The following is a 112,835-nucleotide window of genomic DNA, read 5'->3' as shown; positions in this document are numbered from 1 at the left end:
CATTATTGCAAAAACAGATAAGCATCGCTCTTCCTGTCATACTTGAAGGGGTGCTTATAACGTGCTGATATTATATAATGAGCTGGAAAGTGAGTCGTGTATGCTAATATATGATTCCGGCAAGCTGGGACTTTTTAGCAAAGATTTTGTGTTAAACGGCGTTTGGCAAAACGGTCTGCATGGTGGCCCGGATCGACGGGATATGCATTGAACCATGCCAAAAAACACAGGCACTGTTGCGCAACACGGCAGAACGAACCACTGGAAAGGTCAGCCGGATGGAAAAAAGCCCTGATGCATTCAGAACGATAAGCGAGGTTGCAGAGGATCTCGACCTCCCGCAACACGTATTGCGCTTCTGGGAAACCCGTTTTACGCAGATCAAGCCGATGAAGCGGGGAGGTGGCCGCCGGTATTATCGCCCGCTTGATGTGGGATTGCTCAAGGGCATTCGGCATCTGCTTTACGATCAGGGCTATACCATCAAGGGCGTACAGCGCCTGCTTCGCGAGCATAATACGCAATTTATCATTGCGCTTGGCAATGGCGATGTGCAGGCGATTGAAGCCATTGCGCACCAGAAACAGGCAGCGGAAAATGCCGATCAGGAGATGGCGCTGCCAAACGGCATCAAGGCGCCGCAGCCGGCACGCAAACTGTTTGGCTTGCTTAAGGGCGAGGAAGACGGCCCCATCGGTGCCGACGGAAAGCGCCCATCCAAGGACAACCGGGCGCTGTTGCAGGAGGCACTTTTCGACCTGCTGGAATGCAAACGCCTTCTGGATCAGGTGCGTTAAACTTTTTTCCAGTCATGGGAACGGCTTGGTTCTTCCGGCGGAGGCAGCATTGCCTCCGCCGGAAGGTTGAGAATGTTTTACGTCGATGAAAGCTTCAGGCCAATGATCCCGGCCAGGATCAACGCGACGCTGGCGATACGGAAGAATGTCGCTGCTTCGCCGAGAATGAATATTCCCAGTACGAAGGCGCCGACAGCGCCGATTCCGGTCCAGATTGCGTAAGCAGTGCCGAGCGGCAGACTGCGCATGGCAATCGCCAGCAGAATGAAGCTTCCGATCATCGCCACGAGCGTGATGATGCTGGGCGTGAGAAGAGAAAAGCCTTCCGACTTCTTCATGTAATAGGCCCAGACGACTTCAAGAACGCCTGCAATTCCCAGATAAATCCATGCCATTATATGCTCCGTGGTACGGGTCGTCCCAGACAGTGTGAATAAAGCGAAAGGCCGTCCTTCCGCGTCAGGTTTAGAGCATTTCCAGCAAAAGCGTGAAACGCCTCCGCAGGGAAATCAGTTCACTGGGCTGATTTCTTTTCCTGCTCCGATGCGTCTGGATATGCGTAAAAACAAATAGATAGAGCGGTTCCGACGATTCCGTTTAAACGGAACCGCTCTAGTGAGAAGGATGTAGCGCGTCGTTGAGATACATGCAGGTCAGCATTGCGAATACATAGGCCTGGATGACCGCCATCAATATCTCAAGCGCGGTCAGCGCGACGGTCATTGCAAGCGGCAATATCGCGGAAAACAGCCCCAGCGTTCCCAGACTTCCCAGACCGACCACGAACCCGGCAAAGACCTTCAGCGTGATGTGGCCCGCAAGCATGACCGAAAACAGACGCACCGAATGGCTGATGGGCCGGGAGAGAAAGGACATGATTTCTATGGGGACGATAAGTGGCGCGAGAGCTATCGGAACGCCCGACGGCATGAACAACCGGAAGAATCGGAGACCGTGCCGCACGATCCCGTAAATCGTCACCGTAAAAAAAACCAGCATGGCCAGCGCGAAGGTCACGATGATCTGGCTCGTCACCGTGAATGCATAGGGGAACATGCCGATCAGGTTTGCCGCAAGAATGAACATGAACAGCGAAAACACCAGCGGAAAGAATTTCATTCCCTTTTCGCCGGCATTGTCGCGCAATGTCTTGGACACGAATTCATAAAGCATTTCGGCAGATGATTGCCATCGTCCGGGTATGATTGCCCTGCGGCGTGAAGACAGCAAAAGAAAACCCGCAGCAACGCAGATCGTCAGAAACATATAGATTGCGGAATTTGTGAGGGCGATTTGCTGGCCGCCCAAAACGCCAAGTTCGATGAGAGGCTTGATCTCAAATTGTTCTATAGGTCCAGCCATGCAATAGCCCTTTTATGGGGCCGTCCCCTATGCGAACACAGACGCGGGCCGTCCCGCGCACATTCCAGATAATAGGATTTTTGCGCTAAAGCAAGATAGTGTTGATCACAACACAATCCCCGCCCGTCGTTTTGCTTTGGATCGATGCGCATTTTACGCTATCCTCAACCGCAGCGAGGGCTGCTTTGTCCTCCACGAAACCACGATGGAGATAAGCCGATGACTCTCTCAAGGCGTGATTTCATGATTGCAGCCTCTTCAGCGGGTGGAGGGGCAATGTTGTCTGCGCTGGAAAGCACAAATGCTGCCGCGGCAACCTCGATGGCCGCAGTGGGCAATCCCGATTTTCATCGTTTCCAGCTGGGCGAGTTCGAGATTACGACGCTTTCCGACGGGCGCAGGGCGGGTGAGGCACCCGAAAAAACCTATGCGATCAATCAGGATGCAAAAGACGTGGCGGCTTTGCTGGAAGATAATCTTCTTCCTGCTGATCGTTTCGTAAATGGTTTTACCCCTGTGCTGATCAATACGGGAACGGAGCTCGTTCTCTTCGATACCGGCCTTGGGGCGGCTTCTCGCGAAGCCGGTCAGGGCAGGCTGGTCGCGGCACTTGAAGCGTCAGGCTACAAGGCAGATGATGTGTCATTGGTGGTGATAAGCCATTTTCACCCCGATCATATCGGCGGATTAATGGAGGATGCGAAGCCGACATTCGCCAATGCACGCTATATGACGGGGCAAAAGGAATTTGATTTCTGGACTGATCCTGCACGGCTTGACGGCCCTGCGGCGCGCGTGGCCCAACTGGTCGAAAGTAATATAATATTAAGCCGCTGGCTGAAAAAACGACCTTCCTCGACGATGGGAGTGAAGTTGTCTCCGGCATTCATGCGCTCGGCGCGTTCGGGCACACACCGGGACATCTGGCCTTCCGTATCGAATCGGATGGCAAACCGCTGATTCTGATTTCGGACACGGCCAATCATTTTGTCACGACCTTGCAGCGGCCTGAATGGCATGTTTCATTCGATATGGATAAGGAAATGGCGGTCGATACCCGAAAGCGCCTCTTCGATATGATTGCGACGGATCGCCTGCCATTTATCGGCTATCACATGCCGTTTCCTTCCCTTGCCTATCTCAAGCGGGAGGGCGAAGGCTACCGCTATATCGCTGAAACCTACCAGCTCCGCGATCAGTGATTGAGGCAAAACAGGGCTTGCGTGGACATCACTTAATTCAGGGCACCCGTAAAAACTGCCCAGGCGGCGTATCCCGTGGCAATAGCGCTGAAGAATAATATCAGATGATCCAGACCCGCTTTCATGTCTTATGATTAGGGGCGGATTTCTAAAGCATGTCGCCCGAAAGTGGGAACCGGTTTCGGGATAACGACATGCGTAAAAACAACAACTTAAAGCGTAAGGAGCGAATCTGAAAGATCGCGACACGCTTTAACGCCACAATTGCTGGAGAATTAAAGATTTGTAATTCAAGCGCTCTCAGCGCCTCGGGTCTCCAGCACCTCTATATTGATGACTTACAACCAGCTTACTCTGCCGGTAGCGATGTCATGCATGGCTGGAACGACAAGAAGATTTCCAGCTTCGTGGCGTTTTTGAAGGATGCTGCTGCGGCGGATTAAGCTTTCAGCCGTGATGCGTGCATGTTCTTCAGCGACCTTCTGAACCAGAGCCGTGTTGCTGGAACTGCGCGGACCCTCTGAACCATCAAGATTTTCCAGGGCTGGAGTAATTTGGGCAAGCATATTTGTTATATGCCCCATCTTCACATCATCAACAGCACTTTTGACGGCGCCGCACGAACTATGGCCGAGAACGACGATTGCTCTGGCCCCCGCAACTTCAGTCGCATATTCAAGACTGCCTAAAATATCATCGTTCACAAAGTTTCCGGCTACGCGCGCACAAAAAACATCGCCGATGCGTTGATCGAAGATAATTTCCGGCGGTACTCGTGAATCGATACAGCCGACGATGGCCGCGAAAGGTGATTGATGATTTGCAGTTTCATGAACCTGACGCATCAGATCGCAGTTGATAGTCTGTCCTGCCACGAAACGTTCATTGCCTTGCCTGAGAAGCTCTATTGCTTCCTTGGGTGAGGTTTCATTTTGCCGCTGATCCGTGAATACGGCGCATTCCATGGCTTCGCCAAAAGCTGGTGTCGCTGCCAGGGGGAGCGAGGCCAGCAGGCAGCTGCAAAATTTCCGACGCGTTAGCATGCCCCTCATCCCCTATGTTTTTCAGGATTGAACATTGAGTCTCGCCACAACGCAAGAGAGAAAGAAGCCCTGTCGGCCAAAGCAGATGTTGGAAATCTTCTGCTGATCTTTATCGTGATTATGATGGCCTATGGGTTGAGAGCGTTGCCACGGATTTGCATTCGTGTGCATTTTGTTCTTTTATTTGTTTTTAGGGCTTGCGGAAAAACTCTTTGCATTCTAAGGCTTCCTCCGGTTCGGAGCGTAGCGCAGCCCGGTAGCGCACTTGACTGGGGGTCAAGGGGTCGTGGGTTCGAATCCCGCCGCTCCGACCATTTTCTCTTCTATTTTAATTATTGACGGAAACCGGATTATCGGGATGGCCTATTGTTGCTGCCATAAGGCGCAAAAGGCGCGTACCCTTGCGCGCCTTCGATCTATGGGATGATAGAGTGTAGAACTAGAGCATGTCTCCCAAAAGTGGGTACCGGTTTTGGGATAAAGGCATGCGTAAAAACAAAGAGTTAAAGCGTGTTGTATGAATACGATAAAACGCAACACGCTTTAGTGACGACGACAAATGTGCATCGGACTTGCGGGAAAAAGCCATTCAATATGCATTTTCCGTATTCAGAAGCCTGACAGGCGTCAGAAACAGGATCTTGAGATCAAACCATAGCGACCAGTTTTCGATATAGTAGAGATCATATTCCGTACGCATGCGGATTTTCTCGTCATTATCGATTTCTCCGCGCCAGCCATTGATTTGCGCCCAGCCGGTGACGCCCGGTTTGACGCGGTGACGGGCGAAATAACCATCCACCACATCATCATAGAATATGTTGCGCGTATATGCGGCCACCGCATGCGGACGCGGACCGACCAGCGAAAGCGTACCGCGTAGCGCGTTGAAGAATTGTGGCAGCTCATCAATAGACGTCTTGCGGATGAAACGGCCAACGCGCGTGACGCGCGGATCGCCCTTGGTAACGGCCTGGCCGGCTGTCGGGTCTGACTGCTCGACATACATTGAGCGGAACTTCCAGACATTGATGACTTCATTATTAAAGCCGTGCCGCTTCTGCTTGAAGATGACGGGCCCCTTGCTGTCCAGCTTGATTGCTATGGCAGTCGCCAGCATGACCGGCGAGAGCAGGATAATCCCTAACAGGCTGAAGACAATATCGAATATGCGTTTTGCAACCGAGTCCCATTCATTGATCGGCCTGTCGAAAATATCGAGCATCGGCACGGAGCCGATATAGGAATAGGCGCGCGGCCTGAAACGCAGATGGTTGTTAAGCGCTGACAGACGAATATCGACGGGCAGAACCCAGAGCTTTTTCAGAAGCGAAAGCACCCGCGCTTCTGCACTGATCGGCAGGGAAACGATCAGCATATCAATATGGGCAATTCGGGCAAATTCGATGAGCTCGTCGATATTGCCAAGCTTGGGGTAGCCGGCGACGATGGGGGGGGAGCGGCGATTGTCCCGGTCATCGAAAATGCCGCAGATGCGGATGTCGTTATCAGGCTGCTGTTCAAGCGAGCGAATGAGCGTTTCTGCATTCGTACCGCCGCCGACGATCACCGCCCGGCGTTCCATAGTGCCGTTTCGCGCCCAGTGTCTGACTTTACGCGCTATGAAAAGGCGTGTCCCTGCAAGCAGAATAAAAGCGCTTGCCGCCCAAATGAGAAACCAGCCGCGCGAGAAATCGGAAGATATTTTAAACAGAAAGCCAGCAACGGCGAGGGCGCCCAGTACTGCCGCCCAGGTAAGGATCAGCCGCCTGAAATGACGGATGGGCGCGCGCAGGATATTGATCTGATAGCCATCATGGAACTCCGTCATCATCACGAACAATGCGCCGCCCGCGATGATGCTGAGCGGATAATAAAGATCGAGATGACCGCCGATGCCTACATAGAAAATGAAGCTGAGAACGCCGGTGAGGAAGATCAGGCCGAACTCCGTCAGGCGCATTACCCCGCTCAGCATCACGGGCGAAAAGGTGTCATGCTTGTATTGCGCGGCCATCTGGCGCGCCATCTCGTTGAGTTTTGCAGCCTCTCCAGAGCCAGAACCCTTGCCATTGCTGGCGGCCGCCTCTGCGGCGTTATGGGCAGAATGAGAAGCTGCTTCTTTTTCCCGCACGATATTGCCTCTGATGATGAATTTGCGGGATCATGCCTAACGGCAAATCCTTAGGAAACTCTGTCAGTCGGCCTGACGCAGCCATAATGATTTCAGGAAAGCACTTCATGGTAAAGCTTTTATATAGACGACCCGGAGCGTCGCAGCATCCGCATGATCAGGCGCCGGGCACCATCAAAACAGGCGCTCACGTACATATATGGTGTCGCCGGGCAGGATCGGATCCGATATGAGAACCCGTCCTGTCATGACTTCTCCGTTGATCTGGCGGGTAATATCGACATTCTGCTGGTTGGCGCGTGGCGTGAAGCCGCCCGCTGCGGCTATCGCTTTCTGCACCGTCATGCCGGGCACATAGGAATATTGCCCTGCCGCGCCGACCTCGCCCATGATGAACAGCGGGCGATAGCGGTCCACTTCGATGCTCACATCGGGATCGCGAAGATAACCGCCGCGCAATTTCGAGGCAACGACGCCTTCGAGTTCCTTGACGGTCTTGCCGCTTGCAGGAACGCTGCCGACGAGGGGAAACGCGATATAACCCGATTGATCGACGCTATAATTATTGGTGAGGCTTTCCTGCTCGAACACGGTGATGCGGACGCGATCACCGGAATTAAGCCGATAGGGCTCGTTTAATGTCGCATGAAAGGCTGGCGGGGCAGGGCGATAACCTGAACATGCCGAAAGCATCATCGCTGCGAGGCCAAGCGTGACGACCGCCACATGCCGGTTGCGCCTGCTATGAGTTTTCTGCATCGTCATTTCTGCCCCGGACTCTTCCGAAAACCATTTGCACTGATGGCGGCTTGTGTGCCTTCGCCATGGAAATACCAGCAAACCCGAATGCTGTTAGCGGATATTATCGTTTGATTAGGGTTAATGGCGGGTAAATAATTGACTGCCCCTCCAAAAATCCTTGCGGATATAGGGTGGTGGGCCCCGGGAGTTTAACCCTCTGGTTACCTTGATCGTTTACGATTTTCGATAAAGAAATCCGGTCCCAGAACGGGGCCGGTTTTGGAGGATGCAGATATTGATATGGGCGCACTTGGTGAAAGCCTGCGCCGTAACCGGCTTTTGATTTTCGGCGGTGCGGTGCTTATGGCCCTGATGGCATGGGGGGCTTGCCTTCTCTTTATCCCTGATTTTCGCGTGCAAACCGGCCTTCTGATTGGAGCACACGAATCCGCCGATACGGGCTCCAATGGAGAAGATATGGCGGACTGGCTGAATTATCCGGGGACCGCGCCGGTGGTCGGCGCCACATTCGCAGCCGGGCTTGTGCTTTTATCGGTCTTCGCATTGCTGCGTGAACGGTTCAGCACTCGCGCTTTTATCCCGCTTGATAAGACGCGCATCAAAACGGCTGAAGAAATCGAAAGGCCGGTGATTGCAGCCGAGGCCGATACGGCATCGGTTCCGCCGACCAAAGACGAACCGGGCTATGAGACGACCTCCGCAGGGCATTCCAATCCCAATGGAATAGAGAGCATCGCAGACCACCTGCTGGAAGGAACACTCAAGCGCATTGTCATAGTTTCGCCTGAAGGCGATCGGGTGGCGGTGGGTTCATTGCGTCTGGTGCGAGAGCTTGCCGACCGGGGCAAACGCATCATCTTGATCGACATGACCGCCTTTGGTTCTCTGGGAGCGGCGATGCTCGATGGCGACAATCTCTCCGGCATTACGGACTTGCTCGACGGCCAGAAACGTCTTGACGACGTGATCCATAACGATCATTTTTCTCGGGCGCATATCATGCCGCTTGGCCGGGCCGACCCGGAAAGCGCGATGCGTTCGGCGGATCGGCTGCCATTCATCCTCGATGCGCTGGAAACCGTCTATGATTTCGTGGCGATTGAATGCGGCGCATCCACTTCCCGGCAGATAGATCGCATTGCCGATGGTCCGGTGGAAGTCATCATGAATATCCTCGATCCGGACAATGAAGCGGTCGTGCGCTCGGCGCTGGATCTCGATCAGGGTGGTTATGAAGACGTCATCATATTGATGGATTCAGCGGCAAGAGATTAGCGTTTCTGCCGTGGCGGTCGCTCCATCCACCAGATGATGCCCATGGCCGGCAGAACCCACAGAATACCGGTAAAGAAGAAATAGAACAGATGCACCCACACGCTTGACTCGGCCAGAACTGCTACCGCCACCAGTGTGGCCAAAATCGCATAGATGATCACAAGCGCGACAAGCAGAAATGTGCCTATGAGTTTTTTCAGCCGGACAGGCATGTTTTTCTCCTCTTGATGCGTCATCCCTAAAGCATGTCGCCCGAAAGTGGGAACCGGTTTCGGGATAACGACATGCGTTAAAACAACAACTTAAAGCGCATCCCGAAAAGTGTGAAACGGTTTTCGGAAAAGATGCGCGTTAAAACAACAACTGAAAACGTAAGGAGCGAATCTGAAAGATCGCGACACGCTTTAGCCTGCGAATCTCTATAAAGGAAGCGAAAACGCGGCGGCATGTCGCGTAGGTCGGGCGGGGAGCTGACTTGTAACCCCTTCTCCTATGCGGCATGTATTCCGGACCGAATATTCAGGAAGGTAAATGGCATGGCGGTATTTTCCGCTCACAATGAAGGGCAGGGCGCAGCGCGTTATCACGATGACGCAAATCGTCGGATGATCCGGTACTGGTTATACGCGGTCTTTGTCGTTCTCATTGCCATCGTGATGGTGGGAGGCGCGACCCGCATGACCGGCTCTGGCCTGTCCATTACCGAATGGAAGCCCATCCATGGTGTGATTCCTCCGCTCAATCACGCCGAATGGCTGGAAGAATTCGAGAAATATCGCCAGATTCCGCAATATCAGCAGATCAACAAGGGTATGTCGCTTGGCGAGTTTCAATATATCTTCTGGTGGGAATGGGCGCACCGTATGCTGGCGCGTTTTGTCGGCTTTCTGGTTGCCATTCCGCTTGCATTCTTCTGGCTGAGCGGACGCCTCAATACCGGCCTGAAATACCGGATGCTCGGTCTTCTGCTTCTTGGCGGCTTGCAGGGCGCTATTGGCTGGTGGATGGTAGCGTCGGGCCTGAGCGAGCTTACCAGTGTCAGTCAGTACCGGCTGGCGATCCACCTGACCACGGCCTGCATCATCATTACGGCGGTCTTTTACATTGCGCGCGGTCTGGTTGCCTATAGCGAACGCCCCGCGGAACGCTCCATCGCGCGCTTTGCCGGCTGGCTGGTTTTTGCGATTCTTGTGCAAATCTACCTTGGTGGCCTGGTTGCAGGGCTGCATGCAGGGCTGACCTATAACACCTGGCCGCTGATGGATGGCGCGGTCATTCCATCAGATCTTTTCGCGCAATCGCCATGGTGGCGCAATATTTTTGAGAATCCGAAAACCGTACAGTTCATACACCGTATGTTTGCCTATACTGTTCTGGTGCTGGCCGTTCTCCATGTCATGCAGGTCTGGCGAAATGCGCCGGACACGACCCACGCGCGCCGCACGCTCGTATTGCTTGGCCTCATTCTTGTTCAGGCGGCGATCGGCGTAGCCACGCTTTTGATGAGCGTGCCGCTGCATCTGGGCCTCACGCATCAGTTCGTGGCGCTGATCGTGCTTGCCTTTGCGGTTGCGCATTGGCGTGCCTGCAAGGGCGCTTATGAAGAATGAAAAAAGGCCCGGTGGCATAAACCACCGGGCCTTTTAAGTCGTCACTGCGACCTGAGTCGTCAGTGCATTATTTGCCGAGCATCAGGTCCATATTCTGGACGGCGGCACCTGACGCACCTTTGCCCAGATTGTCGAGCAGCGCGACAAGATTGACCTGACCGTCGCCTTCCGTGCCAAAAACAAACAGCTTCATGCCGTCCTTGCCTGCAAGCTCTTCTGCGTCGACGCGCGGCAGCTTGCCGCTTTCATCGAGCGGCACGACCTCTACCACCGTCTGACCGGCATAATGCTCGCTCAGTGCTGCATGGAGTTTTTCGAGCGAGGGCGCGCCTTCGAGTTCGCTCAGAAAGAGCGGAACCTGTACGATCATGCCTTGCGGGAAACGTCCGACGCTGGGGCTGAAGATAGGACGGCGATCCAGCCGGCCATGTAATTGCAGCTCCGCCACATGTTTGTGGCGCAAAGGCAGGCCGTAAAGGAAATTATTTGCGGCGAGATGTTCGGGATTATTCTCATCTTCCATTTGCGCGATCAATTGCTTGCCGCCGCCGGTATAGCCTGAAACGGCATTGACGCTCAGCGGGTAATCGGCAGGCAGAAGCCCTGCATCGCGCAAGGGACGCACCAGCGCGATGGCGCCGGTCGGATAGCAGCCCGGATTGGCAACGAGGCGCGCCTGTGCAATCCGCTCGCGCTGTTCCTTGGCGAGTTCGGCAAAGCCATAGATCCAGTCCGCATGAATACGATGCGCGGTCGATGTATCAATGATGCGGGTCGAATTATGGCCTTCGAGCAATGAAACCGCTTCTCTGGAGGCATCGTCGGGCAGGCAAAGAATGGCGATGTCGGCGGCGCGCAGATAGTCGGCGCGCAAATCCTTGTTGCGGCGCTCGGCTTCGGGAATGGAAATCACTTCAAGATCGCCACGCTCGGCGAGGCGGCTGCGGATTTGCAGGCCCGTCGTGCCGTGTTCGCCATCGATGAAGATTTTCGGTTTCATACGCTTTGCCTTTGAATTCAGTAATTTACGTCAGCATCCGGAATCAGTCTTGTAGCGCGTTGAATCAATTTCTCAACCGCAAGAATGACCGTGTCTTATCGCTGCGCCTTCTTTTCGGCCAGCAGCCCCAGATAATACATCGCAATCGTGGCGCCTGCGATAGCCGTTATATCGGCATGATCATAGGCTGGCGCAACCTCGACAATATCGGCGCCCACGAAATCAAGCGCCGCAAGCTTGCGCAGGATGGAAAGCATTTTGGCCGAAGACGGCCCGCCCGCCACTGGCGTGCCGGTTCCGGGGGCAAAGGCCGGATCGAGGCAATCAATATCGAAGGTCAGATAGGTCTTGCGGCCATCGGTGCGGGCGAGAATGGCCTCGGCGATCTGCGCGGCCGACATATCTTCGACCTCATGGCCATGGATGATCTTGATGCCGCAGTCGTCCGGCGCATGGGTTCTTATGCCGATCTGGATCGAATGGTCAGGATCGATAATTCCATCACGCGCTGCGCGCGCGACGAAGGAACCATGATCGATGCGCTTGCCGTCATCAAACCATGTGTCCTGATGCGCGTCGAATTGCACCAGCGCCAGCGGCCCGTATTTGGCGGCATGAGCTTTGAGAAGCGGCCATGTGATGAAGTGATCACCGCCCAGCGTGAGCAGAAAGGCGTCAGATTTAAGAATTTTCGCAGCTTCTCGCTCGATGGTCGCGGGCGTCTTGTAGTGGTTGCCATAATCGAGCAGGCAATCGCCATAGTCGATGACCGCAAGATTTTCGAACAGGTCGCGCTCGAATGGATATTGCGGATCATTATCGAAAATGGCGGAAGCGCGCCGGATGGCCTGTGGTCCGAAACGCGCGCCGGGCCGGTTGGATACGGCTGCATCGAAAGGAATGCCCCAGACGACGGCCTCGGCACCTTTGAGCGATTTGGTGTAGATGCGCCGCATGAAAGACAGCACGCCTGCATGGGTGGGGTCTGTCGCCGCGCTGGTCAGGCTGCGGGCGGTGATGGCATGATCGATGGTCTTTGTTGGCATGGCCGTTCCTTACGGATGATTCCGTATATCCATAGCAAAAAAGCGGACCCGGAGGCCCGCTTTTCTGTAAGTTTCAAAGCGATAAGAATTAACGCTTGGAGAACTGGAACGAACGACGAGCTTTTGCGCGACCGTACTTCTTACGTTCAACGACACGGCTGTCGCGGGTCAGGAAGCCGCCCTTCTTGAGAACCGTGCGCAGGCCCGGTTCGTAGTAGGTCAGCGCCTTCGAAATGCCATGACGAACGGCACCGGCCTGACCGGAGAGGCCGCCACCGGCGACGGTAGCGATGATGTCGAACTGGCCTGCACGGTTCGAGGCGACGATCGGCTGCTGCAGGATCATCTGCAGAACCGGGCGTGCGAAATACTTTTCGAATTCCTTGCCGTTCACGACGATCTTGCCGGAGCCGGGCTTGACCCAGACGCGAGCGACAGCGTCTTTACGCTTGCCGGTTGCGTAAGCACGGCCATGCGCGTCGAGCTTCTGGACGTGGACCGGAGCGGCCTGTTCGGTTGCGGCCGTAGCGACGCTGCCGAGTTCTTCGAGCGAATTGAGCTGCTCAGCCATGATTATGCATTCCCTTTGTTCTTGCGGTTCAGCGCAGCAATATCGAGGACTTCTGGCTGCTGAGCTTCATGCGGATGTTCCGAGCCTGCATAAACGCGCAGGTTCTTCATCTGACGGCGACCAAGCGGACCGCGCGGGACCATGCGCTCAATGGCCTTCTCGACAACGCGCTCCGGGAAGCGGCCTTCGAGAATCTGACGGGCTGTGCGTTCCTTGATGCCGCCCGGATGGCCGGTGTGCCAGTAATATTTCTTGTCGGTGTATTTCTTGCCGGTCAGCACGACCTTGTCGGCATTGATGATGATGACATTGTCGCCATCGTCAACATGCGGGGTGAAGGTGGCTTTGTGCTTGCCGCGCAGGCGATTGGCGACGATGGTGGCCAGACGACCGACGACGAGACCTTCCGCGTCGATCAGAATCCATTTCTTCACCACTTCGGCCGGCTTTTGGGAAAAAGTTGCCATTGAAGTCTTCCTTAGACTAATCCCCGATCTTGCGATCCGGGCTTTTCTTGTTGCTTGTGTTGGGTCTATCCAACGTAACGCGCGAAAGCAGGCTTTCATGCGCTACGGGCGGGTCGATACACAGAATTTGCCCCCCAGTCAAGCGCTCTTTTCTGTACGCCTCTTATAAAGAGTAACAAAATCAATCAGTTACGATGTTGGTATTATGATACCTTATATTTATTGCGGCGGAATCGAGTAAGTTGCGCTTGCATGGGCTATCAGATCATCGCTCGCTGCGCTCGTCAGACTGATGTCGATAACCGCAAGGCGTTTGCCGAGCTTGAGAATCCGCGCCATTGCCAGCAGCTTGCCGGGAGCGGCCTTGCGCAGAAAATTGATATTGAGGTTCGTGGTCACTGCGAGCGCCACCGGGCCGATATGGGCGAGAATAACCGCATAGGCTGCGACATCGGCAAGAGCGAACAGCGAGGGGCCGGATACGGTTCCGCCGGGGCGCAGATGCGCTTCGCCCGCTTCAAGCTGCATGATGGAAAAGCCGCCGCCAATATCGATGATTTCGAAATCCCCATTAAGCTGCGGAAACTCCTGCCGCAAAAACGCATTCACGTCTTCAACCTTCATTACGGGCTTTACGTCCCTCATGCTTTCCCTCCCATTTGGCGCAGGATAAGTTAAAGCATGTCGCGCGAAAGTGGGAACCGGTTTCGGGATAAGGACATGCGTTAAAACAAAAACTTAAAGCGTAAGGAGCGAATCTGAAAGATCGCGACACGCTTTAAGCACGCTCAAAGGGAGAAGCGCTATGCCCATTTCGTCGGATCAGGAAATTCGTGACGTGCTTTTATCGGTAAAGACGATCGCGCTGCTTGGCGCGTCGCCGCGGCCCGATCGTCCGAGCAATGGCGTGATGCGCTTTCTTTTGTCCAAAGGCTACCGCGTCATTCCGGTTAATCCGGGGCAGGCGGGCAAGGAAATCCACGGCCAGCCTGTCTATGCGACACTCGCAGACATCCCCGAGCCGGTGGACATGGTCGATGTGTTCCGCGCTTCCGAATATCTTCCTGCGATTGTTGACGAGATTCTCGCCATGCAGAGCAGGCCCGACGTTTTGTGGACGCAGCTTGATGTCGTCCATGCGGAAGCCGCCAAACGAGCGGAGGAGGGCGGATTGAAGGTCGTGATGAATCGCTGTCCCGCGATTGAGTTTCCGCGTTTAATAAGTCGGGCTTAGGAAGGATTAATTTTCTATTTTATCATAATATTGAGCGATTTTCTTCTTTGCTTTATCGGGTGCCCGGCCTAACGTCCGACAACTTATCGCTTTTCCCGATTTAGGCTTAGGAGGACATCATGACCAACCGCTCACCCGGCATCAGTACGCTCGCAATTCACGCCGGGGCAAAACCCGACCCGACCACCGGAGCGCGTGCAACGCCGATCTATCAGACCACTTCTTTTGTGTTTGAAGATGCCGACCACGCTGCCTCGCTTTTCGGGCTTCAGGCTTTTGGCAATATTTACACGCGCATTACCAATCCCACGACAGCAGTTCTTGAAGAGCGTATCGCTGCGCTGGAAGGCGGAACGGCGGCAGTGGCGACGGCGTCCGGCCATGCGGCACAGCTCCTGATTTTCCATACGCTCATGCAGTCGGGCGATAATTTCATCGCGGCCAACAAGCTGTATGGCGGCTCGATGAACCAGTTCGGCCAGGCTTTCAAGTCATTTGGCTGGGAAGTGCGCTGGGCGGAGGCGACCGATCCGGCGGATTTCGAGCATCTCATTGATGATCGAACCCGTGCGATCTTCATCGAAAGCTTTGCGAATCCCGGCGGCATCGTCATCGACATCGCGGCCATCGCGGAAGTCGCACACAAGTACGGATTGCCTCTGATCGTCGACAATACGCTGGCATCGCCCTATCTGATACGCCCGATCGAGCATGGGGCCGACATCGTCGTGCACTCGCTTACCAAATTTATTGGCGGCCATGGTAATTCCATGGGCGGTATTCTTGTCGATGGCGGCACTTTCGATTGGGCTAAATCCGGCAATTACCCGCTTTTGACGCAACCGCGTCCCGATTATGCCGGGCTGGAGATTCATAAGACATTCGGCAATATTTCCTTTGCTATTGCGGCACGCGTGCTGGGCCTGCGCGATTTCGGACCGGCAATCTCGCCCTTCAACGCATTCCAGATTTTGACGGGTGTCGAGACGCTCCCCCTTCGCATGCAGCGCCACAGCGATAATGCGCTCAAGGTTGCCACATGGCTGAACGAGCACGAGAAAGTTTCATGGGTAAGCTATGCGGGCCTGCCCGGTGACAAATTCAATGCCTTGCAAAAGAAATATTCACCAAAAGGTGCTGGCTCCGTTTTCACTTTCGGCATTAAGGGCGGCTATGATGCGGGCGTGAAATTTGTCGACGGGCTTGAGCTGTTCTCGCTGCTTGCAAATCTGGGTGATACGCGCTCGCTGGTCATCCATCCGGCGTCGACCACGCATCGGCAGCTTAGCGATGAACAGAAAGTCGCAGCCGGAGCAGGGCCGGAAGTCGTTCGTCTTTCGATCGGCATCGAGGATGCAGACGACATCATCGCTGATATTGAACAATCTTTGGCGAAGATTTGATAAAACGCCTGTGCCGTTCATTCGAAGAATCTGGCACCGAAAGGCATGGCTAAGCTGGATGCATGGCTAAAAAGAAAGGCGGTTCTTCAACCGCCTTTTTGCTGATTTGAAGTCTTGCTATCTTTCAGCAATTTATGGCGGATGCGCATATATATGTGGGGGAATTGGACAAGGCGATAAAATGGTGGGCGATGAGAGACTCGAACTCCCGACATCTTCGGTGTAAACGAAGCGCTCTACCAACTGAGCTAATCGCCCGGACTGATTTGTCAGCCGTTGTGAGACGCGTTTAGGCAATTCATACGCCAAGTGCAAGCGTAAAATTATCAAACCAGCACCCTTTTTATTCGCCTGATGAAAATTCACTGCCGACCGCCTTCGGCCATCAATAAGGTATTTCATGAATCATAGCCGCGATTTCTGAAAAATGATTCTGTCATCCGCCCGGATTCGGCGATGCAGCTGGGTGTGTGGAAAAGTTTCTCAAGCCAGAAAACCCAATAAAACCGGTAGTTTTGCGCGAAAATCAAAAATTTTATCTTTTCTTCCAACCCCTCGCTTGACAGTGGTGCGAGAACCCCTTAAACGACCGCTCACACCGGACGGAAACGCCGGTCACCACACAGCCAAGCGGCTGTAAATGAAATGCGCGGGTGTAGCTCAGTTGGTTAGAGTGCCGGCCTGTCACGCCGGAGGTCGCGGGTTCGAGCCCCGTCACTCGCGCCATTTCATTTAACAATATTCTCCCCATTCAGACATCACCGAGCCGGAACCATAGCGCTGCCCATGAGTCAGCATGCGCGATGTTATTTCGAGCGCCGCGACCATGACAAATAGGCGATAGAAAAACCGCCAATCAGAATGATGACGAGGTCGCCGCCTGCAAGCAGATAGGTGCTCAATATAATTTCTCCGCGCTCCGACTTGCGCCTTCAACTGAAATAAGTGGAAATTGTAGGCGTCTTCATCGGCTTTTGAAGGCAGGCCATGGCGCAAGAACCAGCCTGCATGGTTATTTCTTCCCCTTATGCTGCATCCGGCAGGTCAGTCTTTCTCTTCCTTTCACAATGATGTGACCGTGGCCCTTTCAATATGATCGGAGCAGGGTGCGTTGAAGCCGCGCTCATTTGAGCATGGATGGTGATTTGAGCAGATGTGAAGGGGAGATGATTCTTTCGCGCCGGTGCGCCGAAGTAGAGTGCTTTTCACGAATTGCTCACGAAATTATGATGTTTTCGTGCTATAGAGGGATAAAGGTGGCGGATGCGGGCTGGTTTGTGGCCTGAACCTTGGCGGCTGGCCGCACTATACCCATTTGTTCCAGGCCGAGGGCTTGCGCTTATGGGGCTGCTGCGCTAACCGTCCCCACGAAATAAGCTGAGTTCGCACGGCATGCCTTTTGAAGCTGCTTGGGCGACGAGGTTGCAACAGATGCAATGTGTCGCATGGTCGTATGCCTCAAAAAGCTTATGACAGGGCGACGCAGCCTCGTATTCAAGCCGGATAAGGATTATGAACGAGCTTTTAAACTCCTATTTGCCGATAATTATCTTTCTCGGTATCGCGATGGTAATCAGTGCAGCCCTTCTGGTTGCGCCATTTCTTGTCGCGTATAGACAGCCGGATCCGGAAAAGCTTTCTGCTTACGAATGCGGCTTCAATGCGTTCGATGATGCGCGCATGAAATTCGACATTCGTTTTTATCTGGTGTCGATTCTCTTCATCATATTCGATCTGGAAGTCGCCTTTCTGTTCCCTTGGGCCGTCTCGTTCGGTGCAATCGGCTGGTTTGGCTTCCTTTCGATGATGGTCTTTCTGGGCGTCTTGACCATTGGCTTTATATATGAGTGGAAGAAGGGGGCGCTGGAATGGGATTGACCAATACCAACTCGACGCTTGTGGCTCCGCAGCCAAAAGGCATTCTGGATCCGCGTACGGGCAAGCCTGTCGGCTCCGACGATGCGTTCTTTAACGATCTGAACGGTGAGTTGTCCGACAAGGGCTTTATCGTCACCTCCGCCGATGCTCTGATCACATGGGCCCGCACCGGTTCGCTCATGTGGATGACCTTTGGTCTGGCATGTTGTGCGGTTGAAATGATGCATATTTCCATGCCGCGCTACGATGCCGAGCGTTTCGGTATCGCGCCGCGCGCTTCTCCACGTCAGTCTGACGTCATGATCGTTGCAGGCACCCTGACCAACAAGATGGCCCCGGCGCTGCGCAAGGTCTATGACCAGATGCCCGAGCCGCGCTATGTGATCTCCATGGGGTCCTGCGCCAATGGCGGTGGCTATTATCACTATTCTTACTCGGTGGTGCGCGGCTGTGACCGTGTGGTTCCGGTCGACATATATGTCCCCGGTTGCCCGCCCACTGCTGAAGCTCTGCTTTACGGCATTCTTTTGTTGCAGAAAAAAATCCGCCGTACGGGCACGATCGAACGCTGATACGGCTGCCGGCCTGTTTGTCAGCCGGTTTGCGTCAGAAAAAATATGTTAGGGCGCGGCTGCATCTTTCAGGGGCAGGGCGGGTTCTAAAAGAGGAAGTTAGGAAAATGAGCGAAGAAGCTCTCGGTGAACTTTCCAGCTATATAAAGGAACGTCTCGGCGATACTGTCGAAGATGCGCGGCTGGCCTATGGCGAGTTGACGCTTACCGTGCCGGTCGCAAGCATCGTCGAAGTTCTGACTTTTCTGCGCGATGACGTACAGTGCCAGTTCGTCAATCTGACTGATATTTCCGGCGTGGACTATCCACAGCGCCCTCAGCGCTTCGATGTGGTCTATCAGCTTTTGTCGCCGCGCCAGAATCTGCGCATTCGGGTGAGGATCGAGACGGATGAAGACATTCTGGTGCCTTCGGCCACCTCCGTCTACATCGGCGCGGAATGGTATGAGCGGGAAGCCTACGATATGTATGGCATTCTCTTCTCCGGCCATCCGGACCTCCGCCGCATTCTGACGGATTACGGCTTCGAAGGCTATCCGCTGCGCAAGGACTTCCCCCTTACGGGTTATGTGGAGGTCCGCTACAGCGATGAATTCAAGCGCGTCATCTACGAGCCGGTCGAGCTGCGTCAGGAATTCCGCAATTTCGATTTTCTCTCGCCATGGGAAGGGACGGATTACGTCCTGCCGGGCGATGAGAAAGCAAAGACGAACTGAGCGACGGGAAGCTGAACATGGCTGAGACTCAGGTCCGCAATTTCAATATCAACTTCGGTCCGCAGCACCCGGCGGCGCACGGCGTGTTGCGTCTGGTGCTCGAGCTTGACGGCGAAGTCGTCGAGCGTGTCGATCCGCATATCGGTCTGCTGCATCGCGGCACCGAAAAGCTGATGGAGACGAAGACCTATCTTCAGGCCCTGCCTTATCTCGACCGCCTCGATTACGTGGCGCCGATGAATCAGGAACATGCCTATGCGCTTGCGGTCGAGCGTCTGCTGGGCATTCAGGTGCCCAAGCGCGGCCAGCTTATCCGCGTGCTCTATTCGGAAATCGGCCGTATCCTCAACCATCTACTCAATGTCACCACGCAGGCAATGGACGTCGGCGCGCTGACGCCGCCGCTCTGGGGCTTTGAGGAACGTGAAAAGCTGATGGTGTTTTATGAGCGTGCCTGCGGTGCGCGCCTGCACGCAGCTTATTTCCGTCCCGGTGGCGTTCATCAGGATCTGCCCGATCAACTCGTGGAAGATATTGGCAAATGGATCGATCCATTTTTCACCACGCTGAAGAATCTCGATGATCTTGTCACGCCAAACCGTATTTTCAAGCAGCGTAACGTCGATATTGGTGTCGTTTCGCTGGAAGATGCATGGGCCTGGGGTTTTTCGGGCGTTATGGTCCGTGGTTCGGGCGCTGCATGGGATCTGCGCAAGTCGCAGCCTTATGAGTGCTATGATGAGATGGAATTTGATATTCCGGTCGGCAAGAACGGCGACTGCTATGATCGCTATCTGATCCGCATGGAAGAAATGCGCCAGTCGGCACGGATCATGCGTCAATGCGTCGAACTGCTTCTGGGCAAGGAGCGCGTCGGGCCTGTCTCGCATACCGATAACAAGATCGTACCGCCAAAGCGCGGCGAGATGAAGCGCTCGATGGAGGCGCTCATCCATCACTTCAAGCTTTATACGGAAGGCTATCATGTGCCTGCCGGTGAAGTTTACGCAGCAGTTGAAGCTCCGAAGGGTGAATTTGGTGTCTTCCTTGTCTCGGACGGCTCCAACAAGCCCTATCGCTGCAAGCTGCGCGCTCCGGGCTTTGCCCATCTTCAGGCCATGGATTTCATTTGCCGCGGCCACATGCTGGCCGACGTGTCGGCAATCCTTGGTTCGCTCGATATTGTGTTTGGTGAGGTTGACCGCTGATGTCCGTTCGCCGTCTCGCAGATGATGCCATCCAGCCTGCTGCTTTCGCGTTCAGCGCGGAAAATCAGGCATGGGCGCAAAAGACGATTGCAAAATTCCCCGAAGGCCGTCAGCAATCGGCCGTCATTCCGCTGCTCATGCGTGCGCAGGAGCAGGATGGCTGGGTCACGAAAGCTGCTATCGAACATGTCGCTGCAATGCTCGACATGCCGCTGATCCGCGTTCTGGAAGTTGCGACCTTCTATACGCAGTTCCAGCTCAAGCCCGTCGGCTCGCGCGCGCATATTCAGGTATGCGGCACCACGCCATGCATGTTGCGCGGCTCCGAAGCGTTGATGGATGTATGCCGTCACAAGATCAACCATGATCCGCTGGAGCTCAACGCCGAGGGCACGCTGTCCTGGGAAGAGGTCGAGTGCCAGGGCGCTTGCGTCAATGCGCCGATGGTCATGATCTTCAAGGACGCCTATGAAGACCTGACGCCGGAGCGTCTTGCAGAAATTATCGATGCTTTCGAGGCAGGCAAGGGCGACACGATCAAGCCCGGCCCGCAGGTCGAGCGTATTACGTCGGAACCGATCAACGGCCTGACCTCGCTGACGGAAGATCTCGATTACAAGAAGATCGGGCTCGAAACCCGCAAGGCGTCGGATGCAGCCGCTGCCAAGGCCAAGGCGGAAGCTGAAGCCAAGGCAAAAGCCGAAAGCGAAACAGTGGCGCCCTCCAATGCCGGCAAGCCTGTAACCAATGCACCGGAAACCGCGCCGGCCCTGAAGACGCCTTCGGACGTCAAGGTGTCGAATGCGAAGGAGAAGGCGGCTTCCGTTGAGGCAAAGCAGGAATACAAGCTTGATGATTCAAATCGTCCGGAAGCTATTGAGCGTCCGGAAGCTGTTGACGACCTCAAGCTGATTTCCGGTATTGGCCCAAAAATCGAAACAACCTTGCATGAGCTTGGTATTTTCACCTTCAAGCAGGTCGCTTCCTGGAAACAGGCCGAACGCGAATGGGTCGATGGCTATCTGAGCTTTCGCGGTCGCATCGAGCGTGAAGAGTGGGTGAAGCAGGCCGAGGCCCTGGCTAAGGGCGGCGTCGAGGAATATGTCAGAATATTCGGAAAGAAGCCGGTATGATGACTTCGATATTGGCAAACACGAACGGAAACAGGTGAGACATGCTGGCTGATAAAGATCGCATCTTCACCAATATTTATGGCCTCAAGGATAAATCCCTCAAGGGCGCGATGTCGCGCGGCCATTGGGACAATACCAGAGGCTTCATCGATAAGGGTCGTGACTGGATCATCGACGAGATGAAGGCGTCCGGCCTGCGTGGTCGCGGCGGCGCTGGCTTCCCGACGGGGCTTAAATGGTCGTTCATGCCCAAGCAGAGCGACGGTCGTCCGCATTATCTTGTCGTCAATGCCGACGAATCCGAGCCGGGCACCTGTAAGGACCGCGAAATTCTGCGCCATGATCCGCATACGCTGATCGAAGGCTGCGTCATCGCCGGTTGCGCCATGGGCGCGCATACGGCTTACATTTATCTGCGCGGCGAGTTCATGCGTGAGCGTGAAGCGCTTCAGGCCGCGATTGATGAGTGCTATGATGCCGGGCTTCTGGGCAAGGACAACAAATGCGGCTGGGATATGGATGTTTTCCTTTCCCATGGTGCGGGCGCTTATATCTGCGGCGAAGAAACCGCTCTTCTGGAAAGCCTTGAAGGGAAGAAGGGCCAGCCGCGTCTCAAGCCGCCTTTCCCGGCCAATATGGGCCTTTATGGCTGCCCGACAACGGTTAACAATGTTGAATCGATTGCTGTCGCCCCGGCTATCCTGCGTCGCGGAGCTGCATGGTTTTCGTCCATCGGTCGTCCCAACAATGTCGGCACCAAGCTGTTCCAGATTTCCGGACATGTGAACACGCCGTGCACCGTGGAAGAAAGCCTCGGCATTACCTTCCGCGAATTGATCGAGAAGCACGCTGGCGGTATTCGCGGCGGCTGGGACAATCTTCTGGCGGTGATCCCCGGCGGCGCGTCCTGCCCGGTCGTGAAGGCGGAAGACATGATGGATGCCATCATGGATTTTGATGGCATGCGTGACGTCAAGTCGTCTTTCGGCACTGGCGGCGTGATCGTCATGGACAAGTCCACCGACATCATCAAGGCTATTGCGCGCCTGTCGGCATTCTTCAAGCATGAAAGCTGCGGCCAGTGCACGCCGTGCCGTGAAGGCACCGGCTGGATGTGGCGCGTGATGGAACGCATGGTCAAGGGTAACGCGCAAAAGCGCGAGATCGACATGCTGTTCGACGTTACCAAGCAGATTGAAGGTCACACGATCTGCGCGCTTGGCGATGCGGCGGCATGGCCGGTTCAGGGTCTGATCCGCAATTTCCGCCCGGAAATTGAAAAGCGTATCGACGATTATACACGCAATGCCGTTCAAAGCCGCAATATCCGTCTGGAAGCAGCGGAATAGGGCTGAGCGAATTGTGTATGCCTGCCTTCACGGGCAGGCGTGAAAGTTTGACATCTGGAAGATGCGGTGTGAAACCGCAGGTTTGGATTAGCGATGGCAAATATTAAGGTAGACGGCACAGAGATCGAGGTTCCCGATCACTATACGCTCCTTCAGGCTGCCGAAGCGGCGGGCGCGGAAGTTCCGCGTTTCTGTTTTCATGAACGGCTTTCCATCGCTGGAAACTGCCGCATGTGCCTGGTTGAAGTGAAGGGCGGACCGCCGAAGCCGGCGGCATCCTGTGCAATGGGCGTGCGCGATCTGCGCCCCGGCCCGAACGGTGAAGCGCCTGAAATCTTCACCAACACGCCCATGGTCAAGAAGGCACGCGAAGGCGTGATGGAGTTTCTGCTCATCAATCACCCGCTCGACTGCCCGATCTGCGATCAGGGCGGCGAATGTGACTTGCAGGATCAGGCGATGGCCTTCGGCACCGATGGTTCGCGCTTCCGCGAAAACAAGCGCGCCGTCGAAGATAAATATATCGGCCCCTTGGTGAAGACCGTGATGACGCGCTGCATTCACTGCACGCGCTGCGTCCGCTTTACGACGGAAGTGGCCGGGATTTCGGAACTGGGCCTGATCGGTCGTGGTGAAGATGCCGAAATCACCACCTATCTCGAAAGCGCAATGACCTCGGAATTGCAGGGCAACGTGATCGACCTTTGCCCGGTCGGTGCGCTGACCTCGCGTCCTTATGCGTTTCAGGCGCGCCCCTGGGAATTGAACAAGACAGAATCCATCGATGTGATGGATGCAGTCGGTTCCAATATCCGGGTGGATACCCGTGGCCGTGAAGTGATGCGTGTCCTCCCGCGCGTCAATGAACACGTCAACGAGGAATGGATTTCGGATAAGACCCGCTTCATCTGGGATGGCCTGCGCACACAGCGTCTTGACCGGCCTTATGTGCGCAAGAACGGTCGTCTGGTCGCGGTAAACTGGCCGGAAGCCTTCGCAGCGATTGCGGAGAAGGTTTCGGCAACTGCCGGTGACAGGATCGGCGCTGTTGCGGGCGATCTGGCTTCCGTGGAAGAAATCTACGCTCTTAAAAACCTGATGACCTCGCTTGGCTCGGCCAATATCGATAGCCGTCAGGATGGCACAGCGCTCGATCCGGCTCTGGGTCGCGCGACCTATCTCTTCAACTCGACGATTGAAGGCATTGAAAACGCTGATGCTTTGCTCATCATCGGTTCCAATCCGCGCATTGAGGCTGCCGTTCTGAACGCGCGCATCCGCAAGCGTCAGCGCATGGGCCATTTCCCGGTCGCCCTGATCGGTGAAAAGGCTGAGTTGCGCTACGATTACGAATATCTTGGCGCAGGTGCTGAGACGCTGGCAGCAATTGCTGCAGGCAAGAATGCCTTCCGCGATGTGCTTGCCAAGGCTGAGCGCCCGCTGATCATTATCGGTCAGGGCGCGCTCATAGGCGAAAATGGCCGTGCAGTGCTTTCCACCGCAGCCAAGCTCGCGCAGGACGTCGGCGCAATCAAGGACGAGTGGAACGGCTTCTCGGTGCTGCACACTGCCGCTTCGCGCGTTGGTGCTCTGGACCTCGGCTTCGTGCCGGGCGAGGGCGGCAAGTCGGCGCGTGACATGCTGGGCAATCTCGACGTGGTCTTCCTGCTTGGCGCGGATGAACTCGACATGACGGCCAAGGGTTCGAGCTTCGTGGTCTATATCGGCACGCATGGCGATGCCGGTGCGCACTCGGCGGACGTGATCCTGCCGGGCGCAGCCTATACGGAGAAGTCGGGTACATGGCTCAACACCGAAGGCCGTGTGCAGATGGGCAACCGTGCCGGTTTCGCGCCGGGCGAGGCAAAGGAAGACTGGGCCATCCTGCGCGCGCTTTCCGACGCTCTGGCCAAGCGCCTGCCATTCGATTCACTGGCGCAGCTTCGCGCCCGGCTCTATGCGGATTATCCGCATATGATGGCGATCGATGCCATTACGCCTGCTTCGGCTGACGATCTGGTCGCACTGGCAGGCAAGGCTTCCCATCCGGGCGACGACGCATTCGTCTCGCCGGTGAGGGATTTTTATCTGACGAACCCGATTGCCCGCGCTTCCGCCGTGATGGCCGAATGCTCGGCGCTTGCGGCCGGCGGCTTCCAACAAGCGGCTGAGTAAGGCGGAGAGACGGAATAATGGAAGGAATTTTTGCAGCATACGTCTTGCCGACGCTTATCATAGCGCTGAAGTCGGTCGTCATGCTTGTCGTATTGCTGATCGTTGTGGCCTATCTGCTTTATGCGGACCGCAAGATCTGGGCGGCGGTGCAGCTGCGCCGCGGCCCCAACGTGGTCGGTCCATGGGGATTGTTCCAGGCTTTTGCGGACTTGTTCAAGTTCGTCTTCAAGGAGCCGATCATCCCTTCGGGCGCCAACAAGGCCGTATTCCTGCTGGCGCCTTTCATCTCGGCGGTTCTGGCAATGGCGACATGGGCGGTCATTCCGGTCAATGAGGGCTGGGCTGTCGCCAATATCAATGTCGGTATTCTCTATATCTTCGCCATATCTTCGCTTGAAGTTTACGGCGTGATCATGGGCGGCTGGGCCTCCAATTCGAAATATCCGTTCCTCGGCGCGCTTCGCTCCGCGGCACAGATGGTTTCCTATGAAGTGTCCATCGGCTTTGTCATCGTCACAGTGCTGCTGACGGTCGGCTCGCTCAATCTGACGGACATCGTCCTGTCGCAGAGCACGGGCCTTGGCACCATGCTTGGCCTGCCGGGATCGTTCCTCGACTGGAACTGGCTCTGCCTGTTCCCGATGTTCGTGATCTTCTATATTTCGGCGCTCGCTGAAACGAACCGTCCGCCTTTCGATCTGGTCGAAGCGGAATCGGAACTCGTGGCCGGTCATATGATCGAGTATTCGTCCACGCCGTTCCTGCTGTTCTTCCTTGGCGAATATGTGGCCATCACGCTGATGTGCGCCCTGATGACCGTTCTGTTCCTTGGCGGCTGGCTGCCTCCGGTGGATGTGTGGTTCCTCAACTGGGTGCCGGGCATCATCTGGTTCATGCTCAAGCTCTGCTTCTGCTTCTTCCTCTTTGCGATGGCAAAGGCGATCGTCCCGCGCTACCGCTATGACCAGTTGATGCGTCTGGGCTGGAAAGTGTTTCTGCCAATCTCGTTGTTCATGGTGGTTGCCACGGCAACCTTCCTCAAAGTTTTCGGTCTGGCGTAAGGAGTAAAGACAATGGCTTCAATCGCTCAAGCGGCCAAATCGCTCCTGCTCAAGGAATTCGTCGCTGCGTTCTTTCTGAGCATGCGCCAGTTCGTCGCCCCCAAGCCGACGCTGAACTATCCGCATGAAAAAGGCCCTGTTTCGCCGCGTTTTCGCGGCGAGCATGCGCTGCGCCGTTATCCCAACGGTGAGGAACGCTGCATCGCCTGCAAATTGTGCGAGGCGATCTGCCCGGCGCAGGCCATCACCATCGAGGCCGGCCCGCGCCGCAATGACGGCACCCGCCGCACGGTGCGTTACGACATCGATATGGTGAAGTGCATTTATTGCGGCTTCTGCCAGGAAGCCTGTCCGGTGGATGCCATCGTCGAAGGCCCCAATTTCGAGTTCGCCACCGAAACACGCGAAGAGCTTTACTATGACAAGGAAAAGCTTCTCGCCAATGGTGATCGCTGGGAGCGCGAGATTGCGCGCAACATAGCAATGGATGCGCCGTATCGTTGATCGGTCTGCATCTGCACAGGAATGAGAACGACAGGTGGGTGCGGTTCCATTGATTTGATCAAGATCGGAACCGTGCCGGAAAGATGGCCAAAGCCGGGGCAAGCCCGGTTCAGGCCGAAATACGGGTTTCGCGAGTTTTTCGCGGCAAACAAGAATAAAGCGGGCAAGGCAATAGGGTTTTGCTCACGGAAAGGTGTTGGGGGTTCCCCATGCTAACAGGTATTGCGGCAGCGTTTTTCTATCTGTTCGCTTTCATCATGGTCGCGAGCGCGTTCATGGTGATCGCGGCGCGCAACCCGGTGCATTCGGTGCTGTTTCTGATCCTCACTTTTTTCAACGCAGCGGCATTGTTCCTGCTGGCCGGGGCGGAATTCCTCGCCATGATCCTGCTGGTCGTTTATGTCGGCGCTGTGGCGGTGTTGTTCCTCTTCGTCGTCATGATGTTGGATGTCGACTTCGCGGAGCTCAAGCGCGGTGCCTTGCAATATGCACCGATAGGGGCTCTGGTCGGCCTGATCCTGCTGGGTGAGCTGATCGTCGTATTTGCAAGCCCCTTGTTCGCGCCGACGCTGGGCGAGGGCGTTATTCCAATTCCCGATCTTGCCGAACGCTCCAACACTGCCGCTTTGGGTGACGTTCTTTACACGGATTTCGTCTTCCAGTTCCAGATTGCCGGTTTGATCCTTCTGGTAGCTATGATCGGCGCGATCGTTCTGACGCTGCGGCACAAGCCGAACGTCAAGCGCCAGTCCATCCCGGCTCAGGTCGCACGTACGCCCGAGACGGCGATTGAGATCAAACAGGTTGAATCCGGCAAAGGCATCAGAGGATAAGCATATGGAAATCGGTATTGCTCAATATCTGACCGTTTCAGCCATTCTTTTCACGCTTGGCGTTTTCGGTATCTTTTTGAACCGCAAGAACGTCATCATCATCCTGATGTCGGTCGAACTGATTCTGCTGTCGGTCAATCTCAACTTCGTGGCGTTTTCCTCTGTTCTCGGCGATCTGGTCGGACAGGTCTTCGCACTTTTCGTATTGACCGTTGCGGCTGCTGAAGCGGCAATCGGTCTGGCAATTCTCGTTGTTTTCTTCCGTAATCGCGGCTCCATCGCGGTGGAAGACGTCAATGTTATGAAAGGTTGACGGGCAAATGCTCTATTCCGCGATCGTCTTCCTTCCGCTTATCGGCTTCCTGATTGCTGGCCTTTTCGGCAACAAGATCGGAGCCAAAGCGAGCGAATACATCACTTCCGGCCTGATGGTCATCGTTGCGGTTTTCTCCTGGATCGCATTTTTTCAGGTTCCGCTTGGCGAGACGGAAATTATCCGCCTTCCGGTTCTTGAATGGGTAACCTCAGGCGCTCTTTCCTTTAACTGGTCGCTGCGCATCGATACGCTGACGGGCGTGATGCTCGTCGTCATCAATTCGGTTTCGGCTCTGGTGCATATCTATTCGATTGGATATATGCATCACGATCCGCACCGTCCGCGTTTCTTCGCCTATCTGTCGCTTTTCACCTTCGCGATGCTCATGCTGGTGACGGCCGACAATCTGGTGCAGATGTTCTTCGGCTGGGAAGGCGTGGGTCTGGCATCCTATCTGCTGATCGGTTTCTGGTTCCAGCGTCCTTCCGCAAATGCTGCGGCGATGAAGGCTTTCGTGGTCAACCGCGTTGGCGACTTCGGCTTCCTGCTCGGCATCTTCGGCGTGTTCGCACTGTTCCAGTCCGTCGATTTCGGTACGATCTTTGCTGCCGCGGCCAACTATCTTCCGGCAGAAGGTTCTGCAGATGCCGGACAGATCGTGCTGAATTTCCTCGGCTATGAACTGCACAGGGAAACCGCGCTCACCGTCGTCTGCCTGCTGCTTTTCCTCGGCGCGATGGGCAAGTCCGCACAGCTTCTGCTGCATACCTGGCTGCCCGACGCCATGGAAGGCCCGACGCCGGTTTCGGCGCTCATTCATGCCGCAACCATGGTGACGGCGGGTGTGTTCATGGTCGCGCGCATGTCGCCGCTCTTTGAACTTTCGCCGGACGCTCTGCTGATTGTCACGATCATCGGTGCCTCGACGGCATTCTTTGCCGCAACGGTTGCACTGGTTCAGAACGACATCAAGCGCGTCATCGCCTATTCGACCTGTTCGCAGCTCGGCTATATGTTCGCAGCGCTTGGCGTCGGCGCCTATGGCGCAGCCGTATTCCACCTCTTCACGCATGCTTTCTTCAAGGCCCTGCTGTTCCTTGGTGCGGGATCGGTCATTCATGCGGTTTCGGACGAGCAGGACATGCGCCGCATGGGCGGTCTGCGCAAGCTTATCCCTACAACCTACTGGATGATGATTATCGGCACCATCGCCATTACTGGCGTCGGCGTCCCCGGAACCGTTATCGGTACAGCCGGTTTCTTCTCCAAGGACGCTATCATCGAGTCGGTTTTCGCCTCGCACAGCGCTGCAAGCGGCTATGCCTTCTGGCTGCTGGTGATCGCGGCCCTGTTCACGAGCTTTTATTCCTGGCGTCTGATCTTCCTGACATTCTACGGCAAGCCGCGCGCTTCCGCAGAAGTCATGCATCATGTTCATGACTCGCCACCGGTTATGCTGGTGCCGCTGTTCCTTCTTGGTGCTGGCGCCCTGTTTGCCGGTTTCATCTTCAAGGATTACTTTTTCGGCCATGACTATGCTGAATTCTGGAAGGGTGCGTTGTTCACGCTGCCGGGCAACCAGCTTGTCGAGGAATATCACCATGTTCCGCTGCTGGTGAAGCTGTCGCCATTCATTGCGATGGTGATCGGTTTCATCACCGCCTGGCTCTTCTACATCCGTTCGCCGCAGATTCCGAAGGATCTCGCAGCCCGTCATCGCGGCCTCTACCAGTTCCTTTTGAACAAGTGGTATTTTGACGAGCTGTATGACTTCCTCTTCGTGCGTTCGGCACGCTGGCTTGGCCGCGTGTTCTGGAAGTGGGGCGATGGACGGATCATTGACGGCCTCGGACCTGATGGCATATCGGCGCGCGTACTCGATGTTACGAGCCGCGTTGTGAAAATGCAGTCCGGATACCTTTATCATTACGCATTCGCGATGCTGATCGGCGTCGCCGCGCTCGTCACCTGGATGATGCTCGGGAGCTCTTTCTGATGACCGACTGGCCAATTCTTTCTACGGTCACATTTCTGCCGCTCGTCGGCGCCTTGTTGATCCTTCTCATCAAGGATGACAGCGAAGCCGCACGCCGCAACATCAAGAATGTTGCGTTGCTGACCACGGTTTTCGTTTTCATTCTTTCACTGGTCGTTTGGGCCGGGTTCGATAATTCCAACCCCGGCTTCCAGATGGTCGAGCAGGTCGGCTGGTTCGATAGCGGTATTTCGTACCATATGGGCGTTGACGGCATTTCGATGCTTTTCGTCGTCCTGTCGGCTTTCCTCATGCCGTTCTGCATTCTGGCGAGCTGGGTGTCGATCGACAAGCGCGTCAAGGAATATATGATCGCGTTCCTTATTCTGGAAACGCTTCTGATCGGCGTGTTCTGCGCGCTTGACCTGTTCCTGTTCTACGTGTTCTTCGAGGCAAGCCTTATTCCGATGTTTATCATCATCGGCGTGTGGGGCGGCAAGCGGCGCGTTTATGCAAGCTTCAAGTTCTTCCTCTACACGCTGCTGGGTTCGGTGCTGATGCTGATCGCTGTCATGGCGATGTACTGGCAGGCAGGTACGCTGAACATTGTGGAACTGCTTCAGCACGATTTCCCGGCAAATATGCAGACATGGCTCTGGCTGGCCTTCTTTGCATCCTTTGCGGTGAAGATGCCGATGTGGCCGGTGCATACATGGTTGCCCGACGCGCACGTCGAGGCGCCAACGGCAGGCTCGGTCATTCTGGCCGGTATCCTGCTCAAGCTCGGCGGCTATGGCTTCCTGCGCTTCTCATTGCCGATGTTCCCGCTGGCATCCGCAGATTTTGCGCCCTTCATTTTCGCCCTGTCGGTCGTGGGGATCATCTACACCTCGCTCGTCGCGCTGGTGCAGGACGACATGAAGAAGCTGATCGCCTATTCGTCGGTCGCCCATATGGGCTATGTGACGATGGGCATCTTCGCGGCCAATGAACAGGGTATCCAGGGCGCGATCTTCCAGATGCTCTCGCATGGTATCGTATCGAGCGCCCTGTTTCTCTGCGTCGGCGTAATCTATGACCGCATGCATACCCGCGAGATTGCCGCATTCGGCGGTCTGGTCAACAATATGCCCAAATATGCCGTCGCATTCATGGTCTTCACCATGGCCAATGTGGGCCTTCCGGGCACGTCGGGCTTTGTCGGTGAATTCCTCACCCTGTTTGGCACCTTCCAGGTGAACACATGGGTCGCACTCTTTGCTACGACTGGCGTGATCTTCTCGGCCTGCTATGCGCTCTGGCTCTATCGCAAGGTGATATTTGGCGCGCTGACGAAGGAAAGCCTCAAGTCGCTTCTCGACCTCAGCCCGCGTGAGAAGCTGATCCTCTATCCGCTTGTGGTCCTCACCATCTTCTTCGGTGTGTATCCGGTACCGGTCCTGGATGTGACCGCAGGTGCCGTGCATGCTCTGGTTAATCAATATGAAGCAGCGCTGGGCAATGCAGCCAGCGCTATGCTGGCGCAGTAAGTAAAGGCGAAGGCCCGATGCAAACCGACCTGATTGCTTCCCTGTCTCTCGCAGCTCCCGAGGTTCTCCTCGCGCTGAGCGGGCTGGCATTGCTAATGATCGGCGTGTTCTCCGGAGAGCGCGCCTCTACCCTCGTCAATGGACTTGCAGTCGCCGTTCTGATCGCGGCCCTGGCCCTTGTCGTCATCTTCCCGCATAACGGGACCGCTTTTGCCAATAGCTTCGTCAACGACGCATTCGCACGTTTCATGAAGGTGCTGACGCTGATCGGCTCTATCGTGACGCTGGTGATGTCGGTCGGCTTTGCGCGGCAGGAAAAATTCGACAAGTTCGAGTTCCCGGTGCTGGTTGTTCTTTCCACGCTCGGCATGCTCATCATGGTTTCGGCGTCCAATATGCTGACGCTTTACCTTGGCCTCGAATTGCAGTCGCTGGCGCTTTACGTGCTGGCGGCATCCAATCGCGAGAATCTGCGCTCGACGGAAGCGGGCCTGAAATATTTCGTTCTCGGTTCGCTCTCCTCCGGCATGCTGCTTTACGGTATCACGCTCGTCTATGGCTTTACCGGGCATATCGGCTTTGCCGAAATCGCCAGCGCCATTGCGAGCGGCGATCGCCAGCTCGGACTGGTCTTCGGTCTGGTCTTTATCCTGGCAGGGCTTTGCTTCAAGATTTCGGCGGTGCCATTCCATATGTGGACGCCCGACGTTTATGAGGGCGCGCCAACGCCGGTGACGGCATTCTTCGCAGCCGCGCCAAAAATGGCGGCCATGGCATTGATCGTGCGCGTTGTTTCCGGCGCTTTTGCTCCGGTCACGCAGGATTGGCAGCAGATCATCACCTTCGTCGCTATCGCTTCGATGGTTCTGGGTGCCTTTGCCGCTATCGGCCAGCGCAATATCAAGCGCCTGATGGCCTATTCGTCGATCAGCCACATGGGCTACGCTCTTGTGGGACTGGCGGCGGGTACGATTTTTGGCGTTCGCGGCGTGCTTCTGTATATGGCGATTTATCTGGCCATGACGCTCGGCAGCTTTGCCTTTATCCTGTGCATGCGCACCAAGGACGGCTATGTCGAACAGATCGAAGATCTGGCAGGCCTGTCGCGCACCAATCCGGTGATGGCGACCATCATGACGGCGCTGCTCTTCTCCCTTGCCGGTATTCCGCCTTTGGCGGGCTTCTTCGGTAAATGGTACACCTTCATGGCCGCCGTTGAAGCCGGTCTCTATCCGCTTGCAATCATTGGTATTATCGCTTCGGTCGTGGGTGCTTTCTATTATCTGCGTATCATCAAGATCATGTGGTTTGATGAGCCGGCAGGTGGTTTTGAGCGGCCCGCAACAGAACTGGGACTGACCCTGGCAGTGTCGGGTGCATTTATCCTGTTCTACGGCCTGATCGGCGGCTGGCTTGGAAAACTCGCCGAAACCGCAGCCCGGACATTCTTCTGATATGAATATGCCGGATACCACGGGCAGTACTGGGCATTTTGCGCTTGCGCCCGTGGCTCTCATGCAGGGATACCGGCTTGAAACCTTCCCGGTGGTCGGTTCGACCAACGCAGAAGCGCTCGCCGCCGCCAATGCCGGTGATGCGGGCCATATCTGGTTCGTGTCGCCGCGACAGGAGAGCGGGCGCGGGCGACGCGGCAGGACATGGGTGGCGCCAGAGGGAAATCTGGCTGCAACGCTGCTTCTGGTCGAGCGTTTCGAGCCTGCAATCGCTGCCACTCTGGGGTTTGTTGCGGGTCTTGCCCTGGCCGATGCGGTGGAAGCGGTCTTGCCGCCGGATATAGCCGCACGGGTGAAACTGGCGCTTAAATGGCCCAATGACGTGCTGATCGATGGCGCGAAGCTTTCGGGCATTTTGCTGGAATCGACTATTTTGCCGGGTCGCGGCCTTGGCCTTGCCATAGGTATGGGAACCAATGTCGTTGGTGCCCCCGAAGGCTTGCCCTATCCGGCGGCGTCGCTTCGCGCTCTGGGCTGCAATGTCGATGCAGCCACTCTCTTTCTGGCCTTGTCAGATGCCTGGTGCAACTATTACCGCATCTGGGATGGCGGACGCGGTCTGCCTGCCATACGCAGCAACTGGCTCAGGCGGGCGCATGGCGTGGGAGAACCCGTAGCCATGCGCCTTAATGAACGCATTGTCGAAGGCCTGTTTGAAACCATCGATTCGGATTGCCGCCTTGTCATTCGCGAGGACGATGGAACGCGTCTTACCGTGACGGCAGGTGATGTTTATTTTGGAACCGCGGCATCGATCAAAGCGGTTTCCTGATAACCGTTTCCAACAACCGCTCTAAATATTGTGCACAAACTGCTCCGACGACCTTTCCTGCAGACTTGCAAACTATCGGCAGTCGGTTCAACACAGGCATAATTGTATTTGAAAATAATAGGGAGGCCTTATGCCCCGCTCATCATCCTCGCAATTCGTTTTCCTGCCTCTTGGCGGCGTTGGCGAGATCGGCATGAATCTCGCAATGTATGGCTACGGGCCGGAACATAGCCGGGAATGGATTGTCGTCGATATGGGTGTAAGCTTTGCCGGGCCTGAACATCCGGGCGCCGACCTGATCCTGCCTGACATCCGTTTTCTTGAGGCCGAAAAGCACAATCTGCGCGCTATCGTCATAACCCATGCCCATGAAGACCATTATGGCGCGCTGCTGGACCTGTGGCCGCGTTTAAAGGTGCCGGTCTATGCAACACCTTTTACCGCCGGCCTGCTTGAGGCCAAGCGCCAGTCGGAATTTGGCGCGCCGGAAATTCCGGTGACGATTTTCAAGGCGGGCGAGACGTTTGAAATAGGGCCTTTCAAATTTGAGGCACTGGCCGTTACCCACTCCATTCCTGAACCGGTTTCGCTCGCAATAACCACATCGCTTGGCACCGTCATCCATACCGGTGACTGGAAGATGGATCCCGATCCCGCAATGGGGCCGCTCATCAACGAGGCGCGGTTTCGCGCGCTTGGGGACGAGGGTGTTCTGGCTCTGGTCTGCGATTCGACCAATGCCATGCGGGATGGTGAATCGCCTTCGGAACGTGAGGTGGGTGAAAGTCTGCGCGAATTGATCGAAAACGCGCGCGGCCGCGTGGCGATCACGACCTTTTCTTCCAATGTGGGGCGAATACGCTCGATCACGGAAGCGGCGCGGGATGCCGGTCGGCAGGTTCTGGTCGTCGGCCGTTCGATGAAGCGCACCATCGCCGTTGCCAGCGAGCTTGGCTATATGGAAGGATTGCCGGAATTTCTCAGCGAAGAGGATTATGGTTATATCCCGCGCGAGAATATCGTCATGATCCTTACAGGCAGTCAGGGAGAACCGCGCGCGGCCCTTGCCAAACTGGCGCGGGATGAAATGCGCAGTCTGGCGCTTTCTCCGGGCGATACGGTGATTTTCTCCTCACGCCCGATCCCCGGCAATGAAAAAGCCATTCTCGACATCAAGAACAAGCTTATCGACCGTGGCATCAAGCTGATCGGCGATGACGAAGCGCTGGTTCATGTTTCCGGCCACCCGCGCCGCAATGAACTCAAGCGCATGTATGCCTGGGTTCGTCCGAAAATCCTCGTGCCGGTGCACGGTGAAGCGGCACATCTGGTGGCGCAGGGTGCGCTGGGCACCATGGAAGGGATTGAGGAAGTCGTCCAGATACGCGACGGCGATATGCTGCGGCTGGCTCCGGGTAAGGCCGAAATCATTGATGAAGCGCCTGTGGGCCGCATCTATAAGGACGGCAAGCTTATCGGCGATGAAGACGAAATCGGCATGGTTGAGCGCCGCAAGCTTGCCTATGTCGGGCATGTTGCCGTTTCGGTTCTGCTCGATCGTGATTTCAAACTGCTGGAAGACCCCGATCTGGTCGCTTTTGGCGTTCCGGAAGAGGATGCGCAAGGCGATTTGATGGAGGATATTCTGCTCGATGCGGCAGTCGAAGCCATCGACAGTATCCCGCGGGCACGCCGCAAGGATCTCGAAGTGGTTCGCGAATCCGTGCGCCGGGCGGTGCGTGCTGCGGCAAATGAGACATGGGGCAAGAAGCCGGTAGTGACAGTCTTTCTCAACCGGTTAAGATAAAGCATGCCGCCCGAAAGTGGGGACCGGTTTCGGGATAACGACATGCGTTAAAATAAAAACTTAAAGCGCATCCCGAAAAGTGTGAAACGGTTTTCGGAACAGATGCGCGTTAAAATAAAAACTTAAAGTGTAAGGAGCGAATCTGAAAGATCGCGACACGCTTTAGGGTACGTAAGATAGGGCGAAATCGGGAGAGATATAATGCTCGGAAAGCTCAACCATGTAGCGATCGCAGTGCCTGATATTGAGGCCGCATCCGCACTTTATCGCGACAAGCTGGGTGCGAGACTGACCCAGCCGCAGGTATTGACCGAGCATGGCGTAACCGTTGTCTTCATCGATGTCGGCAATACCAAGATCGAATTGCTCGAACCGCTGGGCGAAGGCTCTCCCATAGCCTCTTTCCTCGAAAAGAACCCCGCGGGAGGTATGCATCATCTCTGCTACGAGGTGGCCGACATTATCGCTGCCCGTGATCGCCTGAAAGCGGAAGGCGCACGCATTCTGGGCGACGGCGAACCCAGAATCGGCGCCCATGGCAAACCGGTAATATTCCTGCACCCCAAGGATTTTAATGGTACGCTCATCGAATTGGAGGAGGTGTGACCATGTCGCTGATTTCCGGCATAGCGATCTATTTTATCATCTGGTGGACCACGCTGTTTGCGCTGCTGCCGGTCGGCTTGCGCACGCAGGCCGAGGAAAATGAAGTGACCTTGGGAACAGTAGCGAGCGCTCCTGCAAAGCCGCGCGTTGGCCTGGCTTTTCTTCGCACGACCGTCGTCGCCAGCCTGATTTTCGCGCTTTACTATTATCTCACGCAGGTTCGCGGATTGGGATTGGATGATATTCCACATTTCTTCCCGGACCTGACGTAACCCGCCGACAAAGACTGAATCAATATTTTATATGATTGATATAAGTCGTTGAATATAAACTGAAATACGCCGTTTTAAATCTGGTTTCCGGGGCTGTTTTCAGGGCCTGTATATCACGCAATCGGTCGGCTTTTGGGGCGGTTTGAGCAGAAGCTCGAACCGCTTTATCTGTTTTATGCATTATCCAGCGCACCCATGCAGGGAAAAGAAATCCCACAAGGGAACGGATTTCGCTGCGAAGGCGTTTCACATTTTGCAGGAGAAGTTCTGGATGCAAGATCAAAAAAAAAGCAAGGCTTCCGCCTTGCTAATTGAATACGCGTTCGATCCGTTTCCAAATTAATGGCGGCTGCGTGAAACCGCGCCTGGATCCATCCTCCCAAGACTTGACCGCGTGAACCAACGGTTTTTCCGCTGTTAGGCTTATTGATGAAAAAAATAGCGGACTGCACAGCTTTTGTCATCAAGAATCTTTCATTGCGTCATATTTCCTTCGTAATTTTTTCTCAATCTACATGATATTTATGTAATATATTGAAATTTAATGTGAATCTATTTTGCCTTCCTCCGTGACGCTATATTCCCATCGGGATGGCATCGTTGTTGATGGCGGGCATCCTCCGCGGCAAAGCATGTTCGGGCGGGTTTTCAATGGTCACATAACCCGATAAGAAGCCAATGAGTTTGCTTCATTTTTGCCTGATTCTATGCGCAATCCCTGCGGATACTCATGCAATCTCTCTTGATCGGTGGTCACGATGCGTCTGTCGCAATATTTTTTGCCCATTCTGAAGGAAAATCCCAAGGAGGCAGAAATTGTCTCCCATAGGCTGATGCTGCGTTCGGGCATGATCCGCCAGCAATCCGCAGGGATTTACTCGTGGCTGCCCATCGGCCTGAAAGTGCTCAACAAGGTCTGCGATATTATTCGCGAAGAACAGAACCGGGCTGGCGCCAATGAAATATTGATGCCGACGATCCAGTCCGCCGAGCTGTGGCGCGAAAGTGGCCGCTATGAAGCCTATGGCAAGGAAATGCTGCGTATTCAGGACCGGCAGGAGCGCGAAATGCTCTTCGGCCCGACCAATGAAGAAATGGTGACGGATATTTTCCGCTCCTACGTGCGCTCCTACAAGGATTTGCCGCTCAACCTTTATCATATTCAATGGAAATTCCGCGATGAGGTGCGCCCGCGTTTCGGGGTGATGCGCTCGCGTGAATTCCTGATGAAAGACGCCTATTCCTTCGACCTCGATTACGAGGGTGCGAAAATGGCTTATTACCGCATGTTCGTCTCCTATCTGCGGACATTCGCCCGCGTCGGCCTTCAGGCGATCCCGATGCGCGCCGATACCGGGCCCATTGGCGGCGACCTGAGCCACGAGTTCATCATTCTTGCGGAAACGGGCGAAAGCCAGGTCTATTGCGACCGCGCCTACCTCGATCTGGCTGTGCCGGGCGCGGATACCGATTTCCGTGACGACGCGCAGCTTTCCGGCATTGTCGATAGATGGACGACACCTTACGCAGCCACCGATGAAATGCATGACGAAGCCGCATGGGCTGCCGTCAGGCCGGAAAGCCAGCTTTCGGCGCGTGGTATCGAGGTTGGCCATATTTTCCATTTTGGAACCAAATATTCCGAGGCGATGGGCGCGAAAGTGCAGGGGCCGGACGGCAAGGAACATTTCGTCTCTATGGGATCATACGGAATCGGCCCGTCGCGTCTGGTGGCTGCTGCTATCGAAGCTTTCCACGACGATGCCGGTATCATCTGGCCGAAATCGATCGCACCATTCGGCGCAGGTATCGTCAATATGAAGGCAGGCGATGCGGCCTGCGATAGCGTCAGCGAAAAGCTCTATGAAGCGTTGACAAATGCCGGTGTCGATCCGTTGCTCGATGATACGGACGATCGTCCCGGCTCCAAATTTGCGACCATGGACCTGATTGGCCTGCCAATGCAGATCATCGTGGGTCCGCGCGGTGTCGCCGCCGGGGAGGTCGAGGTCAAGGATCGCAGAACGGGCGAGCGGCAGAACCTCACGCTCGAAGCGGCCATCAATATGTTGACGGCCTGAATATGAGCGGCGCGACGGCAGCAGGTCCTGACGGCAAGGGGAAGGCGGCGGAAAAACTGCCGTCGTCCGGTCCATTCTCGGCTTTTGAGCGCATGATCGCCTGGCGATATTTGCGCTCGCGCCGCCGTGAGACATTCATCTCTGTCATTGCCGGAATTTCCTTTACCGGCATCATGCTGGGTGTTGCGACGCTTATTATCGTCATGGCGGTGATGAACGGTTTCCGCGCCGAATTACTGACCCGCATTCTGGGTATCAACGGCCACCTCATCATGCAGTCGATGGACCGGCCGCTCGAGGATTATGCCGATCTCATCAAGCGTATCGACGGTATTCAGGGCGTGCAGTTCGCCATTCCGGTGGTCGAAGGGCAGGCTCTGGTTCAGGGCAATATCGGCGCAGGCACCGGCGCGCTGGTGCGCGGTCTTCGTGAAGAAGACCTCGACAAACTCACGCTTGTTTCCGGCAATATCAGGCAGGGCACCTTGCAGGGGTTCGATGAAAGCGGCGGGGTGGCCATCGGCACCCGCATGGCGGAAAATCTCGGCCTTTCCATCGGAGACTCGCTGCGCGTTATCTCGCCCGACGGCGATGTCACGCCTTTTGGCGTCAATCCACGCGTAAAAGCCTATCCGATTGTCGCGATCTTTGAAATCGGCATGTCGGAATATGATGCCTCCATCGTCATGATGCCGCTTTCCGAAGCCCAGCTTTTCTTCAATCAGGAAGGCAAGGTGCAGTCGCTGGAAATCTTCGTTAACAATCCCGACAAGGTGGATGCGATGCGCGCGCCGGTCGAGGAGGTGGCTGCCCGCCAGATTTCAATGGTGGATTGGCGCCAGCGCAACCAGACATTCTTTTCGGCCTTGCAGGTCGAGCGCAATGTGATGTTCATGATCCTGACATTGATTGTGCTGGTCGCGGCTTTGAACATTATTTCCGGTCTCATCATGCTGGTGAAGGATAAGGGCCACGACATTGCGATCCTGCGCACCATGGGCGCGACGCGCGGCGCGGTCATGCGTATTTTCCTGATGACGGGCGCCGCTATCGGTATGACCGGCACTTTTGCGGGCGTCATTCTGGGCGTGGTGGTGTGCCTTAATGTCGAACGGCTGCGCCAGTTTTTCTCGTGGCTTTCTGGCACGACGCTCTTTAACCCCGAACTCTACTTCCTGAGCCAGCTTCCCGCGCGGATGGATCCGGGTGAAACCATCTCGGTTATTCTCATGGCGCTGGTTCTTTCCTTTATCGCCACCATCTTCCCGGCCTGGCGCGCCGCGAAGCTCGATCCGGTTGAAGCCTTGAGGTACGAATAATGGCGGCGGAAATCATCCTGCGGCTGCAAGGGGTCAGCCGCGCCTATAAGGAAGCCGATCGCGAGCTGGTCATTCTCAAGGATGCCGAATTCAGCCTGCGCCGGGGCGAGATCGTGGCGCTTGTCGCCCCTTCAGGTGCCGGCAAGTCAACGCTGCTGCACACGGCTGGCCTGCTGGAACGTCCCGATCACGGCGATGTTAAGGTTGATGGCCGCTCCTGCAGCGCATTGTCGGATGACGAACGCACTGCGATCCGCCGCAACGATATTGGCTTCGTCTATCAGTTCCATCATCTTTTGCCGGAATTCTCGGCGCTTGAAAATGTGATGATGCCGCAAATGATCCGCGGTCTGGCCCGTAAGGAAGCAGCGGAACGCGCACAGCAATTGCTTGAATATATGAAGATCGGCAAACGCGCTTCGCATCGCCCGGCAGAATTATCCGGTGGTGAACAACAACGCGTGGCAATTGCGCGCGCGGTGGCCAACGCCCCCTTGGTGCTTCTTGCCGACGAGCCCACCGGCAACCTCGATCCCACGACGTCATCCTATGTCTTTGCCGCGCTTGAAGCACTCGTGCGTCAGTCGGGCCTTGCAGCCCTTATCGCGACGCATAACCACGAACTTGCCCGCCGCATGGACCGGCGCGTAACGTTGCGTGACGGTAAAGTCGTGGATCTCTGACGCTCCGCAAGCGTTCTTTCTTTGTTCATTATCAAATACTTCGCTGAGAGTAATCATGCTCTCGGCGAAAGACCTTCATATTCCATAAACCTTAATTATAGCATGCAGAACAAATAGTGATTGACGGACGAACATAAATAGAACAAACTCCAAACAGAAGTGAACAATGAGGAGTTTCTCACATGACCGATCTTGTCTACGACCTGTTGTCCTTTATCTCTGTCAGCCTGTTCATCGCCACTTTTGCCCTATGGGTCAGCGCCATTTGAATAGGATGGTTCTCTTGTGAACTCATCAAATGGTGATGATGCTGTCTATCGACATTGCCGCTATATTCTCCGAAACTGCCAGCGCAGACGGCGAGAGTCGCCGTAAGGTGCGTCCTGAAAGACAGGCAGGGATTTTCAGGCCGTCTTCCAGCAGGTCGGGTTACGCAATTGCAGATTGCGTGACCAAAACGAAGTCAGGTAGAGCGTGGATTTGATGGTCTTGGCGCTCCGGTCCGAGCGGGGTAAGCTATGAATGATGCAGCCAGCAAATTGACCGGCGAGGCTCAGAGATCGCCAGGATTCGTTCATCTGCGGGTCCATTCTGCCTATTCACTGCTTGAGGGTGCGCTGCCGGTTGGCAAAATCATAAAGCAGGCGATTGCCGATGAAGCTCCGGCCATCGCGGTCACCGACAGCAATAATCTTTTCGGTGCTCTGGAATTTGCGCAAAAGGCGTCGAAAGATGGTGTGCAGCCCATTATCGGTTGCCAGTTGGACATCGCTTTTGGCGATCATAATGACAATAGCCGCAGCCCGAACCGCAAGACTGTTCTTGATCTTGCGCCGCTGGTTCTGCTCGCCGCGAATGAAGAGGGCTATGGCAATATCGTACGGCTGGTCAGCCGCGCTTTTCTTGATACCTCCGCCGGTGATCCGGTCCATATTGAAGCAGGCTGGCTTTCCGAACTCTCCCATGGTGTGATCGCGCTCACCGGCGGACAACTCGGGCCGATTGGCCGCGCTTTTGCCGCGGATCGGGCAGATCGTGCTGAAGCGCGCCTCGGCTTTTTACGGCAGGTGTTTGGTGACCGGCTCTATGTCGAATTACAGCGCCATGCCGGATACGACCGCAATCTAGAGGCGCGGACGGTTGAACTTGCCTATGCGATGGATCTGCCGCTGGTGGCGACCAACGAGGCTTTCTTTCTCAAGGCCGAGGATTTCGAGGCGCATGACGCGCTTCTGGCGATTGCCGAGGGTCAGATCATATCCAATGATGATCGCCGCCGGTTGACGTCTGATCACTATCTCAAGAGCCGTGCGCAGATGGGCGCGCTTTTTGCGGATTTGCCCGAGGCGCTCCAAAATACAGTTGAGATTGCCGAACGATGCAACTGGTTTACGCAGACGCGTAAGCCCATCCTGCCGCGCTTCACCGGCGAGTCGGACGATGCGGAAGCCGCCATTCAGGCGGAGGCCGACGAACTGGCGCGGCAGGCCCGTGAGGGTCTGAAGATGCGGCTGGATACGATCGGTCTGGCTGAGGGATATAATGCGGAACAATATGCCGAGCGTCTCGAATATGAGATCGGCATTATCACGCGCATGAAATTTCCGGGCTATTTTCTTATCGTTGCCGACTTCATCAAATGGGCGAAGGCGCAAGGCATTCCCGTGGGGCCGGGGCGCGGTTCGGGCGCAGGCTCGCTGGTTGCCTATGCGCTGACCATTACAGATGTCGACCCGCTGCGTTTTTCACTGCTGTTTGAACGCTTTCTCAATCCCGATCGTGTGTCGATGCCGGATTTTGACATCGATTTCTGTCAGGATCGTCGCGAAGAAGTCATTCGCTATGTGCAGGAAAAATATGGCCGCGATCAGGTCGCGCAAATCATAACTTTTGGTACGCTTCAGGCGCGCGCTGTGCTGCGCGATGTGGGGCGTGTGCTGGAAATGCCCTATGGACAGGTCGACCGGCTTTGCAAGCTCGTGCCGCAAAATCCGGCCAATCCGGTTTCCTTGGCGCAGGCTATAGAAACAGAACCCAAAATCAATGAAGAGCGCGAGAAGGAGCCGGTTGTCGGGCGCCTTCTCGATATGGCGATGAAGCTTGAAGGGCTTTATCGCCATGCATCCACCCACGCCGCAGGCATAGTGATCGGCGACCGTCCGCTTTCGGAACTGGTACCCATGTATCGCGATCCGCGCTCCGACATGCCTGTCACCCAGTTCAATATGAAATGGGTCGAGCAGGCAGGGCTGGTCAAATTCGACTTTCTTGGTCTCAAGACGCTGACCGTGTTGGAAACAGCGGTGACGCTGGTTGCGCGCAAGGGGATCAATATCGATCTCTCGCGCCTGCCGCTCGATGATGAACTGACCTATGAGATGCTCTCGCGCGGCGAGACCGTCGGCGTGTTCCAGGTGGAAAGTGCCGGTATGCGCAAGGCGCTGCTTGGCATGCGTCCTGACCGTATCGAGGACATTATCGCGCTGGTCGCGCTTTATCGTCCCGGTCCGATGGAGAATATTCCAACCTATAATGCGCGCAAGAACGGCGAGGAGGAGATAGCTTCCATTCACCCGAAGATCGACCACCTGATCGCGGAAACGCAAGGCGTCATCGTCTATCAGGAACAGGTGATGCAGATCGCACAGGTTCTTTCGGGCTATTCGCTCGGCGAAGCCGATCTTCTGCGCCGCGCCATGGGCAAGAAAATCCGCGAGGAGATGGACAAGCAGCGGGTCCGTTTTGTCGATGGCGCTATCGAAGGCGGCGTCGACAAGGCGCAGGCGAATATGATCTTCGACCTGCTCGCAAAATTTGCTGATTACGGCTTCAACAAGTCGCACGCTGCCGCCTATGCCATCGTCTCCTATCAAACCGCTTATATGAAGGCGCATCATCCGGTCGAATTTCTGGCCGCATCGATGACCTACGATATGTCGAACACCGACAAGCTCAATGATTTTCGTCTTGAAGCAAACCGGCTTGGTATCGAAGTGGTTGCGCCTTCCGTCATGACGTCATTCAGGGCGTTTGAAGTGGGTGAGAGGGAGATTTTCTATTCGCTCGCGGCCATCAAGGGTGTGGGCGATGCTGCTGTCGATCATATTGTCGAAGCGCGTGCCCAGAAGCCCTTTGAAGGGCTGGAGGATTTCTGCGAGCGCATCGATCCCCGGATCGTCAACCGCAGGGTTTTGGAAAGCCTCATCAACGCTGGTGCCATGGATTGTTTTGATCGCGACCGTGCAGCCATGAGTGCGGGTATGGACCGCATCATGGGATTTGCACAGCGAACGCAGGAAAATGCAGCCAGCGGCCAGTCCGATATTTTTGGTCTTTCAGGAGCGCCCAAAGAGACGCTCATCTTGCCGCCGACAGCTCCCTGGCTTCCTTCGGAAAAGCTCCATCGCGAATTTCAGGCGGTCGGCTTTTATCTTTCCGCGCATCCACTGGACGAATATCGCGCTGTGCTTGATCGTATGCGCGTGCAGAGCTGGGCCGATTTTTCCGCGGCCGTAAAGCGAGGAGCCAGCGCTGGCCGTCTGGCAGGCACTGTGACCGCGCGTCAGGAGCGGAAAACCCGCACTGGTAACAAAATGGGCATTGTGCAGCTGTCCGATGCAAGCGGTCAGTATGAGGCAGTGCTTTTTTCAGAAGGGCTGGCGCAATATCGTGATCTTCTGGAAAGCGGCAAGTCGATTGTTATTACCGTGTCGGCGGAAAGCCGCCCGGAAGGGATCGGCCTGCGCATTCAGACCGTGCAGTCGCTGGAGGACGAAGCCTGCCGGATGCAAAAGGCGCTGCGCCTTTATCTGCGCTCGGCGGAAGCGGTTAAATATATTGCGCCGCATTTCAATACGCGCGGCGACGGTCAGGTCAGCCTCATCGTCATCAAGGAAGACGGTCAGCGGGAAATCGAGATAGAGCTCCCGCATCGCTATCGTGTCAGCCCGCAGATCGCCAGCGCCATCAAGGCCATTCCCGGTGTGCTGGACGTCGAGCTGGTCTAATTTGTCAGGAACCTGAGGCTGGCCGATTCGTTATGCTCCCATAACAGGGAGTATGAACCATGCCAGCGAAATCACAGGCCCAGCAAAAGGCGGCAGGTGCCGCCCTTGCCGCCAAGCGCGGTGAAATCAAGAAAAGCGAACTGATCGGCGCGTCGAAGGAAATGTATGAATCGATGACCGAAAAGGAACTCGAAGAACTCGCGCAAACCAGCCATAAAGGCTTGCCGGAAAAGAAGGATGGCTGATTGGAAGAGGGTGCCCGGCAATGCCTGTATGCTCAGCTATCTGCGTTCGCGGCGGGTTTTAACTCGCAGTTTTGGTTGTCACCAGTTCGATGGCTTTGAGTTTGCCGCCAGCAATGCCGCAGCGCAGCGTTATACTGTCCCAATGGGTGCTGTTGGTCTTAGGTCGCGCTTCGCCTGAAACTGCGATTACCGACGTTACCTTGCGCGGGTCATGGGTGCTGAATTTTATGGTCTTGTTGCTCGTGGCAGCAGCGGCAATATCGTTTTGCGTGAAGCCAAGCCGATCATATTTCTTGCTCTTCTTGACATAGTCATAGGCGCTGGCAACGCACTCGGCGATCTGTGGCGCGGCCTTCTGATCCTGTGTGAGCGTCTGATAATTTGCTTTGAAATCCTTGCTGCGCTTTGGGATCGCATCTGCATGCGCTGCTACGGTAAAGCCCAAAGCAAAAATGGCCGACAATATGATTTTGGTCGATTTCATAAATCTGTTCCTTCTGAAAAGCAGCCGTTTCGGACGGCATCGATAATCGTGACCAGAGATTAAACACATTCATTATATCTATTTACGAACCAGAATATCTTACTGGCAGATTCGGGCAAGACATGATTTTCCATGACAGCCCTGATCCAGATGCATATTGGTGCGATGGGCGGCGTCGCCATCCGGGCCGATGACGGTCATGAAGAGCGCACAGCTTGCCTTATGCACCGCGCGCCAGAATTTTTTCTCCTTTTCCGTTCCGTTCCAGCCGCTTTCCAGCTCTGTTCCGGAGCCATACGAGAATTTGAATGACATGATGTCGAGCGCATTGGCGAATGCATGTTCGGACACGCGCCCCGTGGTCGCGCCGTTCACTTTGCGGCATTGATAATCCGAGCCGGTGCCGATCTCGGTGATTTTCAGCGTGTCGCCATAGGCGTCCTTTGCTGCCTGTTTGACACTCTCGCTCCATTGGGCAAGCGTGACCGCCATGGCGCAATTCGTCGTGACCGCATTCGAAAACTTCAGCGGCTCGCTCTTGCCGATAGAGAGTAGCGAAAGAGGGGAGTGCGCCCCGCATTGCACCCCGTCCTCAAGTGGCGGCAGGAGTTTTCCCTCCACCTCGCCGTTGAGCAATGCGGGACATGCGACCTGATAGATGCGCTCGTCCTTTTGCGGCACGGGCTTTTTAGCGGGCAACTCTTCAAGCGGCTCTTTCGTTCTGTTTCGTGATGGGGCGGGGATGGGAATGGGAACGGCTTCAGGCAGTTCCCGGGCCTTTGCGAAGGAGGGGCTGATCGGATATAGATCGGATAAGGGCAGCAGCGCGAGCATGATCGACAAGGCAAAAGCGCGTCTCGGAATAGAAACATAAGCAACAATCATATCGGCCCCTTTTGACAATGATCTCCTGGTTTAATGTGAAAACCCGCCTTGCCGTTCCTTCACGCTTGATGGCAATTGGTTGCAAAGGCGCAGCAAGGCCCGGAAACAGCGGAAAAAGGCACCCAAGCCTTGACAAGCTGCGCCCTTCATGACTAAAAGCCGCCACCGCTGGAGCTTGTCTCCGGCGTTTCATTTGACGTGTCCCGTGGATGAGGATCGCACTTGCGCGCTTCATCCTGTCAGTCCTTGAAATCAAGGGCAGAGGAGGGCGCGTTTCCTGTCCGCGCCGTCAGGCGCCCAACTTTTTAAAGGAAATGCGATGAGCAAGCGCGAATCCGCTAAGTACAAAATTGATCGCCGTCTTGGCGAAAACATCTGGGGCCGTCCCAAGTCCCCGGTAAACCGTCGTGAATATGGCCCCGGCCAGCACGGCCAGCGCCGCAAGGGCAAGCTGTCGGACTTCGGTGTGCAGCTGCGTGCAAAGCAGAAGCTCAAGGGCTTCTATGGCGACATCTCCGAAAAGCAGTTTCGCAAGACCTATGACGAAGCGGCCCGCCGCAAGGGCGACACGGGTGAAAACCTGATCGGCCTGCTCGAATCGCGTCTGGACGCGGTTGTATACCGTTCCAAGTTCGTTCCGACGATCTTTGCTGCCCGCCAGTTCATCAATCACGGCCACGTGAATGTGAACGGTCGCCGCGTCAACATCCAGTCTTACCGCCTCAAGGCCGGTGACGTTGTTGAAGTCCGCGAAAAGTCCAAGCAGCTTGCAATCGTTCTGGAAGCCGTACAGCTGGCCGAACGCGATGTGCCTGACTACATCGAAGTCGATCATAACAAGATGGTTGCAACTTATGCGCGCGTACCGGTCCTTTCGGATGTGCCATACGCCGTCCAGATGGAGCCGAGCCTCGTCGTCGAATTCTACTCGCGTTAATTTCGGGCCGCTGGCTCAATTAACACAGGAAATGGCCGCCCTTGGTTTCCCCATGGGCGGCTTTTCTGTATGTAGACATCAGTGTGCACTTATTCGCAGGAAGCATCATGAACGCTTTCGATCCTGATATTGCGGAAAACAACGATGATGACGGTTGCCATCCGCTATTTCGCGATGTTCCAACATCAGTCGAGTTCAACAAATTGCGCAAGCGCCTTCTGCGCCTGACGCGGCAGGCCATCGATGATTTCGCCATGGTGAAGCCGGGCGAGCGCTGGCTGATCTGCCTGTCGGGGGGCAAGGATTCCTATGGTCTTCTGGCGCTGCTGCTTGATCTGAAATGGCGCGGCCTCCTGCCTGTCGAGCTTCTCGCCTGCAATCTGGATCAGGGGCAGCCGAACTTTCCCAAACATATCCTGCCGGATTTTCTCAATCACTACGGCATCCGGCATCGTATCGAATATCAGGATACATATTCGATCGTGACGGATAAGCTGCCGGAAACCCAGACCTATTGCTCGCTTTGCTCGCGCCTGCGTCGTGGAAATCTCTATCGCATTGCGCGTGAGGAAGGGTGCTCGGCCATCGTGCTTGGCCACCACCGCGAGGATATTCTCGAAACCTTCTTCATGAACCTCTTCCATGGTGGGCGTCTCGCGGCCATGCCGCCGAAGCTGGTCAATGATGAGGGCGACCTGATGCTGTTTCGTCCGCTCTCCTATGCGGCGGAAGAGGACCTCGAAAAATTTGCTGCCGCAATGCAGTTCCCGATTATCCCCTGCGATCTGTGTGGGAGCCAGGAGGGGCTGCAGCGCAATGCGATGAAAGCCATGCTGGCCGACATCGAGAAGCGTATGCCGGGCCGCAAGGATACGATGATCCGTGCCATGACCAATGTGCGCCCAAGCCATCTGCTTGACCGCAAGCTGTTCGACTTCGCCGGACTGATGACTGGCGGCAATATGGAGAATGACCGTGCGCTTTGACGAAAAACAGACCGATTGGCTGGCCCGCCTTCTGGCCGATGCAGCCGAGCAGGAAATCATGCCGCGCTTCCGCAGGCTTGGGGATGGTGACATCCGCCAGAAGACCTCGGCGGCTGATCTGGTGACAGAAGCGGACGTCAATGCGGAACGATACATCACCAAACAGCTTGAAGAGCGTTTTCCCGGTGCCCTGATCGTCGGGGAAGAAGCCTGCTCCGACAATCCTGCCCTTATCGAAGGGCTGGGCGAGGCGGAGCTTGCCTTCACGATCGACCCTGTCGACGGTACTTTCAACTTTGCGTCCGGCGTTCCGCTGTTTGGGGTCATGCTGTCCGTGGTTGCAGCCGGTGAGACTGTTGCCGGTATCATTTATGATCCCGTAGGCAAAGACTGGCTGGTCGCGACCAAGGGTGGCGGCAGCTATATCCGCCATCGTGACGGCGATATGAGCAAGGTGAGCGTCGCTCCCGCTGCCGATATTTCACAGATGACCGGTTCGATCTCGTGGCAATATACAGCCGAACCGCTGCGCTCACGATTGGCCCGCAATCATACCAAATTCCTGTCACAGATAGGCTATCGCTGCGCTGCGCATGAATATCGCATTATCGCGACCGGCGGCGCGCATTTCGCGGTCTATAACAAGTTGATGCCGTGGGATCATCTGCCGGGCGCGCTGATTCATCAGGAAGCGGGCGGTTATCTCGCGCGATGGGACGGCAGCGCCTATCTCCCGTCGCATGTTGGTGGCGGATTGCTGGTCGCACCGGACAAGGAAAGCTGGCAGGCCATTCACGCAGCGCTCTGGCAGGAATAGAATTTCGGCCCGCCTTTTGGCGGGCCTTTGCCTTGAAAGCCTATAATGGTTTGTTTTGCGCGCGGAAAAAGCGGCCCTTTTCCGCAACCAGCACGCAGATGAGCGCGACGAAGCCCAGCACGCAATAGCCCATCGCAACCGGCGTGGTTGTTCCATCAAAAGCCTGCCCGATGATCGCGCCGAGCGACGCGCCGATTACGGTCTGTGCGAAACCCAGAACCGAGGACGCGGTTCCGGCCACATTGCCAAGCGGCTCCATCGCCAAGGCGTTGAAATTTGCCGTCACGAGGCTGAAGGAGAACATGATGACCATATAGATGGCCATCATCAGTGCAAACGGCAGATGCCCTTCCGTCAGCAGTGAAAGTGCCATCCACAGCAGGCTGAAGCCCGTGAAGACCAGCAGCATGGTTTGCGAGATACGCCGCATTCCGAAACGTCCCACGAGGCGGGAGTTGAGGAAGGACGCCAGCGCCAATGTCATTGCCACGGCAGCGAATGCGAGAGGGAATAGGGGCCCAAGCTTATAGATGTCGACGAAAATCTGCTGCGCCGAGTTGATGTAGCCAAACAGCGCGCCGAGGATGAAAGACGTGCCGAGCATATAGAACAGGGCGACACGATTGGTAAGGACGATGCGAAAGCCGCCTATCACGCTCGAAATGGTTAGCGGACGGCGCTGCTCTACCGGCAATGTCTCGGGCAGGCGGATATAGGCCCAGATGGCAACCGCTGCCGCGAGAAAAGCCATACAGAGAAAAATCAGATGCCATTCGCCAAACAGCATGATGACCTGTCCGCCCGCAGGAGCCAGCACCGGCAGGATCATGAAAACCATCATGACGAGCGACATGACCTCGGCCATCTGGCGTCCCGCGAACCGGTCGCGGACCACGGAAACCGCAATGACCCGCGTTGCGGCCGCACCAAGCCCCTGTAATACGCGCAGCACGAGAAGCACTGTAAAATTGGTGGCGACAGCCGCACCAAGCGCTGCGAGGATGAAAATAAGCAGCCCGCCGAACAGTGGAATTCTTCTGCCGAAGCGATCGCTCAATGGCCCATAGAAGAGCTGCGATACGCCAAATCCCAGCAGATAGGCTGTAATGACGAATTGCGCGTGATTTTCCGACAAAACGCCAAGGCTGGCCCCGATTTGTGGCAGGCCGGGCAGCATAATATCCACTGCAAGCGCGTTGATCGCCATGATTGCAGCAATGAGCGCGATAAATTCCGTGCGCCCATGCGTGGGGGCTTTCTGGTCCGGCGAACCAATGTCGAGCGGCATGTCTGGCATTCCTCGGTAAAAACGGATCAGGCAATATGAAATATAAAAGGCGCCGTCGACCGGCGCCTTTGGATAAACGAGGCAAAAGCCGTATTAAGGCAATTAATCTTATGCGGCTTTGGTGGCAATGCCTTTATCGGTAAAAAGAGCCTGCAATTCGCTGGATTGGAACATTTCACGGATAATATCGCAACCGCCGATAAATTCACCCTTCACATAAAGCTGCGGGATGGTCGGCCAGTTGGAATAGTCCTTGATGCCCTGACGGATTTCATCGGAAGCCAGAACGTTGACGCCCTTATATTCGACTCCCAGATAGTCGAGAATCTGGACGACCTGACCCGAAAATCCGCATTGAGGAAAACCCGGCGTCCCCTTCATGAAAAGTACGACGTCGTTGGTCTTCACTTCATTATCGATGAAATCGTTGATTCCGGTCATTTGAATTCCTTTCAGGATGCCGGTTCAAGTGCCGGCTCGTGTAGGGATAGATGTTGTTCCAATATAGTGAGTTGAATTGTGGTAATCACCCTCCAGGAGTGAAAGCAAGTCAAATTCACCTGAAAATCTTTTCATTTGCAGCAGCATCTTGCCGCAGGAGGAAAATCACCGCCCTTTTGGGGCGGTGATTTCGTTCATTCCGGCACGCTGGTTTGCAGGGCCAGCGCGTGAAGCACTCCGCCCATATTGCCTTTGAGCGCGTCATAAACCATCTGGTGCTGCTGCACGCGAGACTTGCCGCGGAAGCTTTCTGCGATCACTTCGGCTGCAAAATGATCTCCGTCTCCGGCAAGGTCGCGGATCGTCACCTTTGCGTCAGGTATCCCTTCGCGTATCAGCTTTTCGATCTCGTGAGCGTCCATAGCCATGCAAAATCTCCCGCCGTTTCCGGCTGTCTTCTATTGTCCGACGAATCGTAACGTATCGACATGATACGTCAACATTGATCTGTCTAACGCTTATATCGCAGACAGGCAAACCGCCCGACGCGGGGTATCCGCTCGGGCGGTTGTAATTAACGATCTTTGCTGCTCCGCCTTAATTGTCGACGGCCTGTTCGCCCTGCATGAAAGCAGGGAACCAGCCTTCGTAAGCCTCGTTTAGTTCTGCCACCGACACGTCGCAGATGCCGCCAAAAGTCAGCCGGTCTCCGCCCACCGCGCCGAGCAGCCGGAACGGGATGCCTGCGCCTTCGGCATTCAGCGCGATGAGCTTGGCCATTTCAGGCGTGGCGCTCACGACATAACGGGCCTGATCCTCGCCAAAAAGCAGGGCATGCGGCAAACCGTCACCAATATTGAGCGTGGCGCCCTTGCCGGATTTGATGGCCATTTCCGCGACTGCAATGGCAAGACCGCCATCGGACAGATCGTGGCAGGCCGTCACCTGACCGTTGCGGATGGCGGAGCGCACGAATTCGCCATTGCGCTTTTCCTGCGCCAGATCGACGGCAGGAGCCGGACCATCGGCGCGATCGAACAGGTCGCGCAAATAGATGGACTGGCCAAGATGCGTGCCGTCGCCCCCAAGCAGAACCAGCACATCGCCATCCTGCATTCCGCCGATGCTTGCCGCCTGCGACCAGTCGGGAATAAGACCCACGCCGGCAATGGTCGGGGTCGGCAGGATGGCCTCGCCATTGGTTTCATTATAGAGCGACACATTGCCTGAAACGATAGGGAAATCCAGCGCGCGGCAAGCCTCGCCGATCCCTTCGATGGCCTTGACGAGCTGCCCCATGATTTCCGGCTTTTCGGGATTGCCGAAATTGAGGTTGTCGGTCGCAGCGAGCGGTTCCGCGCCCGTTGCGGTGAGGTTGCGCCAGCATTCGGCCACAGCCTGCTTGCCGCCCTCCAAAGGATCGGCTTCACAATAGCGCGGCGTTACGTCGGACGAAAAAGCCAGCGCCTTGGTCTCATGACCTTCGACGCGGATGACACCGGCATCGCCACCGGGCCGTTGCAAGGAATTGCCCTGAATGAGCGTGTCATACTGCTCGTAAACCCAGCGGCGCGATGAAAGATCCGGCGAACCGATCAGTTTGAGAAGGGCTGCGGAATAGTCTTCGACTTCCGGCACATTGCCGGCTGGCAAGGGGCCATGCTTGCCCGGTTCCATCCATGGACGATCATATTCAGGAGCTTCGTCGCCGAGTTCCTTGATCGGGAGATTGGCGACTTCCTCGCCCTGATGGATGACGCGAAAGCGCAGATCATCCGTGGTCTTGCCGACGATCGCAAAATCGAGGCCCCATTTGCGGAAGATTTCCTGTGCCTGCGCTTCCATGGTCGGCTCAAGCACCATGAGCATGCGTTCCTGGCTTTCCGAAAGCATCATTTCGTAAGCCGTCATATTCTCTTCGCGCACGGGAACATGGTCGAGGGTCAGCTCGATGCCCAGATCGCCCTTGGCGCCCATTTCAACCGCCGAGCAGGTGAGGCCGGCGGCGCCCATGTCCTGAATGGCGATGACCGCGCCGGAAGCCATCAGTTCGAGGCAGGCTTCCAGAAGGCATTTTTCGGTGAAGGGATCGCCGACCTGAACGGTCGGGCGCTTTTCTTCAATCGATTCGTCGAATTCCGCCGAAGCCATGGTTGCGCCGCCAACGCCGTCCCGGCCTGTCTTGGCGCCGAGATAGACGACCGGCAAACCAACGCCCTTGGCTTCCGACAGGAAGATGCCGTCATGCTTGGCAAGACCGGCCGCAAAGGCATTGACCAGAATATTGCCGTTGTAGCGCTTGTCGAAATTGACTTCGCCGCCAACGGTTGGAACGCCGAAGGCATTGCCATAACCGCCGACGCCGGAAACCACACCTGAAACCAGATGCCGGGTCTTGGGGTGGTCAGGCTCGCCAAAACGCAATGCGTTCATCGCCGCGACCGGACGCGCGCCCATGGTGAACACGTCGCGCAGAATGCCGCCGACACCCGTTGCCGCGCCCTGATAAGGCTCGATATAGGAGGGGTGATTGTGGCTTTCCATCTTGAAGACGACGCAATCGCCGTCACCAATATCCACGACGCCTGCATTTTCGCCGGGGCCCTGAATGACGCGCGCACCGGTGGTCGGCAATGTGCGCAGCCATTTCTTGGAGGATTTGTAGGAACAATGTTCGTTCCACATGGCCGAGAAAATGCCCAGTTCCGTAAAGCTGGGTTCACGCCCGATAAGATCGAGAATACGTTGATATTCGTCCGGCTTGAGACCGTGCGCTTCAATCAAGTCCGGCGTGATGTCGCGCTGATTGGAAATAGTCATGAGGATGAGAGACCCCGTCACAGGCTGCGGCGTCCAAAACCTTCTGTCGAAGGCGGACACCTAAGGTTTCAAGGGGTCTCTTTAGCCCAACTCGACCGGAAGCGCGACAGGAAAATGCGGATTTTCCGGCTCAAATGCCTTTCGCGCATCCCTTATCCGCTTCAGCAGCCCTTTTGCCCCGCAGTCCAGCGATTGACATCCTTTGCGATGCGCGCACCCTGACTTTGCTGCATCATGGGGCCGAAGGCTTCTACGCGCGCCGGGTTGCCTTCTGCCTGCACCACCAGCACAGGACGGCCCGCCAGATTGCGCGCTGGAAGCACCAGAATGCGGGGACGTCCGCTGAATGAATTGAGCTCCGGTGCCAGCGTATAGCCGCGAAAGTCCTTGTCTTTCGATTTGAACCAGCAACTATTGGCTCCAAGCGCGATGCGCTCCATCGTCGATAAAGCGCCTTTGCTGGAATCAAGTGCGATCGGGCCGGGCGCAGGAGTCGGCGTGCAGGCCGCGACAAGTCCAAGGACAGGCGCTGCCAGAAAGGCATATTTCATTTTAATCACGTAAGGCTCCGGTTGAAGCGGCTGGAAGGATCGTCAGGCAAGCTGCGGCATGAATGCTTTCAGTCCGTCGTCCATTTCATTCCATATGCGTTCAAATGCAGGGTGTTGGCGTGCTTTTGCGGCATAGGAATCGAATTTGGGATAGGCGTCCAGCAGATCGGGCTTGCCGGAAAGTTTTTTCAGCGGTTCCATGAGAAAACGGACAGGAACCAGCCACGCATCGGCGAGCGTGGCTTTATCGCTCATCGCATAATCTTGCTCGGAAAGGCGCGCCTCGACCACATTGAGGCCCCCATGCAGCCGGGCGAACAGCCGCTCGATAGACGGCATATCCTGTTCCGGCTTGCTTAGAAGAACGAACAGCTTCATGGCCGGACCGAGAACTTCCAGTTCGGTGATGCGCGCCAGAAGGCGGATGAGCGCGCGCTCGCGCGGACTGCCGGGCAAAACCAGCACTTCTGGAAAATGATCTTCCAGATATTCCGCAATGACAGCCGCTTCAAACAGTGTTTCGCCAGAGCCGGTAATCAATACCGGAACGCGCTTTAAGGGCGTTATATTGCTGAAATCAGCAGGAAACGGATAGGGCAGGACTATTGGCTTGAATGGCAGTTCCTTGAGATAAAGGACGCCGCGCACGAATGCACTATAGGGGGAAAGAGGCCGTGAATATAATTGCATTGGTGTCGTTCCCCGATTCGGTTGCCGCAGGAAGTCATGCAATAACAAGCTGGCACGAAATCAGACTTTGCGCCAGCCCCTGCTTCCGATCAGGCGGCAATCCCCAGCGCACCGGCGAAAAGGGCACGGCCATCGTCGCCGCCATGGGCGCTTTCGATCAGGTTTTCCGGATGCGGCATCATTCCCAGCACGTTGCCGCGCGCATTGACGATACCGGCAATATCATTGACCGATCCGTTGGGATTGGTGCCTTGCGCATAGCGGAACACGACCTGGCCTTCGCCTTCGATACGCTTGAGCGTTTCGGTATCCGCAAAATAATTGCCGTCATGATGCGCCACGGGGCAGCGGATGATCTGGCCCGGCTTGTAGCCTCGCGTGAAAGACGTATTGGCATTGCTGACTTCGAGCTTGACCTCGCGGCAGACGAATTTCAGCGAGCTGTTGCGCATCAGTGCGCCGGGCAGGAGACCAGCTTCCACCAGAATCTGGAAACCGTTGCAGACGCCCATGACCATGACGCCTTTTTCGGCCTTCTCGCGAATGGCCTGCATCACCGGCATGCGCGCTGCGATGGCGCCGCAGCGCAGATAATCGCCATAGGAAAACCCGCCGGGGATGAGAATGAGGTCGATGTCGTCGGGAATGCTCGTATCTGTCTGCCAGACGGTGACAGGAGCCTGACCGCTGATCTTGGTGAGCGCCGCGATCATGTCACGATCACGATTGAGACCGGGAAGGAGAATGACTGCGGATTTCATGGCTTCTACCTTTTGGATTACTCAGCTGATCGCGATGCTGTAGTCTTCGATAACTGTATTGGCGAGCAGCTTCTCGCACATGGCTTTGAGGTCTGCCTCTGCCTTGGCCTTGTCTGCGCCTTCGAGTTCAAGATCGAAAACCTTGCCCTGACGCGCAGAGTTGATTCCATTAAAACCGAGGCTTCCGAGCGCGCCGACAATAGCCTTGCCCTGCGGGTCGAGAACGCCGTTTTTCAGTGTAACGGTGACGCGTGCCTTGATCACTCTGTAGTTCCTGCTGCTTGCTTTGACCGATAAAGCAGCCCGGAAGAAACTCTCCGGGCTGTGCTGAGGCTTTATTTCACGAGAACCGGACCCGACGGGCGGGCGGTATCGTTCTCATTCATGATGCCGAGACGGCGCGCCACTTCCTGATAGGCCTCGACCAGACCGCCCATGTCGCGACGGAAACGGTCCTTGTCCAGCTTGTCATTGGTTGCAATATCCCAAAGACGGGCTGAATCGGGCGAAATTTCGTCGGCGATGACGATACGCATCATATCGCCTTCCCACAGGCGTCCGCATTCGATCTTGAAATCGACAAGCTGGATGCCGATGCCGAGGAAAAGTCCGGTCAGGAAGTCATTGACGCGAATGGCGAGAGCCATGATATCGTCGATTTCCGGCGGGCTGGCCCAGCCAAAAGCAGTGATGTGCTCTTCGGTGACCATCGGGTCGTCAAGCGCATCGGCCTTGTAATAAAACTCGATGATGGAACGTGGCAGAACGGTGCCTTCTTCCAGACCGAGGCGCTTGGCCAGAGAACCGGCTGCGACGTTGCGCACCACGATTTCCAGCGGAATGATCTCCACTTCCTTGATCAGCTGCTCGCGCATGTTGAGGCGGCGGATGAAGTGAGTGGGAATGCCTATACGATTGAGCTGCGTGAAGATGTGCTCGGAAATGCGATTGTTGAGCACGCCCTTTCCGTCAACGACTTCATGCTTCTTTTTGTTGAAAGCGGTTGCATCGTCTTTGAAGAATTGGACAAGCGTGCCGGGCTCGGGGCCTTCATAAAGAATCTTGGCCTTGCCCTCGTAAATACGGCGGCGACGGTTCATGGCTTTTCTCGGAGTTCCAGATCTATAGTGAGCGGCATCAGCCGTTATTCTAGCGGGCTACCTATAGCAATTATGTGCTTTTAACAATCCTGCTTCGCACGCGTACCCATGATTTCCGCCTTTCCGAACTGGAATACGCAAGAAAGTCCCGTTTGGCTCTTGTATAATCTTGCGCCCCTTGCCAGCTTTAGGCAAGAGAGTGACTGGTAATCTCTTCTAACCTGAAGTCTTGGGAGCTTTATGAATGACCACTGGCATGGATGATCGCCGCGACGCTTTTGAAAAGAAATTCGCGCTCGACGAGGAACTGCGCTTCAAGGCTGAAGCGCGCCGCAACAAGCTTCTTGGCCTTTGGGCAGCCGATCAGTTGGGCAAGAAGGACGCAGACGCTGAAGCCTATGCGCGTGAAGTGGTCGCTGCGGACTTCGAGGAAGCAGGCGACGAAGATGTCTTCCGCAAGATTCGCGCCGATTTCGATGCGGCAAACGTCGCGCAGACCGATGAAGCCATCCGCGAGAAGATGTTTGCCTTTCTTGAGGAAGCAGTGCGTCAGGTGAAGCAGGATTGACCCTGTTCCGGGCGGAAAGGCAAAAGCATTTCTGCCCGGATTTTACATGAAGGAAATATGATGTCCCTCTCTTCACGTCTGCGTGGCGGAGAAACCGTTCTCTCTGCCTGGTCGTCTCTCCCTGAACCTTTGACCGTAGAAGTTCTCGCCCATAGCGCTTTCGACGCGGTTCTGCTCGACATGCAGCATGGCGGCCATGACGAGCAAAGTGTGCTGCATGGCCTCGCAATGGTCCTGAGCGCGGGAAAGCCGCCGGTCGTTCGTATTCCCGTAGGTCGCTTCGATATGGCGAGCCGCGCGCTGGATTTTGGTGCGGAGGCCGTCATCGCTCCGATGATCAATTCAGCCGAAGACGCCCGCAAATTTGCGGCTTCGATGAAATATCCGCCCATTGGCGAGCGCTCCTGGGGCGTGTTCCGCGCCAGTGCGGATTATGGCGCGCCCGGTTCCAACGACTATCTGACATCTGCCAATCGTGACACGCTGGCCTTTGCGATGATCGAAACCCGCGAAGCCTTCGATGCTCTGGATGCCATTCTCGATGTACGCGGCATTGATGGTGTTTTCGTGGGGCCGTCCGATTTCTCCATCGCATGGAGCAACGGTCTTGAAGCCAATCCAAGCTCGGAAGCAATCATCGAACCGGTCACCGCGATTGCCCGCAAGGCTGCTGCCGCAGGCAAATTTGCCGGTATCTATGCGCCGACCGCTGAATTTGCACGCCGCTATATTCCGCTGGGCTTCCAGTTTCTGACGCTCAGCACCGATGGCGGTTATATCCGCCTTGGGGCGCAGACAATCGTAGACGACATTCGCGCATAAATAGAAAGCGCCTTCTGATTCAAATTAATCAGAAGGCGCTTTAATTTATTGAATTAATGGCGTTTTATTGGCTCAAGCTGCGCCATGAACTGGGCAAACACCATGGAGCCTTCCGGCCATGGGCCATGACCGGATTCCGCATTGATATGGCCGGATTCGCCTGCATCGATCAGCAGCGCACCCCAATCCTTTACGACATCTTCCGCAGCTTCGAAGCTTGAAAACGGATCATTGCGGCTCACCACGGTGATGGCGGGAAAAGGCAGCCGCTCACGCGGGTAGGGACCGAAGGTCATCAGATGTTTGGGACGAATTTTTTCATTTGAAACATCGGGTGGGGTCACGAAAAAAGCCCCGGCCACCTTGTGCTGTATGTGTGGAATTGCGTGGATTGCTGTTGCGACACCAAGGGAATGCGCGACCAGAACGATCGGCTTGGTGGCTTCTGTAGCAGCTTTTACAAGCTGTGCGACCCAATCTTCCTTAACGGGCTTCGACCATTCGGCCTGCTGCACGCGCCGGGCGGTGGAGAGTTTGCTTTCCCATCGCGTCTGCCAATGGTCGGGACCAGAATTGGTATAACCGGGGATAATCAGAATATCTGCGTCTTTGACTTTCATGCCCCCCATTTAGAGAGGCCCTGTGCATTCTTCAAGCATGTCAAAGCTCAAATGACACGAATGTTGAACAGCTTGTTCGCATATCCCGATCTTGTGAAGCGCTCCCGAAATTGTGATGTATGGGGCAAGGTTAACAATGCACAGGAACGCCCGGCCATGAAGATCAGCAGAAGAACGATGCTTGGTTCGGTCGGTGCTGTCCTTGCAAACAACGTCCTTTCCGCTCAGGCGGATACGCCGTTGAAGGAGATTGAGATGACGCAGATACTGAATACGACGGTGGCACCTTTGCCCTTTGCCATGACCACTCCCGTGCGCGTGGCCCGCATCGGCCTCAAGGCTCGCGATGCGGAATCCCTTGCCGAATATTATCGCGAAGTGGTCGGCCTGCGTGAGATGAGCCGCCGTGGCGCTTCCATCGTGCTGGGCGCTGGCGATCGCGAACTGATGGAAATCGAGCAATCCTCATCTGCCAAGCCGGATGATCCGCGCAGCGCCGGACTTTATCACACGGCTTTTCTGCTGCCCACGCGCGGCGATCTGGCGCGCTGGTCGCGCCAGGCCATCGACAAGCATTTGCCGGTCGCAGGCGCTTCCGACCATAATGTCAGCGAGGCTGTCTATCTGACGGATCCGGAAGGCAACGGCATCGAGATCTATACCGACCGCCCGCACGAAAACTGGCAGTGGAACGGTGACCGCGTGGTGATGGGAACCGATCCGCTCGATGTCGACAATCTGCTTGATGTCATCAAGGGTGAGGGCGGCGAATGGAATGGTGCGCCGCAGAATACGGTAGTTGGCCATGTGCATCTGCGTGTTGGCAATGCCACGGAAGCAGAAACCTTCTGGCATGAGCAACTGGGCCTTGAAACGGTTGCGACCTATGGCGACAAGGCTGTGTTTATGTCCACGGGCCGCTATCACCACCATATCGCTGCCAATGCCTGGCAAAGTGCAGGTGCAGGCAAGCGCGACGCGGACCGAACAGGTCTTTCCTGGATCGAACTGGAAGATACGCGCGGCGGCAACAGCCAGGTCTTTGAAGACCCATGGGGCAATGTGATCAACACGATCAAAACAGCCGCATAAACAAAAGCCCCATGTTTTTCAAAAACATGGGGCTTTTTCATGAATCATATTATGAAGCCTTATGCTTCTCCGAAAACCCGCTTGAAAATCGTATCGACATGCTTGGTGTGATAGCCAAGATCGAATTTCTCGCGAATCTGCTCTTCGGAAAGGGCAGCACGCACCTCCGCGTCAGCCAGCAATTCTTCGAGGAAATCCGCACCCTGTTCCCAGACCTTCATGGCGTTACGCTGCACGAGACGATAGGAATCCTCGCGTGATACGCCAGCCTGCGTCAACGCCAGCAAGACGCGCTGCGAGTGAACGAGACCGCGGAACTTGTTCATGTTTTTCAACATGTTTTCCGGGTAGATCACCAGCTTTTCGATCACGCCCGCCAGACGATTGAGCGCGAAATCGAGCGTAACAGTGGTGTCGGGGCCGATGGCGCGTTCGACGCTCGAATGCGAAATATCGCGTTCGTGCCAGAGCGCCACATTTTCCATTGCAGGCGTAACCGACATACGAACCAGACGGGCAAGGCCGGTCAGGTTTTCGGTCAGCACCGGATTGCGCTTATGCGGCATGGCCGATGAACCCTTCTGGCCGGGCGAGAAGAATTCTTCCGCTTCCAGAACTTCGGTGCGCTGCATATGACGGATTTCGATAGCGACATTTTCTATCGAAGAGGCGATGACGCCAAGCGTGGCGAAGAACATCGCGTGACGGTCGCGCGGAATGACCTGCGTCGATACCGGCTCGGCTTCAAGGCCAAGCTTGGCGCAGACATATTCTTCGACTTGCGGATCGATATTGGCAAAAGTGCCTACTGCGCCCGAAATCGCTCCGGTGGCGATTTCCACACGCGCTGCAACGAGGCGGGCACGGTTGCGCGCCATTTCAGCGTAAAAACGTGCGAAAGTCAGGCCCATCGTCGTCGGCTCGGCATGAATGCCGTGGCTGCGGCCAATCCGAACCGTATCCTTATGCTCGAAAGCGCGTTTCTTGAGTGCCGCCAGCACGCGATCCATATCTGCAAGAAGAAGATCGGCAGCGCGCACGAGTTGCACGTTGAGCGTGGTGTCGAGCACGTCGGAAGAGGTCATGCCCTGATGCACAAAACGGCTGTCGGGACCGATGAATTCGGCCAGATGCGTCAGGAATGCGATGACGTCATGCTTGGTGACGGCTTCGATCTCATCGATGCGGGCAACGTCGAATTTCGCCGCGCTGCCTTTTTCCCAGATGGTCTTTGCGGCTTCCTTCGGAATGACGCCAAGCTGCGCAAGCGCTTCGCAAGCATAGGCTTCGATCTCGAACCAGATGCGGAATTTCGTTTCGGGAGACCAGATGGCGACCATTTCAGGCCGGGAATAGCGCGGGATCATTGGCTTATCCTATGAAATTGAACAAATGTGATTTAGCAATTGCGGGCCGCTTCGGCAGCGCTGCGAATGGCTTCGATATTGGCGCGGTAGGCTTCCACGGACCCGCCTTTATAAACGGCTGATCCTGCAACGAGGATATTCGCGCCCGCTGCAACAACCGGTCCTGCGGTTTCCGGCGTGATGCCGCCATCCACTTCAATATCGATGGGACGCTCGCCTATCATCTCGCGCACGCGGGCAATTTTTTCGAGCATGGGCGCAATGAATTTCTGTCCGCCAAAGCCGGGATTGACCGTCATGATGAGGATGAGATCAACATCTTCGATCACATTGGTCAGTACTTCGACAGGCGTTGCGGGATTAAGCGACAGCCCAGCCTTTTTACCGAGTGCGCGAATATTCTGCAAAGAACGATGTGTATGCGGACCTGCCTCGGCGTGAACCGTGATGAGGTCGCATCCCGCATCCGCAAAGGCTTCAAGATAGGGGTCACAAGGCGCGATCATCAGATGGGTATCGAAGAAAGCTTTGGTGCGCGGGCGGATAGCCTTCACCACCTGCGGCCCGAAGGTGATATTGGGCACGAAATGCCCATCCATGACATCGATATGAATCCAGTCTGCACCCGCTTCAAGCACGGCATCGACTTCTTCGCCAAGGCGCGCGAAATCGGCTGAAAGAATGGATGGGGCAATGGCAATAGGACGCATGGCAGTAGTCTCCTTGGCAGCGTGGCTTGCCCGTATCATATGAGCAGCAAAAATCCTATCCCCAGCGTTTGTGGAACCACATCCACTGGCCGGGATATTCGCGCACCCATTGTTCAACCGTATCGTTGAGAAGCTGCGCGGTGGCGGCAATATCGATCTCGCCCTTGTCGTCGCGTGGCAATTCCATGCGCTCATATAGTTCGAGCCTATAACGCCCGCCGGGCAGGCGAATGCAGCGCGTGGGATATACATCACAATCATATTGCCGCGCCAGCTTGGCCAGCAGCGGATTGGTTTTTACGGGGCGGTTGAAGAATGTGGATGGCACGCCGCGGTGGAATTTCTGGTCCACCAGCATGCCGACATTGCCGCCTTCATCTAGAATGCGCGCGAGCGACCATGCCGCTCCGGCCTTCGATGGCACCAGATGCCCCATATTGGTGCGCCGCGCCTTGAGCACTTTATCAGCAACATAAGGATTATTCGGCGGACGGAAGAGGGCGGTGACATTCAGCCCGAAAGTGGCCGCGCAAATGGGCAGAAGCTCGAAATTGCCCGTATGGGCGGTGAAGAATATATGCGGTTTCTTCTCATCGCGCAGGCGCTCGAAAATCGGAATGCCATCGACTTCAATCAGCCCCGGTTCTGCCGCATAGGGATCGAAATCGAATATGGCGTCGAGGAAAATATATTCCGCAAAGAGCCGCGCCATCGAATCCCACATTTCGATGGCGATATTCTCGATTTCCGCTTCGCTCTTTTCGGGATAGGCGGCGCGCAGATTGCCGGTCGCAACCTTGTGACGCGAGGTGAGCGGCCCCAGACGCCGCGCAACCCATGCCGAAAACCGGATGGCGCTTTTGGCGGGCAGCAGTCGCAGCAGGCCCAGAGCCAGAAAAACGGCCTGCGCCCAAAGCCAGTAATTGAACTGCTTGAGCTTGCGCGACCAGCGGAAAAGAAGAAGCTTGAACTTGAACATCATCGTGGTGCGTCAGTCGATCTGAAGCACGATCTTCCCGAAGACGTCGCGGCCTTCCATGCGCTTCAATGCCGTGTCGATGTCGTTGAAACCGACAACGGTATCGATCACTGGGTGAACCAGCCCTTGCGCCATTTTCTGCATTGCATCAGCCATGTTTTCCATGCGGCAGCCAAAGGAACCCAAAATCTTGAGCTGCTGCTGGAAAAGCTGCATGAGGTTCATATTGGTCGAAACGCCGGAGGTGGAGCCACAGGTGACAAGGCGTCCGCCGCGTTTCATGCACAGCATCGAACCAGCCCAGGTATCCGCGCCCACATGCTCGAATACCACATCCACGCCCTTCTTCTTGGTGAGTTTGCGCACCACACCTTCAAAACGGTCCTCGCGGTAATTGATGACGTGGTCCGCGCCCAGCGCCTTGGCTTTTTCGATCTTGTCGTCGGAGCCGACGGTGGTGATGACCGTGCAGCCCATTTTCTTGGCAAGCTGGATTGCCGCCGAGCCGATACCCGAACCGCCAGCCTGAACCAGCACGGTTTCACCCGGCTGAAGCTTTGCATTGTCAAAAAGCATATGTTCGACGGTGCCGAAAGTGACCGGCGCAACAGCCGCGCCGATTGCATCCACGCCGGGAGGAGCCGGAACGAGCAGACGGGCTGGAAGGTTCACGGCTTCGCAAGCAAAGCCATCGAGATGGAAACCATGCACGCCGCCAACATGTTCGCAAAGATTGTCACGGCCTTCGCGGCAGGCAGGGCAAAGGCCGCAGGTGCGCGCGCCATAGATTGCGACAAGCTGGCCGGGCAGGACATTGGATACGCCGGGACCGATTGCATCGACCACGCCGGAAGCTTCGGCTCCGATCACCAGCGGCATTTTACGCTTGGCAAATGCCATGCCGCGCCAGCCCCACACATCGATATGATTGAGCGCGACAGCTTTGACTTTCACCGTCACCTCGCCGTAGCTGGGCGGCGGCGGCAGTGCAATATCGGTCATTTCGAGGCGACGATCGTCGAGAAGCTGCAAGGCGCGCATGGCGGTTCCTTTCATGGCATGATCCCGGATAGGCCAAACCATCCGGGATCATCAGGAATTTAACTTTGGCGGATCGATTAATTCGGATTCGCCGTCAAGACAAGGCTGGTATTCTGTCCGCCGAAACCGAAGGAATTGGAAAGAACGGCTGACACCTGTGCTTCCCGCTTCACATTCGGCACGACATCGAGCGGTATTGCCGGGTCCGGATTATCGTAATTGATGGTCGGGGGCAGGGTGCCGGTCTGGATCGTCAGAAGCGAGAACACCGCCTCGATTGCACCGGCGGCGGTCAGCGTGTGACCGATCATCGACTTGTTGGACGATACAGGGATAGAAGTGAGGGCCTCGCCGAACACAGACGAAAGCGCCAGATATTCCATCTTGTCGTTTTCCGGGGTCGAAGTGCCATGCGCATTGATGTAGGAAATCTGGTTTTCGGACAGGCCAGCATCGGCGAGGGCTGCGCGCACCGTGCCGATGGCAGGTGAGGCGTCGGGCTTCGAGCGGGTACGGTGGAAGTCATCGGCCTTCTCGCCGCAACCAGCGAGAATGCCCAGCACTTTTGCGCCGCGCGCCACGGCACTTTCAAGCGATTCCATAACCAGAGCGCCGGAACCTTCCGCCATGGCGAAACCGTCGCGATCCTTGGAAAATGGCTTGGATGCTTTTTCCGGCTTTTCGTTTTGGGTGGAGAGCGCCGAAAGCAGCGAAAAGCGGATCAGCGCTTCCGCCGAAACTGAACCATCGGTGCCAATTGAAAGTACGCGGTCGCTCTCGCCCCGGCGGATAGCCTCAACGCCAAGCTGGATGGCGGTTGCGCCAGAAGCGCAGGCGGTCGAAAGCGTGACGGGCAGGCCGCGTGTGCCGAAAATTTCAGACAGGCGCTCGGCGATATAGCCGAACTGTGTCGTGTTGAAGAGCGCATCCTGACGGGCACGGCGGCAGGCTTCCAGAAGAAGCTGGTAGCTGGCCGGGCCTTCGTCCTTGATGCTGGCATCAAGCGCAAAGCGGCTTTTCCAGTCGAGTTCCACCGGGGGAGCCGCCAGAAAAAGGGGGCCGCCGAAACTGGTGGTGGAAAGGCCCGATTGCGCAAGGGCTTCCTCGCCAGCAAGCCGGGCAAGGGCTTCCGACAGGGCCGAAGCACCGACTTCGCTTTCAGGCAGAAAATCGACCGTGCCTGCAAAGCGCGTATTCAGACCTTCGGTTGGAAAGCGCGGAATCGCGTGAAGGCCGGAGCGACCGCTCGTCAATGCAGCCCAATTGTCTTCCTTGCCCTGTCCGAGTGCGGAAACGACACCAGCACCGGTGATTGCAACAATGGGACGGCCCAGATGGTCTGTATATTTCGTCATCTTATACTCTCACCAGCTTTGCGGCACCTTCTGCGCGTGTGGCTCCGATAGTCGTGACGACGGCTTCGCTGATTGCGCCACTCACGGTTTTTTCGGATGCTTCCAGGGGTGCAAGAGCCTCACCTTTCCACACGGATATGGCGGCAAGCGCCAATGCAAGCGGAAACTGGGCTTCACGGAAATGACCCGTCAGGCTTGCGATGCCGCGATAGGCCGCGGAAATCTGGTCAAGGGCCGATTTCTCCGCCGCGGTTGCCGCATGTGCGCCGGAGGCACCGGAGACGACATAGCCGGGTTCTGCACCGCCATTCACCGCCAATACGAGTTCGCGCACCTTGTCTGCAAGGTCGGCATCGCTGCGACGAATTTGCGCGCTTTCAATGCCTGCTATTTCCGCGTAGGCACGCGCGCCGCGCTTTTGTGCATGTTCGGCACTTTCAAGAACGAGGAACACGCCGCCGGAGCCGGAAATCATGCCGCCGCCCGCCGTGCCTTCGCGCGCCCACAGCGGCGACCAGCCATCATGCTTGAGCAATCCTCCCAGCTCATGACCGAGGATCATGTCGAAATGTTCGGCATTATAGGAGCCGCCGACAAGCGCATGCGTGCTCTGGCCTGCGCGAATGCGCGCCGCCGCCGTTTCAATTGCCGAAATGCCGGAGCCTTCTTCGCCCATGAATGTGCGGGACGAACCTGTGACCTTGTGAACGATGGAAATATTGCCTGCCAGCAGGTTGGAAAGCTGGGCAAGAAACAGGGTAGGGCGCAGCTCCGTCGAAAGCTTCTCATTGAGCATCACGCCGCGATCATTATTGGTGCGGCCCTCTTCGAGTATCTGCATATCGACGGTGATGTCTCGCTCGCCGCCGCCTGCGCCCACGATCATGTCCATGCTCGCGCACAGCGCTTCGTCATCCTTGATGCCCGCATCCTCAAGCGCAAGACCCGCAGCATAGGTGCCGAGCCGCTGCCAGGTTTCCATCTGGCGCTGGTCGCCGCGCTTGGGGATCTGCAAACTCCAGTCGACCTCACCCAGCGGATGAATTGTATAGGGCGCAAAGGCTTCCTTTTCGAGACGCGGCACGGAGCCGCTGTTCGAAAAGGCGCTCCAGTGCGCATCCAGCCCTTCGCCGAGCGAGGAGATGATGCCGATGCCGGTGATGACGACTTTATTGCTTTGCATGGTTCGGTTCTGTCCGTGGATGCTATGAGTGATCCAGAAACGGAATCAGGGCGAACACGGATGTTCACCCCTCGATACCGTCAGCTTGCGTGCTGGTTCAGCCCTTCTTGGCGGCAACCAGTTCGTCAATCTTGGCGCAGAGATTCTTCAGAACGAAATATTCTTCCGTCGGGGCCTTGCCTTCGTTCACTTCCTGCGTCCACTGTTCCAGCGGAATCTTGATGCCGAACGCCTTGTCGATAGCAAAGACGATGTCGAGGAAGTCGAGGCTGTCAATGCCCAGATCATCGATTGTGTGGCTATCCGGCGTGATTGTATCACGGTCGATTTCGCTCGTTTCGGCGATGATGTCGGCGACTTTGTCAAAAGTAGAGGACAAGTTTCGATTCCTTTATTCTAGGTAATGCCTCAACGGCATGCATCTGGGTATCTGCGCGTGTCTAGCGTTTTTCCCGTAAGAGGGAAAGACATATTAACTTCACGATCCCGGGACTTGAACACGGCATATAAGGTGCGTCACCTGCGAAGCGCAACATAAAGCTATTTACAAAAATTTGAAATGCTCTTCAAAATGCGGCTTGATGGCAGGAATTATGAAGTCGAGGCGAACTTGAACGGGCGGCATAATACCCATACCGGTCTGTGCCTTGAGCCGCAGGTCTGGCCGGGATCGCTCGAATATCCTTATTTCCCGCAGGCGATACTGCGTCCGGGCGACTTTTACGCCCAGACGAGCCATTTTACGTTTTCGAGGCAGTAGAAGCAGCCTCGAACGCGGCGCGGGCAGTCTCCATCGGCGCAAGCGCGCCCCGGATTTCGACGACGCGAGCCGCGACTGCATGGCCTTTTTGTGCGGCCTCCATGGGTGACAGTCCCTTCAGGCGGGCGGCGAGATAGCCGCCATTGAAGCTGTCGCCCGCACCGGTCGTATCGACCGCATCGGCCTTGACGGACGGCACCAGCGCGCGCGCGCCATTCACCAGAACAAGAGCCGGTTCGGTGCCGTCCTTGACCACGATTTCCTTCACGCCCAGTTCCTGGATTCTTTGCGCACAGGCTTCCGCGTCCTTGTCGCCGAACAGCGCTTGCTCATCTGGGAATGTCGGCAGCGCAATATCGGCGAGCTTCATCGCTTCACTGATCGTTTCTTGCGCAACTTTACGATCCGGCCAGAGCTGATGGCGGAAATTCGGGTCGAATGCGATTCGCGAACCTTCAGCGCGACATTCGCGCAGGACTTCGAAGAAACCGGCCCGGTGCTCGGGGAAAACCACAGCCACCGAAATTCCGGAAAAATAGATAATATCGCGCCCTGAAAGGCTGCTCTTCAAGGCATTCCGGTCGCTGGCAAGCCGACGAGCCGCAGCGTCGCTGCGCCAATAGGTAAACGAGCGCTCCGCACCGCTTAATGTGATGGCGTAAAGACCGGGATGAACGCCTTTGATCGTGGGACTATGGGCGGTTCCGATTGCATGAGACTGGAAAAAGTCGCGCTGTTTTTGCGAAAAATCATCTTCGCCAAAAGCGCTCACATATTCCACCGGATAGGATTGATCCGTCAGGGCGCGCATATACCAGGCGGTATTCAATGTGTCGCCGGCAAAGCCCATGCGCCATTGATCGCCGCTATTGCCTGAAAGTTCGATCATGCATTCTCCAATCGATGCAAAACCGCCTTTAACGTCGCCCATATCCGTTCATCTCCTGCTCCTGTTGTCGGCGCATGTACGCCTATACGAAAATTCGCCAATGTAAAATCGTCTCTTGCAAAATCATACTGTCATGCGGCCTTTATCGACTTGCCACATTCGACGTGTAACGATCCCGCCAGACAAAGGAATCACCATGCGTTATGCAATTTATTTCACGCCGCCTTGCAGCGATGCGTTGCACAAAGTGGCGGCTAACTGGCTGGGCCGGGATGCGTTCAGCGGCGAAGCCGTCAAGCGCCCTGCGATTCGCGCACTTGCGGCAGAAGAAATCGTGCGGCTGACGGAAGAGCCGCGCCGCTACGGTTTCCATGCCACGCTCAAGGCCCCGTTCCGGCTCAATGAGGCTTACGAGGAGAGTGACCTTCTTTCCGCGCTCATGCATTTCGCCTCGCTGACCGCGCCGGTCGTGATTCCACGCCTGAAACTTCGTGCGCTCGGACCGTTTTTCGCGCTCGTGCCACAAGAGCCGGTGGTTCCTCTCAACCAGTTGGCCAATGATGTCGTGGTTTCCTTCGACCGCTTTCGCGCGCCATTGCGCGATGCGGAAATTGCCCGTCGACGCCCGGAGCGGCTCAGCGAACAGCAGCGGCACAATCTTGAGCGCTGGGGCTATCCCTATGTGTTCGAGGAGTTCCGCTTTCATATGACGCTCACCGGTCCTGTCGAGGAAAAGGATCAGCCGCATGTCGAGCGCATATTGCATGATTTTTTCGCGCCCGTTCTCGATGAGACGGTTGAGATTGCAAATCTCGCCTTGTTCGTAGAGCCTGAACCGGGGGCACCGTTCGAGATTCATTCGCTGCATCCCATGACGGGCGGCACGACGATGACGAGGCCGACGTCGCGGGCTGTGGGGAGAATTTGACGGATGACGACTGAAACCATTCTTAAAAATGCCCGCATCGTCCTGCCTGACGAAGTGGTCGAGGGTTCCGTAAAGCTGGTCGACGGCAATATCGCCGATATAGCGTCTGGCCCTTCCGCATATGGCGAAGATATGGAAGGCGACTATCTCACGCCGGGGCTGGTCGAACTGCATACCGATCATCTCGAAGGCCATTATGCGCCGCGCCCGCAGGTACGCTGGAATCCGATCGCCGCCGTGCAGGCTCATGACGCCCAGATCGCCGCTTCCGGCATCACCACGGTTTTCGATGCTTTGCGCATCGGCTTTGACGAGGAAGCGCAAACCGGCATTGATGATATGTGCAAGCTTTCATCGGCCATCGCCGAGGGACGACAGGCCGGACGCCTGCGCGCCGATCATTTTCTGCATTTACGCTGCGAGGTTTCTGCACCTGATTGCGAGAGCGCCTTTGAACGTTTCGGCAATCACCCGCTGGTCCGGCTTGTCTCGTTGATGGACCATGCGCCGGGACAGCGCCAGTTTACCGATCTGGAAACCTATAAACTCTATTATATGCGCAAGCTTAAAGTGTCGGAGGAGGAGTTCCGGCTCTATTGCGAAAAACGTATGCAGCAATCGGCGCAATATTCGGCTCCGACCCGCAAGGCCATCGCTGCCGCCTGCCATGAGCGCGGCGTCATTCTTGCGAGCCATGACGATGCGACGGCGGAGCATGTCGCGGAGGCCAGCGAGCAGGGCATTCGTGTGGCCGAATTTCCAACCACGCGTCTGGCGGCAAAAGCTTCCAGGGAAAGCGGCCTGTCGGTGTTGATGGGAGCACCCAATGTCGTGCGCGGCGGCTCGCATTCGGGCAATGTATCGGCCCGGGAACTGGCGGAAGCAGGGCATCTGGACATTATCTCGTCGGATTATATCCCCGCGAGCATGATGCAATCGGCTTTCTTTCTGGCCGATGTCGTGGAAGAAATCTCGTTGCCGCAGGCAATCCGCTTTGTTTCCGCCAATCCCGCAAAAGCCGTTGGCTTCGAGGATCGCGGAGAGATCGTTGCCGGTAAACGCGCTGATCTGGTGCGGGTGCAGATAGCCGATCATGTACCCATCATTCGCACCGTGTGGCGGGAAGGGCAGCGCGTAATCTAAAGCATGTCGCCCGAAAGTGGGAACCGGTTTCGGGATAACGACATGCGTTAAAACAATAGCTTAAAGCGTGAGGAGCGAATCTGAAAGATCGCAACACGCTTTAACGCGCCGGCTGAAGCATCAACTCGCCCGAAGTTTCCATGCGCAATTCCAGTTCGCGATAGCTGTCTATACACAGATGCGAGGTCTTTGGCGCGTGGGGATGTGTTGCCGTAACCACGACGACACTCGCTCCTGCGGTTTCCCCGGCAACGATTCCTGCCGCTGCATCTTCGAAAACAAGACAGTTACGGGGATCGAAACCAAGCCTTTTTGCACCGAGCTGAAAACATTCCGGGCTGGGCTTGCCCCGTTCCACGTCTTCAGCGGTGACGATATTGCGCGGTACGCTTAGCCCGGCCGCTTCAAGGCGGCGGCGCGCCAGTGGCAACGGGGCGGACGTGACGACGGCCCAGCGTTCCTCAGGCAGAGAAGCAAGAAATTCCGGCGCGCCCTCAATCGGCACAACGCCATCGACATCGGCGATTTCCGCTTCCAGCAATATTTTCGCCTCGTGCTCCGGGTCAAGATGCGGCAGTCCGAGCCGCCGGACGGTTTCGACCGCGCGCACGCCGTGGACGGTCGGCACGAAAGTTACCGGATCGATCCCGTGCCGAATGGCCCATGCCCCCCATACGCGCTCCGTGGCTGCAATCGAACTCAGGATTGTTCCGTCCATGTCGAACAGGAAAGCGTCGAACGGTTTGCCGAAAGGGGAGAGAGAGCTCACAGGGGAAATCCTTATAATCCGATGGCGAAGAATCAACGAAGATAACAGGGCCTGATCTTGACGGTCATCCTATGGCGCAAAGCGCAGGCACAGCACATATGATATTCTATAGGCCAGATGCCCACCCGATGCCAAATAGCCGAATGAGAATTAGGGGCTTGAGCTTGAACATTGCCCGGCTTTATGGCTTTTTGCGCAGCTTGACGGCATGGTCGCAAGCGGCGACATGAATCGCATTGTCAGGATTCTTGTCTAAATGACTGAAATAAATTATAAAAAACACAATTATCCCGGCCATCTTTTTTCGGTAGCCCCGATGATCGACTGGTCAGATCGTCATTGCAGATTCCTGCACCGGCTGTTTTCCAGACGCGCGCTGCTCTATACCGAGATGGTTGTTGCCGATGCGATCATTCATGGTCCGCGCGAACGATTGCTGGGTTTTGATGCGACGGAACATCCCGTTGCCTTGCAGCTTGGCGGTTCTGATCCGGTCAAGCTTGCGCAAGCGGCGCGCATTGGCATCGAGTTTGGCTATGATGAAATCAATCTCAATGTCGGCTGCCCCTCCGACCGTGTGCAATCGGGTACATTCGGCGCCTGTCTCATGCAGACACCTGACGTCGTGGCCCGCTGCATTGCTGCCATGAAAGAAGCCGTCGCGGTTCCGGTCACGGTCAAATGCCGTATCGGCGTTGATGATCAGGATCCGGAAATCGCTCTGGATGCTCTGGCCGACCACGTCCTCAATGCCGGGGCGGACGCACTGTGGGTTCATGCGCGTAAAGCCTGGCTGAAGGGGCTTTCACCAAAAGAAAACCGCGATATTCCGCCGCTCGACTATGATCGCGTCTATCGGTTGAAATCGCGACTTGGCGCGACTTTTATCGGCGTCAATGGCGGCATTGCAAATCTCGATGAGGCGGCTACCCATCTTGCCCGCGTCGACGGCGTTATGCTTGGCCGTGCCGCCTATCATGATCCGGCGCTGCTCGCGGGCGTGGATCATCTTATCTATGGTGAGCCGGAAGCGCTGGTCGATATGGTGCAAATCGTCGAAACCATGTGTGAATATATTGATCGGCATATCGCGGCGGGCGGCAGGCTTTCGCATGTCAGCCGCCATATGGTGGGACTGTTTACCGGCCAGCCGGGCGCAAGACGCTGGCGGCAGATTTTGTCCACCGATGCGACGAAGCCCGGCGCAACAAGCGCTGTGCTGCGCGAGGCTTATGCCGCTGTGGCGAAGGCTGGCGAAGAGGCTGCTTAATCGACCATGATAAGCTGATCGCCACGCACGCTGAATCCGCCGAGGGTTTGCAGGAAATTCATGCCGAGCAGGCTACCGGTCATCAAGCCCTCTCTGGTGACCATGGCGCGAATATTATTGCGCTCGATATCGCCGATTTGCAGGGAGGATATTTGGATATTGGCTGCGGTGGTTCTGCCATTGGCGGTCATAACCGGCACCGAATAGGAAAGCGAGGCGGTATCGATCCCCGCGCGTTCTGCATCTTGCTGTGAAAGCACTATGGAGGATGCGCCCGTATCGACCAGAAAATGAATCCGTGCGCCATTGACGCGCCCATTCACCTCGAAATGCCCGTTGGCGGATTTGGCGAGGGTGACGGTGAGAGACCCATCAACGGCGCGGCCTGAAATCGGGCTACCTGGAATGAGGCCCGCGGTTATGCGGCTTCCCACATCCTGAAGTTCGTAGCGATACTGATAGGCGGCGACGAGACCCAGTATGATGACAGCCCATACCGCCATATTGCGGGTGAAATCGCCCAGCTTTATGCCCGATCCAAGCAGGGCGGCGGCGAGAACCACGCCCCATATGCCAAGATAGGCTGCCTGACCGAAAGCGTCATTGGCCAGACCGAATGTTGTGCCGCTGTCATTATTGCTCATCAGCAGCAAAATAACGATGGCGATTGCGGCAATCACTATCCAGAAGAAACGCCCCATCAGCCTTCTTTCTCTTCCATCTGCTGCCGGCGCTCAGGCAACAATGCCAGCACCGCCTGCCGCTCATGATCGCCCATGCCCGACCAGCGTGCTATTTCATCCAGCGTTCGGACACAGCCCAGACAAAGGCCGGTGCGTTGATCGATGGTGCACACCAATATGCAGGGCGATTCTATGGCTGCTTTGTCCATGGCGTTAATGTGGTTGCGTCATAGTGCCGAGACAAGCCCGATAAGCACGGCAAGGGCGCAAAGCTGCTGCGTTGCACCAAGCGTATCGCCGGTTTGCCCGCCGATCTTGGCCATGCATAGTTTTGCAAAACCATAAAGCAGGGCCGCAGTAAAAATCAGTGCTTTGAGAAGGGCCGTCCATCCACCCGCCGGAACGATTGTGATCGCCAGAATACCAAACCCGATCGCGAGCGCGCAAACCAGAGTTTCCCATTGTGGCGCACCGAGATTGTCAGCCAGCCCGCCGGGGCGCGCGGAAGGCAGGGCATACCAAAGCACGAGCATCGCGGTGCGGCTTGCCGCTTCCACCCCGACCAGCGCCATGACGGCATAGCCTGCGCCTGTACGCTGCATGATCGTGGCAAGCAATGTCGCTTTCAGGGCGGTGACGATGACAAGTGCTAATGCGGCAAAGGTGCCAATGCGCGAATCCTTCATGATTTCAAGCCGCTGTCCGGCGGTCGCAGCGCCAAAGAAGCCGTCTGCCGTATCACCGAGGCCATCTTCGTGTAGCGCGCCGGTCATAGCGATCAAAACCCCGACGGCGATGAAACTGCACGCAAGAACGGGCAGATGCAGAAAGTCGGCGATCAGAAGGGCAAGGCCCGCCAGCAATCCCAGAATGGCTCCGGCAAGCGGAAAGGCGCGCAGGCTGGCCTTCAGCGCACTGCTTTCGCCATCTAACCAGTTACGGGGAATTGGCAGGCGACTCAGAAAGCCCAGAGACTGGACCGTGTCTCCTATGATGCCAGATCGATGCAATGGTCTGCTCCGCCTTGTTATGTTGTTATAGTGCGACCTGTAGCGTTATTTGCGCGTGGTATGACTTGGCGCAAAGAGGTGATTTGAAAATTCACGCCAGTCCTTATAGGACGAGCACGACAGTTTTGCATCTCCCTGATGATTGGACCAGATAATATGAGTGCCAGTGGCCTTCCTTTTGATGACTTCCGTGAACTTATCCGCAATCTTCCCGGCCCCGATCTCGATGCGCAAGCCGCAGTACGGGCACGCGAAGCAACGCTAACCAAGCCTGCCGGTTCGCTCGGCCAGCTTGAAGAAATAGCTCTTTGGCTGGCAGCGTGGAGCGGAAAGCCCATACCGCAGATCAACCGTCCGCTGGTTGCAGTTTTTGCCGGTAATCATGGGGTGACGGCAAATGATATTACGCCTTTTCCTTCAAGCGTAACGGGGCAGATGGTCGAAAATTTTGCCGCCGGTGGTGCAGCGATCAACCAGATTTGCATTGCCCATGATCTTGGGCTGAAGGTTTTCGATCTCGCGCTGGAGCATCCCACCGGGGATATTACCAAGGAAGCAGCCATGGATGAGCGCAGTTGCGCCGCAACCATGGCCTTCGGCATGGAAGGCATTGCCGGTGGCACCGATCTTTTGTGCATTGGCGAAATGGGAATCGGCAATACAACCATCGCAGCGGCGATTGCCCTGGCGCTTTTTGGCGGCACGGCGGAAGACTGGGTAGGGCCGGGAGCAGGTTCGACGGGTGATTATCTGGAGCGCAAGCTTGCAGCGGTGCGCGGTGCGGTGGCCTTGCATCAGGCTCATCTGAAAGATCCACTGGAGGTTCTGCGCAGGCTGGGCGGGCGCGAGATCGCGGCCATGGCGGGAGCGATCCTGGCTGCCCGCATGGAAAAAACCCCGGTTATCGTTGATGGTTTCGTCGCCAGTTCCGCCGCCGCGGTTCTTTATGCCGCCAATCCCTCGGCGCTCGACCATTGCCTTTTCGGCCACGTCTCCGCTGAACCCGGCCATCGTCGGCTGCTTGAAAAAATGGGTAAAAAACCGCTTCTCGATCTCGGCATGCGTCTGGGTGAAGGCACCGGCGCCGCATTGGCGGCGAGCATCGTCAAGGCCGCAGCCCTTTGCCATGGCGGCATGGCTACATTCGAGCAGGCGGGCATCGCGAACGCCAGATAAAACGGAACATAAAAAGCCCGGATCAATCCGGGCTTTATCTTCTGCGGCAGGATTAATTGTTATCTTTGTCCAGCACCATATAATCCAGCGGCAGTTCAGTGGTGTATTTGATCTGCTCCATGGCAAAGGACGATGAGACGTCGCGAATCTCGATCTTGCTGATGAGGCGCTTGTAGAACGCATCATAGGCCGCGATGTCCGGCACGGCGACGCGCAGAAGATAATCGACATCGCCGCTCATGCGGTAGAACTCGATGACTTCCGGAAATTCCTGAACCACTTCGGAAAACCGCTTGAGCCATTCGTCGCTGTGCGAACTGGTGCGCACTGCGACGAATACGGTAACGCGCGTATTCACACGCACCGGATCAAGGATGGCGACCCGGCGCTTGATGACGCCGTCCTCTTCCAGTTTCTGGATACGGCGCCAGCAGGGGGTTGTGGAAAGCCCGACCTTCTTGGCGACATCCGCCACCGCCAATGTCGCATCTTCCTGCAATAGACGCAGTATTTTCCGGTCGAGCCTGTCCATGGATTGGTCCCCGTTTTAAAGCGCGTCGCGATCTTTCAGATTCGCTCCTTGCGCTTTAAATTGTTGTTTTACGCATGTCGTTATCCCGAAACCGGTTCCCAATTTCGGGCGGCATGCTCTAGAAACTCATTCCCCCGTTGAGAGGGGTATTGAAACATCATACCTTATGAGTTGCTTCGGTGCGAATTTACAGGGTATTTTTTCTATTGAAAGGGCGTAGGATGAAAATTATTTTTCATAATTGAGCAGGCTGCGGACTTTTTGCTGAAGTACCGGCACAAGTTCCATATTGAACCAGGGATTTCGTTTCAGCCAGCCGCTGTTTCGCCATGACGGATGGGGAAGCGGAAGAATGATCCGCCCGGCCGGGTTCGGAGTCGCGATGAAATGTCGCCAGTTCTGCACGGTCTGCGTCAGGCTCGTTTTGCGCCATTCCGGCAGGTGATAGGCAAGCGCATATTGACCAACAACGAGAATGAATTCGAGTTGTGGCATGGCGGCGAACAGCCGGTCATGCCATATCTGCCGGCATTCGCGACGTGGGGGCAGGTCGCCGCCAAGCTTGTCATAGCCAGGAAAGCAGAAGCCCATCGGCACGATTGCAAACTGTGCCGGGTCATAAAACTCCTCGCGGCTGGTGCCCAGCCATTGCCGCAGCCGGTCGCCGGAAGGGTCGTTGAATGGCAGCGATGTGTTATGCACCCTTATACCGGGCGCTTGTCCGCAGATCGCAATGCGCGCGGTGCTGGAAACGATGCAGACCGGATTGGGTTCATGCGGCAAGGGCGGCGGGAACAGTGGCGCGTCGCGGCAAATGCGGCAAGCCAGCACCGAACGCCTCAGCTCGTCCAAATTTTCCATAAGGCCAAATTTTCCATAAGGTAAGTCACAGGCTCCCGGCGGTCAGGAATAGAAAAAAGCAATGATGCGCTTTCTGATATAGTGGATCAATTCGCCCATTACACCGGGGCGTGACAGTTCATGGCCGGTTTCGGCGTCGGCATCAGCTTTGTGATGCTCTTTGCGCCATTGGGAGGGAGCTTCGAATTGCCCGGCCCAAAGCCCACGCTGCTCGCGGCGTGCGTGCGCTTCGTCGCTGCGATAGCTGCCATAAGCAACAGCCCAGCCCTGTTCGACCATCCATTGATTGAGATCGGCTTCGCCAAGATAACAGGTGGCAAGCGTCCGGCCATATTTGTCTATCCCTGCTTTTCCGCACTGAATCGGGGCCTTTCCGATTCGGTTGCGAAGCATATTGCGAGCTTCCTTGCCGCAAGCATATTCCCGGTCGGCCTTTTGGCAAAGCTGCTCCATTTCTGGCGCGTCAATGCCGAGAAGCCGGATGTGAATATGATTAAGAACCACCGTATCGCCATCGATGACATAGGGGATGCCGGACAATGTTTCGAGGGACCCGCGATTGTCAGGCAGGGATGTGATGATGGCGATAAGGCCCGAAAAAAGAAGCAATGTCAGAAGGATGCTGTAAATCCCTCTGGTTTTTCTTCCGCTCCGCCTGCGATAAAAGCGCTGGTAGGCCCGTCGTTTACCCTTCATTCTTCCCCCGTGACACAGCTTATACCATAATCCATTTTTCGGACGCCAAAAACTTGCGAAGCCCTGCGCGCCTCCAAAAGTTGAGGGAGTGGATACCGGGGTTTTGTGCTGAATCGGCAACAGTCTTTACCATTGCTTCAGGCTATAAGGGCATCAGACGGCTTTTGCCCATTTCCCGCCACAAAGCCGCGTCACCCGATAGAGAAGTTAAAGGCCGCTGAGCGGGATTGAATTTTCCGGCTCGGGGCAGGGCGAAGAAGATGAAGGAAGGCGCATTGTTGAGCAACGAACCGTTTTCGAGTTGTGCAGGTGCTGCTTCGTCTCCTGTTTATAACGCCCGGAATAGCCATGCTTTTTTCGGCCAAAATCGCGACGCAGTGTTGTCCAAAAGGCAATCTATATTGCTTTTCAAACCTATTTCATTCACCCAATGTGAAAGACCGGCGTTGTGATGCGTATTCGCAGTTTTTCATACCCTCTGATTGCCCTGACACTGGGCATTGCGGTTGCCTGCAACAGCGCCTTCGCGTTCGATCTGAACGATGATACCGAGAAATCCCGAAGCCCGTTTGAATTGTTCAAATTTGGATTTTCCGCTTATAAAAACGGTCATAAGGATGAGGCAATCAAGGCTCTGCGTTATGCAGCCGATCGCGGCCATCAGGGCGCCAAGTGGAAGCTGGCGCGTATGTATGCCGAAGGCGATGGCGTTGTGGAAAACGACTATGAGGCCTTCCAGATCTTCGAGAAGATCGTCCGCGATGGTGCTGAACCGGGCTCCGAAAACGAAGCCTATGTTGCGGATGCGCTCGTGGCCCTGGCAGGTTACGTGCAGGAAGGTATTCCCGGCACGCCCGTCAAGGCCGATCCGGGCTTTGCCCGCAATCTTTATTTGCAGGCCGCATCGAATTTTGGTGATGCAGCAGCGCAATACCAGCTTGGCAAGATGCTTCTGGACGGCGAGGGCGGGGAGCGCAGTTCCGTTCAGGCCGCGCGCTGGTTCCAGCTTGCAGCCAAAAAAGGCAATGCGAGTGCGCAGGCCATGCTAGGCAATATGCTGTTTCAGGCAGGCAAGACCGTGCGCGGACTGGCCATGCTGACGGCAGCATTCGAGCGTTGCTCGACGGACGATTGTGTCTGGATACGCGACATGCAGGAGCAGGCATTTTCTATCGCACCTGAAGCCGATCGCCGCAATGCCGTGGCTCTCGCCAGCGATTATAATGCGAAAGGCGAGTACTAAGCATTTCCAGCAAAACTGCATAGCGGTTTTGCGTTGGACAATGCGCCAGGCAAAAATGAGCATTTCCAGCAAAACTGCGTAGCACCTCCGCAGGGAAATCAGTTCACTGGACTGATTTCTTTTCCTGCTCCGATGCGTTGGACAATGCGCCAAGCAAAAACGTCATTTCCAGCAAAAACGCGTAGCGCTCAGAAAGCAAATCTTGCCGTCACCGGGACGTGGTCCGACGGCTTTTCCCATGCCCGGACATGTTTTTCGACATCTGCCGATATGAAGCGATTGGCGGCTTCCGGTGAGAGCATCAGGTGATCGATGCGGATGCCATTATTCTTCTGCCATGCACCGGCCTGATAATCCCAGAACGAGTAAATGCCATGTTCGTCGGTTGCCGCACGCAGCGCATCGGTGAAGCCCAGATTTTCGAGCCTGCGAAACGCCTGCCGCGATTGCGGTTGAAACAAGGCGTCGTTTACCCACTGTTGCGGATTCTGCGCGTCATAGGGCTCGGGGATGACGTTATAGTCACCTGCAAGAACAAGCGGCTCTTCCAGTTCCAGCCTTTTTGCCGCCCAGCTTTCCAGCCGCTGCATCCAGGAAAGCTTGTACGGGAATTTTCCGGTGTCGATGGGATTGCCGTTCGGCAGATAGAGCGACACAACGCGTATAACGCCTTGCGTGGTCGAAAACACCGCTTCGATAAAGCGGGCCTGTTCGTCGCTATCGTCGCCGGGCAGGCCGCGATTGACTTCGTCAGGTGATTTCTTCGACAGGATTGCAACCCCGTTGAAGCCTTTCTGACCATGTGTCTCGACATGGTAACCGAGCGCTTCAATCTCCAGTCGCGGAAACAGTTCGTCCACCGATTTGATTTCCTGCAAGCAGGCAATATCGGGCGATGACTCCTTGAGCCAATGCTGGAGATTGTCGATGCGCGCTTTGACGCCGTTAATATTCCATGTCGCGATTTTCATGATGAAATGATTAGGCGCTCAATCGGGTGAGGGCAAGCGTCCCTCAGGCTCCACCACAGAAAATACCCGCTTTCAGGCAAATACGCAGGCTGCAATATTTCATCATTTTGACGGGCTTTATGTTTGTATTGCCGCTTTTGCCTACCTATCTCCCTGCTACCTTATCATCAGGAGATTTGCATGTTCGACGCCAAAAAGCTTCTTGACCAGTTTCTGGGATCACAAATACCGGGTATGTCGGGCAGCGTCCGCGACAAAGCGGGGCAGGCCACCGATCTGGCCAGGCGTAATCCCCTTGCGGCTGGCGCGATTGCTGCCGCCGTTCTGGGCACCAAAACGGGGCGCAAGCTGGCTGGCAACGTAGCGACGGTGGGCGGAGTGGCCGCTATCGCCGGGCTTGGCTATCTTGCCTACAAGAACTACAAGTCAGGCCAGTCGCCGCAGGAAACCCCGCAGCCGCAGGTCAACGAGGTCGAATTGCTTCCGCCGCCGCCCGCCGATTCTCCCTTCCATCCGCAGTCCACGGCCCACTCTCCGGCCATGAGCAACAGCTTTGCGCTGACGCTCGTTCAGGCGATGATCGCCGCCGCAAAGGCTGATGGTCATATTGATGAGGCTGAGCGTGCGCGCATCATGGAAAAGGTGCAGATTTCCGGCCTCGATAATGAAGCTGAAGCCTTTATCCAGAAGGAACTCGCGGATCCGGTCGACCTCGATAGCCTGATTGCCGCGGCAAGGACTGAAGAACAAAAGGTTGAACTTTATACGGCGTCACGCTTGACGATTGATCCGGACACCCGCGCGGAGCGGGGCTATCTCGACATGCTGGCCGGTCGCCTCGGTCTACCTGATGCGCTTGTCGATCATATCGACGCAACGGTTTCTTCGGTCAAGCAATGATGAAAAAACCCGGCTGCAATTTGCAGCCGGGTTCTCATTTGTTTAAGGATTTTAAAGCATGTCGCCCGAAAGTGGGAACTGGTTTCGGGATAACGACATGCGTTAAAACAAAAACTTAAAGCGTAAGGAGCGAATCTGAAAGATCGCGACACGCTTTAAATGGCGAAGCTCGTGCCGCAACCGCATGATGCAGTCGCATTCGGGTTGCGGATCTGGAATGACTGCCCCATCAGGTCATCCACAAAGTCGATTTCGGAACCGTCCAGATAGGGAACGGAAATTGAATCGATAACCACTTTGGCGCCCAGCTTCTCTATGACAAAATCATCGTCCATTTGTTCATCGACGAGATCATATTTGTAGGAGAAGCCAGAGCAGCCGCCGCCCTCGACAGAAACGCGAAGTGCTGTTTTATCCGGTTCTGAATTTATGATCCTGGCAATCCGTCTGGCTGCGGATTCGGAAACGGTAATAGCTGTCATCTGTCTTGTCCGCTTGTAGTCGCAAAGATCGAAGTGTTTTATTCAAACTTCCGAAGAACGCATCTTGCTTTCATGTTTAGCTGATAGCTAAGAACGCCATACCCGAAAGTCAATCTTCGCTTATGGTTGGCGTAATCATATTACAGTGAGGGAAGAGCCGCAATGTCACTGGAAGGAATAGGTTTCGGTTATCGCGAGCGGGCGGCTTATGCCTGTAACCCGGCGCAAACCCGCGGCCGTCTTGTGATGGAACCGGAAAGCGCGACGCGCACACCATTTCAGCGGGATCGCGACCGGATCATTCATTCCAACGCTTTTCGTCGTCTGAAACACAAGACACAGGTTTTTATCGCCCATGAAGGCGATCATTACCGCACCCGGCTCACCCATACGATAGAGGTGGCGCAGATCGCGCGCGCTTTGGCAAGGGCGCTGCGGCTTGACGAGGATCTCGCAGAAGCGGTGGCGCTGGTGCATGATTTCGGCCACACCCCTTTTGGTCACACCGGCGAAGAGGCGTTGAACGAACGCATGCAGCCTTACGGCGGCTTTGACCATAATGCACAATCATTGCGTCTGGTGACCAAGCTGGAACATCGTTACGCCGAATTCGATGGCCTTAATCTTTCATGGGAAACCCTGGAAGGGCTGGTCAAGCATAACGGCCCGCTGGTGGGACCGAATGCAGCCCATCCGCATTTGCCGGTCCCGCAACCCGTGCTTGATTTCAATGAACGCTATGATCTTGAGCTGGAGCGTTTCGCCAGTCTTGAGGCGCAATGCGCGGCCATCGCCGATGATATTGCCTATAATGCGCATGATATAGATGACGGCCTGCGTTCGGGCCTGCTGACGCTGGAGGCACTTGACGAGGTGCCCCTGACAAGGCGGCTTCTCGATATAGTGCGGACGCGCTATCCCGGCCTTGATCCGGTGCGTATCGGCCATGAGCTTGTCCGGCGACAGATTACGATCATGGTCGAGGATGTGATCGAAGAAGCGCAGCGCCGCATTGCGGCAGCGCAACCGCAGAACGTCGAGCAGGTGCGCGATCAATCCCAGGCGCTGGTCGGCTTTTCTGCCCCAATGCGCGATGAAGAAAAGACCTTGAAGCGCTTTTTGTTCAAGAACCTCTATTTTCATCAAAGCGTTGTGGTCCGCAGACATGCGGCGGACAAGATCGTGCGCGACCTTTTCGACGTCTGTTTCAATATCCCGCCGAACATGCCGGCTGAATGGCAATCAGGCTGTGAACTATTGGATGATGCGGGCCGTGCGCGCCGCGTGGCGGATTATCTCGCCGGAATGACCGATAATTATGCCATGCGCGAACACCGACGATTGTTTGACCATACACCCGATTTAGCTTAATCGGAGCGCAACGAGCGGGTTTCGCAGTGCAATTGTACTCACATTCGCTATTTTTATCACAAGCCGACGCCGGAAATCGAGGCAGAGCCGGACTGACGCCTGACAGGACGAACCATGAATATCTTCGCAGATTTCGACGCGCGTATTAAGAAAACATTACAAGATATTGACCTGAAATCGAAAGATGGCGGTGATCTTGATCTTTCCCGCGTCAGTGTCGAGCCGCCACGCGACGCTTCGCATGGTGACATCGCCACAAATGCAGCAATGGTGCTCTCAAAAGCCGTAGGGCAGAATCCGCGTGAACTGGCGGCTTCCATTGCAGAGGCGCTCAGATCGGATGCGGATGTCGAATCGGTCGATGTGGCTGGCCCCGGCTTTATTAATCTGCGGCTCAAGGACAGCTATTGGCAGCGGCAACTGGCTTCCATGCTCAATGAGGGCACGGATTTTGGCCGCTCGAAACTCGGCGATGGTCTGAAGGTCAATGTCGAATATGTTTCCGCAAATCCAACCGGCCCGATGCATGTGGGCCATTGCCGTGGTGCCGTCGTCGGCGATGTTCTGGCAAATCTGCTGAAATTCGCAGGCTATGATGTCGTCAAGGAATATTACATCAATGATGCGGGCGCGCAGATCGACGTTCTGGGACGCTCGGTCCTGCTGCGTTACCGCGAGGCATTGGGTGACGAGATAGGGGAAATCCCCGCCGGGCTTTATCCGGGTGACTATCTTGTTCCGGTTGGGCGGAAACTGGCGGAGGAATATGGCCGGGGCTTGCTGCAGATGCCCGATGACGAGGCCATGGCCATCATCAAGAATCGCACCATCGATGCCATGATGGAGATGATCCGCGCCGATCTCGATGCGCTCAATGTGCATCACGACGTGTTCTATTCGGAGCGCAAGCTGCATGCCGATCGCGCGCGCGCAATTCGTGCTGCCATTAATGATCTGACGCTGAAAGGCCACGTCTACAAAGGCAAACTGCCGCCGCCCAAAGGGCAGATTCCAGAAGAGTGGGAAGATCGGGAGCAGACCCTGTTCCGCTCGACGGAAGTGGGTGATGACATCGACCGCCCGCTTATGAAGTCCGATGGTGAATTTACCTATTTTGCCGCCGATGTGGCTTATTTCAAGGATAAGTTCGATCGCGGTTTCAACGAGATGATCTATGTGCTGGGCGCTGACCATGGCGGCTATGTCAAGCGGCTGGAAGCTGTTGCCCGCGCCGTTTCGGACGGCAAGGCGAAACTGACCGTTTTGCTCTGCCAGCTTGTGAAGCTTTTCCGTAATGGCGAGCCGGTGCGCATGTCGAAGCGGTCGGGCGAATTCATCACCCTGCGCGATGTCGTGGATGAAGTGGGGCGCGATCCGGTCCGCTTCATGATGCTTTATCGCAAGAACGATGCGCCGCTCGATTTCGATTTTGCCAAGGTGACGGAGCAATCCAAGGACAATCCGGTCTTTTATGTGCAATATGCCTCGGCGCGCTGCCATTCGGTTTTCCGTCAGGCTGGCGATCAGTTTGGCTTTGCCGATCTGGACCGGATTTCCATGGCCGATCATTTCGACAGGCTGACGGATGAAAGCGAAATCGCGCTGGTCCGCAAGCTGGCGGAATATCCGCGCCTCATCGAATCTGCGGCCACGCATCAGGAGCCGCATCGGCTGGCTTTCTACCTCTACGACCTTGCCAGTTCCTTCCATTCTCAATGGAATAAGGGCACGGAGAACCCGGACTTACGTTTTATTAAGGTTAACGATCCAAACTTGTCGTTAGCAAGGCTAGGGCTGGTGCAGGTCGTTTCCGATGTGCTGACTTCCGGTTTGACAATAATCGGTGCGGACGCTCCCACGGAAATGCGCTAGGACAGTCGGGTTTCTTTCGCTCAACAAAGGTGTTGGGCCGGGACCGCAAGTCAAAAGATGGAAGATCGGCGAGAGTGCAAGTCGTTGGTCTTCCTTCTGGCGCAGGAAACTGCCGTCAACTTTTGCCCACATTGCCTCGCTACAACACAATGTATCGAGACGTCTTGCGGCGTCCAGGGTTGAGTTAGGAATACGCCATGACGGATAGCAGTGCTACCCCCCGTAACTACGGCGAACGTCCGCTGCACGAAGACGATCCGCTGATGGAGCTTTCGCGGATTATGGATTTCGGAGTGTCTGCTGACAAGGATGCTGGACGAAGCGAATACCGCCCGGAACAGGACTTCGGCCCGGAACAGGATTTTGGCCCGGAATCGGATTTTGGATTGACGCAGGATGATCTTGCTTTTGACTCCAGCCTTGAGCTTGAGCGCGAGCTTCTTGGTGATTTTTCCGATTTCGAACAGCCGCTGCAAAATCAACCCGTTGCCGCCGACGAATATCCTCAGGCCGCGCAGAGCGGCTATATCGATGAACGGCTTCAGGAAAATGATCTGGCGCAGGCTCTTGAAGAAGAGCTGGACCTGCATCTGGAAGAGCGCGAGCTCGGACAGCAAGAACAATCGTTCGAATTTATCGCGGCAGATGACTCCGAGCCGGTGCCGCAATTTGATTACAGTGATTATTCGCAGGCCCGTGACACCTATGGCGAGAATCTGGCCGCGGCACCCGCTCCGGACGATTCGGGCTATCTGGGTGAACGAGCTCCTGTTGAACAGGAGCCCGCCTTCTACGGTGCTTCGCCTGCCTCGCAGACTGAAGATGATCGCAATGAGGCCTTGCCTGATTCTGACTGGGGGCCTGATTCTGACTGGAGGCCTGAAGCTGATTGGGGCGCGCTGGAGGTCGAGGCGGATGCGGCGCCTTATCAGCCCGCTGCAACGCAATCTGCGCTTTCTCTTGAAGACGAACTGGAAGGGCTTCTGTTTGGTGATGAGCTGAATGCAGCGCCGCTGCAAACTGCTTATGATCCATTGCCTGAGCAGCCGGAAGCGCCGGTGCTTCATGGTGCTCCAGAGGATGATTTCCAGTTCGAACAAACCTTTGAACACAATGCTGTGCAGCAACCGGTTGAAGCGCTGCAACCTGTCGAGGCTGCATATAGCGAAGATCACGTTTCGCATTCGCAAACGCAGGCCTATCCGCATTACCCGCGCAGCAATTTTACCGCTGGTGCTGCCGCAGCCGGGGTGCTTTCAACCGAGCCGCGTCCTGCTGATGTTTCGCCTCATGAAGCGGATGAAAATGCGCTGGACGATTTCTCCTTTGAAGACGATTTCACTTTCGAAGATGAGACATCACTCTCCGCTGCGCTTGCTGGCGAGTCCACCGAAGATGATCTGCCGACTTTCGATGAGATCGCATTTGGCGATGATGATTTCGGCTTCGAGGCGTCCGGTGATCTTGCCTCTGAATCAGGCAATGAAGCAGCCGGCCTTCTGAATGAAGAGGACTTTTTCGGCATCGGTGATCTCGACCTGACCGAAGACGCTGGCGACGATCCGGCTTCCTCGCCGGCTTACGCGCATGCCATTGCCGGGGATGACGACCAGTACCGTGCCGAAGAAGCTTTTGCGAGCTATGCGCAGCAGCCGTCCGCGCTGGACACGCATGCGCCGGACGTGGAAACCATCAGCGTCGCCGAAAGCAAGGTTGAGCAGACCCATTCCCTCGATTTACCTGAAATCGATTATGAGGAAGAGGGCGCAAATAGTTCTCTTTCTGATTTGGAAACCGAATTTGCGGAGGTTTTCAGCACGATTACGATAGACGAAAATGCCGCGAAGACCGACGCGCAGAGCGAGGCGGACAAGGCATTTGAAGATATTTTCCGCGAAAGTGCCACGACCTATCTTCCCGATGGAGCAATCGCGGCAGGCGCAGCACTCGGAATGGCGGGCGCGGCGGCTGCTTCTTACGGACGCGCCTCGGGTTATAACCAGCCTGCTGCCTCGGCCAAGGGCGTCGATTCAAGCGGTTCCAGCGATGATTTTTATAATCATTGGGCTGCGCAAGGCGCGCAAAGCATTGAGAACAGCGATTTTGACGGTCCGCTCGCCGCACAGCCTGAAGACGATCTGGGCAGCGCTGCCGAAGCCTACCGCAACCGTCCGGTTCGTGGACGCCGCGGTCTGATAGCAGCGAGCGCCATTGGCCTTGTGGTGCTGATTGGCGGCGTCGGCTATCATTTCCTCAATGGCGGTTCATCGACGGAACCGGTTGTAATTCGGGCGGATAACAGCCCGGTGAAGGTCCAGCCGGAAAATCCGGGCGGGGTCACTGTCCCTAATCAGGATAAGGCTGTTTATGATCGCGTCGCAGGGACGCTGCCGGGCAGTCCTGAACAGAAATCGCTGATCTCCTCTGGTGAGGAACCGGTCGATCTTTCTGCTCCACCCAATGATGACGCGCCAATGGACGAATCGCCCGATGCCGGGCCATGGGCTGGTTCCGAACAGGATGCGCCATTGATCCAGCCGCGCGAAGTTGAAACGATGATCGTTCGCCCCGATGGCTCGATCATGCCGCAGCAGCCTGCGCCCGCATCTGCATCTGCATCTGCACCTGCGCCCGCACCGGCACAAACAGCAGCCGCTGATTCGGAGCCGATTGCTCCGCCAGCGGACACTGATGAAATCGGCGCTCTCGCCGCAGCAGGCAATGACATGGCTGCTGCCCCGGCATCGGAAGTCGCCACGCCCGCACCTGCCGCAGCCGAGCCGCAGGCCGCGCCCCAATTGCCGATACGCGCGCCAATCGTGCCCTCGCGTCCTGCCGAACAGCCGGTCAATATTGTTGGTAACGTTCCGCAGCGCACCCAAGCTGAAGCTCCGGCCCAGACTCCGGCACCTGCTGCTTCGCAGGTCGCTTCCGCAGCCGGTGCTGGCGGCTACTTCATCCAGATCGCGTCCCAGCCCACTGCTGAACTTGCGCAAAAATCCTATGCGAATATGGCGCAACGCTACGGAAGCGTGATTGGCGGGCGCAGCGTGGACATCAAACGCGCCGATATTCCCAATAAGGGAACCTATTATCGCGTTCGTGTTCAGGCCGGGTCGAGGGATGATGCGAACGCGCTTTGCAATCGTCTCAAGACAGCGGGTGGAAGCTGCTTTGTGACGCAATAAGCTGCTTCATATAAATTGATGATGAAAGGGCGGCTTTTGCCGCCCTTTTGCTTGACTCTTTTGTTGATAATTTTTCAGCTACAGCATTTCCGGCAAAAGTGTGACACGGTCTCGCAGGAAATGCTGTAGGCGGAATGCGGGCAATGCTGAAAATCGACGGAGACTTGCATGAAAGAATGTAAAGCATGGATTGCGGGCATATCCGGGACGAGGCTGACCGCGGACGAGATCGCCTTCTTCCGGGATGAGAAGCCATGGGGCTTCATTCTTTTTGCGCGCAATGTGGAAAGTCTCGAACAACTCGCCGATTTAACCAAGCATATGCGCGATTTGACCGGCCGCTCCCAGACGCCGGTCTTCATCGATCAGGAAGGGGGCAGGGTGCAGCGTCTGCGCCCGCCCTTGGCGCCCAATTATCCATCCGCTGCTCAAATCGGCGCGATCTATGATCGTGACCGGGAGGCTGGTTTGCGGGCCGCATGGCTGCATGCGCGTTTGCATGCCTTTGACCTTCTGAAAGTCGGCATCAACGTCGATTGCCTTCCGGTTCTGGATGTGCCGGTCGAAGGGGCGCATGATGTAATCGGCTCGCGCGCTTACTCCAGAAATCCGCATAGCGTCGCTGAAATGGGAAGAGCCGCGACAGAAGGGCTTCTTGCGGGCGGCGTCTTGCCGGTCATGAAACATATGCCGGGCCATGGCCGCGCTTTCAGCGACACGCATAAAGAGCTTGCGCGTGTCGGAGTGCCGCTCGATGAACTCGTCGCCCATGATTTCGTTCCGTTCAAGGCGTTGAACGATCTGCCCATGGCGATGACGGCCCATGTCATCTTCGACAGCATCGACCCCGATCACCCGGCGACATTGTCGCCAACGGTGATCGATACGATTATTCGCGATGTGATAGGCTTTGATGGCCTGATCATCAGCGACGATATTTCCATGAAAGCACTGCAGGGCGATCTGGATATTCTGGCGCAAGCCATTATCGGGGCAGGCTGCGATATGGTTCTTTATTGCGCGGGCGTCATGGAGGAACTGGTCAGAGTCGCAGCGAATGTGCCGCTTCTTGAAGGCAAGGCAAGGAAGCGTGCGGAGCTTGCGGAGGTCTATGTGGGCGAACCCGATTTGTCGGATGAAACGGAGTTGCGGGAAGAATTTGCCCGAATGTTTGAATTGATGGCATAGATGCCAAAACTTGATAAACTGGCACTCTAATGGCGCATGGCTCGGCTGCTCACGATACAGAGCCGGACAGGACTGACTGAAACTTGAGCATTTCCGTAGAAAACAGGAACTGCTTTTGAGGTTTATAGGAAACGGCTTGGCAGGATCGGTACCAGAAGAAGGAAACAAGGTCGGCACCATTGTGCCGATGGATTCCATGTGGGATGGCGATGCCGGGCCTTCGGAAAGCGAACCGTCGCTTCTGATCGATGTGCAGGGTTTTGAAGGTCCGCTGGATCTCCTGCTGCATCTTGCGCGAAGCCAGCGGGTCGATCTGTCGCGCATCTCTGTTCTCGCTCTTACCGAGCAATATCTGGAATTCGTGGAGCAGGCGCGGGCGCTTCGCCTCGAACTTGCCGCTGATTATCTGGTCATGGCGGCATGGCTTGCCTATCTTAAATCGCGGCTGCTCATTCCCCGACAGCAAAACGACGATGGCGTATCCGGCGAGGAACTGGTGGCATCGCTGCAATTTCGCCTCAAACGTCTCGAAGCCATGCGCGATGCGGCGGCGAAACTGGTCAATCGCAACCGGCTGGGCCGCGATGTCTTTGCGCGCGGCATGCCGGAAATGGTTGTGGTCGATCGCTCAAGCCGGTTCTCCGCCTCGCTTTACGAGCTTTTGACCGCCTATACTTCACAGCGGCAGCGCCACGCGGTTTCTCATGTGCAGATCGAAAAACGCACTGTCTGGTCGTTAAAGGAAGCGCGCGCCGCGCTGGTCCGCCTGATGGGGGCGGGGAATGGAGACTGGGTCGCGCTCGATGGTTTTCTGATTGGATATGCGCTTTCCCCTCAGGAAAGAGCTTCCGCACTGGCCAGTTCTTTTGCAGCAAGCCTCGAACTGGTACGTGAAGGCAAACTTGAAATGCGGCAGAACGCACCTTTCGAGCCAATTCACATGCGGGTGGCCGACGGATTTAGTGAACTGGACGAGGACGGCGATGCCTGAAGCGGAACTTGCAATGGATGAATATGACGACGACATGCAAGCTGCAGCGCCGATGATGCCGCTGGCCGAAGCCGCGCGAATGGTGGAAGCGATTATTTTTGCTTCGTCCGAACCCGTTCCGGAGCGCGCATTGATCGACCGCTTGCCGGCGGATGTTGATCTTGGCGCGGCGCTGCGACATTTGCAGAAGCTTTATGAAGGGCGCGGCGTCCATCTGATGCAGGTCGGGACTGCCTGGGCCTTTCGCACCGCGCCCGATCTGGCTTTTCTGCTCAACAGGGAAACGGTACAGCAACGCAAGCTTTCACGCGCCGCGCTGGAAGTGCTTGCAATTATTGCGTATCATCAGCCCGTTACCCGCGCCGAGCTTGAAGATATTCGCGGTGTGGAAACATCCAAAGGCACTCTTGATGTCCTGATGGAGACGGGTTGGGTCAAATTGCGCGGTCGCCGCCGTACACCGGGACGCCCGGTTACTTATGGGACGACCGAGGCATTTCTCGACCATTTCGGCTTGCCGGAGATACGAGACCTGCCGGGACTGGAAGAATTGCGCGGTGCGGGACTTTTATCCGCGCGCATACCGTCGGGCTTCGCGGTGCCGGTTCCCAGTGTAGACCCCGAGGAACTGACCGATGAGGAGGAGCCGCTGGAAGACATCGATCTGGAGGACTTGGGGCTGTTGGCGCCGCGCGGGGAATGATGAGATTGTTGAGTTGCGACAAATAAGTTTGTTGCAATTTGGTTCACAGTCATACTTCCGTTTGAAAGATATGTTGAAAGCGCTTAAATCGTATTCAACAATACAGGAATGAGCCGTGCTTTGGCGGCGATGAGAGGAATGACATGGGTAGCTTTTCTATTTGGCATTGGCTGATTGTTCTGGCGGTCGTGCTGCTTCTGTTTGGCCGTGGCAAGATTCCCGAACTGATGGGTGATGTTGCCAAGGGTATCAAGAACTTCAAGCAGGGCATGTCTGAAGAAGACAAGGAAGCCGCGCACACGATCGATGCCAAGCCTGACGAAACCGTCAACGACGTCAAGAAGACGACGAAGTCCTGATACGTCATGAAGACCTGGTGCCTGCTAAGCGGCGCGCAGCAGGTCTTTGCCGTTCAACGGGCGGCTTTCTGCTAAAATGGGATGAGCGCGCCTGAAGCGCGGAGTGTCAAAACATGCTCGACATCGGTTGGTCTGAACTGCTGGTAATCGCAATCGTCATGATTGTGGTGGTTGGCCCCAAGGATTTGCCGAAGATGCTCAAGGCATTTGGCAAGGCGACCGCGCGCATGCGCTCCACGGCGAATGAATTCCGCCATCAGTTCAATGAAGCCCTGAAGGAAGCCGAACTCGAAGATGTGAAGAACATTGTCGATGAGGCGCGCAAGCTCGATCCCCGCTCCAAGCTCACGCAGGTGTTCGATCCGATTCGCAGCGCTGGCGAGGATTTGCGCTCAAGCCTGAAATCGACAACCTCGATGTCGCCCGCAGAACCCGAGAAGGTGGCTGAAGTCACGACACCGGTTGACACAGACGGCGCACCGGTTCCGGTTGACGCGGTTGCGGTCGACGCTCCGGCACAAAAGCCGGACACAACCGCGAAGGCGCCACGCAAAAAGGCAGCGCCTAAGCCTGCTGGCGAAAAACCGACGGCATCGAAGCCACGCGCATCAAGGGCGACTGCCAGGGCGGAGGCCATTGCAAAGCCTGTCGCGGCGAAGAAGGCACCAGCGGCTAAGCCGACTGCCGTCAAGCCTGCCGCGCCCGCCAAAAAAGCCACTAAAAAGACGACTGAAAAGACAGGAACCACAGAGTGAACCGGGACGAGGACGAAATTGAACAGAGCTCAGCTCCTCTGCTCGAACACCTGATTGAATTGCGCCGCCGCCTGATATGGGCGATTCTGGCGTTCTTCGTCGCTTTTGTTTTCTGTTTTGCCTTTGCAAAACAGCTCTTCAATCTGCTCGTCGTGCCTTATCAGTGGGCGATAGACTGGGCGGGTATGGATCGTTCCAAGGCTGAACTGATCTATACTGCCCCGCAGGAGTTCTTTTTCACCCAGGTCAAGGTCGCCATGTTTGGCGGCGTTGTTCTGGCTTTTCCGATCATTGCGGCACAGATCTACAAATTCGTGGCGCCCGGCCTTTACAAGCATGAGCGCATGGCCTTTCTGCCATTTTTGATTGCTTCGCCGATCTTGTTCCTTGTTGGTGGCGCGCTTGTTTATTTCTTCTTCACGCCGATGGTGATGTGGTTCTTCCTCACCATGCAGCAAAGCGGCGGCGGCGGGGAAGTTCAGATTTCGCTTCTGCCAAAGGTCTCCGAATATCTCAGCCTGATCATGACGCTCATTTTTGCGTTTGGTCTGGTCTTTCAGTTGCCCGTGGTAACGAGCCTGATGGCGCGTGCCGGATTGGTAACCTCGGCAGGCCTCAAGGATAAACGCAAATATGCAATTGTGATCGCATTCGTGGTTGCAGCGGTGCTTACGCCGCCCGACCCCGCGAGCCAGATCGGGCTTGCCTTGCCGACCATCCTTCTCTACGAGATTTCCATTATATTGGCCCGGATGATCGAGAAGCAGCGCGATGAAGCCAAGACTGCGGCGGAAGCCGAAGACAGCGCTTCCCCTTCCTGATCCGGCTCTGTGAAATCAAGGGCTGCATCCTCTGCGGCCCTACCTCTCTTGATGTGACGAAACGGTTTTTCCATGCTCGACATAAAATGGATTCGCGATAACCCCGATGCTCTCGACAAGGCGCTTGCCAGGCGCGGGGCAGGGCCGCTCTCAGCCGAGCTCATTGCCCTCGATGAAAACCGCCGCGAGCATGTCGGCAAGGTGCAGGCTGCACAGGAACGCCGCAATGCAGCATCCAGGGAAATCGGCAAGGCGATGGCGCAAAAGGATGCAGCCACCGCCGACAGGCTCAAGGCGGAAGTAGGCGAACTCAAGACGTTTCTTTCCGGAGCCGAGGAAGAAGAACGCCGTCTGGACAGGGAGCTGAACGACGCGCTTTCGAGCATCCCCAACATTCCGCTCGATGATGTGCCGCTTGGCCAGGACGAAACGGACAATGTCGAAATTCGCCGCGTCGGCGAACAGACCGATTTCGCGTTCGAGCCAAAAGAGCATTTTGAACTGGGGGAAGCGCTGGGGCTGATGGATTTCGAGCGTGCCGCGAAACTTGCAGGCGCGCGCTTCACCATTCTCAAGGGGGCGCTTGCCCGCCTTGAACGCGCCCTTGGACAGTTCATGCTCGATCTGCATACGACGCAGCATGGCTATACGGAAACCATGCCTCCGTTAATGGTGCGCGATGAGGCGGTTTATGGCACGGGCCAATTGCCGAAATTCTCCGAAGACCTGTTTCGCACCACGGATGGCCGCTGGCTGATCCCGACTGCCGAGGTTCCGCTCACCAATCTGGTGGCGGACGAGATCGTCGATGTGAAAACACTTCCGCAGCGCTATACCGCCTTGACGCCCTGTTTTCGTTCGGAAGCGGGGTCTGCTGGTCGCGATACGCGCGGGATGTTGCGGCAGCATCAGTTTCTCAAGGTCGAAATGGTTTCAATTACCGACGCAGAAAGTGCGATTGCCGAACATGAGCGCATGACAGCCTGTGCGGAAGAAGTGTTGAAGCGATTGGGCCTGCCATTCCGCACTGTTGTGCTCTGCACGGGCGATATGGGCTTTGGCGCGCAGAAAACCTACGATATAGAGGTGTGGCTGCCGGGGCAGAAGGCCTATCGCGAAATTTCAAGCTGCTCGGTCTGCGGCGATTTTCAGGGCCGCCGCATGAATGCGCGCTATCGCCCGGAAGGCGAAAAGGCCACGCGTTTCGTGCATACGCTCAATGGATCGGGCGTCGCGGTCGGGCGCGCTCTGATCGCGGTCATGGAAAATTATCAGGAAGAAGGCGGAAGCATTCGTATTCCTGAAGCACTCCAGCCTTATATGGGCGCAATCACGCGGATTGAGAAAGCCGCCTGACCAGTTTTCCATATAGGAAGGAATGAAAACGTGCGTATTCTCTTGACCAATGATGATGGTATCCACGCCGAGGGCCTTGCGGTTCTGGAGCGCATTGCGCGCCAGCTCTCCGATGATGTCTGGGTCGTAGCGCCGGAAACGGATCAGAGCGGCCTTGCCCATTCGCTGACGCTTTCCGAGCCGCTGCGCCTGCGCCAGATCGATGATCGCCATTTTGCATTGCGCGGCACGCCTACCGATTGCGTCATCATGGGCGTGCGCCATGTCCTGCCCGTCGCGCCGGATTTGATTTTGTCCGGCGTAAACTCAGGCGCCAATATGGCTGACGATGTGACCTATTCGGGCACCGTCGCGGGCGCAATGGAAGGTACCCTGCTCGGGATTCGCTCTATCGCACTCTCGCAGGAATATGACTACGAAGGTGACCGCCGCATCGTACCGTGGGAAACGGCGGAAACGCATGCGCCCGCTCTGATCAGGAAACTCGTTGAAGCCGGTTGGCCGGAAGGGGTCTTGCTCAATCTGAACTTCCCCAATTGCGCACCGGAAGAAGTGCAGGGCACACGCGTTACCGCACAGGGCAAGCTCAGCCATGATGCACGGCTCGACGAGCGGCGCGACGGTCGCGGATTTCCTTATTTCTGGTTGCAGTTTGGCCGTTCCAAGGCGGATGTTGCACAGGACAGCGATATTGCGGCAATCCGGGCGGATTGCATTTCGGTGACGCCGTTGCAACTCGATCTGACTGCGCAGGCAGTGCGCGCGCAATTGAGTGCTGCGCTTGAGGTAGACGCATGAACCAGACCGTGTCTGAACGCCAGAAGCTTTCGGACAAGGAAGGATTTGCGTCCTTCGTATTACGCATGCGGGCGCGGGGCATCGATGATCCCCGCCTGTTTGCGGCAATCGAATCAACACCGCGTCAAAGTTTTCTCGGCGCTTCATGGGCGCAACTTGCCTATAGTCCGCGCACGGCGCCGCTTGATTGCGGCGCATATATCGAAGGTATCGACGATCAGGCGCGTATTATTTCGGCGCTTCAGCTTGAGCCGGGGCATCGTGTGCTTGAAATCGGCACGGGGTCCGGTTTTACCGCGGCTGTCATGTCGACATTATCGGGACGCGTCACCACCATTGAACGCTATCGCAAATTATGCGACCGCGCCCTGCAGCAGTTTGTGACCCTTAAGCGCGATAATATCGTGGTAAAACACGCCGACGGTCGACATGGCGTCGCGGGCGGGCCGTTCGACCGCATCATTATCTGGCTTTCTTGCGAAGATGTTCCCCGCCATTTTGTGGAGTTGCTGGCGACCCATGGCGTGTTGATCGCGCCGGTCGGCCCCGGCGAAGGCCAGCAACTGGTGACGCGCATAGCAAAGGTGGGCAGCCGCTTCGAGCAGGAAAATATTATGGCTGTGCGCTATCAGCCCTTTATCGAAGGGGTTTCGTCGGTTCTTTAAAACGTCCGTGACGGGCTGTCTTATACTTATGGTGTCTAATTGGTGAATTTTTTTTGCCCGAATTTCGATTCTTAACCAGCGAGTAACATTAACGCGTTTTAATTGGTCCCAGTGAGTATTCAGAGTGTGGGCGAGTTGAACATGCGTTTTCCAATATTGCAGCATACGTCCGAGCGCCTTTTGCGGAATGCAGCGATCGTTCTGATCGCCGGTTTGGGTGCGGGTTGCAGCGCCGATACGATGCGCTTTACCGATGGGCTTTACACAGGCTCGACATCCAGCCAGCGCGTCGTGCAGCAATCTTCCAATAATGTCTATGCGTCCGCGCCGGTTTCGGCTGCGCCGCCTGTAGCGAGTGGAACCGTTCAGCGTAACAGCCTTCCGCCCGTATCTTCGGCTCCCGTTGCAGCGGCAGCGACACAGGCGCAAAATCAGGTCTACCAAGCGCAGGGCGCAGTGACAAACCGCGTCAATGATGCCGCAAGCAGCACGCAGACCCAGGTCGCGAGCGCAGCGGGTGCGGCCAATAATGCAGCGATTGGCGCAAAGGAAAAAGTCCTGGGCCAATTGCCCGCAACGGCAGATGGGGTTCCGCTTCCGGCACCCAATACGGCGGCCGTTCCAGCGCCTGCGCCCGCCACGAATAATGCAGCACAGACCGCTTCTGCTGGCGGGGCCTATACAGTTCAAAGCGGAGATTCGCTTTTTTCCATCGCGCAGAAGCACAATGTTCCGGTCGAGCAGTTGAAAAAGGCCAATGGGCTTAGCAATGGAGCCATTCGCGTCGGGCAGTCATTGGTCATTCCCGCTGCCGCCGCTGCACCTACGCAGGTTGCAGTGGTTACGCCGCAGCAGCCAAAGGCCGCCGATAATGTAAAGCCGGTGTCCACGCCGCCCAACGCAGCGGATGTGAAGCCCTATACGCCGCCACAGGCAAGTAACAAGGTTATTGAGGAAGCCGAGAAAGATCAGGCGGCAGCGCCGTCTTCGACAGGTATTTCACAGATGCGCTGGCCGGTGCGCGGACGCATATTGACGAGCTTCGGGCAGCGTGATGGCACGACCATCAATGACGGCATCGATATCATGGTGCCGGAAGGAACGACAGTCAAGGCAGCGGAAAATGGCGTCGTCATCTATGCTGGCGATGGCCTGAAAGAGTTCGGTCAGACGGTTCTGGTCCGCCACGACAATGGACTGGTCACCGTATATGGCCATAACAGCCAGATATTGGTGCAGCGCGGCCAGAAGGTGCGCCGTGGCGAGGATATTGCCAAATCGGGCATGAGCGGCAACGCGAAATCGCCGAAGCTCCATTTCGAGGTTCGCAAGGATTCGGCCCCGGTCAACCCGGCCAAATATCTGGAAACCTGATTCTTTAGTCTGGATAATGTAAAAAGGCGGGCCATTGACCCGCCTTTTTTACATTGCTTTACATTGTTTGGCCGAGACGGCCAGCAAGGTCCTGAATATATTGCCACGCCACACGGCCCGAGCGATTTCCACGCGTGGTTGCCCATTCGAGCGCTTCCGCATGCAGCTTCTGCCGGTCATAATCCAGATTGTAATGAGCCGCATAACCATCCACCATGGCAAGGTAATCGTCCTGGCTGCATTTGTGAAAACCGAGCCACAGGCCGAAGCGGTCGGACAACGATACTTTTTCCTCGATGGCTTCCGACGGGTTGATCGCCGTCGAGCGTTCATTGTCGATCATGTCGCGCGGCATCAGATGGCGGCGGTTCGACGTAGCATAGAAAATTACATTTTCTGGCCGACCTTCAACGCCGCCTTCAAGCGCTGCTTTCAGTGACTTGTAGGAGGTGTCGTCATGATCGAAGGAAAGATCATCGCAAAAAAGGACAAAACGCCAGGGTGTTTCCTTGATGAGATTCATCAAGGCGGGCAGACTGTCTATGTCCTCGCGGTGAATTTCGATCAGTTTGAGTGCTGGCTGGTCGGATAGTTCTGCATTGACGCTGGCCTGTGCGGCCTTGACCAGTGACGACTTGCCCATGCCGCGCGCGCCCCAGAGCAGGACATTATTAGCTGGATAACCTTTTGCGAAGCGACGCGTATTATCCACAAGCTGATCACGCACCAGATCGACCCCGCGGATAAGCGATATGTCGACACGGTTGACCTTTTCGACGGGATCCAGTGTCAGTCGTTCGGGTGCCCAGACGAAGCAATCGGCGGCTTCGAGATTGGGTCTGGAAGGTTGCGGCGGTGCGATGCGTTCCAATGCAGCGATCAGGCGGTCGAGTTTCTGGGTAAGCAGGTTTTCAGTTGTCATTTAAAGCCCTCAAATGTTGGAAAGGGCTTAACATGTCACAGCATGCGGGAAAAGTGTGCGACCTTGGCGCAGTCATGGTTTCGCCGGTTGCAATTGGCATGCCAAGCATTGTAATGCCGTAGACAATTCTATTTGAGACCCCAGAGGAGTTTGCGATGTTTGTAACCCCGGCTTTTGCTCAGGCGTCCGGCAGTGCTGTCGGACCGGATATGCTCATGAGCATTCTGCCCTTCGTCCTTATTTTCGTAATCATGTATTTTCTTATCATCCGTCCGCAGCGTACGCAGATGAAGAAGCGGCAGGAAATGCTCGCTGCTGTTCGTCGCGGCGATACGGTCGTGACTGGCGGCGGCATTGTCGGCAAGGTTCAGAAAGTCAATGATGACGGCGAAATCGAAGTCGAAATCGCCGAAGGTGTCCGTATTCGTGTTCTGCGCAGCACATTGATGGAAGTGCGCGTGAAGGGCGAACCGGTCGCCGATAATAAGAATAAATAAGCGCTTTCCGGAGCCTCCGGCTCTGATCGTCATCGGCTCTGCTTCCAGAAGCCGTCGATGGCCGGAATTCACTCAAGTGCAAATGCATGGCGCAACAGCCATGCATCCTGGCTGGAGAATGATTGAAACCTGCGCTCCGGCCCGTTTGATTTAAGCCGAAACGGAATTTCTGCTCTATGCTTTATTTTTCACGTTGGAAATCGGCGCTGATCTGGCTAGCGGTCATTGTCAGTTTCATTATCGCATCGCCAAACTTTTTCTCGCGTGAAAAACTAGCGAATCTGCCCGGCTTTCTGCCCAAACAGCAGGTTTCCCTCGGCTTGGACCTTTCCGGCGGCTCCCGTCTGGTTTTTCAGGTTCAGAATGCAGGTGAGGGCGATGTGGCCCGCGCGGCTGCGATCATGCGTCAGCGTCTGGAAGAACTCGGCTATGGCAGTCCCGTTGTCGAGGTCGAGGGCCGCAACCGGATTCGTGCTGAAGTGCCGGGCGTTTATGATGCGCAGCTTCTCAAGGATCTTCTTAGCCTGCGCGGCAGGCTGGCATTCCGCGCTGTCGATGATTCCATGTCGCCGGATGACGCTATTCGCGGCACGCCGCCTGCCGATAGCGAAATCGTCTATTCTTATGACGACCCGCCGATCGGCTACCTCGTTAAGAAAGAACCGGTCTTCACCGGCGCAGATATTACCGACGCCAGGGCGACAATATCGGAAGATGATAATGAGCCCGTCATAACGCTGACGCTGGATGAGACTGCGCGCAGCAATCTCGCGCGGGCAACCGCGCAAGCAACTGGCAAGAGCTTTGCAATCGTGATGGATAATCAGGTTGTCTCTGCTCCGCTCGTGGATGAACCGCTCGACACCAGCGAATTACAGATTTCGGGTGCATTCGATTTGCAATCCGCCAATAATATGGCGGTTGTCCTGCGCTCGGGCGCATTGCCACAGACCGTCTCGGTTCTTGAGGAGCGCACGATCGCATCTGCGCTTGGCACAAACTATGCGAGCGAAGCCGTGCTGGCAGCTGTTCTCGCCGCGGTGCTGGTCGGCCTTTTCATGGTGCTGTCCTACGGGATTCTCGGCGTTCTGGCCATGGTGGCCTTGCTTGCCAATATCATCATCCTCACTGCGATCTTGTCGCTGATCGGGGCGTCGATCAGCTTTGCGAGCATAGCCGGGCTTATTCTGACGATTGGCATGGCGGTGGATGCCCACGTCCTCATTTATGAGCGCGTGCGCGAAGACCGGCGCAAGGGATATTCGGTCGTGCAGGCGATGGAATCCGGTTTCTATCGTGCGCTTTCGACGATTGTCGATGCGAATTTGACGACGCTGATTGCAGCATTGGTGCTGTTCTTGCTGGGATCGGGTGCGGTGCATGGCTTTGCGCTCACGGTTGCTATCGGCATCGGAACGACGTTGTTCACCACGCTCACTTTCACGCGTCTTCTCATTGCGCAATGGGTGCGAACGGCAAAGCCCAAGGAAGTGCCAAAGCGCCGCCTCAAGCTGGTGCCGACAGTTACGCATATTCCCTTCATGCGGCTTCAATTCGCTACGCTCAGCGTTTCGGTTCTGGCTTGCGCCATCGTTATCGCGCTGTTCGTCAATATCGGCTTTAATTATGGCATCGACTTTCGCGGCGGCGCCATGGTCGAGCTTCAGGCCCGCAATGGCGAAGCCGATCTTGCGGACATCGATGAACGCCTCGCCGAACTCAATATCGATAATGCCCATGCGCTGCCCGCGAGTTCTGCGCGCGCAGCCTTGCTGATAATCGGCAGTCAGGAAGTGGGTGACGAAGCAGAGCAGACCGTGGCCGTCAAGCTGCGGGGTGAATTCGAGCAGGATTATTCGTTCCAGCGCGTCGAAGTCGTCGGCCCGACGGTTTCGGAACAATTGACGCAGGCGGGCATATTGGCGGTCATCCTGTCGCTTATCGGCATTTTTGCCTATGTCTGGATTCGCTTTCGCTGGCAGCTTGCATTGGGCGCGGTGCTTTCGACACTCCATGACGTCATTATTCTGGCGGGAATGTTCATTGTCTTCCGCATGGAATTCAATCTGTGGAGCGTGGCCGCGATCCTGACGATCATCGGTTATTCTCTCAATGATACGATCGTGATCTACGACCGTGTGCGTGAAAATCTTCGCCGTTATAAAAGCGCGCCGCTGCCTGCAATCATCGATGCGTCGATCAATCAGACATTATCACGCACCCTGCTGACATCATTCGTCACTTTCATTGCGCATATTCCGCTCTATGTATTTGGGGGTGCCGACGTTCGCAATTTTGCGCTGGCGCTCAGTGTTGGCATTATCGTGGCGAGCTATTCCTCCATTTTCATCGCGGCTCCTCTGCTGGTGCAGTTCGGGCTCAAGCCGCGCGGCACTGCCGACGACGACGGAATGGGGGATGATCTGGCGCAGTCGCTCAATCTGGACAGCATGTAATGACCCATGGCATTAAAATCCGCGAGGCGCATTTTCCGGGACGCGCTCCCATTGATGCCTATGGCAATGGCGGTTTTCGCTTTGCCGATATGTCGCATCGCGGGTCGATCCTCTGCCTGCCGTCCGGCATTCACGGCTGGGAACCGCAAACGCCGCCGATCCTGTCGCGACGCGACGTCGATATGATTCTGGAACAGGCGGCTGACATCGAAATTCTGCTGGTCGGCACCGGCGTGGATTTGCGGCGCATTCCCGATGATGTGCGCGCAGCTTTGCGCGCCCATCACATTTCATCCGATCCAATGAGCACGGGCGCTGCCGTGCGCACCTATAATGTGCTTCTTGCTGAAGATCGCGCGGTCGCGGCGGCACTGATTGCTGTAGACTGAGTTCATGAACCAGAACGAAGAACATTGCCTCGCCCTTCTGCGCGAAGCGGATCGGGACCGTTATCTTGGCGTGCTTTATGCGCCTGAAGACAAGCGGGGAGCGCTTGCCGCCCTTTATGCCTTCAATGCCGAGATTGCCCGCATTCGCGATCTTATTCATGAGCCGCTTCCGGCTGAGGTGCGCCTGCAATGGTGGCGCGATCTCATCAATGGTGAAGCGAGGGGAAGTGCAGATGCCAGCCCCGTCGCGGCAGCCCTTGTCGATGCGATAGAAAAATATGATCTTCCGCGCGTGGCATTCGACAATTATTGCGAAGCGCGCATTTTCGATTTTTATGACGACCCGATGCCCGCCCGCAACGATCTGGAAGGCTATTGCGGGGAAACCGCATCAATATTGATCCAGCTCGCCAGCCTTGTTCTGGACCGCGATGCGGCGCTCTCGCATGCAGAAATTGCGGGCCATGCGGGTGTTGCACAGGCGGTGACCGGGCTGATACGGCTTTTCCCGATCCATCGCCGGCGCGGCCAGCTTTATGCGCCTGCCGATATGTTGCAGGCGCTGGGCGTCACGCGCGAGGTTTTTCTGCGCAACGACGACAAGGCTGCGCATGAGCGTGTGGTAAGCGCCATGCTGGCCTTAGCGCGCGAACATTTCGCCATTTTTTCAAAGGCGAGGAAGGATTTGCCGAAAAGCCTGGTTCCCGCTTTTCTGCCCGTGGCCCTTGTGCCGGCCTATTTAAAGGCAATTGAACGACTGGGTGCAAAAGCTGTTGAAGAGGTGGCCGACCTTTCCCCTCTTCGCAAGCAATGGCTCATGCTGCGTGCCAGCTTTTCATATTAGAGCATTTCCAGCCAGTCGCGGCAATCGACAAGCGCGCGGGCGGCAAGCGCCTGCTTCTTGGCAATGGTCTTTTCCTTGCCGCGGAGCCGCTTGCCTTCGGGCTTTGGAACGTCGACGGGCGGAAATAGCCCGAAATTGACATTCATCGGCTGGAAGGAGCGCTTGCCCGGTTCGTCTTCCGTCACGATATGACCGCCGGTAATATGACCGAGCAGGGCACCGAAAGCGGTCGTAGCTGGCGGCGGCGTGACCGGTCTCCCAAGTCTTTCTGCGGCAGTGAAACGTCCGGCCAGCAGGCCGATGGCGGAGGATTCGACATAGCCTTCGCAACCGGTGATCTGGCCTGCAAAGCGCAGGGCGGGGCGGGATTTGAGCCGCAGGACCTTATCCAGCAGAACCGGCGAATTGAGATAGGTATTGCGATGCAGCCCGCCAAGACGGGCAAATTCCGCATTTTCCAGACCGGGAATCATTCGGAATATGTTCGTCTGCGCGCCATATTTCAGTTTCGTCTGAAAACCAACCATATTGTACAAGGTGCCGAGCGCATTATCCTGCCGCAATTGCACGACCGCATAGGGCTTGACGGTGGGATTATGCGCATTCGTCAACCCCATTGGCTTCATGGGGCCATGGCGCAGCGTTTCAGGCCCGCGTTCAGCCATGACTTCGATCGGCAGGCAGCCATCGAAATAGGGCGTACCTTCCCATTCCTTGAAGTCGGTTTTGTCACCTTCGATGAGTGCCGCGATGAACGCCTCATATTGCTCTTTGCTCATGGGGCAGTTGATATAATCCTTGCCCGTACCGCCCGGTCCCACTTTGTCATAGCGCGACTGAAACCAGCAAATATCCATATTGATGGAATCGAAATGGATAATCGGCGCGATGGCGTCGAAGAAGGCGAGGGCATCGGCATCCGTCTGCGCGCTGATGCTCTGGGCCAGCGACGGCGCGGTCAGCGGCCCTGTCGCAATGATTGTCGCGCCCCATTCCTCCGGCGGCAGGCCGGTGATTTCCTCGCGCTCGATGGTAATCAGAGGGTGGGCTTCCAGCTTTTGCGTAACCGCTTGAGCAAAACCATCACGATCGACCGCCAGTGCACCGCCCGCAGGAACCTGATGGGCGTCCGCACAGGCCATGATGAGCGAGTTTGCCAGCCGCATTTCGGCATGCAGCACGCCAACGGCATTGGTTTGAGCGTCGTCCGAGCGAAACGAATTGGAGCAAACCAGTTCCGCAAGCTGTTCGGTCTTGTGCGCATCGGTGCCGCGAACGGGCCGCATTTCATGCAGAACGACTGGAATGCCGGCCTGCGCAATCTGCCATGCCGCTTCGGAACCGGCAAGACCGCCGCCGACAATATGAATGGGTGAGGATGCTGTATCTTTTGACATGGCGATTTCCTTATCCCCTTTAAAGGTCGCCTTCAATGGGAGAGACAGGAGATTTGCACCCGCAAAAACAAATGGCATCCGTCGCGGGAGGAGAGCGACGGATGCCATTATTGTAAGGCCGGTATCCAAAAGGGGAGTGAGACCGGCCTTGTTATCGCAAGATCCCGGGAGGAGGAGTTTCTTGCGATGGCCGGACCTGATGGGAGGAGGATTCAGGTCCGGTGATTTGAAATTTGATTAGCGCTGGCGGGACTGCCGTGCAACATGAGGAATGTCGGCGCGCGAGATACCCAGATCGTTGAGTTCGCGGGTCGAAAGCTGGCTCAGCTCGTTGACCGTTTCACGGTAGCGGCGCCAGTTGTTATAAGAACGGAAGAGGTTCATAATGCTTTTCCTTCTCGGTTGGTAACTGGTGGTTGGTTCAATTCATCTTCTGTGTTGACGCTTATATAACCTGTTGTTTTCAAAGCTTGTAGGGCCAGTATTGCATAGCTGCCCTGCGGGCCGCGCAAGCCGCGCTAAATCGATTAGACTGGCGCGGCGTAAAATTGCCGCAAAGTGATTTGCTCTATCTGTTTGCCCGCAATTCGGTTTCCTGTATGTTCTCCTGTATCTGGAGTCCTAATTCGCTGGGATACTGACAATCAGGCCGACATTCAGGAGTGGTTTTGTCGTTTTCAATTTCCGTGGAACGTCTCATTGACCGATGGCAGCGCGATGGTCTTGTTGACCAGGAAACTGCATCGCGTCTTCATGCCGACCTGAAGAAGCGCACGCCGCATTTCAGTCTTGGCTCGGTTCTTGCCACACTCGGCGGGCTTTTGCTGGGTGCTGCGGTGATCATGCTTGTGGCTGCCAACTGGCAGGATATGCCGCGGCTCATGCGTCTGGCGTTCGTGTTCGTGCTGATCTGGGTTGGATATATAGGCGGTGCATGGCGTCAGTCGCGCGGCGACAGGATATTGCCTCCGGCCCTCTATATATTGGGTGCAGCCTCGTTTGGCGCAGGCATAGCACTGGTGGGGCAGATGTATCATATGTCGGGCGATATGCAGTCTGCCGCCCTTATCTGGGCGGGCGGCGTGCTCGTCTCCGCCTTTCTGCTGCGTGCGCCGGTGCTCTCGGCTGTCGGCGCGGGCGTGGCGTGCTTTTATCTGTCCACCTATATCATCAATCCCGCTTACGGTGATCTGAGCTATCGCTGGGCGGGGCCGCTGATGGCGCTGATTGGCGTTGCGGTTGCACTTTTTACCCGCTCCCGGCTTTCTGCTCATTTATGGGCATTGTTTATGATCTGCTGGACCGTGCTGATCTACAGCGAGGATGAAAGCTTTCTTGTGCTGATATTGATGGTCGTGGGGGGAACCGCACTCATGATGGTCGATTTTTTCAGCCATGAAAACTTGCAGAAACGGACCCGTTTTGCTCATCCCCTGGCTTCTTACGGCCTCATTCTGGCGCTGCTGGCGCTTGGCATCATGCAGATGGATCATCTGTTTTCGTCCACCTCTGAGGGCGCGCTCAACCATGACGTTTTATATGGCATCCTGATTCTCGCATTTTCAGTGGGGGCGCTTGCATTATGCGGGCGCGAAAATGGCGGCTTGCGCTCCATTGCTTATGCGGCTTTCTCTTTCGAAGTCCTCTATCTGGCATTTGCCACGGTCGGTTCCATGATCGGGACGTCGGGCTTTTTCCTGACGGCGGGTATTCTGGTTCTGCTTCTCGCTGCTTTTGTGCGCCGCATGGAGCAGCGTTTCGGGCACGCGCGCACCAATGGAGGCCTGTCATGACAATGCTTCCACGCAAATGGCTCTATGGCGGGGCGGTCATCAGCGCCTTGTTGCAATCAGGCATTCTCTATGCCGGAATCGAACAGCGGGCGGCGATACTGCGTTCGGGGCATGAGGTCGTGTTGCAGACCGAGCCTGTTGATCCGCGCGACCTGATGCGGGGAGATTATGTCACGCTGAACTATGAAATCTCCTCTGTTGCCCGCAAGGATATTGAGGGCCAGCCTCCAAATGATGCCCGCTCTGTTTATGTTGCATTGAAAGCGGGCAATGGAGGCGTTTGGCATCTCTCCCGCGCTTCTTTCGCACCTTTCAACGATTTGTCCGCTGATGAGGTGATGATACGCGGGACTGCCACCTATCCCGTTTCTGAAACCGGACCCGGCACTGTTCGGCTTCGTTATGGAATCGAGCGTTACTACGTGCCCGAAGGGGAAGGGCGCGCGATTGAAGACAGCCAGCGGGCGCTAAGGATCACGGCGGTCGTGGCAATCAATAATGCTGGCAAGGCGGTGCTCAAAGCCCTGCGCGACGACGGGCGGCAGCTTTATGAGGAACCGCTATATTGATTGCCCTGACCGGTTTATATCTCGCAGTTACGGCATTATATAGCTCTATTGGGTGATGATCTGCGCGCTGATCGGATCATAAGCCGGAGAAGCTGTCAGTTCTATACTGGAAACGCGGCTTTTTTCCTTTGAACCGGCAAAATTGAATGATATAGAGACGCGCGCTTTCGAGGGCAGTTTAATTTCTGCGGCTGATTTGATGCGTTCTGATGAATGCTTTTGGCCCAGAGGCGGATGTGGCGAAATTGGTAGACGCACCAGATTTAGGTTCTGGCGGGAGACCGTGGGGGTTCGAGTCCCTCCATCCGCACCAACTGCCATAAGGCAACGGAATTTCTCTTCCGCGACAAGGCAGGTAAGCCGAGGACGGCGGAACAATGACAGAAGTGAAGGTTTGACATGCAGGTTACCGAAACGCTCAATGAAGGGCTGAAGCGCGAGATTAAAGTCGTGGTTCCGGCCGGAGATCTCGAAGCCAAGCTCGTTGAGCGGCTCGAAACTGCTCGCAGCAGCGCACGCATCAACGGCTTCCGCCCGGGCAAGGTGCCGGCAGCGCATCTGCGCAAGATGTACGGCAAGTCTTTCATGGCCGAGATCGTCAATGAAATTCTCAATGATTCCTCGCGTTCGATTCTGGCCGACCGTAACGAAAAGTCGGCGACGCAGCCCGAAGTGATCATGTCCGAAGACGAGAAAGAGGCCGAACAGGTTCTCGACGGCAAGGCCGACTTCGTCTTTTCGCTCAACTATGAAGTGCTGCCCGCGATTGAAGTCAAGGATTTCTCCAAGATCGCCGTAACCCGCGAAGTCGTCGATATTCCTGATGAGGAAGTTGATGAGCAGGTCAAGCGCATTGCCTCCTCCACCCGTACCTTCGAAGCCAAGAAGGGCAAGGCCGAGGATGATGACCGTGTGACCATCGATTATCTCGGTAAGCTTGATGGCGAGCCGTTTGAAGGCGGTGCCGACAATGACGCGCAGCTGGTTCTGGGTTCGGGTCAGTTCATTCCGGGCTTTGAAGAACAACTCGTCGGCGTCAAGGCCGGTGACGAGAAGGTCATCAATGTGACGTTCCCGGCGGAATATGGCGCAGCGCACCTTGCCGGCAAGGAAGCCACTTTCGACATCAAGGTCAAGGAAGTCGCAAAGCCGAACGAACTGGAACTCAACGACGAAACCGCCAAGAAGCTCGGCATCGAGTCGCTTGAGCGTTTGCGTGAGGTTGTACGCGAACAGATCGAAAGCCAGTATGGCCAGATCACGCGCCAGAAGGTGAAGCGCCAGATTCTTGACGCTCTCGATGGCGATTATCAGTTCGAAACGCCGCAGAAGCTCGTTGATGCGGAGTTCAACAATATCTGGCAGCAGATCAATTTTGATCTGCAACAGGCTGGCCGCACGTTCGAAGACGAAGACACCACCGAAGAAGCCGCGCGCGAAGAATATCGCAAGCTTGCTGAACGTCGCGTGCGTCTGGGTCTGGTTCTGTCGGAAATTGGCGAAAAGGCTGGCGTTGAAGTTTCGGAAGAGGAATTGCAGCGCGCCGTCTACGATCAGGTTCGCCGCTATCCGGGCCAGGAAAAGGAAATCTACGAATTCCTGCGCAAGACGCCGGATGCTGTGGCTAACCTGCGCGCCCCGATCTTTGAGGAAAAGGTCGTTGACCATCTGCTCGCCAATATCGACGTAACCGACAAGAAGGTCACAAAGGAAGAGCTGACGGCAGAAGAAGACGAAGGCGCTTCGGAAGAAAAGCCTGCCAAGAAGGCTGCACCGAAGAAAAAGGCTGCTCCCAAAAAGAAGGCCGATGAAAGCAAGGCGGATGAGGGCAAGTCTGAAGAGGCTTGATGCCATCTGCCCCAATCAATACGGATCGGCCGCGCATTGCGCGGCCTTTTCGTTCATGGGGGGGCCTAAAAGCTTGCATCGTCAAAGGCTTTGCTCTAGCCAGTATGCAATCAGTTTTACCCAATTGACGAGCCACAATGTCCATTATCGATACGCGCACGCCCGAACCCAAACGCTTCATTTCAGGTGCCACCGGCGACTGGGAAGTCGTCATCGGCATGGAAGTCCACGCACAGGTAACCTCCGAGTCGAAGCTGTTTTCGGGCGCTTCCACGGCTTTCGGATCGGAGCCCAACTCCAATGTTTCGCTGGTCGATGCGGCAATGCCCGGCATGCTGCCGGTCATCAATATGGAATGTGTAAAACAAGCCGTGCGCACCGGTATTGGCCTGAAGGCCCAGATCAATCTCAAGTCGGTTTTTGATCGCAAGAATTACTTCTATCCCGATCTTCCGCAGGGATACCAGATTTCGCAGTTCAAGCAGCCCATCGTTGGTGAGGGCAAGATCATGATCGCCGTCGGCCCTGATAATAAGGGCCAGTTCGAGGATGTGGAGATCGGCATCGAGCGCCTGCATCTGGAGCAGGATGCGGGCAAATCCATGCATGACCAGCATCCGACCATGTCTTATGTGGACCTCAACCGTTCCGGTGTCGCACTGATGGAGATCGTCTCCAAGCCGGATATGCGTTCGTCCGACGAGGCGCGCGCTTATCTGACCAAGCTGCGCACCATCGTGCGCTATCTTGGCACTTGCGACGGCAATATGGATGAAGGCTCGATGCGTGCTGACGTAAATGTCTCGGTTCGCCGTCCGGGCGGCGCGTTCGGCACGCGTTGCGAAATCAAGAACGTGAACTCGATTCGTTTTGTCGGTCAGGCCATTGAATATGAGGCGCGCCGCCAGATTGCTATTCTCGAAGATGGCGGTTCCATCGATCAGGAAACCCGCCTGTTTGATCCGGTGAAGGGCGAAACCCGTTCCATGCGCTCGAAAGAAGAAGCGCATGATTATCGCTATTTCCCTGATCCAGATCTGCTGCCGCTCGAATTTGATCAGGCATTTGTCGATGCACTGGCGGCGGATTTGCCGGAACTGCCGGACGAAAAAAAGCAGCGTCTGGTCGAAAAGCAGGGTATCTCGGTCTATGACGCCTCGATCCTTGTGACGGAAAAGGCCATCGCCGATTATTATGAGGAAGTTGCCGCAGGTCGCGATGGCAAGGCTGCGGCCAACTGGGTCATCAATGATCTGCTCGGCGCGCTCAATAAGGCAGGCAAGAGCATTGAGGAATCGCCCGTTGATCCTGCGCAGCTTGGTGGGATCATTGATCTTATCAAGGAAGGCACGATTTCCGGCAAGATCGCCAAGGACCTGTTCGAGATCGTCTGGAACGAGGGCGGCGACCCGAAAAGACTCGTTGAAGAACGCGGCATGAAGCAGGTGACCGACACCGGCGCTATCGAAAAAGCGGTGGATGACGTCATTGCGGCCAATCCCGACAAGGTCGAGCAGGCCAAGGCGAAGCCGACACTGGCCGGCTGGTTCGTCGGTCAGGTCATGAAGGCGACGGGCGGCAAGGCAAATCCGCAGGCTGTTAATGAATTGGTCAGAACCAAGCTCGGAATTGAAGAATAATGTGGGTACGCAGTGCCAGTGAGGCCGATCTTCAGGCAGTTCATGAATTGCTGGTTGAAACCTGGCATGCGACCTTCGATGATATTCTCGGTCGGGCTATGGTCGATGCGATTACCAGCCAATGGCATTCGATTGCAACGTTAAAGGCTAATCTGCGCAAGCCTTATTCGGAATTCGTCGTCGCCGATAATGGCGAAGGCGGAATTGACGGTATGGCCTTTGCCAAGCAGACCGAGAAAGGCAAGGTATCGCTCCATCAGCTTTATGTCCGGCCGCAAACGCAGTTGCAGGGTATCGGTACCATGCTGCTTGCCGAAGTGGAGATGGCTTTTCCTGATGTGAGCGCGATACGGCTTAAGGTGATCGAGCGCAATGAGCGCGCGGTTCGTTTTTATGAGCGCAAAGGCTATGCCCGCATAGGCCGTAATGACGATTGGGGCGGCCCTGATTATAAGGAGCCGGTGCTGATCATGGAAAAGAAGCTCGAAAGCTGGAACATGTAGCTCTTCATACTCTTGTGACAGCGGCAACTTGGCCCTTGCCTTGATGCGGCGATAGGGCGATAAGCAAGGAGAAACCGGTGCCTTTGCGCGTCGGCTGTAATATTGGATCTGGATAGTCATGAAGAAATTTATCACGCAGGTCTTCACCTGGTGGAATAGCCAGACGCTCGGAACCCGTTTCCATACCTGGCGCAAGGGTGAGCGCGTTGGCGAAGACGAATTCGGCAATGTCTATTATCAGGGCGGCAAGGATTCGGAAGGGCGCACGCGCCGTTGGGTGATTTACAACGGTTATTCGGAAGCGAGTGCTATCCCTGCTGGCTGGCATGGCTGGATGCATCACCGCGTCGATACGCCTCCCAGCAAGGAAGATTACAAGCCATATGAGTGGCAGAAGCCGCATTTGCAAAACCTGACCGGAACGCCTTATGCCTATCGTCCGAAAGGCGCCATCGCGCTGCCGGGACAGCAGCCGGAGGAACGTCCGCGAGTGACCGGCGAGTATGACGCCTGGACACCGGGCAATTAAAACTGCAATGATGCAATGAAATCCGGCCTGAACCATCATGCCGGATTTTATATTCCCGTTTTGCGCAGGCTCTTGCGGACAGACAGGTGGGAAGCTGTCATTGCCGCTTGCGACCGGGCAACGAATCGTCACATTTTATTCTTATGAATTGTTCAGCGTTAATTTCGGGACTCCAGAGCGCATCCCGAAAAGTGTGAAACGATTTTCGGGCAAGATGCGCGGTAAAAACAAACAGCTAGAGCGCCGATCTGATTTCAGGTGGATCGAAACAGTTGCGGGCCGGATACTTAACTTTCTTTGATGTGGAACTGCGGTTTTGATGAAACACGCTTCGGGCATGCCCGGTAACGGAAAACAGAGATTTCATAAGGCTGCGCGGATTGCACTGGTTTCGCTCCTGATGGGCACCAGCATGCATGCAGCCAGGGCAGAGCGTATTTTCAATCCGGTTGCCGAGTTTTCCGGCCTCGATAAAATCACCGGCCGCATTACCACATTCGATGTCTATATTAATGAGACAGTGCAGTTCGGCGCTTTACAGGTAACGCCCAAGGTCTGCTATTCGCGCACCGAAGACGAAGCCCCGCGTACGGATGGTTTTGTCGAGGTCGATGAGATTACTCTGGACCGCAAGATTCGCCGTATTTTCACAGGCTGGATGTTTGCCGATAGTCCGGGCCTCAACGCAGTCGAACATTCTGTTTATGACGTCTGGCTCAAGGACTGTAAACAGAGTTCAGATGTTCCGCCGCCGAAGTCGTAGAGCATCTCAGAAGGCGGCGATGCCTTCCAGTGCGCGTTCGAGGCGCTTCTCATAATCTCTTCGCTTGACTTCCACCGCCCCGAAACGTTCGAGATGCGGCGTTGTGAACTGCGTGTCGAGAAGCTCGAAACCTTGCTGCTGAAGATGCTGGACCAGAAAAGCGAGACATACTTTTGAAGCATCGCGTTTGCGCGTGAACATGCTTTCCCCGAAAAACGCCCGTCCCAGCGTTACGCCATAGAGCCCGCCGACAAGCTTCCCCTCATGCCAGGCTTCGACAGTATGGCAATGCCCGATCTCGAAGAGACGCGCATAAGCCTTTCGGATCGGGGCATTGATCCATGTTCGCGCGCGCTCGCCTGAGCCGCTGGCACAACCATCGATAACACCCTCAAAATCGTTGTCGAGCCTGATTTCGAATGTGCCTTTGCGAATGATTTTCTGAAGGCTGCGCGGAATATGGAAATCATCGAGGGGAATTATGCCGCGCTTTTCAGGCCGGACCCAGAAGACTTCCGGGTCATCGGCCTCTTCTGCCATCGGAAAAACACCGGTGGCATATGCTCGCAGAAGCAGTTCCGGCTCGATTGAATATTCGCCCGGGAATGCTTCTGCGGCCACTTTTCCTAAGCTTCCTTGCTTTCAGCCTGGCTGGCCAGGTATTTTTCAAGCCAGTGGATGTCATAATCCCCGTTGGCTATATCCTGATTGCCGATCAGATCCTGAAACAGCGGCAGGGTGGTCTTGACGCCGTCCACGACAAATTCATCGAGCGCGCGACGCAGACGCATCATGCATTCGACGCGATTGCGCCCATGCACAATGAGTTTTCCGATCAGGCTGTCATAATAGGGCGGGATGCGATAGCCCGAATAAACACCCGAATCGACGCGAATACCCAGACCGCCCGGTGTGTGGTAGTGGGTGATAAGGCCGGGTGAGGGTGTGAAATTGCGCGGATCTTCCGCATTGATGCGGCATTCGATGGCATGGCCGGAGAAACGGATGTCCTCCTGCCTGACAGAAAGTCCAAGCCCCGCTGCAACCCTGATCTGCTCATGGACGAGATCGATGCCGGTGATGGCTTCGGTGATCGGGTGCTCCACCTGAAGGCGTGTATTCATTTCAATGAAATAGAATTCGCCGTTCTCATAGAGGAACTCGATGGTGCCTGCGCCGCGATAGCCCAGTTCCGCGCATGCATTGGCGCAGATCATGCCGATTTTGTTGCGCGCTTCGGCATTGAGGGCCGGGGAGTTGGCTTCTTCCCATACTTTCTGGTGGCGACGCTGCAAGGAACAGTCGCGTTCGCCCAGATGCACGGCATTGCCAGCACCGTCGCCCATGATCTGCACTTCGATATGGCGCGGCTTTTCAAGATATTTCTCGATATAGACGGCATCGTCGCCGAAAGCTGCGCCTGCTTCGGTGCGGGCGGTTGCCAGCGCGACCGAGAGCTCGTCTTCCGTACGTGCCACCTTCATGCCGCGTCCGCCGCCGCCAGCAGAAGCCTTGATGATAACCGGATAGCCGATTTCCCCGGCAATCTTCCTGGCTTCGTCCTCGTCGGTCACGCCGCCATCCGAACCGGGAACGACAGGAATGCCCAGACGCTTGGCTGTGCGCTTGGCTTCGATCTTGTCGCCCATAATGCGGATATGCGATGCGGTGGGGCCAATGAAGGTGATGCCATGCGCTTCGAGAATTTCAGCGAACTTGGCGTTTTCCGACAGAAAGCCATAACCGGGATGGATTGCGTCCGCACCGGTAATCTCGCAGGCGGCGACGATCTGATGAATATTCAGATAGCTGTCGCGCGAGGGCGGCGGACCGATGCAGACACTTTCATCCGCAAGGCGCACATGCATGGCATCCGCATCCGCTGTGGAATGAACGGCGACGGTCTTGATGCCCAGTTCCTTGCAGGCCCTGAGCACGCGAAGAGCGATTTCACCTCGATTGGCTATGAGAATCTTTTGAAACATTACGCTTGCTGCCCGTTCCTTGAATAAGCCGAATTTATTTTAGCAATACGGCGATTTATTCGATAACGACAAGCGGCTCGCCGAATTCGACCGGCTGGGCGTCTGTCACAAGAATAGCTTTCACTGTTCCAGCACGCGGAGCGGGAATCTGGTTCATGGTCTTCATGGCTTCGATGATGAGCAGCGTTTGCCCTTCCTTCACCTGCGTGCCCACTTCGATGAAGTTGCGTGCGCCGGGGGCGGGGGCAAGATAGGCCGTCCCGACCATCGGCGAGGGAACGGCGTTTTTCGCCAGATCAGCCTTGGCCGTTTCGGCGGAGGGGGCCGGGCTTGCTGCGACTGCCGGTGCGGCGGCGGGCGCAGCGGGCATGACGGTCGCTGCGGCCTGAACCGTTACCTTGCGCGAAACGCGGATACGCAGATCGCCATGTTCGACCTCAATATCTGTCAGGTCGGTTTCGTTGAGAATATCCGCCAGATCGCGAATGGTTTCCTTGTCGATGACGGAGTTTTTACTGGACATATCAGGCCCCTTTTAAGCTTTGCCCGTTGTTTTCTTCTTCTTTGGCAATTGCCGCGAGCGCGCGCAAGCCGAGCAGGTATCCTTCCGCGCCAAAACCGCAAATTACGCCTTTGGCCACTGCGGAGACATAGGAGTGATGCCGGAACGCTTCACGCGCATGAATATTGGACAGATGCACCTCCACAGCCGTAACCTTGGCCGAGCGGATCGCATCATGAATGGCCACGGAAGTGTGGCTATAGGCAGCGGGATTGATCAGGACATAGGCTTCCTTGTCGCCCGCCTCCTGAATCCAGCTTACCAGCTCGCCTTCATGGTTGGTCTGGCGAAAATCGATCCCCAGGCCCAGCCCTTCGGCCTCGCTCTTGCAACGCGCTTCGATGTCATCGAGCGTCGCAATGCCGTATATACCCGGCTCGCGCTTCCCAAGGAGATTGAGATTGGGGCCGTTCAAAACAAAAACTG

At 56.0% G+C, this 112,835-nt stretch carries 112 protein-coding genes, 4 tRNA genes and 2 pseudogenes (1 of these 118 running past the window's edge); 69 read left to right on the top strand and 49 right to left on the bottom strand.

Annotated elements, in window-relative coordinates:
- Positions 1 to 278 precede the first annotated feature (278 nt).
- Entirely contained in the window at positions 279 to 797 is a 519-nt protein-coding gene (locus tag DKP76_RS10215; protein WP_109706322.1) for a MerR family transcriptional regulator, read from the top strand.
- A gap of 77 nt (positions 798 to 874) precedes the next feature.
- Here DKP76_RS10215 and sugE read toward each other — a convergent pair whose 3' ends face one another.
- Both sugE and DKP76_RS10205 read right to left on the bottom strand, forming a co-directional pair.
- Positions 875 to 1,192 (bottom strand): quaternary ammonium compound efflux SMR transporter SugE, encoded by a 318-nt coding sequence (gene sugE / locus DKP76_RS10210; protein WP_109706321.1) that lies wholly within the window; start codon positions 1,190 to 1,192, stop codon positions 875 to 877.
- 217 nt (positions 1,193 to 1,409) lie between these two features.
- Complete coding sequence (locus tag DKP76_RS10205; protein WP_109706320.1) at positions 1,410 to 2,159, bottom strand: F0F1 ATP synthase subunit A; 750 nt, start codon at positions 2,157 to 2,159, stop codon at positions 1,410 to 1,412.
- A gap of 219 nt (positions 2,160 to 2,378) precedes the next feature.
- Between DKP76_RS10205 and DKP76_RS10200 the strand changes: the two are divergent.
- Positions 2,379 to 3,361 (top strand): annotated as a pseudogene (locus DKP76_RS10200) (MBL fold metallo-hydrolase).
- 338 nt (positions 3,362 to 3,699) lie between these two features.
- On the opposite strand, the gene DKP76_RS10195 reads toward DKP76_RS10200, so the two are convergent.
- Complete coding sequence (locus tag DKP76_RS10195) at positions 3,700 to 4,404, bottom strand: carbonic anhydrase (RefSeq protein WP_109706572.1); 705 nt, start codon at positions 4,402 to 4,404, stop codon at positions 3,700 to 3,702.
- A 237-nt stretch (positions 4,405 to 4,641) separates the two neighbouring features.
- Between DKP76_RS10195 and DKP76_RS10190 the strand changes: the two genes are divergently transcribed.
- Positions 4,642 to 4,718 (top strand) — tRNA-Pro (locus DKP76_RS10190).
- A gap of 275 nt (positions 4,719 to 4,993) precedes the next feature.
- Here DKP76_RS10190 and DKP76_RS10185 read toward each other — a convergent pair.
- Entirely contained in the window at positions 4,994 to 6,538 is a 1,545-nt protein-coding gene (locus DKP76_RS10185) for an undecaprenyl-phosphate glucose phosphotransferase (protein WP_109706319.1), read from the bottom strand.
- A gap of 174 nt (positions 6,539 to 6,712) precedes the next feature.
- Entirely contained in the window at positions 6,713 to 7,297 is a 585-nt protein-coding gene (locus DKP76_RS10180; protein ID WP_425349384.1) for a polysaccharide biosynthesis/export family protein, read from the bottom strand.
- Positions 7,298 to 8,023: 726 nt separating this feature from the next.
- On the opposite strand from DKP76_RS10180, the gene DKP76_RS10175 reads away from it, so the two are divergent.
- A complete protein-coding gene (locus DKP76_RS10175; RefSeq protein ID WP_109706570.1) occupies positions 8,024 to 8,575 on the top strand; it encodes a tyrosine-protein kinase family protein in 552 nt (183 codons plus the stop codon).
- Here the strand turns inward: DKP76_RS10175 and DKP76_RS10170 are convergent.
- Positions 8,572 to 8,787, bottom strand: coding sequence for a DUF2842 domain-containing protein (locus tag DKP76_RS10170; RefSeq protein WP_109706317.1), 216 nt, complete (start codon positions 8,785 to 8,787; stop codon positions 8,572 to 8,574). The two genes, DKP76_RS10175 and DKP76_RS10170, sit on opposite strands and share 4 nt — an antisense overlap.
- 324 nt (positions 8,788 to 9,111) lie before the next feature.
- On the opposite strand from DKP76_RS10170, the gene DKP76_RS10165 reads away from it, so the two are divergent.
- A complete protein-coding gene (locus tag DKP76_RS10165; RefSeq protein ID WP_109706316.1) occupies positions 9,112 to 10,185 on the top strand; it encodes a COX15/CtaA family protein in 1,074 nt (357 codons plus the stop codon).
- Positions 10,186 to 10,252: 67 nt separating this feature from the next.
- On the opposite strand, the gene argC is transcribed toward DKP76_RS10165, so the two are convergent.
- The 5 genes from argC to DKP76_RS10140 form a co-directional block, all read right to left on the bottom strand.
- Positions 10,253 to 11,185: an N-acetyl-gamma-glutamyl-phosphate reductase gene (gene argC, locus DKP76_RS10160; protein WP_109706315.1), complete on the bottom strand. Its 933-nt coding sequence runs from the start codon at positions 11,183 to 11,185 to the stop codon at positions 10,253 to 10,255.
- A 95-nt stretch (positions 11,186 to 11,280) separates the two neighbouring features.
- Entirely contained in the window at positions 11,281 to 12,231 is a 951-nt protein-coding gene (gene speB, locus DKP76_RS10155; RefSeq protein ID WP_109706314.1) for an agmatinase, read from the bottom strand.
- Positions 12,232 to 12,319: 88 nt separating this feature from the next.
- Positions 12,320 to 12,802, bottom strand: a complete 483-nt coding sequence (rpsI, locus tag DKP76_RS10150; protein WP_109706313.1) for a 30S ribosomal protein S9 — start codon at positions 12,800 to 12,802, stop codon at positions 12,320 to 12,322.
- A gap of 2 nt (positions 12,803 to 12,804) precedes the next feature.
- Entirely contained in the window at positions 12,805 to 13,269 is a 465-nt protein-coding gene (gene rplM / locus DKP76_RS10145) for a 50S ribosomal protein L13 (RefSeq protein WP_109706312.1), read from the bottom strand.
- Positions 13,270 to 13,488: 219 nt separating this feature from the next.
- A complete protein-coding gene (locus tag DKP76_RS10140; RefSeq protein ID WP_245410195.1) occupies positions 13,489 to 13,914 on the bottom strand; it encodes a PaaI family thioesterase in 426 nt (141 codons plus the stop codon).
- 160 nt (positions 13,915 to 14,074) lie between these two features.
- On the opposite strand from DKP76_RS10140, the gene DKP76_RS10135 reads away from it, so the two are divergent.
- Positions 14,075 to 14,503, top strand: coding sequence for a CoA-binding protein (locus DKP76_RS10135; protein ID WP_109706310.1), 429 nt, complete (start codon positions 14,075 to 14,077; stop codon positions 14,501 to 14,503).
- Between the two features lie 119 nt (positions 14,504 to 14,622).
- Entirely contained in the window at positions 14,623 to 15,906 is a 1,284-nt protein-coding gene (locus DKP76_RS10130) for an O-acetylhomoserine aminocarboxypropyltransferase (protein ID WP_109706309.1), read from the top strand.
- 182 nt (positions 15,907 to 16,088) lie between these two features.
- On the opposite strand, the gene DKP76_RS10125 is transcribed toward DKP76_RS10130, so the two are convergent.
- A tRNA-Val gene (locus tag DKP76_RS10125) sits at positions 16,089 to 16,164 on the bottom strand.
- Positions 16,165 to 16,555: 391 nt separating this feature from the next.
- Between DKP76_RS10125 and DKP76_RS10120 the strand changes: the two genes are divergently transcribed.
- From DKP76_RS10120 to DKP76_RS10030, 19 genes are all read left to right on the top strand, one after another.
- Positions 16,556 to 16,632 (top strand) — tRNA-Asp (locus DKP76_RS10120).
- Positions 16,633 to 17,418: 786 nt separating this feature from the next.
- A complete protein-coding gene (locus tag DKP76_RS10115) occupies positions 17,419 to 17,784 on the top strand; it encodes an NADH-quinone oxidoreductase subunit A (RefSeq protein WP_109706308.1) in 366 nt (121 codons plus the stop codon).
- Positions 17,775 to 18,356, top strand: a complete 582-nt coding sequence (locus tag DKP76_RS10110) for a NuoB/complex I 20 kDa subunit family protein (RefSeq protein WP_109706307.1) — start codon at positions 17,775 to 17,777, stop codon at positions 18,354 to 18,356. The genes DKP76_RS10115 and DKP76_RS10110 overlap by 10 nt, the downstream gene beginning before the upstream one ends.
- Positions 18,357 to 18,463: 107 nt before the next feature.
- Positions 18,464 to 19,072 carry an NADH-quinone oxidoreductase subunit C gene (locus DKP76_RS10105; RefSeq protein WP_109706306.1) on the top strand — a complete coding sequence of 203 codons (609 nt, stop codon included), beginning with the start codon at positions 18,464 to 18,466 and terminating at the stop codon, positions 19,070 to 19,072.
- A gap of 17 nt (positions 19,073 to 19,089) precedes the next feature.
- Positions 19,090 to 20,280 (top strand): NADH-quinone oxidoreductase subunit D, encoded by a 1,191-nt coding sequence (locus DKP76_RS10100; protein ID WP_109706305.1) that lies wholly within the window; start codon positions 19,090 to 19,092, stop codon positions 20,278 to 20,280.
- Entirely contained in the window at positions 20,280 to 21,413 is a 1,134-nt protein-coding gene (locus tag DKP76_RS10095; protein WP_109706304.1) for an NADH-quinone oxidoreductase subunit E, read from the top strand. The genes DKP76_RS10100 and DKP76_RS10095 overlap by 1 nt, the downstream gene beginning before the upstream one ends.
- A gap of 41 nt (positions 21,414 to 21,454) precedes the next feature.
- Positions 21,455 to 22,762: an NADH-quinone oxidoreductase subunit NuoF gene (gene nuoF / locus DKP76_RS10090; RefSeq protein WP_109706303.1), complete on the top strand. Its 1,308-nt coding sequence runs from the start codon at positions 21,455 to 21,457 to the stop codon at positions 22,760 to 22,762.
- A gap of 93 nt (positions 22,763 to 22,855) precedes the next feature.
- Positions 22,856 to 24,937, top strand: coding sequence for an NADH-quinone oxidoreductase subunit NuoG (gene nuoG, locus DKP76_RS10085; protein ID WP_109706302.1), 2,082 nt, complete (start codon positions 22,856 to 22,858; stop codon positions 24,935 to 24,937).
- 17 nt (positions 24,938 to 24,954) lie between these two features.
- Positions 24,955 to 25,998 carry an NADH-quinone oxidoreductase subunit NuoH gene (nuoH, locus tag DKP76_RS10080; RefSeq protein ID WP_109706301.1) on the top strand — a complete coding sequence of 348 codons (1,044 nt, stop codon included), beginning with the start codon at positions 24,955 to 24,957 and terminating at the stop codon, positions 25,996 to 25,998.
- A 12-nt stretch (positions 25,999 to 26,010) separates the two neighbouring features.
- Positions 26,011 to 26,502 (top strand): NADH-quinone oxidoreductase subunit NuoI, encoded by a 492-nt coding sequence (gene nuoI, locus DKP76_RS10075; RefSeq protein WP_109706300.1) that lies wholly within the window; start codon positions 26,011 to 26,013, stop codon positions 26,500 to 26,502.
- A gap of 209 nt (positions 26,503 to 26,711) precedes the next feature.
- Positions 26,712 to 27,335, top strand: coding sequence for an NADH-quinone oxidoreductase subunit J (locus DKP76_RS10070; protein WP_109706299.1), 624 nt, complete (start codon positions 26,712 to 26,714; stop codon positions 27,333 to 27,335).
- Between the two features lie 4 nt (positions 27,336 to 27,339).
- Positions 27,340 to 27,648 carry an NADH-quinone oxidoreductase subunit NuoK gene (gene nuoK, locus DKP76_RS10065; RefSeq protein ID WP_109706298.1) on the top strand — a complete coding sequence of 103 codons (309 nt, stop codon included), beginning with the start codon at positions 27,340 to 27,342 and terminating at the stop codon, positions 27,646 to 27,648.
- A gap of 7 nt (positions 27,649 to 27,655) precedes the next feature.
- Positions 27,656 to 29,647 carry an NADH-quinone oxidoreductase subunit L gene (gene nuoL, locus DKP76_RS10060; protein ID WP_109706297.1) on the top strand — a complete coding sequence of 664 codons (1,992 nt, stop codon included), beginning with the start codon at positions 27,656 to 27,658 and terminating at the stop codon, positions 29,645 to 29,647.
- Positions 29,647 to 31,155, top strand: coding sequence for an NADH-quinone oxidoreductase subunit M (locus DKP76_RS10055; protein WP_109706296.1), 1,509 nt, complete (start codon positions 29,647 to 29,649; stop codon positions 31,153 to 31,155). The genes nuoL and DKP76_RS10055 overlap by 1 nt, the downstream gene beginning before the upstream one ends.
- A 17-nt stretch (positions 31,156 to 31,172) precedes the next feature.
- Entirely contained in the window at positions 31,173 to 32,609 is a 1,437-nt protein-coding gene (gene nuoN / locus DKP76_RS10050; protein ID WP_109706295.1) for an NADH-quinone oxidoreductase subunit NuoN, read from the top strand.
- 7 nt (positions 32,610 to 32,616) lie between these two features.
- Positions 32,617 to 33,441, top strand: coding sequence for a biotin--[acetyl-CoA-carboxylase] ligase (locus tag DKP76_RS10045; RefSeq protein WP_109706568.1), 825 nt, complete (start codon positions 32,617 to 32,619; stop codon positions 33,439 to 33,441).
- 130 nt (positions 33,442 to 33,571) lie between these two features.
- The gene (locus tag DKP76_RS10040) at positions 33,572 to 35,248 is read left to right on the top strand and encodes a ribonuclease J (RefSeq protein ID WP_109706294.1); all 1,677 of its coding nucleotides are present in this window, start codon (positions 33,572 to 33,574) and stop codon (positions 35,246 to 35,248) included.
- 201 nt (positions 35,249 to 35,449) lie between these two features.
- Positions 35,450 to 35,854 carry a methylmalonyl-CoA epimerase gene (gene mce / locus DKP76_RS10035; protein ID WP_109706293.1) on the top strand — a complete coding sequence of 135 codons (405 nt, stop codon included), beginning with the start codon at positions 35,450 to 35,452 and terminating at the stop codon, positions 35,852 to 35,854.
- Between the two features lie 2 nt (positions 35,855 to 35,856).
- Complete coding sequence (locus DKP76_RS10030) at positions 35,857 to 36,126, top strand: DUF1467 family protein (protein WP_109706292.1); 270 nt, start codon at positions 35,857 to 35,859, stop codon at positions 36,124 to 36,126.
- 173 nt (positions 36,127 to 36,299) lie between these two features.
- On the opposite strand, the gene DKP76_RS19180 is transcribed toward DKP76_RS10030, so the two are convergent.
- Positions 36,300 to 36,590: a hypothetical protein gene (locus DKP76_RS19180; protein ID WP_158279430.1), complete on the bottom strand. Its 291-nt coding sequence runs from the start codon at positions 36,588 to 36,590 to the stop codon at positions 36,300 to 36,302.
- A gap of 294 nt (positions 36,591 to 36,884) precedes the next feature.
- Between DKP76_RS19180 and proS the strand changes: the two genes are divergently transcribed.
- The 5 genes from proS (at position 36,885) to DKP76_RS10000 (ending at position 44,461) form a co-directional block, all read left to right on the top strand.
- Complete coding sequence (proS, locus tag DKP76_RS10020; protein ID WP_109706290.1) at positions 36,885 to 38,207, top strand: proline--tRNA ligase; 1,323 nt, start codon at positions 36,885 to 36,887, stop codon at positions 38,205 to 38,207.
- Between the two features lie 2 nt (positions 38,208 to 38,209).
- Complete coding sequence (locus tag DKP76_RS10015) at positions 38,210 to 39,526, top strand: lipoprotein-releasing ABC transporter permease subunit (RefSeq protein ID WP_109706289.1); 1,317 nt, start codon at positions 38,210 to 38,212, stop codon at positions 39,524 to 39,526.
- A complete protein-coding gene (locus DKP76_RS10010) occupies positions 39,526 to 40,209 on the top strand; it encodes an ABC transporter ATP-binding protein (RefSeq protein WP_109706288.1) in 684 nt (227 codons plus the stop codon). The genes DKP76_RS10015 and DKP76_RS10010 overlap by 1 nt, the downstream gene beginning before the upstream one ends.
- Before the next feature lie 518 nt (positions 40,210 to 40,727).
- A complete protein-coding gene (dnaE, locus tag DKP76_RS10005) occupies positions 40,728 to 44,216 on the top strand; it encodes a DNA polymerase III subunit alpha (protein WP_109706287.1) in 3,489 nt (1,162 codons plus the stop codon).
- 59 nt (positions 44,217 to 44,275) lie between these two features.
- On the top strand, positions 44,276 to 44,461 hold the full coding sequence (locus DKP76_RS10000) for a DUF3008 family protein (protein ID WP_109706286.1): 186 nt from the start codon (positions 44,276 to 44,278) through the stop codon (positions 44,459 to 44,461).
- 58 nt (positions 44,462 to 44,519) lie between these two features.
- Here DKP76_RS10000 and bspC read toward each other — a convergent pair whose 3' ends face one another.
- Positions 44,520 to 44,945: a type IV secretion system effector BspC gene (gene bspC, locus DKP76_RS09995; protein ID WP_109706285.1), complete on the bottom strand. Its 426-nt coding sequence runs from the start codon at positions 44,943 to 44,945 to the stop codon at positions 44,520 to 44,522.
- 99 nt (positions 44,946 to 45,044) lie between these two features.
- Entirely contained in the window at positions 45,045 to 45,830 is a 786-nt protein-coding gene (locus DKP76_RS09990; RefSeq protein WP_342587837.1) for an extensin-like domain-containing protein, read from the bottom strand.
- Between the two features lie 319 nt (positions 45,831 to 46,149).
- Between DKP76_RS09990 and rpsD the strand changes: the two genes are divergently transcribed.
- The 3 genes from rpsD (at position 46,150) to DKP76_RS09975 (ending at position 48,570) form a co-directional block, all read left to right on the top strand.
- On the top strand, positions 46,150 to 46,767 hold the full coding sequence (gene rpsD, locus DKP76_RS09985) for a 30S ribosomal protein S4 (RefSeq protein WP_109706284.1): 618 nt from the start codon (positions 46,150 to 46,152) through the stop codon (positions 46,765 to 46,767).
- A 107-nt stretch (positions 46,768 to 46,874) separates the two neighbouring features.
- Positions 46,875 to 47,753, top strand: a complete 879-nt coding sequence (ttcA, locus tag DKP76_RS09980; RefSeq protein ID WP_109706283.1) for a tRNA 2-thiocytidine(32) synthetase TtcA — start codon at positions 46,875 to 46,877, stop codon at positions 47,751 to 47,753.
- Complete coding sequence (locus tag DKP76_RS09975) at positions 47,743 to 48,570, top strand: inositol monophosphatase family protein (protein ID WP_109706564.1); 828 nt, start codon at positions 47,743 to 47,745, stop codon at positions 48,568 to 48,570. Before ttcA ends, DKP76_RS09975 begins: the two co-directional genes overlap by 11 nt.
- Positions 48,571 to 48,610: 40 nt before the next feature.
- Here DKP76_RS09975 and DKP76_RS09970 read toward each other — a convergent pair whose 3' ends face one another.
- The 9 genes from DKP76_RS09970 to purC all read right to left on the bottom strand — a co-directional run bounded on the left by DKP76_RS09970 (position 48,611) and on the right by purC (position 56,221).
- A complete protein-coding gene (locus DKP76_RS09970; protein WP_109706282.1) occupies positions 48,611 to 49,858 on the bottom strand; it encodes a multidrug effflux MFS transporter in 1,248 nt (415 codons plus the stop codon).
- Between the two features lie 108 nt (positions 49,859 to 49,966).
- Positions 49,967 to 50,299, bottom strand: a complete 333-nt coding sequence (grxD, locus tag DKP76_RS09965) for a Grx4 family monothiol glutaredoxin (RefSeq protein ID WP_109706281.1) — start codon at positions 50,297 to 50,299, stop codon at positions 49,967 to 49,969.
- Positions 50,300 to 50,493: 194 nt separating this feature from the next.
- A complete protein-coding gene (locus DKP76_RS09960) occupies positions 50,494 to 50,727 on the bottom strand; it encodes a BolA/IbaG family iron-sulfur metabolism protein (protein ID WP_109706280.1) in 234 nt (77 codons plus the stop codon).
- A gap of 169 nt (positions 50,728 to 50,896) precedes the next feature.
- Entirely contained in the window at positions 50,897 to 53,119 is a 2,223-nt protein-coding gene (gene purL, locus DKP76_RS09955) for a phosphoribosylformylglycinamidine synthase subunit PurL (RefSeq protein ID WP_109706562.1), read from the bottom strand.
- Between the two features lie 161 nt (positions 53,120 to 53,280).
- Positions 53,281 to 53,676, bottom strand: a complete 396-nt coding sequence (locus DKP76_RS09950) for a hypothetical protein (protein WP_109706560.1) — start codon at positions 53,674 to 53,676, stop codon at positions 53,281 to 53,283.
- A 36-nt stretch (positions 53,677 to 53,712) separates the two neighbouring features.
- Complete coding sequence (locus DKP76_RS09945) at positions 53,713 to 54,360, bottom strand: glutathione S-transferase family protein (protein ID WP_109706279.1); 648 nt, start codon at positions 54,358 to 54,360, stop codon at positions 53,713 to 53,715.
- Positions 54,361 to 54,449: 89 nt separating this feature from the next.
- Positions 54,450 to 55,121, bottom strand: a complete 672-nt coding sequence (purQ, locus tag DKP76_RS09940) for a phosphoribosylformylglycinamidine synthase subunit PurQ (RefSeq protein WP_109706278.1) — start codon at positions 55,119 to 55,121, stop codon at positions 54,450 to 54,452.
- Positions 55,122 to 55,142: 21 nt separating this feature from the next.
- The gene (purS, locus tag DKP76_RS09935; protein WP_109706277.1) at positions 55,143 to 55,385 is read right to left on the bottom strand and encodes a phosphoribosylformylglycinamidine synthase subunit PurS; all 243 of its coding nucleotides are present in this window, start codon (positions 55,383 to 55,385) and stop codon (positions 55,143 to 55,145) included.
- 71 nt (positions 55,386 to 55,456) lie between these two features.
- Entirely contained in the window at positions 55,457 to 56,221 is a 765-nt protein-coding gene (gene purC / locus DKP76_RS09930; RefSeq protein ID WP_109706276.1) for a phosphoribosylaminoimidazolesuccinocarboxamide synthase, read from the bottom strand.
- Between the two features lie 244 nt (positions 56,222 to 56,465).
- Here purC and DKP76_RS09925 point away from each other — a divergent pair, with 244 nt between their 5' ends.
- Both DKP76_RS09925 and DKP76_RS09920 read left to right on the top strand, forming a co-directional pair.
- On the top strand, positions 56,466 to 56,789 hold the full coding sequence (locus DKP76_RS09925; RefSeq protein ID WP_109706275.1) for a DUF1476 domain-containing protein: 324 nt from the start codon (positions 56,466 to 56,468) through the stop codon (positions 56,787 to 56,789).
- Positions 56,790 to 56,849: 60 nt separating this feature from the next.
- Positions 56,850 to 57,611, top strand: coding sequence for an HpcH/HpaI aldolase family protein (locus DKP76_RS09920; protein ID WP_109706274.1), 762 nt, complete (start codon positions 56,850 to 56,852; stop codon positions 57,609 to 57,611).
- 53 nt (positions 57,612 to 57,664) lie between these two features.
- Here the strand turns inward: DKP76_RS09920 and DKP76_RS09915 are convergent, their stop codons facing one another.
- Positions 57,665 to 58,231, bottom strand: coding sequence for an alpha/beta hydrolase (locus tag DKP76_RS09915; RefSeq protein WP_109706273.1), 567 nt, complete (start codon positions 58,229 to 58,231; stop codon positions 57,665 to 57,667).
- A gap of 156 nt (positions 58,232 to 58,387) precedes the next feature.
- Here DKP76_RS09915 and DKP76_RS09910 point away from each other — a divergent pair, with 156 nt between their 5' ends.
- Positions 58,388 to 59,323, top strand: a complete 936-nt coding sequence (locus tag DKP76_RS09910; protein WP_425349383.1) for a VOC family protein — start codon at positions 58,388 to 58,390, stop codon at positions 59,321 to 59,323.
- A gap of 59 nt (positions 59,324 to 59,382) precedes the next feature.
- Here the strand turns inward: DKP76_RS09910 and purB are convergent, their stop codons facing one another.
- The 7 genes from purB to DKP76_RS09875 all read right to left on the bottom strand — a co-directional run bounded on the left by purB (position 59,383) and on the right by DKP76_RS09875 (position 66,337).
- The gene (purB, locus tag DKP76_RS09905; RefSeq protein WP_109706272.1) at positions 59,383 to 60,690 is read right to left on the bottom strand and encodes an adenylosuccinate lyase; all 1,308 of its coding nucleotides are present in this window, start codon (positions 60,688 to 60,690) and stop codon (positions 59,383 to 59,385) included.
- A gap of 32 nt (positions 60,691 to 60,722) precedes the next feature.
- Entirely contained in the window at positions 60,723 to 61,400 is a 678-nt protein-coding gene (gene rpe, locus DKP76_RS09900; protein ID WP_109706271.1) for a ribulose-phosphate 3-epimerase, read from the bottom strand.
- A gap of 55 nt (positions 61,401 to 61,455) precedes the next feature.
- Positions 61,456 to 62,382 (bottom strand): lipid A biosynthesis lauroyl acyltransferase, encoded by a 927-nt coding sequence (locus DKP76_RS09895; RefSeq protein WP_109706270.1) that lies wholly within the window; start codon positions 62,380 to 62,382, stop codon positions 61,456 to 61,458.
- A 9-nt stretch (positions 62,383 to 62,391) separates the two neighbouring features.
- Entirely contained in the window at positions 62,392 to 63,420 is a 1,029-nt protein-coding gene (locus DKP76_RS09890) for a zinc-binding dehydrogenase (RefSeq protein ID WP_109706269.1), read from the bottom strand.
- A 77-nt stretch (positions 63,421 to 63,497) separates the two neighbouring features.
- Positions 63,498 to 64,775: a beta-ketoacyl-ACP synthase gene (locus tag DKP76_RS09885; protein WP_109706268.1), complete on the bottom strand. Its 1,278-nt coding sequence runs from the start codon at positions 64,773 to 64,775 to the stop codon at positions 63,498 to 63,500.
- A 1-nt stretch (position 64,776) separates the two neighbouring features.
- The gene (locus DKP76_RS09880) at positions 64,777 to 65,958 is read right to left on the bottom strand and encodes a beta-ketoacyl-ACP synthase (protein ID WP_109706267.1); all 1,182 of its coding nucleotides are present in this window, start codon (positions 65,956 to 65,958) and stop codon (positions 64,777 to 64,779) included.
- A 97-nt stretch (positions 65,959 to 66,055) separates the two neighbouring features.
- Entirely contained in the window at positions 66,056 to 66,337 is a 282-nt protein-coding gene (locus DKP76_RS09875) for an acyl carrier protein (RefSeq protein ID WP_007874646.1), read from the bottom strand.
- A 252-nt stretch (positions 66,338 to 66,589) separates the two neighbouring features.
- Between DKP76_RS09875 and DKP76_RS09870 the strand changes: the two are divergent.
- Positions 66,590 to 66,718: pseudogene (locus DKP76_RS09870) on the top strand (aldose epimerase family protein); the annotation flags it as partial.
- On the opposite strand, the gene DKP76_RS09865 reads toward DKP76_RS09870, so the two are convergent.
- A complete protein-coding gene (locus DKP76_RS09865) occupies positions 66,699 to 67,649 on the bottom strand; it encodes a sugar kinase (RefSeq protein WP_109706266.1) in 951 nt (316 codons plus the stop codon). The pseudogene DKP76_RS09870 and the gene DKP76_RS09865 sit on opposite strands and share 20 nt — an antisense overlap.
- A gap of 154 nt (positions 67,650 to 67,803) precedes the next feature.
- Between DKP76_RS09865 and DKP76_RS09860 the strand changes: the two genes are divergently transcribed.
- Both DKP76_RS09860 and DKP76_RS09855 read left to right on the top strand, forming a co-directional pair.
- Positions 67,804 to 68,535 carry a DUF1045 domain-containing protein gene (locus DKP76_RS09860; protein WP_109706265.1) on the top strand — a complete coding sequence of 244 codons (732 nt, stop codon included), beginning with the start codon at positions 67,804 to 67,806 and terminating at the stop codon, positions 68,533 to 68,535.
- A 3-nt stretch (positions 68,536 to 68,538) separates the two neighbouring features.
- Positions 68,539 to 69,678 carry an alpha-D-ribose 1-methylphosphonate 5-triphosphate diphosphatase gene (locus DKP76_RS09855; RefSeq protein WP_109706264.1) on the top strand — a complete coding sequence of 380 codons (1,140 nt, stop codon included), beginning with the start codon at positions 68,539 to 68,541 and terminating at the stop codon, positions 69,676 to 69,678.
- A gap of 100 nt (positions 69,679 to 69,778) precedes the next feature.
- Here DKP76_RS09855 and DKP76_RS09850 read toward each other — a convergent pair whose 3' ends face one another.
- On the bottom strand, positions 69,779 to 70,447 hold the full coding sequence (locus DKP76_RS09850) for an HAD family hydrolase (RefSeq protein WP_109706263.1): 669 nt from the start codon (positions 70,445 to 70,447) through the stop codon (positions 69,779 to 69,781).
- A gap of 256 nt (positions 70,448 to 70,703) precedes the next feature.
- Between DKP76_RS09850 and dusA the strand changes: the two genes are divergently transcribed.
- Entirely contained in the window at positions 70,704 to 71,717 is a 1,014-nt protein-coding gene (gene dusA, locus DKP76_RS09845; RefSeq protein WP_109706262.1) for a tRNA dihydrouridine(20/20a) synthase DusA, read from the top strand.
- Here dusA and DKP76_RS09840 read toward each other — a convergent pair.
- From DKP76_RS09840 to DKP76_RS09830, 3 genes are read right to left on the bottom strand one after another with little or no spacing between them, the layout of a single operon-like run.
- A complete protein-coding gene (locus tag DKP76_RS09840) occupies positions 71,714 to 72,418 on the bottom strand; it encodes a TIGR02281 family clan AA aspartic protease (protein WP_109706261.1) in 705 nt (234 codons plus the stop codon). The two genes, dusA and DKP76_RS09840, sit on opposite strands and share 4 nt — an antisense overlap.
- Complete coding sequence (locus tag DKP76_RS09835; RefSeq protein ID WP_109706260.1) at positions 72,418 to 72,609, bottom strand: DUF1289 domain-containing protein; 192 nt, start codon at positions 72,607 to 72,609, stop codon at positions 72,418 to 72,420. The genes DKP76_RS09840 and DKP76_RS09835 overlap by 1 nt, the downstream gene beginning before the upstream one ends.
- A gap of 18 nt (positions 72,610 to 72,627) precedes the next feature.
- On the bottom strand, positions 72,628 to 73,410 hold the full coding sequence (locus tag DKP76_RS09830) for an adenosylcobinamide-GDP ribazoletransferase (RefSeq protein ID WP_109706259.1): 783 nt from the start codon (positions 73,408 to 73,410) through the stop codon (positions 72,628 to 72,630).
- Between the two features lie 156 nt (positions 73,411 to 73,566).
- Between DKP76_RS09830 and cobT the strand changes: the two genes are divergently transcribed.
- Positions 73,567 to 74,586: a nicotinate-nucleotide--dimethylbenzimidazole phosphoribosyltransferase gene (gene cobT / locus DKP76_RS09825; RefSeq protein ID WP_109706556.1), complete on the top strand. Its 1,020-nt coding sequence runs from the start codon at positions 73,567 to 73,569 to the stop codon at positions 74,584 to 74,586.
- A gap of 52 nt (positions 74,587 to 74,638) precedes the next feature.
- Here cobT and DKP76_RS09820 read toward each other — a convergent pair whose 3' ends face one another.
- The 3 genes from DKP76_RS09820 to DKP76_RS09810 form a co-directional block, all read right to left on the bottom strand.
- A complete protein-coding gene (locus DKP76_RS09820; protein WP_109706258.1) occupies positions 74,639 to 75,118 on the bottom strand; it encodes an Lrp/AsnC family transcriptional regulator in 480 nt (159 codons plus the stop codon).
- A 228-nt stretch (positions 75,119 to 75,346) separates the two neighbouring features.
- Complete coding sequence (locus DKP76_RS09815; protein ID WP_109706257.1) at positions 75,347 to 75,979, bottom strand: uracil-DNA glycosylase family protein; 633 nt, start codon at positions 75,977 to 75,979, stop codon at positions 75,347 to 75,349.
- Between the two features lie 42 nt (positions 75,980 to 76,021).
- Positions 76,022 to 76,675 carry a thermonuclease family protein gene (locus DKP76_RS09810; protein ID WP_109706256.1) on the bottom strand — a complete coding sequence of 218 codons (654 nt, stop codon included), beginning with the start codon at positions 76,673 to 76,675 and terminating at the stop codon, positions 76,022 to 76,024.
- A 451-nt stretch (positions 76,676 to 77,126) separates the two neighbouring features.
- On the opposite strand from DKP76_RS09810, the gene DKP76_RS09805 reads away from it, so the two are divergent.
- On the top strand, positions 77,127 to 77,918 hold the full coding sequence (locus DKP76_RS09805) for a tetratricopeptide repeat protein (protein WP_109706255.1): 792 nt from the start codon (positions 77,127 to 77,129) through the stop codon (positions 77,916 to 77,918).
- A gap of 188 nt (positions 77,919 to 78,106) precedes the next feature.
- Here DKP76_RS09805 and xth read toward each other — a convergent pair whose 3' ends face one another.
- Entirely contained in the window at positions 78,107 to 78,889 is a 783-nt protein-coding gene (xth, locus tag DKP76_RS09800) for an exodeoxyribonuclease III (protein WP_109706254.1), read from the bottom strand.
- Between the two features lie 180 nt (positions 78,890 to 79,069).
- Here xth and DKP76_RS09795 point away from each other — a divergent pair, with 180 nt between their 5' ends.
- On the top strand, positions 79,070 to 79,789 hold the full coding sequence (locus DKP76_RS09795; protein ID WP_109706253.1) for a tellurite resistance TerB family protein: 720 nt from the start codon (positions 79,070 to 79,072) through the stop codon (positions 79,787 to 79,789).
- Between the two features lie 155 nt (positions 79,790 to 79,944).
- Here DKP76_RS09795 and erpA read toward each other — a convergent pair whose 3' ends face one another.
- Positions 79,945 to 80,271 (bottom strand): iron-sulfur cluster insertion protein ErpA, encoded by a 327-nt coding sequence (erpA, locus tag DKP76_RS09790; RefSeq protein ID WP_109706252.1) that lies wholly within the window; start codon positions 80,269 to 80,271, stop codon positions 79,945 to 79,947.
- A 162-nt stretch (positions 80,272 to 80,433) separates the two neighbouring features.
- On the opposite strand from erpA, the gene DKP76_RS09785 reads away from it, so the two are divergent.
- From DKP76_RS09785 to dipM, 13 genes are all read left to right on the top strand, one after another.
- Entirely contained in the window at positions 80,434 to 81,642 is a 1,209-nt protein-coding gene (locus DKP76_RS09785) for a deoxyguanosinetriphosphate triphosphohydrolase (RefSeq protein ID WP_109706251.1), read from the top strand.
- A 114-nt stretch (positions 81,643 to 81,756) separates the two neighbouring features.
- Positions 81,757 to 83,514 (top strand): arginine--tRNA ligase, encoded by a 1,758-nt coding sequence (gene argS / locus DKP76_RS09780; protein WP_109706250.1) that lies wholly within the window; start codon positions 81,757 to 81,759, stop codon positions 83,512 to 83,514.
- 197 nt (positions 83,515 to 83,711) lie between these two features.
- Entirely contained in the window at positions 83,712 to 86,702 is a 2,991-nt protein-coding gene (locus tag DKP76_RS09775) for an SPOR domain-containing protein (RefSeq protein ID WP_109706249.1), read from the top strand.
- 168 nt (positions 86,703 to 86,870) lie between these two features.
- Positions 86,871 to 87,890 (top strand): beta-N-acetylhexosaminidase, encoded by a 1,020-nt coding sequence (nagZ, locus tag DKP76_RS09770; protein ID WP_109706248.1) that lies wholly within the window; start codon positions 86,871 to 86,873, stop codon positions 87,888 to 87,890.
- Positions 87,891 to 88,086: 196 nt separating this feature from the next.
- The gene (locus tag DKP76_RS09765; RefSeq protein WP_425349391.1) at positions 88,087 to 88,881 is read left to right on the top strand and encodes a segregation and condensation protein A; all 795 of its coding nucleotides are present in this window, start codon (positions 88,087 to 88,089) and stop codon (positions 88,879 to 88,881) included.
- Positions 88,874 to 89,584: an SMC-Scp complex subunit ScpB gene (scpB, locus tag DKP76_RS09760; RefSeq protein ID WP_109706247.1), complete on the top strand. Its 711-nt coding sequence runs from the start codon at positions 88,874 to 88,876 to the stop codon at positions 89,582 to 89,584. Before DKP76_RS09765 ends, scpB begins: the two co-directional genes overlap by 8 nt.
- A gap of 143 nt (positions 89,585 to 89,727) precedes the next feature.
- Positions 89,728 to 89,943 carry a twin-arginine translocase TatA/TatE family subunit gene (locus tag DKP76_RS09755; RefSeq protein ID WP_109706246.1) on the top strand — a complete coding sequence of 72 codons (216 nt, stop codon included), beginning with the start codon at positions 89,728 to 89,730 and terminating at the stop codon, positions 89,941 to 89,943.
- Positions 89,944 to 90,056: 113 nt separating this feature from the next.
- Positions 90,057 to 90,698: a Sec-independent protein translocase protein TatB gene (gene tatB / locus DKP76_RS09750; RefSeq protein ID WP_109706245.1), complete on the top strand. Its 642-nt coding sequence runs from the start codon at positions 90,057 to 90,059 to the stop codon at positions 90,696 to 90,698.
- Positions 90,695 to 91,519 carry a twin-arginine translocase subunit TatC gene (tatC, locus tag DKP76_RS09745; protein WP_109706244.1) on the top strand — a complete coding sequence of 275 codons (825 nt, stop codon included), beginning with the start codon at positions 90,695 to 90,697 and terminating at the stop codon, positions 91,517 to 91,519. The genes tatB and tatC overlap by 4 nt, the downstream gene beginning before the upstream one ends.
- A gap of 72 nt (positions 91,520 to 91,591) precedes the next feature.
- The gene (gene serS, locus DKP76_RS09740; protein WP_109706243.1) at positions 91,592 to 92,875 is read left to right on the top strand and encodes a serine--tRNA ligase; all 1,284 of its coding nucleotides are present in this window, start codon (positions 91,592 to 91,594) and stop codon (positions 92,873 to 92,875) included.
- A 30-nt stretch (positions 92,876 to 92,905) separates the two neighbouring features.
- Positions 92,906 to 93,673, top strand: a complete 768-nt coding sequence (surE, locus tag DKP76_RS09735; protein WP_109706242.1) for a 5'/3'-nucleotidase SurE — start codon at positions 92,906 to 92,908, stop codon at positions 93,671 to 93,673.
- Positions 93,670 to 94,338, top strand: a complete 669-nt coding sequence (locus DKP76_RS09730) for a protein-L-isoaspartate(D-aspartate) O-methyltransferase (protein ID WP_109706241.1) — start codon at positions 93,670 to 93,672, stop codon at positions 94,336 to 94,338. The genes surE and DKP76_RS09730 overlap by 4 nt, the downstream gene beginning before the upstream one ends.
- A gap of 126 nt (positions 94,339 to 94,464) precedes the next feature.
- Positions 94,465 to 95,712 (top strand): cell division endopeptidase DipM, encoded by a 1,248-nt coding sequence (gene dipM, locus DKP76_RS09725; RefSeq protein WP_109706240.1) that lies wholly within the window; start codon positions 94,465 to 94,467, stop codon positions 95,710 to 95,712.
- Between the two features lie 58 nt (positions 95,713 to 95,770).
- Here the strand turns inward: dipM and DKP76_RS09720 are convergent, their stop codons facing one another.
- Positions 95,771 to 96,634, bottom strand: coding sequence for an ATP-binding protein (locus tag DKP76_RS09720; protein WP_109706239.1), 864 nt, complete (start codon positions 96,632 to 96,634; stop codon positions 95,771 to 95,773).
- Positions 96,635 to 96,789: 155 nt separating this feature from the next.
- On the opposite strand from DKP76_RS09720, the gene yajC reads away from it, so the two are divergent.
- The 4 genes from yajC (at position 96,790) to DKP76_RS09700 (ending at position 100,820) form a co-directional block, all read left to right on the top strand.
- Positions 96,790 to 97,131, top strand: a complete 342-nt coding sequence (yajC, locus tag DKP76_RS09715) for a preprotein translocase subunit YajC (protein WP_109706238.1) — start codon at positions 96,790 to 96,792, stop codon at positions 97,129 to 97,131.
- Between the two features lie 176 nt (positions 97,132 to 97,307).
- Entirely contained in the window at positions 97,308 to 99,587 is a 2,280-nt protein-coding gene (gene secDF, locus DKP76_RS09710; protein ID WP_109706237.1) for a protein translocase subunit SecDF, read from the top strand.
- A complete protein-coding gene (locus tag DKP76_RS09705; protein ID WP_109706236.1) occupies positions 99,587 to 99,976 on the top strand; it encodes an Mth938-like domain-containing protein in 390 nt (129 codons plus the stop codon). The genes secDF and DKP76_RS09705 overlap by 1 nt, the downstream gene beginning before the upstream one ends.
- 4 nt (positions 99,977 to 99,980) lie before the next feature.
- Positions 99,981 to 100,820, top strand: a complete 840-nt coding sequence (locus tag DKP76_RS09700; RefSeq protein WP_109706235.1) for a phytoene/squalene synthase family protein — start codon at positions 99,981 to 99,983, stop codon at positions 100,818 to 100,820.
- On the opposite strand, the gene trmFO is transcribed toward DKP76_RS09700, so the two are convergent.
- Both trmFO and DKP76_RS09690 read right to left on the bottom strand, forming a co-directional pair.
- Positions 100,817 to 102,217, bottom strand: coding sequence for a methylenetetrahydrofolate--tRNA-(uracil(54)-C(5))-methyltransferase (FADH(2)-oxidizing) TrmFO (trmFO, locus tag DKP76_RS09695; RefSeq protein ID WP_109706234.1), 1,401 nt, complete (start codon positions 102,215 to 102,217; stop codon positions 100,817 to 100,819). The genes DKP76_RS09700 and trmFO overlap by 4 nt on opposite strands.
- Before the next feature lie 237 nt (positions 102,218 to 102,454).
- A complete protein-coding gene (locus DKP76_RS09690) occupies positions 102,455 to 102,601 on the bottom strand; it encodes a DUF1127 domain-containing protein (protein WP_109706233.1) in 147 nt (48 codons plus the stop codon).
- A gap of 284 nt (positions 102,602 to 102,885) precedes the next feature.
- Between DKP76_RS09690 and DKP76_RS09685 the strand changes: the two genes are divergently transcribed.
- The 8 genes from DKP76_RS09685 to DKP76_RS09645 all read left to right on the top strand — a co-directional run bounded on the left by DKP76_RS09685 (position 102,886) and on the right by DKP76_RS09645 (position 109,862).
- Positions 102,886 to 104,010: a DUF2157 domain-containing protein gene (locus DKP76_RS09685; protein WP_109706232.1), complete on the top strand. Its 1,125-nt coding sequence runs from the start codon at positions 102,886 to 102,888 to the stop codon at positions 104,008 to 104,010.
- Between the two features lie 2 nt (positions 104,011 to 104,012).
- Positions 104,013 to 104,579: a GDYXXLXY domain-containing protein gene (locus tag DKP76_RS09680; protein WP_109706553.1), complete on the top strand. Its 567-nt coding sequence runs from the start codon at positions 104,013 to 104,015 to the stop codon at positions 104,577 to 104,579.
- Positions 104,580 to 104,809: 230 nt separating this feature from the next.
- Positions 104,810 to 104,892, top strand: a tRNA-Leu gene (locus DKP76_RS09675).
- Positions 104,893 to 104,978: 86 nt separating this feature from the next.
- Positions 104,979 to 106,427: a trigger factor gene (gene tig / locus DKP76_RS09670; protein ID WP_109706231.1), complete on the top strand. Its 1,449-nt coding sequence runs from the start codon at positions 104,979 to 104,981 to the stop codon at positions 106,425 to 106,427.
- Positions 106,428 to 106,564: 137 nt separating this feature from the next.
- Positions 106,565 to 108,067 carry an Asp-tRNA(Asn)/Glu-tRNA(Gln) amidotransferase subunit GatB gene (gatB, locus tag DKP76_RS09665; protein ID WP_109706230.1) on the top strand — a complete coding sequence of 501 codons (1,503 nt, stop codon included), beginning with the start codon at positions 106,565 to 106,567 and terminating at the stop codon, positions 108,065 to 108,067.
- Positions 108,067 to 108,570, top strand: a complete 504-nt coding sequence (locus tag DKP76_RS09660) for a GNAT family N-acetyltransferase (protein ID WP_109706229.1) — start codon at positions 108,067 to 108,069, stop codon at positions 108,568 to 108,570. Before gatB ends, DKP76_RS09660 begins: the two co-directional genes overlap by 1 nt.
- Before the next feature lie 118 nt (positions 108,571 to 108,688).
- Positions 108,689 to 109,099, top strand: a complete 411-nt coding sequence (locus DKP76_RS09655) for an NADH:ubiquinone oxidoreductase subunit NDUFA12 (protein WP_109706228.1) — start codon at positions 108,689 to 108,691, stop codon at positions 109,097 to 109,099.
- 319 nt (positions 109,100 to 109,418) lie between these two features.
- Positions 109,419 to 109,862 (top strand): DUF2155 domain-containing protein, encoded by a 444-nt coding sequence (locus DKP76_RS09645; protein ID WP_199224789.1) that lies wholly within the window; start codon positions 109,419 to 109,421, stop codon positions 109,860 to 109,862.
- 6 nt (positions 109,863 to 109,868) lie between these two features.
- Here the strand turns inward: DKP76_RS09645 and aat are convergent, their stop codons facing one another.
- The 4 genes in view from aat to aroQ are tightly spaced (at most 55 nt apart) and all read right to left on the bottom strand, a layout consistent with a single transcriptional unit that may run on beyond the window.
- Positions 109,869 to 110,438 (bottom strand): leucyl/phenylalanyl-tRNA--protein transferase, encoded by a 570-nt coding sequence (aat, locus tag DKP76_RS09640; protein ID WP_109706549.1) that lies wholly within the window; start codon positions 110,436 to 110,438, stop codon positions 109,869 to 109,871.
- A 50-nt stretch (positions 110,439 to 110,488) separates the two neighbouring features.
- Entirely contained in the window at positions 110,489 to 111,847 is a 1,359-nt protein-coding gene (accC, locus tag DKP76_RS09635; RefSeq protein ID WP_109706226.1) for an acetyl-CoA carboxylase biotin carboxylase subunit, read from the bottom strand.
- Between the two features lie 55 nt (positions 111,848 to 111,902).
- Positions 111,903 to 112,370 (bottom strand): acetyl-CoA carboxylase biotin carboxyl carrier protein, encoded by a 468-nt coding sequence (gene accB / locus DKP76_RS09630; protein ID WP_109706225.1) that lies wholly within the window; start codon positions 112,368 to 112,370, stop codon positions 111,903 to 111,905.
- Position 112,371: 1 nt separating this feature from the next.
- A protein-coding gene (gene aroQ, locus DKP76_RS09625; protein ID WP_109706224.1) for a type II 3-dehydroquinate dehydratase crosses the window boundary here: on the bottom strand, positions 112,372 to 112,835 show its 3' portion. The gene runs 10 nt beyond the window's last position; the window shows 464 of its 474 coding nt (coding positions 11-474); its start codon lies off the right edge, out of view; it ends in the stop codon at positions 112,372 to 112,374.

This window comes from Falsochrobactrum shanghaiense (genome assembly GCF_003149535.1).
GTDB classification, from domain to species: Bacteria; Pseudomonadota; Alphaproteobacteria; order Rhizobiales; family Rhizobiaceae; genus Brucella; species Brucella shanghaiense.
This window is presented reverse-complemented; position numbering and strand designations above follow the sequence as displayed.

Excerpts from the sequence above, each read along its gene's own strand:
- DKP76_RS09705 (WP_109706236.1), top strand. The coding sequence starts at position 99,587 with ATGACCCATGGCATTAAAATCCGCGAGGCGCATTTTCCGGGACGCGCT.
- bspC (WP_109706285.1), bottom strand. The coding sequence starts at position 44,945 with ATGAAATCGACCAAAATCATATTGTCGGCCATTTTTGCTTTGGGCTTT.
- serS (WP_109706243.1), top strand. The coding sequence starts at position 91,592 with ATGCTCGACATAAAATGGATTCGCGATAACCCCGATGCTCTCGACAAG.
- purB (WP_109706272.1), bottom strand. The coding sequence starts at position 60,690 with ATGATCCCGCGCTATTCCCGGCCTGAAATGGTCGCCATCTGGTCTCCC.
- argC (WP_109706315.1), bottom strand. The coding sequence starts at position 11,185 with ATGAAACCGAAAATCTTCATCGATGGCGAACACGGCACGACGGGCCTG.
- DKP76_RS10205 (WP_109706320.1), bottom strand. The coding sequence starts at position 2,159 with ATGGCTGGACCTATAGAACAATTTGAGATCAAGCCTCTCATCGAACTT.
- nuoK (WP_109706298.1), top strand. The coding sequence starts at position 27,340 with ATGGAAATCGGTATTGCTCAATATCTGACCGTTTCAGCCATTCTTTTC.
- DKP76_RS09690 (WP_109706233.1), bottom strand. The coding sequence starts at position 102,601 with ATGAACCTCTTCCGTTCTTATAACAACTGGCGCCGCTACCGTGAAACG.
- cobT (WP_109706556.1), top strand. The coding sequence starts at position 73,567 with ATGAGTGCCAGTGGCCTTCCTTTTGATGACTTCCGTGAACTTATCCGC.
- DKP76_RS10135 (WP_109706310.1), top strand. The coding sequence starts at position 14,075 with ATGCCCATTTCGTCGGATCAGGAAATTCGTGACGTGCTTTTATCGGTA.
- DKP76_RS10010 (WP_109706288.1), top strand. The coding sequence starts at position 39,526 with ATGGCGGCGGAAATCATCCTGCGGCTGCAAGGGGTCAGCCGCGCCTAT.
- DKP76_RS09920 (WP_109706274.1), top strand. The coding sequence starts at position 56,850 with ATGTCCCTCTCTTCACGTCTGCGTGGCGGAGAAACCGTTCTCTCTGCC.
- DKP76_RS09795 (WP_109706253.1), top strand. The coding sequence starts at position 79,070 with ATGTTCGACGCCAAAAAGCTTCTTGACCAGTTTCTGGGATCACAAATA.
- DKP76_RS09895 (WP_109706270.1), bottom strand. The coding sequence starts at position 62,382 with ATGATGTTCAAGTTCAAGCTTCTTCTTTTCCGCTGGTCGCGCAAGCTC.
- nuoF (WP_109706303.1), top strand. The coding sequence starts at position 21,455 with ATGCTGGCTGATAAAGATCGCATCTTCACCAATATTTATGGCCTCAAG.
- DKP76_RS09765 (WP_425349391.1), top strand. The coding sequence starts at position 88,087 with ATGTGGGATGGCGATGCCGGGCCTTCGGAAAGCGAACCGTCGCTTCTG.
- tatB (WP_109706245.1), top strand. The coding sequence starts at position 90,057 with ATGCTCGACATCGGTTGGTCTGAACTGCTGGTAATCGCAATCGTCATG.
- DKP76_RS09775 (WP_109706249.1), top strand. The coding sequence starts at position 83,712 with ATGACGGATAGCAGTGCTACCCCCCGTAACTACGGCGAACGTCCGCTG.
- DKP76_RS09755 (WP_109706246.1), top strand. The coding sequence starts at position 89,728 with ATGGGTAGCTTTTCTATTTGGCATTGGCTGATTGTTCTGGCGGTCGTG.
- nuoH (WP_109706301.1), top strand. The coding sequence starts at position 24,955 with ATGGAAGGAATTTTTGCAGCATACGTCTTGCCGACGCTTATCATAGCG.
- trmFO (WP_109706234.1), bottom strand. The coding sequence starts at position 102,217 with ATGTCAAAAGATACAGCATCCTCACCCATTCATATTGTCGGCGGCGGT.
- DKP76_RS10215 (WP_109706322.1), top strand. The coding sequence starts at position 279 with ATGGAAAAAAGCCCTGATGCATTCAGAACGATAAGCGAGGTTGCAGAG.
- erpA (WP_109706252.1), bottom strand. The coding sequence starts at position 80,271 with ATGACAGCTATTACCGTTTCCGAATCCGCAGCCAGACGGATTGCCAGG.
- rplM (WP_109706312.1), bottom strand. The coding sequence starts at position 13,269 with ATGGCAACTTTTTCCCAAAAGCCGGCCGAAGTGGTGAAGAAATGGATT.
- DKP76_RS09815 (WP_109706257.1), bottom strand. The coding sequence starts at position 75,979 with ATGGAAAATTTGGACGAGCTGAGGCGTTCGGTGCTGGCTTGCCGCATT.
- dnaE (WP_109706287.1), top strand. The coding sequence starts at position 40,728 with ATGAATGATGCAGCCAGCAAATTGACCGGCGAGGCTCAGAGATCGCCA.
- yajC (WP_109706238.1), top strand. The coding sequence starts at position 96,790 with ATGTTTGTAACCCCGGCTTTTGCTCAGGCGTCCGGCAGTGCTGTCGGA.
- DKP76_RS10130 (WP_109706309.1), top strand. The coding sequence starts at position 14,623 with ATGACCAACCGCTCACCCGGCATCAGTACGCTCGCAATTCACGCCGGG.
- DKP76_RS09910 (WP_425349383.1), top strand. The coding sequence starts at position 58,388 with ATGAAGATCAGCAGAAGAACGATGCTTGGTTCGGTCGGTGCTGTCCTT.
- xth (WP_109706254.1), bottom strand. The coding sequence starts at position 78,889 with ATGAAAATCGCGACATGGAATATTAACGGCGTCAAAGCGCGCATCGAC.
- tig (WP_109706231.1), top strand. The coding sequence starts at position 104,979 with ATGCAGGTTACCGAAACGCTCAATGAAGGGCTGAAGCGCGAGATTAAA.
- DKP76_RS10195 (WP_109706572.1), bottom strand. The coding sequence starts at position 4,404 with ATGCTAACGCGTCGGAAATTTTGCAGCTGCCTGCTGGCCTCGCTCCCC.
- secDF (WP_109706237.1), top strand. The coding sequence starts at position 97,308 with ATGCTTTATTTTTCACGTTGGAAATCGGCGCTGATCTGGCTAGCGGTC.
- DKP76_RS09655 (WP_109706228.1), top strand. The coding sequence starts at position 108,689 with ATGAAGAAATTTATCACGCAGGTCTTCACCTGGTGGAATAGCCAGACG.
- DKP76_RS10055 (WP_109706296.1), top strand. The coding sequence starts at position 29,647 with ATGACCGACTGGCCAATTCTTTCTACGGTCACATTTCTGCCGCTCGTC.
- DKP76_RS09990 (WP_342587837.1), bottom strand. The coding sequence starts at position 45,830 with ATGATTGTTGCTTATGTTTCTATTCCGAGACGCGCTTTTGCCTTGTCG.
- scpB (WP_109706247.1), top strand. The coding sequence starts at position 88,874 with ATGCCTGAAGCGGAACTTGCAATGGATGAATATGACGACGACATGCAA.
- DKP76_RS09820 (WP_109706258.1), bottom strand. The coding sequence starts at position 75,118 with ATGGACAGGCTCGACCGGAAAATACTGCGTCTATTGCAGGAAGATGCG.
- DKP76_RS09810 (WP_109706256.1), bottom strand. The coding sequence starts at position 76,675 with ATGAAGGGTAAACGACGGGCCTACCAGCGCTTTTATCGCAGGCGGAGC.
- purC (WP_109706276.1), bottom strand. The coding sequence starts at position 56,221 with ATGAACCGTCGCCGCCGTATTTACGAGGGCAAGGCCAAGATTCTTTAT.
- gatB (WP_109706230.1), top strand. The coding sequence starts at position 106,565 with ATGTCCATTATCGATACGCGCACGCCCGAACCCAAACGCTTCATTTCA.
- purL (WP_109706562.1), bottom strand. The coding sequence starts at position 53,119 with ATGACTATTTCCAATCAGCGCGACATCACGCCGGACTTGATTGAAGCG.
- DKP76_RS09915 (WP_109706273.1), bottom strand. The coding sequence starts at position 58,231 with ATGAAAGTCAAAGACGCAGATATTCTGATTATCCCCGGTTATACCAAT.
- DKP76_RS10070 (WP_109706299.1), top strand. The coding sequence starts at position 26,712 with ATGCTAACAGGTATTGCGGCAGCGTTTTTCTATCTGTTCGCTTTCATC.
- DKP76_RS09730 (WP_109706241.1), top strand. The coding sequence starts at position 93,670 with ATGAACCAGACCGTGTCTGAACGCCAGAAGCTTTCGGACAAGGAAGGA.
- DKP76_RS09865 (WP_109706266.1), bottom strand. The coding sequence starts at position 67,649 with ATGGGCGACGTTAAAGGCGGTTTTGCATCGATTGGAGAATGCATGATC.
- DKP76_RS09680 (WP_109706553.1), top strand. The coding sequence starts at position 104,013 with ATGCTTCCACGCAAATGGCTCTATGGCGGGGCGGTCATCAGCGCCTTG.
- DKP76_RS10095 (WP_109706304.1), top strand. The coding sequence starts at position 20,280 with ATGTCCGTTCGCCGTCTCGCAGATGATGCCATCCAGCCTGCTGCTTTC.
- DKP76_RS10000 (WP_109706286.1), top strand. The coding sequence starts at position 44,276 with ATGCCAGCGAAATCACAGGCCCAGCAAAAGGCGGCAGGTGCCGCCCTT.
- sugE (WP_109706321.1), bottom strand. The coding sequence starts at position 1,192 with ATGGCATGGATTTATCTGGGAATTGCAGGCGTTCTTGAAGTCGTCTGG.
- DKP76_RS10045 (WP_109706568.1), top strand. The coding sequence starts at position 32,617 with ATGCCGGATACCACGGGCAGTACTGGGCATTTTGCGCTTGCGCCCGTG.
- DKP76_RS09720 (WP_109706239.1), bottom strand. The coding sequence starts at position 96,634 with ATGACAACTGAAAACCTGCTTACCCAGAAACTCGACCGCCTGATCGCT.
- DKP76_RS09785 (WP_109706251.1), top strand. The coding sequence starts at position 80,434 with ATGTCACTGGAAGGAATAGGTTTCGGTTATCGCGAGCGGGCGGCTTAT.
- DKP76_RS10100 (WP_109706305.1), top strand. The coding sequence starts at position 19,090 with ATGGCTGAGACTCAGGTCCGCAATTTCAATATCAACTTCGGTCCGCAG.
- DKP76_RS09645 (WP_199224789.1), top strand. The coding sequence starts at position 109,419 with ATGAAACACGCTTCGGGCATGCCCGGTAACGGAAAACAGAGATTTCAT.
- DKP76_RS09805 (WP_109706255.1), top strand. The coding sequence starts at position 77,127 with ATGCGTATTCGCAGTTTTTCATACCCTCTGATTGCCCTGACACTGGGC.
- accB (WP_109706225.1), bottom strand. The coding sequence starts at position 112,370 with ATGTCCAGTAAAAACTCCGTCATCGACAAGGAAACCATTCGCGATCTG.
- DKP76_RS09840 (WP_109706261.1), bottom strand. The coding sequence starts at position 72,418 with ATGGGGCGTTTCTTCTGGATAGTGATTGCCGCAATCGCCATCGTTATT.
- nagZ (WP_109706248.1), top strand. The coding sequence starts at position 86,871 with ATGAAAGAATGTAAAGCATGGATTGCGGGCATATCCGGGACGAGGCTG.
- DKP76_RS09945 (WP_109706279.1), bottom strand. The coding sequence starts at position 54,360 with ATGCAATTATATTCACGGCCTCTTTCCCCCTATAGTGCATTCGTGCGC.
- accC (WP_109706226.1), bottom strand. The coding sequence starts at position 111,847 with ATGTTTCAAAAGATTCTCATAGCCAATCGAGGTGAAATCGCTCTTCGC.
- DKP76_RS10040 (WP_109706294.1), top strand. The coding sequence starts at position 33,572 with ATGCCCCGCTCATCATCCTCGCAATTCGTTTTCCTGCCTCTTGGCGGC.
- DKP76_RS09970 (WP_109706282.1), bottom strand. The coding sequence starts at position 49,858 with ATGCCGCTCGACATTGGTTCGCCGGACCAGAAAGCCCCCACGCATGGG.
- DKP76_RS09855 (WP_109706264.1), top strand. The coding sequence starts at position 68,539 with ATGACGACTGAAACCATTCTTAAAAATGCCCGCATCGTCCTGCCTGAC.
- proS (WP_109706290.1), top strand. The coding sequence starts at position 36,885 with ATGCGTCTGTCGCAATATTTTTTGCCCATTCTGAAGGAAAATCCCAAG.
- DKP76_RS09880 (WP_109706267.1), bottom strand. The coding sequence starts at position 65,958 with ATGCAAAGCAATAAAGTCGTCATCACCGGCATCGGCATCATCTCCTCG.
- nuoI (WP_109706300.1), top strand. The coding sequence starts at position 26,011 with ATGGCTTCAATCGCTCAAGCGGCCAAATCGCTCCTGCTCAAGGAATTC.
- DKP76_RS19180 (WP_158279430.1), bottom strand. The coding sequence starts at position 36,590 with ATGACAAAAGCTGTGCAGTCCGCTATTTTTTTCATCAATAAGCCTAAC.
- rpe (WP_109706271.1), bottom strand. The coding sequence starts at position 61,400 with ATGCGTCCTATTGCCATTGCCCCATCCATTCTTTCAGCCGATTTCGCG.
- DKP76_RS10105 (WP_109706306.1), top strand. The coding sequence starts at position 18,464 with ATGAGCGAAGAAGCTCTCGGTGAACTTTCCAGCTATATAAAGGAACGT.
- rpsD (WP_109706284.1), top strand. The coding sequence starts at position 46,150 with ATGAGCAAGCGCGAATCCGCTAAGTACAAAATTGATCGCCGTCTTGGC.
- DKP76_RS10170 (WP_109706317.1), bottom strand. The coding sequence starts at position 8,787 with ATGCCTGTCCGGCTGAAAAAACTCATAGGCACATTTCTGCTTGTCGCG.
- DKP76_RS09660 (WP_109706229.1), top strand. The coding sequence starts at position 108,067 with ATGTGGGTACGCAGTGCCAGTGAGGCCGATCTTCAGGCAGTTCATGAA.
- DKP76_RS10140 (WP_245410195.1), bottom strand. The coding sequence starts at position 13,914 with ATGAGGGACGTAAAGCCCGTAATGAAGGTTGAAGACGTGAATGCGTTT.
- nuoG (WP_109706302.1), top strand. The coding sequence starts at position 22,856 with ATGGCAAATATTAAGGTAGACGGCACAGAGATCGAGGTTCCCGATCAC.
- grxD (WP_109706281.1), bottom strand. The coding sequence starts at position 50,299 with ATGACCGGAATCAACGATTTCATCGATAATGAAGTGAAGACCAACGAC.
- DKP76_RS10110 (WP_109706307.1), top strand. The coding sequence starts at position 17,775 with ATGGGATTGACCAATACCAACTCGACGCTTGTGGCTCCGCAGCCAAAA.
- nuoN (WP_109706295.1), top strand. The coding sequence starts at position 31,173 with ATGCAAACCGACCTGATTGCTTCCCTGTCTCTCGCAGCTCCCGAGGTT.
- argS (WP_109706250.1), top strand. The coding sequence starts at position 81,757 with ATGAATATCTTCGCAGATTTCGACGCGCGTATTAAGAAAACATTACAA.
- DKP76_RS09860 (WP_109706265.1), top strand. The coding sequence starts at position 67,804 with ATGCGTTATGCAATTTATTTCACGCCGCCTTGCAGCGATGCGTTGCAC.
- DKP76_RS10015 (WP_109706289.1), top strand. The coding sequence starts at position 38,210 with ATGAGCGGCGCGACGGCAGCAGGTCCTGACGGCAAGGGGAAGGCGGCG.
- DKP76_RS10115 (WP_109706308.1), top strand. The coding sequence starts at position 17,419 with ATGAACGAGCTTTTAAACTCCTATTTGCCGATAATTATCTTTCTCGGT.
- ttcA (WP_109706283.1), top strand. The coding sequence starts at position 46,875 with ATGAACGCTTTCGATCCTGATATTGCGGAAAACAACGATGATGACGGT.
- DKP76_RS09835 (WP_109706260.1), bottom strand. The coding sequence starts at position 72,609 with ATGGACAAAGCAGCCATAGAATCGCCCTGCATATTGGTGTGCACCATC.
- mce (WP_109706293.1), top strand. The coding sequence starts at position 35,450 with ATGCTCGGAAAGCTCAACCATGTAGCGATCGCAGTGCCTGATATTGAG.
- speB (WP_109706314.1), bottom strand. The coding sequence starts at position 12,231 with ATGCCAACAAAGACCATCGATCATGCCATCACCGCCCGCAGCCTGACC.
- purQ (WP_109706278.1), bottom strand. The coding sequence starts at position 55,121 with ATGAAATCCGCAGTCATTCTCCTTCCCGGTCTCAATCGTGATCGTGAC.
- DKP76_RS10030 (WP_109706292.1), top strand. The coding sequence starts at position 35,857 with ATGTCGCTGATTTCCGGCATAGCGATCTATTTTATCATCTGGTGGACC.
- DKP76_RS09890 (WP_109706269.1), bottom strand. The coding sequence starts at position 63,420 with ATGCGCGCCTTGCAGCTTCTCGACGATCGTCGCCTCGAAATGACCGAT.
- DKP76_RS09700 (WP_109706235.1), top strand. The coding sequence starts at position 99,981 with ATGAACCAGAACGAAGAACATTGCCTCGCCCTTCTGCGCGAAGCGGAT.
- DKP76_RS09885 (WP_109706268.1), bottom strand. The coding sequence starts at position 64,775 with ATGACGAAATATACAGACCATCTGGGCCGTCCCATTGTTGCAATCACC.
- rpsI (WP_109706313.1), bottom strand. The coding sequence starts at position 12,802 with ATGGCTGAGCAGCTCAATTCGCTCGAAGAACTCGGCAGCGTCGCTACG.
- DKP76_RS09925 (WP_109706275.1), top strand. The coding sequence starts at position 56,466 with ATGACCACTGGCATGGATGATCGCCGCGACGCTTTTGAAAAGAAATTC.
- DKP76_RS10165 (WP_109706316.1), top strand. The coding sequence starts at position 9,112 with ATGGCGGTATTTTCCGCTCACAATGAAGGGCAGGGCGCAGCGCGTTAT.
- dusA (WP_109706262.1), top strand. The coding sequence starts at position 70,704 with ATGACTGAAATAAATTATAAAAAACACAATTATCCCGGCCATCTTTTT.
- nuoL (WP_109706297.1), top strand. The coding sequence starts at position 27,656 with ATGCTCTATTCCGCGATCGTCTTCCTTCCGCTTATCGGCTTCCTGATT.
- DKP76_RS09960 (WP_109706280.1), bottom strand. The coding sequence starts at position 50,727 with ATGGCTATGGACGCTCACGAGATCGAAAAGCTGATACGCGAAGGGATA.
- DKP76_RS10180 (WP_425349384.1), bottom strand. The coding sequence starts at position 7,297 with ATGCAGAAAACTCATAGCAGGCGCAACCGGCATGTGGCGGTCGTCACG.